The organism is Streptomyces sp. NPDC086554 (assembly GCF_040686095.1).
In the GTDB taxonomy this organism is placed as follows: domain Bacteria; phylum Actinomycetota; class Actinomycetes; order Streptomycetales; family Streptomycetaceae; genus Streptomyces.
In genome coordinates, this window is the sequence record NZ_JBFBJK010000011.1 from 170,748 (window position 1) to 281,405 (window position 110,658).

Genomic DNA, 110,658 nt, shown 5'->3' on the forward strand with positions numbered 1-110,658 from the left:
CGTGTTCGGCGTGCACTGGACGGCCATGCCGATGCCGCCGACCTCGACCACCGCGGCATCGGGGGCGAGCGCGGCGACGGGGCCGCTGACGAAGGCGATCATGCGGTACGGCCTTTCTGGGCTGACGGTGCTGACCGTGCTGTCGGGGTCTTTGCGGCGTGCAGGGCCGCGGCCTGCTGGAGACGGTTCTGGGCGACGGCCTGCTGCAGGCGGTTCTGCGCCGGGGCGCGCCAGATGTGGCAGATGGCGAGGGCGAGTGCGTCCGCGGCGTCGGCGGGCTTCGGGGGCGCGTCGAGCCTCAGGAGCCGGGTCACCATCGCGCCGACCTGCGCCTTGTCGGCCCGGCCGCTGCCGGTGACGGCGGCCTTGACCTCGCTCGGCGTGTGCAGGGCGACGGGGATGCCGCGGCGCGACGCGCACAGCATGGCGACGGCGCTCGCCTGGGCCGTCCCCATCACCGTACGGACGTTGTGCTGGCTGAACACCCGCTCCACGGCGAGGACTTCGGGCTCGTGCTCGTCGAGCCACTGCTCGATGCCCCGCTCGATGGCGACGAGGCGATGGCCGAGCTCGGCATCGGCGGGCGTGCGGACGACGCCGACTCCGCGCATGGTCAGCCGGCGTCCGGCGACCCCGTCGACGACGCCGACGCCGCACCGGGTCAGCCCGGGGTCCACCCCCAGTACGCGCATGCGCGCCCTCCCCTCGTCGCGGCGGCGATCTTCGAACTTCACGCCAGGCTATCCGCTGCCACTGACAACAGCGGCGGGCCGGTGGACGTGTGTCCCACCCGGCCCGCCGAAACTGCTCAGCTCGCGGCAGCGTTACGCGTCGACCTTCTCCATGACCTCGTCGCTCACGTCGAAGTTGGCGAAGACGTTCTGCACGTCGTCGCTGTCCTCGAGCGCGTCGATCAGCTTGAAGATCTTGCGCGCGCCCTCTTCGTCCAGCTCGACCTGCATGGTCGGGACGAAGTTGGCGTCGGCCGAGTCGTACTCGATCCCGGCGTCCTGGAGCGCGGTGCGGACCGCGACCATGTCGGTGGCCTCGGAGAGCACCTCGAAGGACTCACCCAGGTCGTTGACCTCTTCGGCGCCCGCGTCCAGGACCGCGCCCAGGACGTCGTCCTCGGACAGCTCGCCCTTGGGGACGATCACGACGCCCTTGCGGTTGAACAGGTACGAGACGGAGCCCGGGTCGGCCATCGAGCCGCCGTTGCGGGTCATGGCGACGCGGACGTCCGACGCGGCGCGGTTGCGGTTGTCGGTGAGGCACTCGATGAGCACCGCGACACCGTTGGGGCCGTAGCCCTCGTACATGATCGTCTCGTAGTCGGCGCCGCCGGCTTCGAGACCGGCGCCGCGCTTGACCGCGGAGTCGATGTTCTTGTTCGGAACCGAGCTCTTCTTGGCCTTCTGGATGGCGTCGAAGAGGGTCGGGTTGCCGGACACATCGGCGCCGCCCGTGCGGGCCGCGACCTCGATGTTCTTGATCATCTTCGCGAAGAGCTTGCCGCGCTTGGCGTCAATCACGGCCTTCTTGTGCTTCGTCGTAGCCCATTTAGAGTGGCCGGACATCTGCCTGTCTCCTTCGCGTTACCCAACCAGTACGAACTCCCCGACACCTTAAGGCCCGGGGAACCCCCGGAGATCCTACAAGGATCCCGCCGCCGCGTTCTCGCGCACCATCCCGACGAACAGCTCGTGCATCCGGTGGTCACCCGTCAGCTCGGGGTGGAACGACGTGGCGAGCGCGTTGCCCTGGCGTACGGCGACGATGTGCCCCTCGTGCTCGGCGAGCACCTCGGCGCTGGCGCCGACGGACTCCACCCAGGGGGCGCGGATGAAGACGCCTTCCACGGGGGCGCCCTCGATGCCGGCGATGTCGACGGCCGCCTCGAAGGACTCGTTCTGCCGCCCGAAAGCGTTGCGCCGCACGATCATGTCGATGCCGCCAACCGTCTCCTGTTCCGAACGCGGATCCAGGATCTTGTCGGCGAGCATGATCATGCCCGCGCAGGTGCCGTACACCGGCATACCGGCACGCACGCGTGCCCGCAAGGGCTCCAGGAGGCCGAACAGCGCGGCCAGCTTGGAGATCGTGGTGGACTCGCCGCCGGGTATGACCAGGCCGTCCACCTCGGCGAGCTCCTCGGGGCGCCGGACCGGCCTGGCCAGGGCGTCAGCCGAGGCCAGGGCGATCAGGTGCTCCCGTACGTCCCCCTGAAGGGCGAGGACGCCCACTACAGGAGTGGTCATTACCAGCCCCGGTTCGCGTAGCGCTCGGCCTCGGGCAGGGTGTCGCAGTTGATGCCGACCATGGCCTCGCCCAGGTTGCGGGACGCGTCGGCGATGATCTTGGGGTCGTCGTAGAAGGTGGTGGCCTTCACGATGGCGGCAGCGCGCGCGGCCGGGTCGCCCGACTTGAAGATGCCGGAGCCGACGAAGACGCCCTCGGCACCGAGCTGGCGCATCAGCGCGGCGTCGGCGGGGGTGGCGACGCCACCGGCCGAGAAGAGGACCACCGGCAGCTTGCCAAGATCGGAGACCTCCTTAACGAGCTCATACGGGGCGCGCAGCTCCTTGGCGGCGGCGTACAGCTCGTTGTTGTCGAAGCCGCGCAGCTTGGCGATCTCGTTCTTGATCTGGCGCAGGTGGCGGACGGCCTCGACGACGTTGCCGGTGCCGGCCTCGCCCTTGGAGCGGATCATGGCCGCGCCCTCGGCGATGCGGCGCAGGGCCTCGCCCAGGTTGGTGGCGCCACACACGAAGGGGGTCGTGAAGGCGAACTTGTCGCTGTGGTTGACCTCGTCGGCCGGGGTCAGGACCTCGGACTCGTCGATGTAGTCGACGCCGAGGGACTGGAGCACCTGGGCCTCGACGAAGTGGCCGATGCGGGACTTGGCCATGACCGGGATGGAGACGGCCTCGATGATCTCTTCGATCATGTTCGGGTCGGACATCCGGGCCACGCCGCCGTCCTTGCGGATGTCGGCCGGGACCCGCTCCAGGGCCATGACGGCGACCGCGCCGGCGTCCTCGGCTATCTTCGCCTGCTCGGCGTTGACCACGTCCATGATGACGCCGCCCTTGAGCTGCTCGGCCATGCCGCGCTTGACGCGCGCGGTGCCGGTCTCGGGCGACTGGTTGCTGCTGGAGAGGGTGCTGGACACGGAGTTGACCTCGATTGCTGAAGACGGGTTCCTGCGCTAAGAGGAAACGCCCGGCGACCAGTCCACAGCAAGGGCCAATGATTGACCGGTGGCTCATTTTTCCCGTACGCCCCTGGTCAGCGGCGCGCGCCGGCGTTATGTGGTCGCGCGGTCGGCGAGCGCCACCGGCGGCTCGTCGTCCATCTCGAAGGCCATCGGGAACGGCGCGTGTCCTGCCAGGCGGAACCAGCGGACCTTGCGGTGCCTGCGCAGGGCGCGGGCCGCGCGTACGGCGTCGTTGTGGAAGCGCCTGGCCATCGGCACCCGGCGCACGGCCGCGGCCAGCTCGCTCGCCGCCTCGTCGCCGCCCGGCGCCTCGCGCACCGCCTCGACCTGCTGGGCCTCGCCGAAGATCGCGCGCAGCGCCTGGCTGAGCTCGCTCTCGGCAACCTCGCGCTGCTCCTCCTCCGCCTGCCGTGCGGCGTGCGCCGCCTCGTAGAGCACGATGGAGGCCGCGGGGTCGAGCACCCCCGATGTGGCCAGCTCCTGGGCCACCGAGGCGCGGCGCAGCAACTGCGCGTCCAGGGCGGCGCGGGCGGCGTCGATGCGCGCGTGCAGCCGGTCGAGCCGTCCGGCGGTCCAGCTCAGGTAGAGGCCGATCGCGAAGAGGGCTACCGCGATCCAGATCAGTGTGGAGGTCACCGGCCTGAGGCTAGTCGAGGCGGCAGGGCCGCTTCACCGCCGGGCGCCCCGAACACCCGGCGATGCCTGGGCGTTCAGTCCCGCGCGAGTCCGAACCGCGCCCGCAGGCCCGTCCGTTCGTCCGCGGCGACCGCGGCCGCGCCGTCCGTCACCGTCTCGTACACGGAGAGGATGTCGGCACCGACCGTCGACCAGTCGAAGCGGCGTACGTGCTTGCTGCCGCGCTCGCGCAGTTCCTCGCGGCGCTCGGGGTCTCCGAGCAGCCGCAGGGCCGCTGCGGCCAGCGAGTCGGCGTCCTCGTTCGTGAAGAGGTCGCCCGCCGCGCCCTGGTCGAGGACCTGCGCGAAGGCGTCCAGATCGCTGGCGAGGACGGGAGCCCCGGCCGACATCGCCTCGACCAGGATGATCCCGAAGCTCTCGCCGCCGGTGTTGGGCGCCACGTACACGTCGACGCTGCGCAGCAGCCGCGCCTTGTCCTCGTCGCTCACCATGCCGAGGAACTCGACGCGCGAGCGCATCTCGGCGGGCAGCGAGGCGACGGCCTCCTGCTCGTCGCCGCGCCCCGCGACCAGAAGCCGGGTCCCCGGCCGCTCGGCGAGGATCTTCGGCAGCGCCCGCATGAGCACCGGAAGGCCCTTGCGCGGCTCGTCGATGCGCCCGATGAAGCCGATCGTGCCCCCCTGCCACTCCGCCTTGGGCTCGACGTTGGCGAAGAAGTCGACGTCGACGCCGTTCGGAATGACGACCGCGTCGCCGCCCAGGTGCTCGACGAGCGTGCGCCGCGCGTACTCGCTCACCGCGATGCGCGCGCTGATCTTCTCAAGGGCGGGCTGCAGGATCGGATACGCCGCGATCATGGCCCGGGAGCGCGGATTGGACGTGTGGAACGTCGCGACGATGGGCCCCTGGGCCGCCCAGCAGCTGAGCAGCCCGAGCGAGGGCGAGGTCGGCTCGTGGATGTGGATCACGTCGAACGTGCCGTCGTGCAGCCAGCGGCGCACCCGCGCGGCCGACAGGAACCCGAAGTTGAGCCGGGCCACCGAGCCGTTGTACGGCACCGGGACGGCACGGCCCGCCGACACGACGTACGACGGAAGCGGTGTCTCGTCGTCCGCCGGGGCGAGCACGGACACCTTGTGCCCCAGGCGGATCAGGTGCTCCGCGAGGTCGCGGATGTGGAACTGGACGCCGCCCGGGACGTCCCACGAGTAGGGGCAGACGATCCCGATCTTCACGGCGTCGCCTCGTCAGACCCTTGACCGGGCCCCTTCGCGGGGTCCAGATCAGCGAGCCACAAGCGTTGCAGCATGTGCCAGTCCTCCGGATGGTCGGCGATACCCGTGGCGAAGGCGTCTGCCAGCGCCTGCGTCATGACAGACGTCTTCTCGGTACGGGTACCTGTCTCGGGGACATCGATGGGCGGATGGACGCGCCCCTTCATGATCGGGGAGTCGTCGTACCAGAGCGTGACCGGAAGCAGCAGCGCGCCGGTCTGCTGGGCGAGCAGCGCGGGCCCCGCGGGCATCCGCGCGGTGTCGCCGAAGAACTTCACCTCGACGCCCGAGGCCGAGAGGTCCCGGTCGGAGACGAGGCAGACGAGGCCGCCCTCGCGCAGCCGCCGGGCAAGGGTGCCGAAGGCGGAGCCGCCCTCGTGCGGCAGGACCTCCATGCCCAGGCCCTCGCGGTAGGCGACGAAACGGTCGTACAGCGTCTCGGGCTTGAGCCGCTCGGCGACCGTCGTGAACGGGGTCTCCAGCTTGGTCGTGACCCATGCGCCCGCCAGGTCCCAGTTGCCCAGGTGCGGAAGGGCGAGGATGACGCCCTTGCCGGAGGCGAGGCCGTCGGTCAGATGGTGCACGTCCTTGGGGACGAAGCCTTCCTTTATGCGCTCCCGGCTCCAGGACGGCAGCCGGAAGGATTCCATCCAGTAGCGCAGATACGAGCGCATGCCCGCGCGGGACAGCTCGGCGAGGCGCTCAGGGCTCGCGTCGGGCACCACGCGCGCGTAGTTGGCCTCAAGGCGCAGGACACCCCTGCCGCGGCGCTTCCACACGGCGTCGGCGATGGTCCGGCCGAGCCGTACGGCCACCGGTTCGGGGAGCTTCTTGAGCGTGCTCCAGCCTGCCCCGTAGAGCGCGTCGGTCAGCCGGTCCTTCACGACGTCGCCTCGCTGCCCTGTGCCTCGGCCCCGGTCCCCGGCTCGGCGGCCGCCGCGTCCGCCTCCGCGGACTCCCGGCGCACGGTCACCATGCGCTGGACGAGGGTGACGAGGCTGCCGACCGCGACGACCCACAGCGCGATGGGCAGCAGGATGTCGATGCCGGGGACCCCGAACTTGTGCAGCCCCGCGAAGCCCGCGGCGACCAGCGAGATCACCAGACGCTCGGCGCGCTCCACCAGGCCGTTGACCGCGACGGGCAGGCCGATCGCCTCGCCGCGCGCCTTCGTGTACGACACCACCTGGCCGCTGGCCAGGCAGAAGATGGAGACGGCGCACAGGATGTTGTTGTCGCCCGAGCCCGCGTACCAGAGGGCGAGACCGCCGAAGATCGCGCTGTCGGCGACCCGGTCGAGCGTCGAGTCGAGGAAGGCGCCCCAGCGGCTCGAGCGGCCCAGCTGCCGCGCCATGTTCCCGTCGACCAGGTCGGAGAACACGAACAGCGTGATCACGACCGTGCCCCAGAAGAACTCCCCGCGGGGGAAGAAGACCAGCGCTCCCGCCACCACACCGGCCGTGCCGATGAATGTGACCGCGTCGGGGCTCACCCCGCGGCGGATGAGAAACGCGGCGAACGGCGTGAGAACACGCGTGAAGAATGCACGCGCGTACTTGTTCAGCATGGCCTTCCCGAGGGGTCGGTGAGCCGCGCGGCCCTGTTGGCCACCGGCTGGCCCATCGTAGTCACGCCCTTGACGGGCCGGCTCGCCCCCTCACGATCGCGTACGACGTATGGACGCACCGTGACCCGAGTGGAAAGCTCGAAAGCACAGCGGGCGTCGCCGGAGCCGACCCGCACGCGGCCCCGCGTGTCCGACAGCAGCCAGCATCCCCGAGGGGGCTGAGCCTCCTCTTCGAGCACGTGACCGGGAGGCCTAGGCATGGGCGACAAGGCACACGCACACCCCGGAGCCGCCGGCAGGGCAGCGACGGCCGACCAACCCGCGTCCGTACGGAATGTGGTGCTGGTCGGCCACAGCGGATCCGGCAAGACGACTCTGGTGGAAGCCCTCGCGCTGACGGCGGGGGCGGTGAACCGGGCGGGCCGCGTGGAGGACGGCGGCACCATCTCGGACTACGACGACATCGAGCACCGGCAGCAGCGCTCCGTACAGCTGTCGCTGGTCCCCGTCGAATGGGGCGGCTTCAAGATCAATCTTCTGGACACACCCGGATACGCCGACTTCGTCGGGGAGCTCAGGGCCGGTCTGCGTGCCGCGGACGCGGCCCTTTTCGTGGTCTCGGCGGCCGACGGCGTGGACGGCGCGACCCGCATGGTGTGGGAGGAGTGCGCGGCGGTCGGCATGCCCCGGGCCATCGTGGTGACCCACCTGGAGGCGGCCCGCGCCGACTTCACCGAGATGACGCGGACCTGCGCCGAGGCCTTCGGGGCCGACGACCCCGATGCCGTGCTTCCGCTGTATCTGCCGCTGCACGGCGCCAAGGGTCCTGACGGGCACGCGCCCGTGACGGGCCTGGTCGGGCTGCTCTCGCAGCGCGTCTTCGACTACGCGTCCGGGGAGCGCAAGGAGTCCGAACCGGGCGAGGACCAGCTGCCGCTGATCGAGGAGGCCCGCAACAAACTGATCGAAGGGATCATCGCCGAGAGCGAGGACGAGTCCCTCATGGACCGCTATCTCGGCGGCGAGGACATCGACTTCAAGACACTCGTGGACGACCTGGAACGGGCCGTGGCACGCGGCATCTTCCACCCCGTGCTCGCGGCGGCGCCCGCCGCCGAAGGCGCCCGGCAGGGCATCGGCACGGTCGAGCTCCTCGAACTGATCACGGGCGGCTTCCCGACCCCCCTGGAGCACCCGGCGCCCGCCGTCACCACACCGGACGGCAAGGCGCGGCCCGCGATCGGCTGCGACCCCGCAGGACCGCTGGTCGCCGAGGTCGTGAAGACCGCGTCCGACCCCTACGTAGGACGCGTCTCGCTCGTCCGGGTCTTCTCCGGCACCTTGCGCCCCGACGAGACCGTGCACGTGTCCGGGCACGGTCTCGCTGACCGCGGCCACGAGGACCACGACGTCGACGAGCGGGTGGGTGCGCTCTCCTCGCCCTTCGGCAAGCAGCAGCGCGTCCTCGCCCAGTGCGTCGCGGGCGATCTGGCCTGCGTCGCCAAGCTGAACCGCGCCGAGACCGGCGACACCCTGTCGGCGAAGGACGACCCGCTCCTGATGGAGCCATGGGACATGCCCGACCCGCTCCTTCCGCTGGCCATCCAGGCGCACAGCAAGGCCGACGAGGACAAGCTCTCCCAGGGGCTCTCGCGGCTTGTCGCCGAGGATCCGACGATGCGCCTGGAACAGAACCAGGACACCCACCAGGTGGTCCTGTGGTGTCTGGGCGAGGCACACGCGGATGTCGCTCTGGAGCGGCTGCGCAGCCGGTACGGCGTGCAGGTCGACGTCGTCGCCCACAAGGTCTCCCTACGGGAGACGTTCGCGGGCAGGTCCGGGGGACGCGGCCGTCATGTGAAGCAGTCCGGCGGCCACGGGCAGTACGCGATCTGCGAGATCGAGGTCGAGCCGCTGCCCGGCGGCAGCGGCATCGAGTTCGTCGACAAGGTCGTGGGCGGCGCCGTGCCCCGGCAGTTCATACCGTCCGTCGAGAAGGGCGTACGGGCGCAGGCCGCGAAGGGCGTGGCCGCGGGGTACCCGCTCATCGACGTACGCATCACGCTGCTCGACGGCAAGGCGCACTCGGTGGACTCCTCCGACGCCGCGTTCCAGACGGCGGGCGCGCTCGCCCTGCGCGAGGCCGCGGCCGACGCCAGGATCCACCTCCTGGAGCCGGTCGCCGAGGTGCAGGTCCTGGTCGGCGACGACCACGTGGGGTCGGTGATGAGCGACCTGTCGGGGCGGCGCGGCCGGGTGGTCGGCACCGAGCAGGCTCCCGGCGGGCGCACGCTCGTACGGGCCGAGGTCCCCGAGATCGAGATCGGCCGGTACGCGGTCGACCTGCGGTCCCTCTCGCAGGGCACCGCACGTTTCAGCCGCAGCTACGCACGGCACGAACCCATGCCCCCGCAGCTCTCCGAGAGGATCCGTGAACAGGCCCAGGACGTCTCCTAGTTGAGGTCCCGTCAGGGATCCGGCCGCCGGATGCCGCTGGCTCTCTCCCCTCCGGGCGAGCGGCATCCGGCCGCCCCATGACGGATGTCGGTGCGCACCGATACGCTGATGACCTGATCAACAGGTGTGCCAGGGACGGAAGTCGGGAAAAGCCGCAGAAGCGAGGTTCTTGCGGCGATGGGGGCGGCAGTGGCGGACGACGTATTCGACTTCAAGCCCGGCGCGCAGGTCCCGCTGTCGGGAGCCGCGGGCCAGACAGCGGCGACGCACGCCCTCGCGTCGGCCGCGTACCGCGACAGCAAGGCCGACAAGATCCTCGATGCCAACAGCGAGTGGCACAAGTCCGAGGTGAAGAGCGGTCTGTTCAAGCTCTTCGCACCCAACCTGGGCGAGGCGTTCGCGCGCGCCGTGCAGATGCGGATGCTCGGCGGCGCCCGCAAGCCGCTCATCCAGTCCTTCGGGACGGAGCCGCAGTCGATCGTCGAGCACTGCCTCGCGGCGAACAACATCCGCAAGGACCGCGACCGCTGGCTCACGGCCGTGATGGCGCTGTGCGGGCTGCTCTTCCTGCCGGGCCTGCTGGCCTGGCTCCTGGTCTTCGCGGGCCGCCAGGCGGTGGTCAAGAAGGACGACAAGCGGGCGAACGCGATCGCGACGGCCGTCCTGGTCGCCGTGGGCGTGCTCGCCGTGATCTTCCTCCTCAGGCTGCCGTTCGGCGGCTTCTGGGCCTGGTACGTACGGGCCGCGATCGTCGTCCCGGTGGCCGGCTGGTTCTGGGCCAAGCTGATCGCCGAGCGCACAGCACGGGATCTGCGCGAGCGCTGGGACAGTCTGCTCGCGGGCGGCGGCATCGGCGCCAAGATCCCCGAGGCGGTGCCGGGCAGCCCGGGCGAGACGGCGGCCGAGCGGCTGCGCCAGGGCCTCGCGCGCCTCTCCGCGGAGCAGCAGAGCAACTCGGTCTTCTACGCGGGCCCGAAGGGCATATTGGGCATGGGCACCCGCTGGGGCAGCTGGCAGCTCGCCGAGGAGCTGGTCGCGGAGAAGGACGGCACGGAGATCCACCCGTTCCGCAGCTGGGACGTCATACGGGCGGTGCACGACCAGCTGCGCATGCTGGAGCGCGGCCCGCTGCACACCGGCGGCTTCCCGACCCCGTCGATAAAGCACTGGATCGTCTCCCCCATCGGGGAGAACGCGAAGGCGGTGGCCCGCCCCAGCGGTACGGACGTCGAGGCCTTCCAGGTCCGCGGCCACGAGATACAGCGGATCTGCAACGAGCAGCAGTTCGGCAGCGGCGACCGCCACTATCTGGGCGTCCAGTTCACGCTCTGGGACGGCCAGTTGGTGATCACGATGCTGATCACGGTGACCGTTCTGCACGAGACCCTGCGTATCGAGGTCACCGGCCACGCGCTCGGCCCGGTGCACTCCCTGTTCACCAGCAAGCCCGACCCCAAGACAAAGACCGTCGCCAAGCCGATCAAGTTCTGGGAGACCACCGACCGCAAGCTGCCGCTGGTCGACGCGGACGAGGTCGTACGCCTCGCGGTCCGCGCCCCCTTCACCTGGTACCCGCCGCTTCTGGACTACCTCGGCGGCAAGCTGGTCCTGCCCGAGCCCTTCGGCCTGCGGCACGCCTGGGCGGACAAGCCGTGGCGGCACCGCTTCATGGCCGACGACGCGCTGCGCGCGGCCACACCGGTGCTGCGCGTGGTGCACTCGGCGGCCATCAAGGTCCTTCAGGAGAACGGCGTCAACACCGAGAAGTTCGGTGCGCGCTCCGGCTTCCTCAGCGGCGCGGTGCAGGACCCGATGCCGAGGAAGGCGGACGTCTACGACGCGTGAGTCGCCCTACAGGGCGGTGGGCCAGGCGTCCGCAAGCATCTTGCGGGTGTCCGCGAGCAGCTGCGGCAGCACCTTCGTGTGCCCGACGACCGGCATGAAGTTCGTGTCCCCGCCCCAGCGCGGCACGATGTGCTGGTGCAGGTGCGCGGCGATACCGGCGCCGGCCACCGTTCCCTGGTTCATGCCGATGTTGAAGCCGTGCGCTCCGGACGCGGTCCGCAGCGCCGTCATCGCCTGCTTGGTCTGCTCGGCGAGCTCGGCCGTCTCCAGCGCCGTCAGCTCCGTGTAGTCGGCGACGTGCCGGTAGGGCACGACCATCAAATGGCCGCCGTTGTACGGGTAGAGGTTCAGGACCGCGTACACATGCTCACCGCGCGCGACGACGAGGCCGTCCTCGTCGGACTTGGCCGGGATGGAACAGAAGGGACAGCCGTCGTCGGCCCCCGGACCGCTCGGCTTGTTCTCGCCCTGGATGTACGCCATCCGGTGGGGCGTCCACAGGCGCTGGAACGCGTCCTGCGTCCCCACTCCGATCTGCTGCTCCGGCTCACTCGTCATGCTGTGCAGCATATGACTTCGCCCGTTCGGAACGTGTCGGCGGGGCGGCCGCCCGATGCCTCGCGGCGAAGCTGGGCCGATGACCGATGACAGCCGTCAGGCACGCTGGGAGAACCGCACCGAGGCCCCGCTGGCCATGGCATCGGTGCTGTTCCTCGCCTCGTACGCGGTCCGGGTCCTTGCCCCTGGACTGCCCGAGGCCTGGCAGGACCTGTGCCTGGCGCTCACCCTGGCCGCCTGGGCGGCGTTCGCCGTGGACTACGCGGTGCGGTGGCGGCTGAGCGGGCAGCGCCTTCGCTTCGTACGCAGACACTGGCTCGACACACTCGTCCTCGCGCTGCCGCTGCTGCGGCCGCTGCGGATCGTGCGGGTCTACGACGCCGTCCAGCGCCGGCGCGCGCAGCCGCGGCTCGCCCTGCACGCGCGCGTGATCGCGTACGCGGGGTTGTCCGCGCTGCTGCTCGGCTTCGCGGGTTCGCTAGCCGTCTACCAGGCGGAACGTACGGCACCCGGCACGACGATCCCTACGTACGGCGACTCCGTGTGGTGGACCTGCAGCACGCTGTCGACGGTCGGATACGGCGATCTGGCGCCGGTGACACCGCTGGGGCGGATCGTCGCGGTAGGCCTGATGTTCTGTGGACTCGCGCTGCTCGGCGTGGTGACCGGGTCGTTCTCGTCCTGGGTGCTGCAGATGTTCACGCGCGAGGACGAGAAGAGGCCCCCGGGAAGCTGAACTTCCCGGGGGCCTCGAACCCCGCATCTGCCTCGAACCCCACGCCTGCGGGGAGGGGTCACACCTGCTCGCGGCGCTCCACCACGTCGGCGAGCTTGGCAAGCGCGTCCTCGCGCGGAATGCCGTTCTCCTGCGAGCCGTCGCGGTAGCGGAAGGAGACCGTGCCCGCGTTCATGTCGTCGTCACCGACGATGATCATGAACGGGACCTTCAGCTTCTGCTGCGTCCTGATCTTCTTCTGCATGCGGTCCGAGGAAGCGTCGACCTCGACCCGCAGGCCCTTCTTCTTGGCGTCGGCCGCGAACTCCTGCAGGTACGGGACGTGCGCGTCGCCGACCGGGATGCCCACCGCCTGGACCGGGGCCAGCCACGGCGGCATCGCGCCCGCGTAGTGCTCCAGGAGCACCGCGAAGAACCGCTCGATGGAACCGAACAGCGCGCGGTGGATCATGACCGGACGCTGCTTGGTGCCGTCAGGGCCGGTGTACTCCAGGTTGAAGCGCTCCGGCAGGTTGAAGTCGAGCTGCACGGTCGACATCTGCCAGGTGCGGCCGATGGCGTCCTTGCACTGCACGGAGATCTTCGGGCCGTAGAAGGCGGCGCCGCCCGGGTCAGGGACCAGCGGGAGACCCTGCTTCTCGGCGACCTGCTGCAGCGTCTCGGTGGCCTCTTCCCAGATCTCGTCCGAGCCGACGAACTTCTCCGGGTCCTTGGTCGAGAGCTCCAGGTAGAAGTCGGTCAGGCCGTAGTCGCGCAGCAGGTTCAGGACGAAGGTGAGCGTCTTGTCGAGCTCGTCCGCCATCTGCTCCTTGGTGCAGTAGATGTGCGCGTCGTCCTGGGTGAAGCCGCGGGCACGGGTCAGACCGTGCACGACGCCGGACTTCTCGTACCGGTACACGGTGCCGAACTCGAAGAGACGCAGCGGCAGTTCACGGTAGGAACGCCCGCGCGCATCGAAGATCAGGTTGTGCATCGGGCAGTTCATGGGCTTGAGGTAGTAGTCCACGCCCTCGTCGAGCTGCATGGGCGGGTACATGCCGTCGGCGTACCAGTCCAGGTGGCCCGAGGTCTCGAAGAGCTTCCCCTTGGTGGCGTGCGGGGTGTAGACGAACTCGTACCCCTCCTCCTCGTGGCGGCGCCGCGAGTAGTCCTCCATGACCCGGCGGATGATGCCGCCCTTGGGGTGGAAGACCGCGAGGCCCGAGCCGATCTGCTCCGGGATGGAGAAGAGGTCCAGCTCGCTGCCGAGCTTGCGGTGGTCGCGCTTCTCGGCCTCGGCGAGGAACTCCAGGTGGGCCTTGAGCTCGTCCTTGGTGGGCCAGGCGGTGCCGTAGATGCGCTGGAGCATCGGGTTCTTCTCGCTGCCGCGCCAGTAGGCGGCGGCGTTGCGCATCAGCTTGAACGCCGGGATGTTCCGGGTGGTGGGCAGGTGGGGACCGCGGCAGAGGTCCTTCCAGCACAGGTCGCCGGACTTCGGGTCGAGGTTGTCGTAGATGGTCAGCTCGCCGCCGCCCACCTCGACGTCCGCGCCGTCGTCGCTGGACGCGGAGCCCTTGATGCCGATGAGCTCCAGCTTGTACGGCTCGTCGGCGAGCTCCTCGCGGGCGGCCTCGTCGGTGACGACGCGGCGCGAGAAGCGCTGGCCGCGCTTCTGGATCTCCTGCATCTTCTTCTCGATGGCCTTGAGATCCTCGGGCGTGAACGGCTTCTCGACGTCGAAGTCGTAGTAGAAGCCGTCCTTGACCGGCGGGCCGATGCCCAGCTTGGCATCCGGGAAGAGCTCCTGCACGGCCTGCGCCATCACATGCGCGGTGGAGTGCCGCAGGATGTTCAGGCCGTCCTCGGAGGAGATCTCGACCGGCTCGACCTCCTCGCCGTCCTGCACGGCGTACGCGAGGTCCTTCAGCTCGCCGGCCACGCGGGCGGCGACGACGGTGCGCTCACCGGGGAAGAGTTCCGCGGCCGTAGTGCCCGTCGTCACCACGCGCTCTTCCCGCTCGGAATCGCGTTGGATGATCACACGGACGTCTGACACCGGTCTCTCCTTGCTGAAGGGGTCGCGGCAGATCTGCTCCTGCGCGCGAAACGAATCGTACCGAGCCGGGGGCGCCCATCGCGAAACGGATATCCCCGGGCCCCGGCCGCGCCCCGCCCCCCAGACGCCCCTAGTCGCCGCTGCACGCCTCCTCGAAGAAATCGAGATTCTCCTGGAGCGACTTCATCAGGCGGTCCTTCTCCCCCTCGTCGACCTGTACGGGCACCACCCCGGACGCCCCGGTGAGCCGCCGGAAGCCGCCCCGGCTCTCCAGGCGTCCGTGCACCCGGATCGGAAGGCCCACCAGGTGCGCGTGCCCGGCGATGCGGTAGGCCTCCTCGTCCAAGGTCATCCGTACGTGGTGGACGTCCGCCCCGGCGAGCACGCGGACCCGCACCGTGCCGTTCCCGCGCGGCCCCGACCGCCGCATCCGCACCACGGCCCCCGTGATCCGCACCGCCAGCGCCGGCTCGTCCCGCAGATAGCGGGCGCCCGCCTCCCGGAGCACCGGCAGGTCACCGGGCGAGAACTCGACGGGCTCGGCATGCTGGGCGCAGCCGTCGGGCACCCCGGCGGCGGGCGCCCACGCCACGGCGATCCGCGCGCCTTCTGTGCCCCGCACCAGGGCCACGATCGCCTCCGTCAGCTCATGACTGACGCCCGCCTCGACCGCCCCGTCGAAGGCGTCCATGCCGCCGGTGGCGCGCTGATAGTCGACGGCCTCGCGGGCGGCGTACAGCGCCTGATGCAGCCGCACGGCGAGCTGCCGCCCGGTCAGGACGGGCACGAACGCGGTCAGCTGCCGCCCGCCCGGGGCGGGGCCGACAAGGACGTTCTCCAGAGACGTGGCGGCAGGACCGCGGTGCCGCGCGCCGTAGTACCCGGCGCGGCCGCGCGCCGCCAGGGCGCCCGCGAGCAGCATCTGCCGTGCCGCGGACCGCAGTTGCTCCTCGACCGTCCAGGTCGCGGCGCCGGCGGGCCCGGCCGGGACATCCCGCCACCAGCGGATCTCGTCGCTGGGCACGGTGAGCCCGACGAGCACGTCGCGGGCGGACGGTGACGCGCTGCGGGAGAGCGCGACGAGCGCCTCGCCGATCAGGTCCTCGCAGTCGGGGAAGGCCCTGCTCTCCGGCACGAGCAGGCTGGTGCCGCCGCCTCCCGGTCCCGGCGGCGTCCACCGGGCGTAGCGGCCCGCCGCTCCCCCGCGCCGGTGCCAGCCGTGCCGGTCGAGCAGCGCGCCGAGCACGGCGGGGTCGACCTGGGCGGGGGCGGGCACGCCGGACGGATCGGGCCAAGGGCCCGCAGCCTCGATGGGGTGCGGGCGAACGGGTCGTACTGGCTCATCGATCGGGCGGTGCATCAGGGTCTCCCTCCCGTCCCGACCCGCGTCATGATCTCGCAGAGGGCCCTGTCGTCGAAGATCCGCGAGGTCGGGACGCGCACGGTGGTCCTGCGCCGGCCGGTCACCTGGTGTCCGGCGAGGTTGGTCCAGTAGCAGCAGTGCCGCAGGTCGAGGCGGTCGTGGCCGGCGCGCAGCCAGTCGTCCTGCGACCGGGGCACGAGCATCACGACCAGGATCTTGTGCACCGAGACCGGTGTGCGGGCGAGCTTCTCCAGGTGCGGGTTGTCGAGCGTGAAGGAGAAGGCGGGCCCCGGAGGGTTCGGGGCTATCTGGTACGTGCACTTGAGCTGCACCTTGATGGTGACTTCGTCGTCGACCGTGTGCCCGGGGGCGCTGTGGCTGACGTGCCAGTCGATTCCGTTGTCCGGAAAGGGCTGTGAGAGCGAGCACCCCGCGGCTGCGGCGACGGCGTGCAGATAGCCCACCTGAAGGGTCTCCATACAGGCGGTGGTGGCGAGTGTGCCGCGCGGCGGTGCGATCCGCTCGGGCAGCAGCCCACCCTGTTCGGGCTGCGCGAGCGCCATGTCCAACGAGCCTTCCGAACCGGTGAATCCCGCTTCGGGCCGGTCAACTTACGGGCCCTGTACCTCTGTTGTCTCCGGGCCGCGTACAGCGCAAACGGCCCGGGTATCACCGGTGTGGGCAGGGGAGGAAAGCCATCTGCCGGACATGAACGAGGAGTTGCGTCACTATGGCGTGCTGGTACGAGGGGCCCTTGGCCGCATTCGACACGGAGACTACGGGCGTCGACGTCGAGACCGACCGCATTGTGTCGGCCGCCGTCGTCGTCCAGCAAGGCGCGGGCACCCGCCCGCGCATCACCCGCTGGCTGGTGAACCCGGGCGTCCCGGTGCCCGAGAGCGCCACCGCGGTGCACGGCCTGACGGAGGATCATCTGCAGCGCAACGGCCGCTGGCCCGCGCCGGTGATGGAGGAGATAGCGCGGGAGCTTGCGGAGCAGGGTGCTGCGGGCCGCCCGATCGTCGTCATGAACGCGCCCTTCGATCTGACGATCCTGGACCGGGAGTTGCGCAGGCACCGCGCGTCCTCGCTCGGCCACTACATGGGAGGTTCACCGCTGTGCGTCCTGGACCCGCGGGTCCTTGACAAGCAGCTCGACCGCTACCGCAAGGGCCGCCGCACGCTGACGGATCTGTGTGCGCACTACGCGGTCGAGCTGGACGAGGCGCACGACGCGGCGGCCGACGCGCAGGCCGCGCTCGATGTCGTCCGCGCGGTGGGACGTCGCTTCGCGTCCCGTCTCGAGCGGCTCTCGCCGGCCGAGCTGCACGCGCTGCAGGCGGTGTGGCACGCGGCACAGGCGCGCGGACTGCAGGCGTGGTTCGCCCGCAGCGGCACTCCGGAGGCGGTGGATCCCGCGTGGCCGCTGCGGCCCGAACTGCCTGCGGCAGCTTGACCGTCGACGCCGTACCGGCATGAAAAAACCGGTCCGTCGGTGACGGACCGGCATTCTCCGGGTGGGCGATACTGGGTTCGAACCAGTGACCTCTTCGGTGTGAACGAAGCGCTCTCCCACTGAGCTAATCGCCCGGGAACGGACTGAACAATACAGGTCCTCGCGGGTTTCCATCAAACCGCTTCCGGGTGAGCGGTCAGCTCCGCCGCAAGTACCCCTTCAGACCCCGCTCGCCCGCGCGCATCATCAAGGCGTGGTTGAGGAGGAAGACGGGCCGCCCGGGCACGGCGAGGCGCCTCATCAGCGGTTTGCGCACGACCACTTCCTGGTCGTAGAGCGCGCGCGTACCGCCCGGCACGGTCGTGACCGTCCAGCGCGCCCAGCCCTCCAGGTCCCCGGTCATCGCGATCTCCAGGACCCCGGCACCGGGGTCGCGCCGCCGCTCCTTGCCCGTGACATACAGGTCGTACGGCAGCAAAGAGCGGAAGCGGGCGGTGCCGCTGCGCTCGTCGACCGGCGTCACCGCGCGGACCTGCGGCCACCACTGCGGATAGTCCTCGGCCCGTTCCAGGGCGGCGAACACGTCGGCGCGCGGCGCGGGCAGATTCCAGACGCTGCGGAAGCGGTAGTGGCACCAGTCCATGGACCGAGTCTGCCGTGCGGGAGCACGACCGTCCGGCACCTCGGCCGATCCGATGACGTCGTGATCCGAGTACGCCGTGACCTGCGTATGTCGATCTGAGTACGTCGTGATCTGAGTACGTCCTGAGTATCCGTACCGATGTCCGGCACTGTGTCCCGGACCACACTCCACAACCATGACGAACATTCCGCCCCCGGCCGAGGAGCTGCGGATCCTCGACCTGGAGCTGCACCGGCTCGACGCGCGCAGGGCGCAGTTGCTGCACCGCCGCGCCTGGCTGCTGAGCGCCCTGCGGGCGACGGCCCCACCGCCGCCGGCCCCGCCCCGCCCGGGGCACACGCCCGAGGCCACGCCGCCAAACGTGCAGAACGCGCTGCTCACCCTCGGGGGCATCCTCCTGACCGTCGCGGCGATCGCCTTCACGCTGGTGAGCTGGGGGCACTTGGGCATCGGCGGCCGCAGCGCCGTACTGGCCCTCCTTACCCTCACGGCTCTCGGCACACCGGCGCTGCTCCTGCACCGCTCGCTGCGTTCCACGGCGGAGACGGTGGCGGCCCTGGGTCTCGCCCTGACCGTCCTCGACGCGTACGCCCTCCATGTCGTCGCCCTGCCCGACGCGGACCCGGTGGGGTACGCGGCGGCCGCGTCGGCGGTGCTGGCCGCACTGTGGGCGGCGTACGGACGGGTCTTCGGCGAGCTGCGACTGCCACTGCCGGTGGCCGTGCTGACCGCTCAACTCCCCCTGCTGCTCTGGGCGTCGGACTCCGGCACCCATGCGATCGCGGCCGCGCTCCTGGTGACGGCGGCATTCGACACGGCGATCGCGCTGCGGGCCACCGACGCGGTGGTACGCGTCGTCGCCACGGTCGGAGCATGCGCGACGGGCCTGTGGGGCGCGCTGAGCGCCGGCTGGCTGTCCTGGTCGGCCACGGACGTACCGGAGGCGGCACGGGCGGCCGCGCTGCTCGCGCTTGCCACGTCGATCGCCCTCGTCACGGCGTGGCTGACGTCGCGCTCCTCGCCCGCGACGGCGACGGGCACGGCGTTCGCCGGCGCGCTGACCGCGGTGGCCGCGGTAGGCGGTGTCGCCCGGGAGGTGCTGCCCACCGGCTGGTCGGTCCCGGCCCATCTGGCGTGCGCCATCGCCCTGTTGGCGGCGACACGGATCACTCTGCCGCACCCTCTGCGCAAGGGGATCGCAGGGTCGGCCCTCCTGGTGCACGGCCTCGCGGTGCTGTGGACGCTGCCGGCGGTCATCACGACACTGCTCGGCCCCACACGCTGGGCCACCGACCCCTGGTCGACCACCCCACCTCACACCGCCCACGGCCTCTCCTCCCTGACCGACCTGCCGGTGTCCGAACCCGCCATGGCTTCACTGGTGTTGGGGGTTGTCGCGGTCGTGGCCTTCATCGTCGGGGAGAAGGGTGCGGCTTGGGCCGCGGAGACGACGGGGAGTGGGCCGGCCGGGACGGGCGAAGGCATCGGGGGCGTGCGAGCAGGCGGAACTGCCGCAAGCGCCCGGGCCGGAGGACCGACCGGCACGACCGGGGCCACGGGAGCCGCCGGAACCACCCCTGCCGCGGAGACGGGCCAAGCCACCCCGACCCCCGGAACTGCCGCAAGCGCCACATCTGCGGGCCCTGTCGGAGCCGCGGGAGCCACCCCCGCCGCCGACACAGGCCGAGCCGCCCACACCCCCGCAAGCCCCCAGGCCGCAGGGCCGGTCGGAGGCTCCGGGATCGCCGGGCCCCCTGGCGCCGACGCAAGCCGCGGTATCGGCGTAGCCGCCGCGCTCCCCTCCCCCGCAGCCTCCCTGCTTGCCGTCGCACGCCCCATCGCCCTCGCCCTCGCCTGGGCCGCGGTCTTCACCCTGCCGTTCGCGTTCGAACTCCCCTACACCGCCGGGCTTTTCGTCCACTGCGCCGTGACCGCGGTGCTGCTCGGCCTCGCGGTACGGGGCAGCGATTCGGGGGTGCTCGCCCGTACTTCGCTGGGTCTTGGGCTCGTCTCCTCCGTGAGTGTCGCGTTCCTCTCCCTCGCCACCACGCCTGCGACCCTCGGCACGCTCGGCGCCCTCGCCGGGCTGTTCCTGGCCGCCGCCGTCCTCGCCTCCCGGCGCTCGGCGACCGGCGTGGCCGCCACCGCCGTCGGTGCGGGCATCGCGTACGCCACCGCACTCGTCTGCGCCACGGGCGCCGCCCTGGACCTGCGCCTTGACCACACCGGACTCCTGGTCCTCGTCGTCCCGGCACTCGCCGCCGGGGGCGCGGCGCGGCTCGGTCGGCACGCCTTGACGCCGATCGTCGAGATCACCGGGGCAGCGGCGGGCGGGCTCGGGATCGTGCTCACCGTGGGGCACGCCCCGACCCTGGCCACGGCCCTCGCCCTCGGCGGTGTCATCGCCGCGGGCACGGCAGTGCGCGCGGACCGTCGCCGGGTCGGGTACGCGGCCGGGGTGCTGTTCCTCCTGGCGACCTGGGTACGCCTCGCGTCCTGGGACGTCACCACGCCGGAGGCGTACACGCTGCCCGCCACCGTCCCGGCCCTCGCCGTCGGCTTCCTACGCCGCCGCAGCGACCCCGCCGCGTCCTCCTGGACGGCCTACGGCCCGGGCCTCGCGGCGACCCTGCTGCCCAGCCTCGCCGCCGCGTGGGGCGACGCACACTGGCAGCGGCCGCTGCTCCTCGGCACCGCGGCACTCCTGATCACCCTGACCGGCGCACGGCACCGGCTCCAGGCGCCGCTCGTCATCGGCGGCACGGTCCTCGCCCTGGACGCACTGCACGAACTGGCGCCCTACATAGTCCAAGTGGTGGACACACTGCCCCGCTGGCTGCCACCCGCACTGGCCGGACTGCTGCTCCTCGCCATCGGCGCGACGTACGAACAACGACTGCGCGACGCGCGCAAAGTCCGCGACGTACTCGGCAGAATGCACTGATCCGTTTTCCGTCCACTTTCTCGGACGGTCCGTCAATTCCCGTAAAACTCAAGGGAACTACGAGCGAATACGACTGCGGCCCGGAGGCTTAAAGCCTCCGGGCCGCAGTTCCGGGGTGGGCGATACTGGGTTCGAACCAGTGACCTCTTCGGTGTGAACGAAGCGCTCTCCCACTGAGCTAATCGCCCCGGGCGCACGGAGAACATTACCGCATGTCAGCGGGTGCCTCCGACCGCCCCGGAGTCACCCGTGGGTCACTCCTTGATCTTCCATGGCATCTCGAGGCCGAACTTCCAGACGTAGACCGCGACCAGCACGGCGACGATCACCAGGCCGATGGTCGTCAGGATGATGTTCCGGCGGCGCACCTTGGGATCAAGGGCACGCTGCGCAGCCTCGGTGACCTTCCGCTTCGTCCAGCGAAGCACCAGCTGGGCCCAGACGAACTCGGTGGCCCAGATCGCCATGCCACCGAAGATCACCAGCCAGCCGGGGCCGGGCAACGGCAACATGACGATGCCCGCGGCAACCACCGCGAGCCCCACGATGAACACGCCCACCTGCCAGCTGAGGTGCAGCGTCTTGCGGGCCTGGACGAACGCAGGAGCGCGTGATCCAAGCGGCTGTTCGGCCTTCTCACCGTCGGTCGCGGACGCGACCCCCGGCTCGTTACTCCCCGTATTCATACGGCCAAACCCTACCGGACGGAAACCCGTCACCGGAATGGCCGCACGCTCCCAACAAATACCCCGCCGTACGAGCTACCTAAAGACACGCAAAACCCTCAGAGGGGTTTACAACGGCACCGTAGGTGGCATGTCGATTTCGCCGACGTGCGAATCCCCGAGCGCACACTGAGCGAAAGGCCCTGGCGCTTATGAACACCACGGTCAGCTGCGAGCTGCACCTGCGCCTCGTTGTGTCGAGCGAGTCCTCACTGCCTGTACCCGCAGGACTGCGGTATGACACGGCCGATCCCTATGCCGTGCACGCCACCTTCCACACCGGAGCCGAGGAAACCGTCGAGTGGGTGTTCGCCCGCGACCTCCTCGCCGAGGGCCTGCACCGGCCCACCGGTACCGGCGACGTCCGAGTCTGGCCGTCCCGGAGCCACGGTCAGGGTGTTGTCTGCATCGCCCTGAGTTCCCCCGAGGGTGAGGCTCTGCTCGAGGCCCCGGCGCGGGCACTGGAATCGTTCCTCAAGCGAACCGACGCGGCCGTGCCACCCGGCACAGAACACCGCCACTTCGATCTCGATACGGAGCTCTCGCACATCCTGGCCGAAAGCTAGATCCAGGCGGCGTGAGAGCGCCCGGCGCCGTCCGACTCGGGGCGACGGCTCGGGCACGACAACCGCATAGGCCAGGCACCGGCGCCGTCGCCGCGGATTCCCGCGGGGACGGCGCCGGTGCTGTGTGTCGGGAAGCCGCTAGCATCGGCCAGCATCGACGGGCACACCTGCCCGACCCCCAGGCCAGGGAGCGAATCGTGCTGATCACCCACGACACCCGGTGTGCGCTCGACGCCGTGGTCGATCTGGTGAACACCGCACCGGACGACGAGAGCGCCGAGACCGAAGGGCTCGCGGACGTAGCGGCGCTCGGCGAGTTCGTACGAAGCCACGACATCAGCGACGTCGGGGTGCTCACCGAACGGGACCTCGCGGGCGTGCGGCAGATCCGCAGCCGCTTCTACGAGGTCTTCGCCTCTCCCGAGCCACAGGCCGCGGCGGCGGTGATCAACGAACTGGTCGCGGCGGCGGGCACCACGCCCCGGCTCACCGACCACGACGGCTACGACTGGCACGTGCACTACTTCGCGCCGGGCGCGTCCATCGCCGACCACCTGGCGGCGGACTGCGGGATGGCGCTCGCGTTCTTCGTGGTCGCCGGTGAGCAGGAGCGGCTGCGGCGCTGCGAGGCACCGGACTGCCGGCGCGCCTTCGTGGATCTCTCCCGCAATCGCTCGCGCCGCTACTGCGACAGCAGGACCTGCGGGAACCGGCTGCACGTCGCCGCCTACCGGGCCCGTCGCAAGGAGGCGGCGGGCTGAGCCCCCTGCGCCGGCGGCTACAGCCGCAGCAGATCGTGCAGCGAGCCCATCAGGAGCAGGAAGCCGATCACCGCCAGGAAGATCATCAGGGGTGGCTGGGAGAGCGCGAAGAGACAGCCCTGCGGCTCCTCGGTCGGCGCGACTCGCTCATCGGTCGGCGGGGCGGCATCGCCCGGTGTGGTGGTGTCCAGCATCTCGCGGCGATGATGACGCAGTCGGCGCACCTCCGCCGACCAACACGCCCGGAAAGGGCGGGAGTTCGCTGAATTCCGTGACCTGAAAAGTCCAGCGCCCCGCGCGTTCCGTCCATGGCTCACCAGCGTGGCACCTCGTCAGACTCGGCCCCGCCGCCGTCCGCACGAACGAGGGAGCCACACATGCGCATGGAACGCAGACGGCTGTTGACGACCGCGCTCGGCACGGCCGCGGCCGCGATGGTCCCGCTCGCCACGGCGTCCCCCGCCCGCGCGGCCGGCTGGCAGCGAGTCCCGCATCGCGGCATCCGGCCGGATGATCCGGAGGGCCGCGCGCCGCTGGCCAATCCGCGCCGCGGCTTCCGCTACGAGATGTCGTACAACGCGATCGACCTGACGAGCCCCTGGCCGAACGAGGCGGACCACTCCCCCGACGCCGCGAAGACCCTGGACCTCCTGGAGCGCGAGTACGGGCCCGGTGCGAACCTGACCCAGCTGTACTTCTACCTCTGGGACTTCGCGACGACCACCATCCCGCAGAGCGCGCTCGACAACATCGAGAGCGTCTTCCGCGGGCTGCGTCGCAAGGGATACGCGGCGGTCCTGCGCTTCGTGTACGACGACGGGGTCCGGGAGAACCGGCGCTACACCGTGCAGGACATCCAGCGGCACATCGGGCAGCTGGCGCCGCTGGTTGCGCGGGGCAGCGATGTGGTGGCCGTGTGGCAGGCCGGGTTCCTTGGCGCCTGGGGCGAGTGGCACGGGAGCTACTACAAACACGAGACGTATCCGGACGCCGTGACCGCCATCATGACGACGCTCGTCGGGGCGCTCCCGCCGGGCATGCACACCCAGGTCCGGTACGCGGAGAAGCGCGACATGATCACCAACGAGGCGATCCTGGACCGGGTCGGCTTCCACAACGACTACGTGACGCTCGGCGAGGGCCTGTGGGACTACTACGTCCCGGACAACCCCGGCTGGCCCAGCTATCTCGACGTCTCGCCGACGCGGATGATGGACGGCGAGATGCCCTGGGACAAGGGCCAGAGCGCCGATCCGTACGCCTGGAGCACGGTGATCCCCGGGGTGCCCGCCGCGCGGCGGCTGCAGACGCTGCGCTTCGACAGCCTGTCCCTGGTGCACAACGCCACGGTCACCGTGCCGGCCTGGCAGGCGGCGGAGCTGACCGAGCGGCAGACGGCGGACGCGCTGCTTCCGGTCTCGGACGGCTACTTCCGGGGGCGTGACGGGCGGCCGGTGGCGCGCACACAGTTCGAGTATCTGCGGGACCACCTGGGCTACCGCATCGAGGTGCGCGAGGCCCTCTACGACCTCTCCGGCGCCCGTGGCGGCCGCATCCCCGTGGAGGTCGACGTGGTCAACCGCGGCTTCGCGGCGCCGAAGCATCCGCGTCCCGCACGGCTTGTGCTCCTCGACGCGGACGGGCGGACCATCGCCTCGGCGGACACGGGGGCGGACTGGCGGGACTGGCGGCCGCAGGGGCGTGCGGAGACCGGCGACGACCACTCGGGCCCGAAGGTCACGACCGTGCGCGGGGAGCTCGCCCTGCCGTCCGGCGTGCGCGGCCGCCACCGCCTGGGACTCGCCCTGCCCGACCCGTCCATTCCCGGGAAGGGGCGCGCGGTGCGGTGCGCCAACGGGTCCGTGACCTGGGTCGACGGTGTGAACGTCCTCGCCGAGATGCGGCTGGGCGGCTAGCCGGCCGCCCAGCTCTCGCAGCCCGCCCTCGGGGGTTCGGGGGGTGTCAGATGCCGTGCTTCTTCAAGATGGCCTCGATGTCGCTGAAGTCCTCCGTGGGCGCGGCCGCCTTCGGCTTGGCCTTGGCCTTCGGCTCGGGCTTGGCGGCCGGGCGTATGCCCTGGCCGAGCGAAGGCGCCGACGCCGCGGGGGCGACGGCCTCGCTCTGGGCGGCCTTGGCCGCCTTGCGCTCCTCGCGGGTACCGACGCGGCGGCGCTCCACGGCCCGGGTCGTCATGAAGAGCAGCCAGGCGACACCGAGGACGCCGAAGCCCGCCCACGCCTTCACGCTGAAGGCGGTGTCGGCCAGCCATCCCACGACGCCGGTCATCACGAGGCCGACGGGGACCAGGGAGTACGCGGCGAGGCGCGTCGCCGCGAGGAAGCGCTTTCGGTACGCCGTGACGGCGGCGATGCCCAAGCCGGCCGCGGACACGGCGGAACAGACGGTCTCGGCAATCATCCGGTCCTCCAGGGCATGCGGGCTTGAACGGTGACAATGTCGTCCCTTCCATCCTGCACCGGGTGGCCCCTCCCGAGCCACGTCCTGGGCGGACCTCAGGGACATATCCGGGTCCGGCATCCTCCGCAGGTCCCGGTCGGTGGAAGACTGAACCCATGAACGACTCCTCCCCCGCCGACCTCACCGGCCCCGCAGGACCCGTGGTCATCGACGTCTGGTGCGAGCTCCAGTGCCCGGACTGCACCCGCGCCCTCGACGACGTACACGCCCTGCGGGCCCGCTACGGCGACCGCGTCGAACTACGCCTTCGCCACTTCCCGCTCGAGAAGCACAAGCACGCCTTCGCCGCCGCCCAGGCCGCCGAGGAGGCCTTCGAGCAGGGCAAGGGCTGGCCGTACGTCGAGGCCGTGCTCGGGAAGGTCGCGGACCTGGACAAGAAGGGCGAGTCCGTCCTCGTCGAGACGGCCCGCGAACTGAGCCTGGACTCCGAGGAGTTCGACACCGCCCTGATCGACGGCCGGCACATCCTGATCGTCGACGCCGACCAGGCGGAGGGCAAGGCGATCGGCGTCACCGGCACACCGACGTACGTCGTCGGGGGCGAGCGCCTCGACGGCGGCAAGAGTCAGGAAGGCCTGCGCGAGCGCATCGAGGAGATCACGGACCGGCTGCTGTCCGCCTCCGGGCAGGACGGCTCCTAGGGCCTGTCCGATGGGTCCTGCCGGGGTCGCGACCCCTGGCACGCGCATCTGCGGCGTTGTCGTCGGTTGCCAACGCTCCGCGTTGTCGCCCTCCTCCGCCTTGCAGCTGCACGCACCAGGGCCCGCTCGGCCCTGCTGAATCGGCACCCGGCGCGAAGACCGGCCTGACCCATCGGACAGGCCCTAGAGCAGCTGCTTGTACACGTAGTACGTGAGCGGTTCGTAGCCCAGCGACTCGTACAGGCGCAGCGCCGGGGTGTTGCCCGCGAAGACGTTGAGACCGATGCGGCTGCGGCCCGCCGCACGGGCCCGGGCCTCCGCGAGGAGCATCAGGGACCGCCCGTGGCCTCGCCCGCGGTATGCCTCGTCGACCTCGACCTTGAAGACGAACGCACTGTCGTCGCGCAGCGCGAGCCAGAGGGTGCCGACCCTCGTGCCCTCGTGGTTGAGCACGCTGAGGAAAGTGCCGGGGGTGGCGAGGCCCTGCCCCAGGAAGTCGGCATGGTCCGCCTCGGACTTGGCGCGCGCCTGGGCCTCGGGGACGCCGCGCTCCATCCAGGTCCGCGCGTAGTCCTCCTTCTGGTGCGCGAGCCACACCTCGAACTCGGCCTCGGTCATCGACCGTCCCTCGACGCCCGCGGGCAGGGCGGGCGGCTCGGCGGCCAGCACCTTGGCCATCTGGCGGTTGCGCTCCACATAGCCGAGGGACGTGACGAGACGGTGGGCTGCCGTGGCCTCCGCGGGGACCACCGTCTCGATCCGCTCGCAGCCCCAGCCGCGCGCCACCTCCTCGGCGGCGAGCGCGGCGACGGTGCCGCGGCCGCGCCTGCGGTCGGGCTCCTCGATGCGCAGATCCCCGATCTGGGCGACCGTGGGACCGAACACGGGGTGCGTGGCGAGTTCTATCCCGCCCACCGGACGGCTGTTCACACACACTTCGTACGTGCGTGACTTCGCGCCGTCAGCGCTCTTCCGGAGCGGCCCGGTCGGCCGCAGGGTCGTGGTCATCAGTGGTGTTGTACCCGCCCCGCGGCCGCTCCGTCACCAGGATTTCACCGGTTCTCGGGGCTCACGGATCGAGGTCGTCCGCCGCACGCTCGTCGAAGATCCGCATCGCCTTGGCGGTCACCGGGCCCGGCGCGCCCGGCAGTTCGCGTCCGTCGATCCGGTGCACGGCCTGGACGTCACGGAGCGTCGAGGTCAGGAACACCTCGTCGGAGCGGTCCAGGACGTCGAGCGGCAGATCGGTCTCCTGCGCGCCCGTCCAGTCGACGGCCAGCGCGCGCGTGATGCCCGCCAGACAGCCGGAAGCGACCGGCGGCGTGTGGATCTCGCCGTCGAGCACGACGAAGACGTTCGATCCGGTGCCTTCGCAGAGCTGCCCCACGGTGTTGGCGAACAGCGCCTCCGAAGCGCCCTGTTCGTGGGCGCGTGCCAGGGCGACGACGTTCTCGGCGTACGACGTGGTCTTCAGGCCGGTCAGCGCGCCGCGCTCGTTACGGGTCCACGGCACCGTGATCACGGCGGTCGCGTCGGGACGCCTGTCGGCCTCGCCGAGGGCGACGACCAGCGTCGGACCCTGGTCGCCGCGGTCCGAACCGAGCGGCGAGAGGCCCCCGGTGTAGGTGATGCGCAGCCGCCCCAGCAGCATCGGGTTGGCGTCGATCACGGCGGCGCAGGCCGCGCGCACCTCGTCCAGGTCCGGCTCGGGAAGGCCGAGGCCGCGCGCCGAGCGGGCGAGCCGGTCCAGGTGCCGGGTCAGCGCGAAGGGCCGCCCCTCGACCGTCTTCACCGTCTCGAAGATGCCGTCCCCCACGGTCAGACCGTGGTCGAGCACGGAGACGCGGGCGGTATCGAGGTCCTGCAGGCCGCCATTGAGCCAGATCTTCACTAAGGGGTCCCTCCACTCACTTCGTACGCCCCCGACGCTACCGCCAGCAGCCTTTCCGCCTTCAGCTCGGTCTCCCGCCACTCCCCCTCGGGGTCCGAGCCCCAGGTGATGCCCGCCCCGGTGCCGAACCGCAGCACGCCTTCGGCGCGGTCGATCCAGAAGGTGCGGATGCCGACGGCCAGTTCACCGGTGCCCCGGTCGGCGTCGACCCAGCCGATGCCGCCGCAGTAGGGGCCGCGCGGCGCGTTCTCCAGGGCGTCGATGATGCCCAGGGCGCTGGACTTGGGGGCGCCGGTCACGGAGCCGGGCGGGAAAGCGGCGGCGAAGAGTTCGGGCCAGCCCGCGTCGGGCCGGAGCTCGCCGCGGACGGTGGAGACGAGATGGACGAGCCCGGGGTGCTTCTCGACCACGCACAGATCAGGAACGGTCACGGAGCCGGTCACGCAGATCCGCCCGAGGTCGTTGCGGACGAGGTCCACGATCATGACGTTCTCGGCGTAGTCCTTCTCAAGAAGATCCGCTTCGGTGCGGCCCGTGCCCTTGATGGGCCCCGACTCGACGACGCGCCCCTCGCGACGCAGGAACAGCTCGGGGGACGCCGTGGCTATCTCCACGCCGTGCTCGGGCAGGCGGATCGTTCCGGCGTACGGAGCGGGGTTCCCGCGCGCGAGGAGGGCGGTCAGGGCGTCGATGTCCGCACTGTCCACGCCGCCCGGGACCGGCGCGGACAGCACGCGGCAGAGGTTCGCCTGGTAGACGTCGCCGGCCGCGATGTGCGCGCGCACGCGCCGCACGCCTTCCGTGTACGCGGCGCGGTCGAGCGAGGACGTCCAGTCACCGGCGTCGGGACCCCGCCAAGCCCCCGGCACCGGGGCGGGCACCGGCTCTTCACGTACGTCGTCGAAGCGGGCGCAGACGAGGCCGCCCTCGAAATCCGCGGCGACCGCCCAGAAGCCGCTGGAGTCCAGGGCCGAGGGATCGCTGGTCACGTCGGTGAGGCCGGTCGCCACCAGGCCGCCGAAGCGCGCCATGGGCAGGGGCGCCCCGGAGGGCCGCTGGGAGGACGTCTGAGGGGGGCTGTGCACGCTTGCGAGTCTATGACCGGCGTCCTGGTGGCGCCCCGGGCCGGTGACAGCGCAGCACGCTGCGCAAACGCGTTTTTGTACTGGCCCAGGAATCCGCTAGAGTTCAACACGTCGCCGGGACGCGCAAGCGGACCGGGAAAGACAAGCGGACGTAGCTCAGTTGGTAGAGCGCAACCTTGCCAAGGTTGAGGTCGCCAGTTCGAACCTGGTCGTCCGCTCGCAGGAAAGTGGGGGATCTTCCCGAGACCCCGCACTCCTGGTGGAGTGGCCGAGAGGCGAGGCAACGGCCTGCAAAGCCGTCTACACGGGTTCAAATCCCGTCTCCACCTCCAAGCGCGATTAGCTCAGCGGGAGAGCGCTTCCCTGACACGGAAGAGGTCACTGGTTCAATCCCAGTATCGCGCACGCAGAACTGAATAACCCCTGGTCCCGTATGGTGTGGGACCGTCCCGCGCGATTAGCTCAGCGGGAGAGCGCTTCCCTGACACGGAAGAGGTCACTGGTTCAATCCCAGTATCGCGCACGCAGTACGCAGCACACGCAGGTTGACCTGCGCGATTAGCTCAGCGGGAGAGCGCTTCCCTGACACGGAAGAGGTCACTGGTTCAATCCCAGTATCGCGCACCATCCGTACGAAGCCCCCGGTCGTCTCCACGGCCGGGGGCTTCGTCGTTCCTCGGTCAGGAGGAGAAGAGCATGTGCCCGAAGCTCTTGTGGCGCTTGTTGTGGCCGTAGTGCCCACCGTGGCCGCCGTGGTGGCCGCCGTGCTGGGGAGCGCCCCACTGCGGGGCGGGAGCGGCCGGGTACGCCTGCGGGGCGGGCGGCGGGGGCGGAGCCTGCTGGCCGCCCCACTGGGACTCGACCCGGCTCAGGGCCTCGAGCTCGCCGTAGTCGAGGAATATCCCGCGGCAACCGCTGCACTGCTCGATCTGGACGCCATTGCGGTTGTACGTGTGCATCGGTGCATGGCACTTGGGACACTGCATGGTCGGCTCAACTCCTCGCCGGTCGTGACTGCTTCGCCGGATCTCTGCCCGGCTTCGGTGCGTTGCACCCTACTTCGTGGAGGTGGGAGCCAACTCCGGCGGGAGGGCGGCCATTCGATCACAGGCGTCGACGACGGCCTGCTCGATGTCGTCGAGGGGCCGTTCCTCGGTGACGGACTTCGCGACGGCCAGTGCGGCGGTCTGTGCGGTGAGGGCGCGGGCAGGGATGTCCAGGGCGGGCCAGGGGTCGGCGCCCGCCGCGGGGATCGCGGGGCCGCCGGCGCCTTGGTAGGCGGTCAGGAAGCGGGTCCACTCGTCGGGGCCGAGGAGGCCGCAGGCGTACCAGGCCGCGGGGCGGGCCAGGTCCCAGGCCGGGTCACCGAGGCCGAGGTCGTCGACGTCGATGAGCAGCCACCGTCCTTCGGGGGTGCGGACCAGCTGGCCCAGGTGCAGATCGCCGTGGCACAGGAGCTTGCGGGAAGGCGCGGGGGCCTCGGCCCGGGACCAGGCCGGGAGGGTGGCCCAGGCGCGCTCGACGGGAGCCGCGGCGGGGTGCGGGCCCGCGGCACGCATCCGCTCCAGGGCGCGGGCGGCCTTCGCCGGGCCGCGCATGTCCGGGATCGGGTGCGGGAGCCTGGCGACGGGCGCCTTGTGCAGGCGGGCGAGGAGGGTGGCTGCGGCTTCCCAGGGGGCGGCGTCGGGGTTGTCGCGGTCCACGGGGGTGCCGTGGGGCCAGAACGTGACGAGGCGGCCGTGGAGCTCCACCGGCGTCGGCCTGAGCGGGGGGAGCAGGGTGCCGCCGAGGGCGGCGGCGACGTCCAGGCGGGCCGCCAGCTCTTCCGGGTCCGTGCCGGGGGCGTGGGCCTTGGCCACGGTGTCGCCGTGGCGGATGACGGTCGCGTCGTCACGGTCCGCCAAGACGCCTTCAGGGGTGCAGACGCAGGGTGTCGTGTGCGCCGTGGAGCGGGCCGTGGCGGTGAGGGCGGGCAGCAGTGCGGTCACAAGTCCCTCGGGGTACGTCGACGGGTCTTCCCAAGAGCGTACGCATTGGCAGCGGGCACTTCCGGGGGCCTGATGTCCGCAACCATCAATTGAGCAACCCCCACGGCGACCAGCCACCTACGCGAGAGCGGCGCCGGTTTAGGCGCAAAGAAAGGCCCGCGCAGCTCCCCAGCTGCGCGGGCATTTCTCGTGCCGTCCGCCGCACCCCCGTCCCCACGGGGTTTCCTGGCCGGATGTCCCCGCCCGGACCGCTCATCCGGGCCCGGGGCGCCGCTCAGCGCCCCAGCATCACGCCCACGGACGACGCCTGTGTGACCACCGCTTCCCAGCCGCCGAAGACGACTACGAGCAGGGCCGCCAGGGGAAGAACCATGGCCGTCGCCACCAAGGGATGGCGCGTGCCGGACGGGCGGACGCCGAACGTGGCGAAAGCCTTACGTCCCTGCGTGCGGATCATCGTCCGCGATGCCGTGTCCGCCATGGTTCCTCTCCTGACCGAGTCTGTATGAACTTGGCAGCGGCGGGTGTCTGACCTCGGGGGACGAGTGCTGCACCCGCCGCTTGACTTCAAATTTAGGTGCGCGGAGCGTCCTGGGCGTCATGCCCTCGTACCGATTGCCGGGCCTCCCGGAGGATGACCGATCGCCGCCCATGTACTCCCATGGGTGGAGACGGAGTCCTAGGTCTCAGGGTCTTCCCGGAGGGGCCGGACGGCCTGCTCGGATGTGTCTTCTCGGGGCACCGGCTGCTCGACCAGTGCCAGGACGCGGGTCGCCATGAACCGCGCCGTCCGCACGACGGAGCCGCTGCGGGTGACTTCGCTCACTTCGACCACTCCTCTGCGGACCGCCGTCTCCACCCTCCGGCCCGCTCGGCTCGCCACCACCTCGTACGTCCGCGTCGTGTCCCCGGCGTCCACGACTATCTCCACGCGATCACCCTTCACGGGATCAATCCCCCTTCAGCGATGGATGGTTGGGAGTGACGGAACCACCAACAGCCGTTCCTCCCCGGTCCCCTGAGCACTCTTCAAGTTTCCCACCCGGCACTGACAATCGGTCGGGCCGCGAGGGCGCGGCCTCTGCACCTGCCCGGCCGCGGAAACGTAAGCTGTGGCTCGACAACGGACCGGGCAGCGGGGATGGACATGGCGATGATGCGGCTCCGGCGCGAGGACCCGCGTGTCGTCGGCTCGTTCAGACTGCACAGGCGGCTGGGCGCCGGCGGCATGGGTGTCGTCTACCTGGGGTCGGACCGGCGGGGGCAGCGCGTCGCCCTGAAGGTGATCCGGCCCGATCTGGCGGAGGATCAGGAGTTCCGTTCGCGCTTCGCGCGGGAGGTCTCCGCGGCCCGCCGGATCAGGGGCGGCTGTACGGCCCGCCTCGTCGCCGCCGATCTCGACGCCGACCGGCCGTGGTTCGCCACGCAGTACGTTCCCGGGCCCTCCCTGCACGACAAGGTCGCCGCCGAAGGGCCGCTCACCGCGGCCGAGGTGGCGGTGGTCGGTTCGGCCCTCGCCGAGGGGCTCGTCGCCGTGCACGAGGCCGGTGTCGTACACCGTGACCTCAAGCCGTCGAACATTCTGCTGTCCCCGAAGGGGCCGCGGATCATTGACTTCGGGATTGCTTGGGCGACGGGTGCTTCGACGCTGACCCATGTCGGTACGGCCGTCGGGTCGCCCGGCTTTCTCGCGCCCGAGCAGGTGCGCGGCGCTGCCGTCACCCCCGCCACCGACGTGTTCGCCCTGGGCGCCACGCTCGCGTACGCGGGGATGGCGGACTCGCCTTTCGGGCACGGCAGTTCAGAGGTCATGCTCTACCGGGTCGTGCATGAGGAGGCGCAGCTCGGCGGGGTGCCCGACGCGCTCGCCCCGCTCATCCGGGCCTGCCTCGCCAAGGACCCGGAGGAGCGGCCCAGCACGCTCCAACTGTCGCTCAGGCTCAAGGAGATCGCGGCCCGTGAGGCCCAGGGCGGACTGTCGGACGTGAGACCGCCCGCACCCCGGCACGATCAGGACCGGCCCACGGGGCGGTTCGCCGAGGAGTACGCGGACCAGCGCACCCAGCGGCCTCACCCGCAGGGCACTCCCCCGCCGCGGCCCAGCTCGTCGCGGCCGGGTGCGTCACGGACCGGTTCCTCGCGTGCCGGTACCGGTTCCTCCCGGTCGGGTTCGCGTCCCGCGCCGTCCAGGAACAGCACCCGCTCCGGCAGCAGAACCGGTCCCCGGACCACCGGCACGGGCCGCAGGCCCGCCAATCCGCGCCTGCTGCGGCAGCGGCTCTTCGTGTTCGTCGTCGTGACGCTCCTGGTGGCCCTCGGCATCGCGGCGGCTCAGGGGTGCCAGGGGCCCGCGCGCGGGCTCGGCGACAGCGGCGTACAGCAGAGTCCGCAGAGCCGGCAGCTTCCGGGTCCTCAGGGTCCTCAGAGCTGAGGGCGGCCCGTCGCCACGGCGTAGAAGGCGACTGCGGCCGCGGCTCCCACGTTGAGCGAGTCGACTCCGTGGGCCATCGGGATGCGGACCCATTCGTCGGCGGCGACCAGCGCCTGGGTGGAGAGGCCGTCGCCCTCCGCGCCCAGCATCAGCGCCACCCGGTCCATGCGGTGCGGCGCCGCCTCGTCCAGGGTCTTCGCCTTCTCGTCGGGGGTGAGCGCGAGAAGGTTGAAGCCCGCTTCGCGTACGCCGTCCAGACCCTTGGGCCAGGATTCAAGGCGGGCGTAGGGGACGGAGAAGACCGCGCCCATGGAGACCTTCACCGAGCGGCGGTAGAGGGGGTCGGCGCAGTCCGGTGAGAGCAGGACCGCGTCCATGCCGAGGGCGGCGGCGCTGCGGAAGATCGCGCCGATGTTGGTGTGGTCGTTGACCGACTCCATGACCACGACGCGGCGGGCCGCGGTCAGGAGTTCGTCGGCGGTCGGCAGCGGCTTGCGCTGCATCGAGGCGAGGGCGCCGCGGTGCACGTGGTAGCCGGTGACCTGCTCGGCGAGGTCCGGGTTGACCGCGTACACGGGAGCCGGGACCTCGTCGATGACGTCGCGCATGACGTCGACCCACTTCGCGGAGAGCAGCATCGAGCGCATCTCGTAGCCCGCCTGCTTGGCTCGCCTGATCACCTTCTCGCCCTCGGCGATGAACAGGCCCTCGGCGGGCTCGCGCTTGCGGCGCAGTTCGACGTCGGTCAGGCCCGTGTAGTCGCGCAGGCGCGGGTCGGCGGGGTCGTCAACGGTGATGAGATCAGCCACAGGGTGATACTGCCTTGTCCTGGGTGTGGTGCCAACGCCCGGGGGCGGGTTGGGTTACCGGTGGTTACGTTGGGGCTCGTGGTGGTTACGCGGGGCTGTGCAGTGTCACGCGGAGCGGCCCGGGCCCACGTTCACCACGTCACCGATGACGATGACCGCCGGGGGCTTCACCTCGTGCGCCGCGACCTGGGCGGCGACCGTGGCGAGGGTGGCGTCCACGCGGCGCTGGGCCGCGGTGGTGCCCTCCTGGATGAGGGCGACGGGGGTCTCGGGCGACCGGCCGTGGGCGGTGAGCGCCTCGGCGATCTTGCCGATCTTGTCCACGCCCATCAGGACGACGAGGGTGCCGCGCAGCTTGGCCAGGGACGGCCAGTCGACCAGGGAGCGCTCGTCGTCCGGGGCCACATGGCCGCTGACGACCGTGAACTCGTGGGCGACACCGCGGTGCGTGACGGGGATGCCCGCGGCGCCCGGGACCGAGATCGAGCTGGAGATGCCGGGGACGACCGTGCAGGGGATGCCGGCCTCGGCGAGCGCCTGGGCCTCCTCCATGCCGCGGCCGAAGACGAAGGGGTCGCCGCCCTTGAGGCGGACGACCGACTTGCCCTGCTTCGCGTGCTCGATGAGGGCGTTGTTGATGGCCTCCTGCGCCATGAAACGCCCGTACGGGATCTTCGCGGCGTCGATCACCTCGACGTGCGGCGGCAGTTCGTCGAGGAGGTCGCGCGGGCCGAGCCGGTCGGCGATGACCACGTCCGCCTCGGCGAGCAGGCGGCGGCCGCGGACCGTGATCAGGTCCGGGTCGCCGGGGCCGCCGCCGACCAGCGCGACGCCGGGGGTGCGGGTGCGGTGGTGGGGCGCCACGAGCGTGCCGTCGCGCAGGCCCTCGACGACCGCGTCGCGGATGGCGGCGGTGCGGCGGGGGTCGCGGCCGTGGATGTCCGTGGTGAGGACGGCGACCGTGACGCCTTCGGAGCGGCCGGTCGCGGGGGTCAGGGCCGTGGCCGCGTCGGCGTCGTCGGAGCGGACGCACCAGACGCGGTGCGCTTCCGCTTCCGCGGAGGCCGCGGTGTTCGCCTCGGTGTCGCCGGTGGCGATGAGGGCGTACCAGGCGTCCTTGAGGTCGCCGTCCGCATAGGGGCGGCGCTCCCAGGTGATCTCGCCCGCGTCCGCCATCGCCTCTACGGAGGGTGTCGCGGTCGGCGACACGAGGAGGACGTCGGCGCCTGCCGCGATGAGGGCGGGGAGGCGGCGCTGGGCCACCTGGCCGCCGCCGAGGACGACCGCGCGGCGGCCGGTGAGGCGGAGGCCTACGGGGTAGGCGGGGTTTTCTGCCATGGCGTTGCGGCTCCTCGCGAGGCGGGGGGTTGTGCGGGCCGCTGCGGCGGTGGAGCGGCGCTGAGGTGCGGGTTCTGGGTGCGGTTCACTTTACGGCCCCGTTCGTCTGCGGGCCGTGGGCGTTTGTGCCCCGTTCCGCCCTGCGGAACGCCTGCCCACAAACTCGATGCATGTGGGCAGGCGTTGGGTGGAGCTACTTCTCGGTTACGCCCGCCGAGTCGAACGTGGCCACCTCGTGCATCGCGCGTGCCGCGCTCTGGACCACCGGGAGGGCCAGGAGGGCGCCTGTGCCCTCGCCCAGGCGGAGGTCCAGGTCGACCAGGGGGCGCAGGCCCAGCTTGTTCAGGGCCGCCACATGGCCCGGCTCCGCGCTGCGGTGGCCCGCGATGCAGGCCGCGAGGACCTCGGGGGCGATGGCGCGGGCGACCAGGGCCGCCGCGCCGGCGCTCACGCCGTCCAGGATGACGGGGGTTCGGAGGGAGGCTCCGCCCAGGAGGAGGCCGACCATCGCCGCGTGCTCCAGGCCGCCGATCGCCGCGAGGACGCCGATCGGGTCGGCCGGGTCCGGCTTGTGGAGGTCCAGGGCTCGGCGGACCACCTCGACCTTGCGGGTGTGCATCTCGTCGTTGATGCCGGTGCCGCGGCCGGTGACCTCCGCCGCGTCCACGTCCGTGTAGACGGAGATGAGGGCCGCGGACGCCGTCGTGTTCGCGATGCCCATCTCGCCCGTGAGCAGCGCCTTGTTGCCTGCCGCGACGAGGTCGCGGGCCGTCTCGATGCCTACCTCGATCGCGGCCTTGACCTCCTCGCGGGTCAGGGCGGGACCGGTCGTCATGTCCGCCGTGCCCGCGCGCACCTTGCGGGGCAACAGGCCCGGCGTCGCCGGGAGTTCACTGGCCACGCCGACGTCGATGACGCAGACCTCGGCGCCCACCTGGTTGGCGAAGGCGTTGCAGACCGCGCCGCCGCCGAGGAAGTTGGCAACCATCTGGGCCGTCACCTCCTGGGGCCAGGCGGTGACGCCCTGGGCGTGCACGCCGTGGTCGCCCGCGAAGATCGCGACGGCCGCGGGCTCCGGGATCGGCGGCGGGCACTGCCGGGACAGGCCGGAAAGCTGCGCGGAGATGATCTCCAGCATGCCGAGCGCGCCCGGCGGCTTCGTCATCCGCTTCTGCCGCTCCCACGCCTCGCCGAGCGCCTTCGCGTCCAGCGGGCGGATGTTGGAGACGGTCTCGGCCAGCAGGTCGTGCGGCTCCTCGCCGGGCAGCGCGCGGCGGCCGTACGTCTCCTCGTGCACGACCCAGGAGAGCGGGCGGCGCTTGGACCAGCCTGCCTGCATCAGCTCGGGCTCCTCCGGGAACTCGTCGACGTATCCGACACAGAGATAGGCCACCACTTCGAGGTGCTCGGGAAGACCGAGGGTTCTGACCATCTCGCGTTCGTCGAAGAAGCTGACCCAGCCGACGCCGAGACCCTCGGCACGCGCCGCGAGCCAGAGGTTCTCGACGGCGAGGGCGGAGGAGTACGGGGCCATCTGCGGCTGCGTGTGCCGGCCCAGGGTGTGGCGGCCGCCACGGGTCGGGTCGGCGGTGACCACGATGTTCACCGGGGTGTCGAGGATGGCCTCGATCTTCAGTTCCTTGAACTGCTTCGCGCGGCCCTTGGGGAGCGACTTCGCGTACGCGTCCTTCTGGCGCATGGCCAGCTCGTGCATCGTGCGGCGGGTCTCCGCCGAGCGGATGACGACGAAGTCCCAGGGCTGGGAGTGGCCGACGGACGGCGCCGTGTGGGCCGCCTCCAGGACGCGGAGCAGGACCTCGTGCGGGATCGGGTCGCCGCGGAAGCCGTTGCGGATGTCGCGGCGCTCGCGCATGACCCGCAGGACGGCCTCGCGCTCGGCGTCGTCGTAGCCGGGGGCCGCGGCGGAATCCGCCGGGTTGGTCGGCTGTGCCGGGTCCACGGGCTCGGCGGGCTCTGCCGCCTGGACGGGAGCGGCCTCGTCCGTGGGCTCCACTGGGGTGGCGGGCTCGGGCTCGACCGCCGCTTCGGCGTCGGCTTCGGCTTCGACCGCCGATTCCGGTTCTGCTTGCGGTTCTGCCGCCTCCGCCACGGGGGCCGGCGCCTCGGCGGCGACCGGCTCATCTGCCGTGTCCGGTACGGGAGTTGCCGCAGCGTCCGGTACGGGCATCCCTGCCATGGACTCCGCGCCGTCACGCGGAGCCGGAACGGTGGCCACGGGCTGGGGTGCGGGCTCGGGGGCCTCGGCGGTCGCGATGGCCTCGGGGATCTCGGGGACCTCGACGGCCTGGGGGGGCTCGGCGGCTTCCACGGGGGCCGGGGGCTCCGGGGTGCCCAGCGTCTCCGGGGCGTCGGGCTGCGGTACGGCCTCGGGGGTGGGTGCCTCGGCCTCTGCGGCCGGCTCGGGCTGCGGGGCCTCGAAGTGCTCCGGGGACACGGCCACCGGGTGCGGAGGCGTCGGTGCGAGGTGCGGCGTCGTCGGTACCGAGCCCTCGACCGGCACGAACTGGCCGAGCGGCGCGGGCGCCGGGGCCATCGGGGCGTCCGCGCCCTGTACGGCCTGCGGGATCTGCGGGCCCTGCCCGGCGTGCGGGAGGTGCCCGCCGCCCGGAACAGGTGCGTCCGCCCAGGGCTGCGCGGCGGCCACGGCGAACTGCTGACCGGCGGCGGCCTCGTGGGCGGGCATGCCGACGGCTGACAGCTGCGCGTCGTCCGGGAGCGGGAACTCCTGGCCGGCTTCCGGCGCGGACGTCTGCTGGTCCGCGACCGGCGGCAGCATGGCCTCCGGGGCGGGCACGGCCTGGCCGGTGGCCGACAGCTGATCGTCGTCCTGCGGACCCGGGACGTCCAGGGCCTCGGCGGCGAACACGGCCTCACCGCCGTCCGCGGCCTGCGGGAAGGCGGCCGCGGGCGTGCCGGTGGCGGGGGTGCCGGCGGCGGGGGTGGGTTCGGGCAACTCGGCGGCCGGTGCGGGCTGCGGGGCCTCGGGCGCGAGTACGTCCGGCGCGCCCTGCGTGACCTGCGCGTCCTGCGCCACCGGTGTGGCCTGTGTGTTCTGCGGTGCGGGTGTGGCGTCCGGGACGACCGTTTCTGCTGGTGCGACCGGCTGCTCGTGCTGCCCGGACTGCGAAGGCTGCGCGAACTGCCCGGCCTGCCCGGCCTGCCCGGCCTGCTCAGAATGCGCCACCTGCGCGACCTGCTCGGCCTGAGGCTGCGGCAGCGGCGTCCACGGCGTCGCCCCCTGCGGCGGGATGTCGCCGAGCTGCGGACCCGGCAGCATCCCCTCGCCGTCGCGCGGGATGTCGAGGTACTCGGGCCCGATGGTCGGCGGCCCCGCGTGCCGCACCGGCACGGCGTGCTGCGGCGCTCCGGCGGGCCCGCGGTCGGCGAGCGACCGTACGGGGCTGCCCGCGCCGTCGGGCACGGCGGGGCCCGAGGGCCCACGGTGCAGCGGGCGACGGGCGGGACCGGGGTGCGATGCGGGCGCGGGGCCCGTCGCGCCGGGCAGCTGGACGCCGTTCAGGTCGACCGAGCCGCTGTCACGGCCCGCCGTCTCGTGCGGGCCCGGCTGGTGCGCGGCCTGCTGCTGCGCGGCCTGCGACCTGCCGTCCGTCTGTCGGCCCACGACGTTCTGACCGGCCACGGACTGGCCCCCCAGGGACGGATCGGCATAGGCGGCGGCAGCCGGAGCCGACGCGTGCTGCGCGGCCACCGGCTGGGCAACGCCCTGCTGTGCGGCCGGCTGCTGTTGCGGTGCCGTCTGCGGCTCGCTCCAGGCGCCCTGCGCGCCCGGCATCAGGAGCAGGTCGTCGTCCTCGGCGGAGGCGATGCCCTCGGCGGGATTCTCGGAGGGGTCGAGGTAGGTGTACGCACCCGGGGCGGCGACGCCCGGCTGCTCCACCAAGCCTGCGTTCTCCGGCAGTCCCTCGGCCGGGACCTGGCCGGTGTCGGTCATGCTTAACCCCTCGCCCATCGGTTAGTGCTTCTTCGACCGCCCCTCGGCCTTCGGCCGGGGAAGCCCCATTGCCCGGAGCGGCGCACCAACCGCCCGTCATTCTCAACGAGCGTGCGCGCCGCGCGGCACGAACCGCGTACGGACAACAGGCATTGTCCCGGTCGGCCAGCCGTCATGGCAGCTTGATCCGCAACGGCCCGCTGTGGACTGCGCCACGTTGCGCGCCCTCCGGTCATGCCGTACCACACACCCCCCAAAACGGGCGAGCTTTCCGGACATTGACCAACCATTTGCCGGACACCCTGGTGCGGTACAACGATCGGCCAGCCTACCTCGCGCCTTGCGGTGGCAGGGTCACGGGGCGCGATCGGCCAACTGTCCGGAGAGGACGAAGACGACGGTCCGCTCCCGCTCCGTCCACGCGCGCGTGTCGAGCTCGACGGACTGCAGCAGGGCGCACTCCACGACGTATCCGTGCTCCGTCAGGTCCCTGCCGATGAGTTCGGCCTCGTCGCGCGTCGACGCGTGCGTCACGATGCGCGCCGGCCTGCGGTCGGCGACGGCGGAGACCACCGCGGCTCCCCCGCCCCCGACGCGTACGACATCGGGTTCGGGCAGGTCTTCCAGGATGTGCGGGGCAGTTCCGTGCACGATCTGTGGCTGTACGCCGAAATGGCGGGAAACGGCCGTGGTGCGGGCGCAGGCGTCGGGGTCGCGGTCGACGGCGATGACCGCGGCGCCGAACCGGGCGGCCTCCGCGGTGAAGGCGCCGCTGCCGCAGCCGATGTCCCAGACGAGGTCGCCCACACGCGGCCCGATACGGGCGAGTTGGGCGGCCCGCAGCCGGTCGCTCTCGCCCTCGCCGAGCTGGGCGTCGCCGCCGTACGCCGAGGCGGGCAGCGCCCAGCCGCGCGGGGTGCCCGGGTCGCGCCCGGCGATCCAGCCGGTGTCGGACGCGGCGACCGGGCCGCCGATGACGATGACGACGTTCGGGTCGCGCCAGGTGTGGTCGGCGGCCTTGTCCGAGGTGAGGACGGTGACCTGTTCGCGCTCGGTGCCGAGCTCCTCGCAGATCACGAAGGTGCGGTGGACGCCCTGGAGGAGCAGGCCGAGTTCGGCGGGGCCCGCGCCGGGCGAGGTGAGGACGGCGACCTTGGTGTGCGCGCGGCAGACGTTCACGGCCCGGCGCAGGGTGCGCGGGTGGGCGACGACGACCTGGGCGTCGTCCCAGGGCATCCCGGCGCGGGCGAAGGCCTGGGCGACGGAGGAGACGGCGGGCACGACCTCGACCTCGAGGCCGAATTCGGGGGCGCGCAGGGTGCGTACGACGCCGAAGAAGCCGGGGTCGCCGTCGGCGAGGACCACAGCCGTGCCGCGGTGGGCCGCGATACGGCGGGCGGCCCGGCTCACGCTGCCGAGGCGGATCCTTTCGGCAGCCGCCGGTACTTCGGTGAGTGCCAGGTGGTGGGCGGCGCCCGCGACGAGGGTGGCGGCGCCGAGCGCCGAGCGCGCGGCGGCGGTCAGCGGCGAGCCGTCCCAGCCGATCACCGTGACGCGGTCGGCCATCTTCGTCGGTCTCCTGGGTTCTCGCGGGTCGGCAGTGCGGGCCGGGTCAGGTGCAGGGGGCGGCCGCGCCTGCGGCCAGGGGCGAGCGTACCTGGTGGGATCCGGCGGTGGCCGAGGGGTCAGTTCCAGTCGGAGAACGCGCTGAACCCGCTGTCCGCGAGCTGCTCGCCGACGCCCTCCAGGTCCTCGGGGAGCAGGCTCCACACGATGAGGTCGGTACGGACGTCGAGCCAGCCGCCGAACGGATCGCCGCCGTTCCTCGTACGCGCTATCCAGGCGCCCCGCAGGACGCCCTCGCTGATGCAGCCGATCTTCTGCGCGACCTGCTGGGCCGCGGTGTTGTCGGCGGCGGTGCGCAGCTCGATGCGCTCGAAGCGCTGGTCGTTGAAGAGCCACTGGGCGGTGGCGAGCGCCGCCTCCGAGGCATAGCCCTCGCCGCGGGCCCAGGGGGCGATGACGTAGCTGAGTTCGCTGGAGCGCACCCGCCAGTCGGTGTCCCGCAGTTGCACGATGCCGACCAGGCGCTGGGTGAGGAACTCGGTGACGGCGAGGACGATGCCGCGGCCCTCGGTGCGCTCGGCGGGCGCGATGCGGGTGATCCAGTCGCGGGCGTCGGCCTCGGTGTAGGGCTGGGGCACGGACGTCCAGGCGGTGACCAGCTCGTCGTTCATCATCTCCGCGTACGCGGAGACGTCGGCGTCCTCGAACGGGCGCAGCACCAACCGCTCCGTGCTGATGGAGATGTCGGGGAACACCGAGAAGGGTGTAGTCATGCGCTGCTCCGTAACCTGGAACCCTCGGGCCTGCTGAAGAGGCCAGCATGCAGCATGTCGCCGCGCAGACGCACCACGGGGTCCGCTCCTTCATCAGGAGAGGACCCCGTGGTGAGGGCGGAAACGGACTGTGCGTCAGCTCGCTTCGACGGGCAGGACGGAGCCCTTGTACTTGTCCTCGATGAACTGCTTCACCTCGGGTGAAGTGAGCAGCTTGGCCAGCTTCTTGACCCGCGGATCGTCCTCGTCGCCCTTCTTGACGGCGAGCACGTTGTTGTACGGGTTGTCCTTGGGCGACTCGAGAAGGATGGCGTCCTTCTTGGGGCTCAAGTCGGCGTCGAGGGCGTAGTTGTTGTTGATGACCGCGGCGTCGACGTCCTGAAGGGAACGCGGCAGCTGGGCGGGCTCCAACGGCTTGATGGTGAGCTTCTTCGGGTTGGACGTGATGTCCTGGGGCGTCGCCGTGCCGCCGACGCCCTTCTTGAGCCCGATGACGCCCTTGGACGCGAGGAGTTGGAGCGCCCTGCCCTCGTTGGTGGTGTCGTTGGGAACGGCGACGGTCGCACCGGCCGGCAGGTCGGCGACGTCCTTCGTCTTCTTCGCGTACACCCCCATCGGAGGCAGATAGACCTCGGTCACCGGCGCGAGATCCGTCTTCTTGGACTCGTTGAAGTCCTTCAAGTACGGGGCGTGCTGGTAGAGGTTGGCGTCGAGGGACCCTTCCTGGAGCGCGGTGTTCGGCGCGACGTAGTCGGTGAACTCCGTGATCCGGAGGTCGAGTCCCTCCTTCTTCGCGAGGTTGTCCTTGATGTACGTGAGGACCTCGCCGGCCGGGGTCGGGGTGGCGCCGACGACGAGCGCCTCGCCGTCACCGCCTCCCGAGCCCGAACCGGAGCCGCAGGCGGTCAGGCCGAGCGACAGGGCAAGTGCGCCTGCGGCAACCGCCATGACGGGCGTACGCATGATCAGAACGCCGCGACGACTGCGCCGTCGTACTTGTCGTCGATGAACTTCTTGACCTCGGGCGAGGTGAGGAGCTTGGCGAGCTTCTTCACGCGCGGGTCGTTCTCGTCGCCCTTCTTCACGGCGAGGAAGTTGCCGTACGGGTTGTCCTTGGCCTTCTCGGCGACGAGGGCGTCCTTGGCGGGGCTGAGCGCGGGCTTGGCCTCCAGGGCGTAGTTGCCGTTGATCACCGCGGCGTCGACGTCACCCAGGCTGCGCGGCAGCGTGGGGGCCTCGAGCTCCTTGAACTTGAGGTTCTTGGGGTTCTTGGCGATGTCCTTGGGAGTGGCCTCGTAGCCGACGCCCTTCTTGAGCTCGATGAGGCCGTTGTCCGCGAGGAGCTTGAGCGCCCGGGCCTCGTTCGTGGTGTCGTTCGGGACGGCGACGGTGGCGCCGTCCTTCAGGTCACCGAGCTTCTTGAGGCTCTTGGAGTACACGCCGAGCGGCTCCAGGTGAACCGTGGCCCCGGGGACGGGCACGATGTCCGTGCCGTTCTTCTTGTTGAAGTCGTCGAGGTACGGCTTGTGCTGGAAGTAGTTCGCGAAGACCTCGCCCTGCTGGACGGCGGTGTTCGGCGTGACGTAGTCGGTGAACTCCTTGACCTCGAGGTCGAGGCCGGCCTTCTTGGCGAGGTTCTTCTGGACGTAGTCCAGGATCTCGCCCTGCGGCGTCGGGGTCGCGGCGACGACGAGCGCGCCGTCCTTGTCGCCCGCGGCGGAGTCCTTGTCGGAGCCACAGGCGGAGAGCCCGAGGGTGAGGGCTCCGGCGGCGAGGACAGCGGTGGTGATCTTGGCGGTGTTACGCACGAAAAGTGCCTTTCTCCATGGATGGTGCTCTGTGGTGCAGCCCCGCGTGGGTGTGCGGGGTGGTTCAGGAAGCCTTCGCTGAGGTCAGGAGGCCTTCACTGAGTTCAGGAAGCCTTCGAGGGCGCGACCTTGAGGAAGCGCAGCCGCGGCGCGGCGCCGGATTTGCCGCCTCGCCGGTGCAGGCTGCGGGCCGCGTAGTCGCCCGCGAACTGGATGATCGAGATGACCACGGCGAGGATCGCCACGGTGATCCACATCAGCTCGGTCTCGAAGCGCTGGTAGCCGTAGCGCAGGGCGAGGTCGCCGAGCCCGCCGCCGCCGACCGTGCCCGCCATCGCGGAGTAGCCGATGAGGGCGACGATCGTGGTGGTGGCGCCGGAGATCAGCGAGGGCAGCGACTCCGGGACGAGGACCTTGCGTACGACGGTCCAGGTGGAGCCGCCCATCGACTGGACGGCCTCGACGAGCCCGCCGTCGACCTCACGGATCGAGGTCTCGACGAGCCGCGCGAAGAACGGGATGGCGCCGATGGCGAGCGGAACGAGGGCGGCCTCGCGGCCGATCGTGGTCCCGACGATCCAGCGCGTGAAGCCCATCAGCGCGACCATGAGGATGATGAAGGGCATCGAGCGCACGATGTTCACGATCTGCCCGATCGCCTTGTTGAGGAAGGCGTTCTGAAGGAGACCGCCGCGCTCGGTGAGGACGAGCAGGACGCCGAGGGGCAGTCCGGCGACGATGGCTATCAGCGTCGACCAGCCGACCATGTAGAGGGTGTCCCAACAGGCCTGCTCCAGCAGGGGCTGCGTCTCCGACCAGGTCACTTGGCACCTTCCTTGACCAGCAGCGTGGCGTCCTGCGGCACAGGCACCGCGTTGTTGTCGGTCCCGGCGACCTCGACCTGAAGACCCTGCTCGCGCAGGAAGCCGATCGGGACGACGTTCTCCTCGAAGCGTCCCGGCAGTTCGATCCGCATGCGGCCGACCTGCCGGCCCGCCACGGTGTCCATCGCGGCGCCGAGGATCGAGATGTCGATGTTGTACGTGCGCGACAGCTGGGAGATGACCGGCTGGGTCGCGGCCTCGCCGTGGAACGTCACGTCGACGACGGTGCGGTCCTCGCCCGTGGCGTCGCCGCTGACCGGGAAGAGCGCGGCGGCCAGCTGGGAGCCGGGCGTCGCGAGCAGTTCGGTGACGGTGCCGGACTCGATGATCCGCCCGTTCTCCATGAGGGCCGCGGAGTCGCAGACGCTCTTGACGACGTCCATCTCGTGCGTGATCAGCAGGACGGTCAGGCCGAGCTGCCGGTTGAGGTCGCGCAGGAGCTGGAGGATGGAGCGGGTGGTCTCCGGGTCGAGGGCGCTTGTCGCCTCGTCGGAGAGCAGCACCTTCGGGTCGCCTGCGAGTGCGCGGGCGATGCCGACGCGCTGCTTCTGGCCGCCGGAGAGCTGCGCCGGGTACGACTTGGCCTTGTCGGCGAGGCCGACCAGGTCGAGGAGTTCGAGTGCCTTGTGGGAGCGCTCGGCGCCGCTGAGGCCGAGGATCTCCAGGGGCAGCTCGATGTTGTCCTGCACGGTGCGCGATGACAGCAGGTTGAAGTGCTGGAAGACCATGCCGATGCGGCTGCGGGCGCGGCGCAGGTCCTTGCTCGCGCGGCTCCCGCGGCCTGCGAGCGCGGTGAGGTCCTGTCCTGCGACCGTCACGGTGCCGGCGGTGGGACGCTCGAGGAGGTTGACGCAGCGGATCAGCGAGGATTTTCCGGCGCCTGACTGGCCGATGACGCCGTACACCTCGCCTTCGCGGACGTGCAGATCGACGCCGTCGAGAGCAGTTACTTCACGACCGCGTGAGCGGTAGACCTTGGTGAGGCCGGAAGTGGTGATCACAGGGGTTTCCGTCACTGTCGAGTGCGCGGCCGGGTGGAGCCGGGCACGGGGCATTCGTGGGGAACGCGGCACGGTTTCTCGCGGTGGCGAAAAGAACCGGAGGACGTGTGCGCGGGGCAGGCTCGCTTCCTACGTCATGTACATCGGGCGTACGTCGCGTAGGGGCGTGGCACAGCGGCTTCGCTTCGGGGCGCGATGCTCAGGGGTGGTGCGGGGGCCCTCAGAAGGCGCACATTCGACACATACAACGAGCACCGGGCGTCGTGATCGCCTCGGTCGCAGGGGTGCGGTAGCTCGTCGTGGTCATGCGGAACAGTAAAACACGCGTGCGCTCGCCGTCCGCCACCGCTGTCCGGTATACGGACAGCCGGTGGACGGGCACGGACACCGGCGGTCCGGTGCTCAGTCCTGGGTGGTGATCTCCACGCCACCCGCGATGGCCTGCGCGGACACCGCCGAGAGGTCGTTGACCACGACGTCGGCGGAGAGCTCGTGGGCCTGGTGTGTTGTGGTCAACGCCACGGTCGTCATGCCGGCCGCGCGCCCCGCCGTGAGACCGGCGGGCGCGTCCTCGAACACCACGCAGCGGGCCGGGTCGACGCCCAACTTCCGTGCGGCGAGCAGGAAGGGCTCCGGGTCGGGCTTGCCGCGCGTGATGTCGTCGGCGGCTATGAGCATCTTCGGACGGATGCCGACCTCCGCGAGCCGGGCCCCGGCAAGGCGGCGCCCGGCGGAGGTGACGACGGCCCAGCGCTCCGGGGGCAGCGACGCGAGCAGTTCGAGGGTTCCGGGGAGCAGCTTGACGCCGCCCGCGACGTCCGAGACCTCGAGCTCCTCGATGCGTACGACGGCCTCCGCCACCCGCTCGGCGGGCAGCAGGTCGGCGATGATCTCGACGGCGGGGCGGCCGTGCAGCTCGACCCGCGCGAACTCCTCGGCGGTGATTCCGTACTCCTGCGCCAGGCGTGTCCAGCAGCGGTACACCGACTCCAGGGAGGAGACGAGGGTTCCGTCGTTGTCGAACAAGAGCGCTTCAGCCTGGATCTTCATGGTGTCCGAGCCTACGGGGCACCCCAGGGGCGGGCGCATCGGGTCGAAGGGCCCGTAATAAAGTCGACGGCATGCTTGTTGCCCTGACGATCGCGACCTCCGTGGCCGCGCTCGCGCTCGCCGCGTGGTGCGGTTTCGCCGCCTACCGGGACCAGCCGACCAAGGACTGGCACTTCATCGGGATGGGCGTGGTGACCTTGCTCGCCACCGTCCAGCTGATCGTCGGCATCGTCCAGCTGGCCCGCGGCGAGGAGCCCGCACAGGGCACGACGATCTTCGTGGCGTATCTGATCGGTTCGTTCGCCTGCATCCCGGCGGCGGGCTTCATGTCCCTTGCGGAGCGCACCCGTTGGGGCTCCATCACCGTCGCCGCCGGTGGCGTGGTCCTCGCCGTGCTCGAAGTGCGGCTCTACGACATCTGGGGAGGCTGAGGTGACGGTGACCGAGCCCGACAAGGACGGGGCGGCTCCCGCCCGCCGGAAGCTCATCACCGGACCCGGCATCCTCCTGGTCTGGCTGTACGGCGTGATGGTCGTCGGCGCCGTTTCGCGTTCCGCCGTGCAGATCTCGTCGGACTTCGACAAGGCCCCGCTCGCGTACACGCTGTCCGCGATCGCGGGTCTCGTCTACGGCTTCATCACGTACTCGCTCGTCCGCGGCGGCGAGAAGGCCCGCAGGGCGGCGCTGGTGTGCTGCGCCGCCGAGCTGGTGGGTGTACTCGCCGTGGGCGCCTGGACGCTGGCTGACCCCTCTGCATTCCCGGATGCCACGGTGTGGTCGGACTTCGGAATGGGCTATCTGTTCATTCCGGTGATCCTGCCGGTGACGGCGATGTACTGGCTGAACAGAGCTCGTAGGGCTGCGGCTTAGGGCCCCGAAGGGGCGCGGGGCTGTGACATTGTGCGGCTCCGCCGCGTGGGCGCGACCAGCCACAGACGACCTGCAGTCGCGCGAGCGCTCAAGCACTGGCCACGTAGGCGCTCGCGTCGACATCCTTGGCCAGAGTGACAAGCGTGAGCCGCTCATTCACCCGCTGGGTGCCAACAGCCGCGTACCCGTGCTTGCGGTACAGCTGCAGATTCTGCTCGCTCCGGTGCCCCGTGAACAGCTGGAAGCACTTCACCGTGCCGCCCGCCGCAAGGCGGTGCTCTATCGCATCCAGGAGCCGACCGCCCAGTCCATGCCGCTGCATCCTGGGGTGGACGATGAGCTTATTGATCCGCGCCAGGCCGTCGGCATCGACCTCGCCGCGCACAGAGGCCACCACTTCGTCGCCGAGCCGCGCCACCAGGACGTCGCCCGCGGCCAGTTCGGCCTTGATGGAGTCGAGGGTCTGTGTGAGCGGCTCGATGGAGTAGTCGCCGTACAGTTCGGCCTCGCTCTGGTAGCACAGGTACTGCAGTTTGAGGATCTTCTCGGCGTCCTGTCCGTCCGCCGCCGAGATCGTCACACTCATGCCCATGTGTGCATGCCTCCCGCTCACCTGCTCCGCCGGTTGTCTATCGCTCCTTTCCCCGCGGTTCAGGAGCTGCAACCTCCGCCGCGAGCATTCTGCGCAGGCATCCCAGGCATCGGGAACGTTCCGGCCCCAGACTGCCCTGTGACATTCCCAACTCGCCTGCGATCTCCCGGTAGGTGAGGTCCTCGGGGGACAGGAGTGCGGCCATGATGCCGGGGCAGCGGCCGGGCAGCCTGCGGACCGCCGCGTACAGGGTGCGGTCCCGGTCGGCCCGCAGGGCGCGCTGCTCGGGGCCGCACTCGATGTCGTCGGCGGGCTCGGTCGCGTACCCCACCTCGCGCTCCGCCGTACGCCGGCTGCGGCTCGCCTCCGCGGCGACGGCGCCGCGCAGCCAGGCGGCCGGGTCGGCGGGTGGGTCGTCGGCGTCCATCCGCTCCAGGAGGCGCAGCCAGACGGCCTGTTCGAGGTCACCGGGGTCGGCTCCGGAGCCGAGGGCGGCGGCGGACGCCTCTGCGGCGAGGAGCGGATGCAGCGCGGGGATCAGCTGAGTGGTCATGCCCGGCGTGACGCGGCCGCCCCGGCGGCAGGTTGCCGGAGCGGCCGTCTCTCACCCCAACCGGGGCCGGGCGATCAGCTGTTGACGAAGTCGGCGGCCGCGAGCAGCGCGGTGTCCGGGTTGTCCGAGAAGATGCCGTCGATGCCCGTCTCGAAGTACGCCTTGAAGGCACCGAAGGCGTCGCCGTAGGCGGCCGGGTCGGTGCCCTTCTTGAAGTTCGTGGGCAGGAAGGTGTTCTCGTTGCGCATCGTGTACGGGTGCAGGATCAGGCCCGCCGCGTGCGCGTCCTTGACCAGCGTGGACGGGGTGCCGAGGCTGCCGTCCGGGTTCTTCGGGATGACGAGGTCGAGGGTGGGGCCGATGCCCTGCGCGTACGACGCCATCCACTTCAGGCCGTCGGGCTTGATGAGATCGGCGACGGTGCGCGGGTCGCCCGCCTCGACGAAGTCCCAGGGGCGGGAGCTCGCGGTGGACAGGAGCACCACCAGCGGCGCGTCGACCAGCTTGTTCAGGCGCTGGATGCTGCTCGGCTCGAAGGACTGCAGGAAGTTCGGCGCGTCCTTCCTGTGCCGTCCGTACTTGCGCAGGAGCTTGGCGAGCGGCTCCTCCAGGCCGAGGCCCAGCTTGCGGAAGTACGTGGGGTGCTTGGTCTCGATGTGCAGCCAGACCTGCTTGCCGTGCTTGCGGCTCTGCTTGTCGGCCCACTGGAAGACCTCTTCCAGGGTGGGCACGTCCCAGCGGCCGTCGTAGAGGGTGTTGCGCTGGCGGGTGCCCGGGATGCGCTCCTTGGCGCGCAGCGTCTTCAGCTCGGCGAGCGTGAAGTCCTCGGTGAACCAGCCGGTGAGCGAGGTGCCGTCCACGGACTTGGTGGTCTTGCGGGACGCGAACTCGGGGTGCGCGGAGACATCCGTCGTCGCGGTGATGTCGTTCTCGTGACGGCATACGAGATGGCCGTCCTTGGTGGGCACGACGTCCTGCTCGATGACGTGGGCGCCCATGTCGAGGGCGAGTTGGTACGAGCCGAGCGTGTGCTCGGGGCGGTAGCCGCTGGTGCCGCGGTGCGCGACGACCGTCGGCACCGGCAGGGTCTTGTAACCCCCGTGACCGTGCTTCGCGTCGGCTCTCGCCACGCCGGGCAGTCCCACGACGGCTGCGCCCGCCCCGAGCACCGCCGCCCCGAGGACCGCGCGCCGCCCCGGCCGTTGCTCCCCCGGCTCCACCGACTTCGAATGCCTCGACTGCTGCGTAGCCATTGAGCGCTCCTCCCGATGTGCTGCCTTGCACCTGACAAAGCGGCACGATCGTAGGTGCCGCCGCGTGACGGATGGGAGACCCTGGGCCGAACGGAAGGGTGATGCGGGATGGCTACTGGTGTGCGGGGCCCGTCACGTCATGGCTGCGGGTGACTGCGGCGCGTGACAAGGACCACTAGTACGCGCCACTTGTCCCCCACGGGGATACGGTCGTCTCAAGGAGGACGCCCCGAGGGCAACACCACGCAAACTCAGGTCAACTCTGCGTATCGAGTGCATGAACCCGATGTGCAGTGAGCGGGGACCCGCGAGTATCGTCCTCACCTGCACATACTCGTCGTCGACCCGTTGACACCGGAGGGCCCGTTGTCCCGTCTCGCGCTCATCAAGGCAGTGCTCGGACCGATCTTGCGTCTGATGTTCCGCCCACGGGTGGAAGGCGCCGAGAACATTCCGGGCACCGGTCCGGTCATCATGGCCGGAAACCACCTCACGTTCATCGACTCGATGATCATGCCCCTGGTGTGCCCGCGTCCGGTGTTCTTCATCGGCAAGGACGAGTACGTCACGGGCAAGGGCATCAAGGGCCGCCTGATGGCCTGGTTCTTCACCGGCGCCGGCATGATCCCCGTGGACCGCGACGGCGGCCACGGCGGTGTCGCGGCGCTGATGACGGGGCGGCGCGTCCTTGAGGAGGGCAAGCTCTTCGGCATCTACCCGGAGGGCACCCGTTCCCCCGACGGCCGCCTGTACCGCGGCCGCACGGGCATCGCGCGTCTCACCCTGATGACCGGCGCGCCCGTGATCCCCTTCGCGATGATCGGCACGGACAAGCTCCAGCCGGGCGGCAAGGGGCTCCCCCGGCCCGGCCGGGTGACGGTCCGCTTCGGCGAGCCGATGGAGTTCTCGCGCTACGAGGGCATGGACCGCGACCGCTATGTGCTGCGGGCGGTGACGGACTCCGTGATGACGGAGGTCATGCAGCTGTCCGGTCAGGAGTACGTGGACATGTACGCCACGAAGGCGAAGGCTGCCTGACGGTTCAGCCCTGCCGGGGGCGCCCCGAAGGGGCGCGGGGCTGTGACATATGCGGCTCCGCCGCGTGGGCGCGACCAGCCACATCGGACCCGCAGCTCCCCACCCGGCGAAAGCACTCAGTGCTCGACGCCGTCCTCCAGCTTCGAGCCCTTCAAGAGGAACCACGCCGCCACCGCAGTGGCAAGCAGCACCGCCGCGCCCACGCCCGCCGCCAGGCGAAGCCCGTCAACGAAGGCGTCCTGCGCCGAGGCGAGGAGCGCCTGGGACTGCCCGGCGGGAAGCCCCGCCACCGATTCCACCGCGCCGCCAAGCGACTCATGCGCGGCGGACGCCACCTCCGGCGGGGTGCCCGCCGGTGCGGTGAAGTCCCGGTACACGCCGGTCACGATGGAGCCGAGCAGCGCGATGCCGAGTGCCGCGCCCAGTTCGTACGCCGTCTCGGAGACGGCTGACGCGGCGCCCGCCTGTTCCTTCGGAACGCTGGAGAGGATGACGTCGGCGGTCACCGTGAACGAGAAGCCCGCACCGACGCCGACGACCAGGAGCATGGCTCCCAGGAGCGGATAGCCGGTGGACTGGCTCAGGGTGGTGAGCGCGGCGAGCGCGATGCCGACCGCCGCGAGCCCGCCTGCGACCACCGCGCGGACGGAGAACCGTCGCGCGACCATGCCCGCGATCAGACCGGCGGCCACCGCGCCCACCGCGGCGGGCAGTTCGGCGAGGCCCGCCTCGAACGGCTGCCTCCCCTGCACCAGTTGCAGGAACTGGGAGAGGAAGAAGACCAGGCCGGAAAGGCCGAGGATGGTCAGCAGGTCGGCGAGCACCGCCCCGGAGAAGCCGCGGTTGCGGAACAGGCGCATGTCCAGGAGCGGCGCGGTCAGCGTGAGCTGGCGTCGCACGAACCACGTCAGCGCGGTCACGCCGAGCAGGCCCGCCACCGCGACGTCCCAGCGCAGACCGTGCGCCGCCGCCTCCTTGACGGCGTACACGATGGCGATCATGCCGATGAGCGAGAGCACGACGCTGATCAGGTCCCAGGGACCCGGCGCCGGGTTCTTCGACTCGGGCAGGAGCTTGATGCCGACCAGGACCAGGACGGCCATCACCGGCAGGTTGATCAGGAAGACCGAGCCCCACCAGAAGTGTTCGAGCAGGAACCCGCCGACGACCGGGCCGACGGCGGCACCGGCCGACGCCATCGCGCCCCAGATGCCGACCGCGAGGCTCCGCTCGCGCGGGTCGTGGAAGATGTTCCGGATCAGCGCGAGCGTGGACGGCATCAGCGTCGCACCAGCGACACCGAGCAACGCCCGGGCCAGCATGAGGAGTTCGGGCGTGGTCGCGTAGGCGTTGAGCACCGAGACCGCGCCGAAGGCGACGGCTCCGGTAAGGAGCAGCTTCTTGCGGCCGATGCGGTCGCCGAGGCTGCCCATGGAGACGAGCAGTCCTGCGATGACGAACGAGTAGATGTCGCCGATCCACAGCAGCTGCGTGCCGGACGGCTTGAGGTCCTCGCTGATGTACGGCGTCGCGAGGCCGAGGACGGTCGCGTCGACGGCGACGAGGAGCACGGCGAGCACCAGTACGGCGAGCGCGAGCCAGCGCCCGGGGCTTCGCTCCACCTCCGCCGAGGAGGTCCGCTGTTGGGTGCTGGTCATGATTCCACTCTCCGTTGCGCGCCGCCGATCAGCAGCTCGGCGATCATGTATGAGAAGTCCTTGGCGGCCACGCGGCCGTCCAGTACGGCCCAGGCGCCCGAGCCGACAAGTCCGTACAGCGCCTCCGTGAGCCACACGGGGGTCAGGTCGATGCGGAACTCGCCGCCCTCCTGGCCGCGCCGGAAGAGCGCGGCCACATCGGCGTCGAGGCGGGCCCAGCCCTCGTGCTGCTCCTCGCCCTCGAAGAGCTGGTTCTCGGTGACGAGGAACGCGAGGAGTCCCGCCGCGGGCTCGATCTCCTTCACCAGGCGGCGCAGTGCGTCGCTCGCACTGTCCTCGTCGAGCCGGGCCGCGTCGATGGCCGCCTCGAACTCCTGGATCCCGAGCTCTTCGAGGGCTCGTACGAGGGCGTCGCGCCCGGCGAAATGCCTGTGCAGCGTGGCGCGGCTGATCCCCGCCGCACGGGCCACCTCGTCCATCGTGGCGGAGCCTTTGCGGGTGAGGAGCGCCGCGGCGCTGCGCAGCACCTGGTCGCGATCGACTGACATGAGACAACCATAAGCCATGTGAGACAAATTTGTCTCATGAGATATGCGTGACTCTCACCGGTGAGCCGGGGGGCCGGTCACCGGTGGGGTCAGTCAGAGGCCAGTCAGCGGTCAGTCAGAGGTCGGTCAGCTCCAGGGCAGCTGCCCGCGCCGCTCCCAGTACGCCGCGGGCTCCTCCACGAGCCCCGCGAGCCGCTCCAGTTGCTCCGCGTCGAGGTCGACGGCCGCCGCGTGCAGATTGGAGACGAGCTGGACCGGGGTGGCCGCCCCCGAGAGGACGACGCCCGCCCACGGCTTGCGCAGCACCAGGGCGAGGGCCACCGCGTCGCAGCCGAGCCCGGTCGCGTCGGCGACCTCGCGCAGGGCCGCCGGTGCGTGCTCCCCCGCGAGGCGGCCGTTGGCCATGCCTTCCTTGACCAGGACGGTGAGCCCCGCGTCATGGGCCTCGGCGAGCGCGGGTTCCGCCGAGGTCTCCAGGGCGTTGTACGTGGCCTGGACGGTACGGAAGAGCGGCTCGCCGTCGACGGTCACGGCGAGTGCGGCGCGGATCGCGGCGGGCTGCTCCGGGCCGCTCACCGAGAGGCCCACCGTCACGCCTTCGGCCGCGAGTTCCGCGAGCCTGGCGTGCAGTTCCTTGTCACCCAGGGCCGGGCTCTCGGGTGTGACGGAGTGGATCTGGTAGAGGTCGAGCCGGTCGCCGAGCAGTTCGGCGCTCTCCTCGCGCTGACGGACGTACGCGGCGACGCTGTGGTCCTTGACCTCGTGCGGCCCGTCCACCTGGGTGTGCCAGGCGGCCGTGTACGTGTAGCCCCACTTGCTGCCGACGACGACGTCCCGGATGTCGGGCCTGGCGTGCAGCCAGTCGGCGAGGAACTCCTCGGAGCGGCCGTAGGAGCGCGCCGCGTCGAAGTAGCGGACGCCCGACGCGTAGGCGGCGTCGAGGAGTTCGAGGGTTCGTTCGCGCAGGGCCTCGACGCTGCGCGAAGGCGGCAGGTCGGCGTCCCGGCCGAGGGTGATGTAGCCGGGCCTGCCGACGGCGGCGAGGCCGAACCCGATGTGGGCGGTGGGGGTGGTCGCTGCGGCCAGACGTGCGAAGGGCATCGCGGGCTCCGTTCGGTCGGCTCCTTGCGGATGGCGACCAACGTAACCCGCGATGCCCACGTCAACGCGGCACGTGCCGCGGCGGCGTCACTTACGCGCCGCGGCCCACTCCTGCTGAACCGTCAGATCGGCCTTGACCTCGGCGAGCTGGGCGGCGACGGCCGAGGGCGCGGTGCCGCCGCGGCCATTGCGCGATGCCAGGGCGCCGGGGACGTTCAGGACGCTGCGCACCTCGGGCGTGAGGTGCTCGGAGATCTTGGCGAACTGCTCGTCCGTGAGCTGGTCGAGCTCGATGCCGTGCGTCTCGCACTCCTTGACGCACTCGCCCGCGACCTCGTGCGCGACACGGAACGGCACGCCCTGCTTGACCAGCCACTCGGCGATGTCCGTGGCGAGCGAGAAGCCGGCCGGGGCGAGCTCCTCCATGCGCTCGCGGTGGACGGTGAGCGTCGCCATCATGCCGGTGAAGGCGGGGAGCAGGACCTCCAGCTGGTCGCAGGAGTCGAAGACCGGCTCCTTGTCCTCCTGGAGGTCGCGGTTGTACGCGAGCGGGAGCGCCTTGAGCGTCGCCATCAGGCCCGTCAGGTTGCCGATGAGACGGCCGGACTTGCCGCGCGCCAGCTCGGCGATGTCCGGGTTCTTCTTCTGCGGCATGATCGACGAGCCGGTCGAGAAGGCGTCGTGGAGGGTGACGAAGGAGAACTCCTTCGTGTTCCAGAGGATGATCTCCTCGGCGATCCGGGAGAGGTTCACGCCGATCATCGCGGTGATGAAGGCGAACTCCGCCGCGAAGTCCCGGGATGCCGTGCCGTCGATGGAGTTGCCCGCGCTGCCGTGCTCGAAGCCCAGGTCCTTGGCGACCGCCTCCGGGTCGAGGCCGAGCGACGATCCGGCGAGGGCGCCGGAGCCGTACGGCGAGACGGCCGTCCGCGCGTCCCACTGCCGCAGCCGCTCGGCGTCCCGCGAGAGGGACTGGACGTGCGCGAGGACGTGGTGGGCGAAGAGCACCGGCTGGGCGTGCTGGAGGTGGGTGCGTCCCGGCATGGCGACGTCCGGGTGCGCCTCGGCGAGGCCCACGAGCGCGCCCTGGAGGTCGGCGATCAGACCGCCGATGATCCGGGCGTGGTCCCGCAGGTACATCCGGAAGAGCGTCGCCACCTGGTCGTTGCGCGACCGGCCCGCGCGCAACTTGCCGCCGAGATCCGGGCCGAGCCGCTCAAGGAGGCCGCGCTCCAGGGCGGTGTGCACGTCCTCGTCGGCGATGGTGCCGACGAACGAGCCGTCGGCGACATCGGCCTCCAGCTGGTCGAGCCCGGCCAGCATGCGGGTCAGCTCGTCCTCGGTGAGCAGTCCCGCCTTGTGCAGCACGCGCGCGTGGGCACGGGAGCCGGCGATGTCGTACGGCGCGAGGCGCCAGTCGAAGTGGACCGATGCCGACAGCTTGGCCAGGGCCTGAGCCGGGCCGTCCGCGAACCGGCCGCCCCAGAGCCGGACGTCACCGCCGTTGTTGTTGCTCACTTGCACGTGCTCCTTGATGAGGGTGGTTACGCGATACGAGGGTTGTTACGCGATCGCCGTTACGCCAGGTCCCGCTTGGCGGCGATCTTCGAGGACAGACCGAAGATCTCGATGAAGCCCTGCGCCTTGGACTGGTCGAACGTATCGCCCGAGTCGTAGGTCGCGAGGTTGAAGTCGTAGAGGGACGCGCCGGACTTCCGGCCTGTGACGACGGCGCAGCCGCCGTGCAGGGTCATCCGGATGTCGCCGGTGACGTGCTGGTTGGCCTCATTGATGAAGCCGTCGAGGGCGCGCTTGAGCGGGGAGAACCACAGGCCGTCGTAGACCAGCTCGCCCCAGCGCTGCTCGACCTGCCGCTTGTAGCGGGCGAGTTCGCGCTCGACGGTGACGTTCTCCAGCTCCTGGTGCGCGGTGATGAGCGCGATCGCGCCCGGAGCCTCGTACACCTCACGGGACTTGATGCCTACGAGGCGGTCCTCGACCATGTCGATCCGGCCGATGCCCTGGGCGCCCGCACGCTCGTTGAGCTGCTGAATCGCCTGCAGGACGGTGACGGGGCGGCCGTCGAGGGCGACCGGGACGCCCTCCTTGAAGGAGATGACGACCTCGTCGGCCTCGCGCGGCTCGGCGGGGTTCGAGGTGTACTCGTAGATGTCCTCGATCGGCGCGTTCCAGATGTCCTCCAGGAAGCCCGTCTCGACGGCCCGTCCGAAGACGTTCTGGTCGATGGAGTACGGGGACTTCTTGCTGGTCGCGATCGGGAGCTGCTTCTCCTCGCAGAAGGCGATCGCCTTGTCCCGCGTCATCGCATAGTCACGGACCGGGGCGATGCACTTCAGATCGGGGCCGAGCGCTGAGATACCGGCCTCGAAGCGGACCTGGTCGTTGCCCTTGCCGGTGCAGCCGTGGGCCACGATCCCGGCGCCGTGCTTCTGGGCGGCGGCCACGAGGTGCTTGACGATGGTCGGCCGCGAGAGGGCGGAGACCAGCGGGTAGCGGTCCATATAGAGGGCGTTGGCCTTGATCGCCGGGAGGCAGTACTCCTCGGCGAACTCGTCCTTCGCGTCCGCGACCTCGGCTTCCACGGCACCGCAGGCGAGCGCGCGCTTGCGGATGACGTCCAGGTCCTCGCCGCCCTGGCCGACGTCCACCGCGACGGCGATGACCTCGGCGCCCGTCTCCTCGGCGATCCAGCCGATGGCGACGGAGGTGTCCAGGCCGCCCGAATAGGCGAGTACGACGCGCTCGGTCATGGCTGTCTCCTCACAGTGCGTTCGCGTTTTACGGTGCATCCTCGATATGCATGAGTATGCAGAGCTCTGCATGTTTCGTCAATCCGCCCCGCGAGACGGCTCGCGGGGCGCCCGCGAGTCGGCTCGCGAAGTCGTTAGTTAGGCAAAGAATTAGACAGGCGAAGGATCTCTGACGAATAATCCCTGGACATGGGAAAGACTCACGAACGCATAGACGGCAGGCTCCGCACCTTCATCGAGGCACAGCCCATCTTCTTCACCGCGACCGCGCCGCTCGCGGCCGACGGCACGGTCAACCTCTCCCCCAAGGGCCTGACCGGATCCTTCGCGGTCATCGACGAACTCACCGTCGCCTACCTGGACTTCGCGGGCAGCAACGCGGAGACGGTGGCTCACCTCCGCGAGAACGGCCGCATCACGCTGATGTGGTGCGCCTTCCAGGGCCCGCCCAACATCGTCCGGGTGCACGGGCGCGGCGAGCCCGTCTTCCGCGACGACCCGCGCTGGGCGGAGCTGCTCGGCCACTTCCCCGACATCGACCCCACCCCGCACGGCCTGCGCGCGATCATCGTCGTGACGGCCGAACTCATCCGTGACACCTGCGGCTACAACGTTCCCTTCATGTCGTACGACGAGGACCGCGATCTGCACGCCAAGCGCTTCGGGCGCGAGGACGACGCGTCGCTGAGCGCGTACTTCACCAAGAAGGAGCACATCGCGCAGAGCATCGACGGCCTGCCGGGCCTGCCGTTGCCGCTGCCGCCCCTTACCGTCTGAACCATGCGCCTACGTGCCGCCGCCCTCGCGTCCGCAGCTGCCCTGCTCGCCACCGCCGCGACCGTCGCGTCCGCGCCCGGCACATCCGCCGCGGGACCGCCGCTCCCGGACCGCATGGCCGACACCGGCGGCGGCACCCAGCTCATCACCGCCTTGGCCGCACGCACCGGCTCCACCACCGGCACGGTCACGTGGTGGGACCGGCGCGCGGGGCGGTGGACGAAGGCAGGCTCGGCGGCCGCGCGCTTCGGCGCGCAGGGCCTGACGGAGGGCGGCTCGCGCAAACAGGGCACGAACACGACACCCACGGGCCTCTTCCGCCTGCCGTACGCCTTCGGCATCGAGCGCGCGCCGTCCGGCACGGACTACACCTACCGCCGCGTGACGCGGAAGTCCTGGTGGTGCCAGGACAACAAGTCCCGCTCCTACAACCGCTGGACCCAGCCACGCCCCGCCGACTGCCGCGCCGCCGAGTCCGAGCACCTCATCACGTACGACCCGCAGTACGCGCACGCCCTGGTGATCGGCTTCAACTACGACCGTCCGGTGCGGGGGCGCGGCGCCGGGATCTTCCTGCACGTCAACGGGCGCGGGGCGACGGCGGGTTGTGTGTCGGTCCCCGGGGACGCGATGCGACGGATCCTACGGTGGGCCGACGAGGGGCGGCAGCCGCACATCGCGATCGGCACGGCGTCGGGGCCGACGGCGATCACGCGGTACTAGAGCGCCAACGCCTAGAGCGACAACTCCCTGCGCCGCAAGGCCTCCCGCGGTGTCATCATGTCTCTTGCACCCGCACCCGGACGAGTTGACCGAGGATGACTGAACGGCCCGCCACACCCCATGACCTCCACTCCGAGTACGCCGAGCAGGACGCGGGAGAGGCGGCAGGACCCTTCGTCTGGCGTGCCTCGCCCGACGGCCAGGGCGTCGTGCTCGAAGGCAACTGCCCGCGCTGTCATGGCAGGACGGCCACCGAGATCCGGCGGGGTCTGCCCGGCACCGGAGCCAAGGGGATCCGGGACTGGCTGAGCGGCACACCCCCGCGGCCGGCGCCCGCCGTCGATGCCGCGGCCCTGACCCGGGAGCGGCACTTCTGCGAGTGCGGGCACCCCCATCCCCAACTGCCCGCCGACGCACCCTTCGTGGGGTGCGGCGCCAGCTGGCGGGTCGCCGTGGTGCTGCCCGGCGACGTCGACGAGCCCCCGGTGAACGCCGGATGAGCAATCAGTCGGACCGCCGCTGGGCCGTACTCGCCCGTGAGCTCGAGTTCAGCCAGCTCGCCGAGCTCAGGCGGCAGGCCGAGGGCTGGCGGGCCGGGCTCACGGGGCTCACCGCGCTGCTCGCGGTCCTGGTCGTCCTCAAGGGCCGCGACGATCTCGGCAACCTCCCCGACACCGCCCGCCACTGGGCGACGGCACTGATCGCCACGGCCTTCCTGCTGCTGGTGGCCGGCTCCGTCCTCGCCGTGCGGGCCGCGCACGGCCGCCCCGGCGACCGGATCCTGCAGGCGGGGCAGGCCCTGCGCGAGTGGACCGGGCAGGAGGTCGGCCGGGTCACACGGTCCCTGCGCCATGCCGCGTTGTGCTGTCTGAGCGGAGTCCTCCTCGCAGCCGCGGCCATCGGCATCGCCTGGACCACCACCGCTTCGCCCAAGGACCATCTCGTCCGGGTCGGCACGACGACGGGCGAGCTGTGCGGGGAGTTCATCCGCGCGGGCCGCGGCGGGATCGTCGTCCGGGTGGACGACGGGGACGGGCCACGGCGCGTCACGCTGCCCGCCCGCACGGTGGACTCGGTCGCTCCGGTCGCCGCCTGCGGCGCATCGGGCTGACGCCGGAAGCCGTCCGGATCCGCTACATGTAGCGACCACATATCGAGACGCGGTTGCGTCCGCGCTCCACGGCGGCGTTGCATCGCCGGGTGCAAACCGAACGGACGATCCCCAACTCGACGGAGAGCGGCGACAAGGCGGCCCGGCTCGCCGTCACGGTCTTCCCCGTCCTCGTGCTCGCCGCCGGAGCGCTCGGCCTCGCCGCGCCGGACGCCTTCGAGGGCTGGGGCACGAACGTCCCCTACCTCCTTGGCCTCGTCATGTTCTGCATGGGGCTCACGATGACCCCGCTCGACTTCCAGGGCGTCGTCAAGCGGCCTTGGGCCGTCGCCCTCGGCCTGGTCGCGCTTCCCCAAGCTCTTAATGAGCAGGGGAGACCCCATCCGTGATCATGCCGGGCCTCGGCTGGCTGATCGCCCACGCGCTCGGCCTCTCACCGCAGTTGGCGGCCGGCGTGATCCTGGTGGGCTGCGCGCCGAGCGGCACCGCGTCCAATGTCGTGACCTATCTGGCGCGCGGCGACGTGGCCCTGTCCGTGTCGGTGGCCACCGTCTCGACCGTGCTCGCGCCGCTCATCACCCCGCCGCTGACGCTGCTCCTCGCCGGCGAGTATCTGCCCGTGGACGCGGGGTCGATGGTCACCGACATCCTCAAGACCGTGCTGCTCCCGGTCATCGCGGGGCTGGCCGTACGCCTGCTCTTCGGGCGCTGCATCGGGCGGGTCCTCAACGCACTGCCGTGGCTCTCCGCCCTCACCATCGCCGTCATCGTGGCGATCGTGGTCGCGGGCAGCGCGGCCGCCATCAAGTCGGCGGCCCTGCTTGTGTTCCTGGCCGTGGTCCTGCACAACGGCCTCGGGCTCGCGCTCGGCTACGGCGCGGGCAAGCTGGCCCGCCTCGGCCCGCCCGCATCGCGCGCCATGGCCTTCGAGGTCGGCATGCAGAACTCGGGCCTCGCGGCATCACTGGCCACCGCCCACTTCAGCCCGCTGGCCGCGCTGCCCGCGGCCGTGTTCTCCGTGTGGCACAACGTGTCGGGTGCGCTGGTCGCGGCCTGGATGTCACACCGGGCGCGGCGGACGGAACAGCAGGGCGAGCCCGCCCGGCAGGCCTGAGGGGCGCGCCCGCAAAGAATCTTCCGGCAGTCGTAGACGGAACGGATCAGCTTGAGGAGTCGGTTCGATGAGCGCCGCTTCCGCTCCCCGTCTCGTCCTCGCAGGGAACGTCATAGCCCGGCGGCGACGTGATCGGCTCCCGCACCGAGCTGTACGCGGGTGGCGGCTTCAACACGCTGACGGCGGCCCGACGCCTTGAGGCCACCGCGGTCTACGCAGGCCTGCACGGCACCGGTCCGTACGGCGGCCGTCGCGGCCGGGCTGCGCTCCAGCGACACGGTCCAGCTGTCCGGGTACAGCCTCGTCATGGAGCTCAACGGCCCGCTCCTGTCCGCCTTCACGGCCGCGCTGCCACCGGACGGGACGTACGCGTCTGCTGCAACGCACGCGAGGGCTGCCTGATGACCGGCCGCACCGAGCCCCGGGAGGCGGCCGCCGCCCTGCGCGAACGCCTCGCAGCGGGTGCAGGCGTCCTCGTACAGGCCGACAAGGACGGCTGCCGGCTCGCGGCGCCCGGCACGGACACGGTGGCGCATGTGCCCGGCTTCCCCATGGACGCCGTGGACGCCGTGGACAGCAACGGCGTCGGCGACGCCCATGTCGGCGCGTTCCTCGCCCTGTTGGGACGCGGGCTCGACCCGTCGGCCGCGGCGCGGGGCGCGAACGCGGCGGCCGGGTAAGTCCCTTTCCCGCCCGTGGACTTCGGGCGCTGCCTCCGGGTGCGACGATGGGCGCTCGCACCGGGGAGAGGGCATGGCGCAGACACGTACCGCATTGCTGATCGGAGTCGCGGCGACGCCCGACGCCGCGCATCATTTCGCCTCGCTCGAAGAGCCGATCGCCGCCGACCAGCACGCCCTGGGTGCCTCGCTCAAAGCCGCGGGGTACCGGGTGGAGACGGTGCGGGGCGGCGGCCGGGCCGAGATCACCACGGCGATCGACGAGGTCGCGCGGAGCGTTCCGGCCGACGGCACGCTGCTGCTCCACTTCTCCGGGCACGGCATCCGGATCGGCGACACCGACTACCTCGTGCCGTCCGACGCGCGGGCCCCGCACGACGGCGACTGGCGCACGTCGTACCGCGACACCCTGCTCCCCGCCGACATCAGCCCGTATCTGGCCGACTGCCGTGCGGGCACTGTGCTGTGGCTGATCGACGCCTGCCGCGACGAACCGTCGGGCGGCGCGGGCGTGTTCGGCAGCAGCATCGTCAGAGGCCAGCCGTCCGGCCGGTTCGCGCTGATGACGGCCTGCGCCGCCGGGCAGCGGTCCGGATTCACGGCCGACGGCAGCTTCTTCACCCAGGGCCTCGCGGAGGCCTTCCGCCCGCTGACCGAGGCCAGGACCCTGCAGGAGGTGTACGAGACGGCGCGGCGGCACACCTTGCGAGCGGCCCGGCGGCAGCTGGGCGAGGAGCAGGAGCCGCAGATCCGGTACGGGGCCGATCTTGAGGCCGAGGCCCGCTCGACCGAGGTCTGTGCGGGCCGCAGGCTGCTGGAGGCCTGGCGGGACGCCGCGTCGGACACGGCCCTGTGGGAGCGGGTCCAGGAGGCCGAGGCCGCCGAGTGGGTGCCCCGCTTCCGGGAATGCCTCGTGGCGCTCGTCGAGGAGTGTGCCGGGGTGGTCCATCTCGCACAGCAGCGGATGCCCGACCCGTGGGCCGACGACGACTTCCCCGTACGGCTGCTGCGCGACCGACTGCCGTGCCTGATCCCGAAGACGGTCACGCTGTCCGCCGTGGAGGCCGCCGCCCTCGTCGCGGCCCCGTTCCTGCACGAGGCGGCCTGGGCGCGGCGGCTCAGCCACGCGCACGACATCTCCGCGTACACCGCCTGGCCCCAGGAGGACGGTGACGCGTGGCGCAGGCACTACGAGCAGGTGGCCGATCATCACCCGCACATCAGGGAGAAGCTGTCCGAGTGCCGGCTGAACGGCCGCTTCGACGAGGCGCGGGACGTCACCCTGTGGCTGGTGCACCGGTGGATCACCGAATGCTTCGTCACCGATGAGGAACCCGTCCCGCAGGTCGAGTCCACGACGCTCGCGGCCGCGCTCCTCGGCGCCGAGGCAGGACGCGGGCACCGGGCCTCCCAGCTGTCGGCGGTGCTGTCCGGCCTCGCAGCGGCCATCGCTCTCGGTGCTGCGCCGCAGGAGTCCGGCGCGCCGCCCGACCTCACGTTCCCGCTGCCCGGTGGCGGCCGCCAGGCGTTGCGCTCCGGCGAGTTGGGGGCGCTGCTGCACCTGGCGGCGGTCCTTGCCCTGGACGTGCGCACCCTTCCCGACGTCCTCGCCGAACACCTCGCGGTCTCCGATCCGGTCATCCCCCAGGACGCCGTCAACGCCGTACGCGACGCCGACTGGCACCCCGCGGACGACGAACTGCACCTGGACGCGGCCTGCCCCCATCCCGCGGTGCACGCGGCGCTCGCGGGCGTAGTGGAGCAGGCCGACGAACTCGCCTGCTCCCTGCGGGACATGGCCCGCCGACTGCCCGAGTCCCGCGCGGCCCTCCTCTCCGGGGTGCCCGCCCGCGTGACGGACCGGGCGCTGCGGCCCGTCGAGGACCGGGGCCGCAGGGCGTACGACGTACCGCTGCTGCGCTTCCAGCTGGCGCAGACGGAGGTACGCGACCTGTTCATGGGCGAGCGCGTCTACGACGGCGAACCGGACCTGGCGCTGCGGGAGTTGTACCAGAACGCGATGGACGCCTGCCGCTACCGCGCGATGCGGCTGCGCTACCTGACCGGCAGAGGCGGCCGACCGGCCCCCTGGGCGGGGCAGATCACCGTCGTCGAGGGGGAGGACGACCGCGGCCGCTACGTCGAGTGCCGCGACAACGGCGTGGGCATGGGCCTCGACCAGCTCAAGAACACCTTCACCAAGGCGGGCCGCCGCTTCGAGCAGTCCCGCTCGTTCCGCCAGGAGCAGGCGAACTGGCACCGGCAGGACGCCTCCCTGCGCCTCTACCCCAACAGCCGTTTCGGCATCGGCGTGTTCAGCTACTTCATGCTCGCCGACGAGATGACGGTCGTCACCCGGCCGGTCGGCGTCGACGGCATCCCCGCGACGAAGGCACTGCGCGTCGACATCCCCGGCAGCGGAAGCCTGTTCCGTATCCAGGAGCACGACGACGCAACGGGCGACGGTCTTTTGGAGGGCGGCACCCGGATACGCCTCTATCTGCGCGACTCGGTCTCACGCTCGGGTCTTTCGCCGGTGTCCACACTGCGCCGTGAGGTCCTGGTGAGCGAGTTCGCGCTGGAGGTGCGGGACGCCTCGGGGCAGCGGCACAGCTGGCGCCCCGGCGAGCTCCAGACCCCGCCGGGAGCCGACCACGCCCCGGGCGCGGTGGAGGCCGTCCCCGGTGTGCTGTGGTGGGTCGACGGCAAGGGCGCGATCCTGTGCGACGGCATCAACACCGACCAGCGGCCCTTCGGCTACGTACTCGATCTGACCGGACCGAACGCGGGGACGCTCAGCCTCAACCGCAAGAAACTCGAGTCGTACGACCGGACTTGGGAGGCGGAACAGTGGGCTCGCGGGGCCGCGGCGCTCGCCGCGTGGCCGGAGCTGAGCATGGACTGGCTGTGGGCCCTGGAGCGGCAGAACCTGCGTGCCGCCCGCACTGTCTGGAAGGAGTGGCGCGGCAAGCGCGTGCTGGTGCGGACGGAGCCGTGGCGCCCGGCAGCCCTGAACCTGGACACGACCGGCTGGTTCCGTCAGGACGCGCAGCTCGGCAAGGGTGCGGCCGCCGAACGGCGGCAGGGCGAATCAGCGACGCTCACGCACCCCTGGCGGGCCGCCGCCCTCGGTCACGCGCACCTGGCCCACCACGAAGCGTCCCCCGCGTCGATCACCGGCCACCCTGTGCCCGAACCGGGCTGGGCGGAGGTCGCCGAGGGGCGGCCGCAGTCCTGGGGCCGCGTCGCCCAGGGGAAAGCGCCGCCCCGCGACTGGCGTACGGCCGTCGCGCTCGCCCACAGCCAGCGGACGACCGTCCAGGCCGTCGTCCGCGCCGCCCGCGCGCTGCGCATCGCGCACCCCGAGCTGAAGCCGCCGCGCGCAGGGGATGGCGACCTGGACTGGACGCCCGACTGGTGCGACGCACAGATCGTCGAGGGTCTGCTCAGCCGCGTGCACACCCGAGGGGCCTACGCGCACAGGGAAGAGAACGACTACCGGCACGCCCCTGACGACCTCGGCGGTCTGGTCCGCGCCTCGTTCAGCACCCACAGGACCCTGGGCCAACTGGCGGAGAGCTGCGCCCGGTTCGCGCCGTTCCTGACGGTCCCCCTGCCGGAGGTGCCCGATCACCACCGGGACCACGTGTGCACCGAGTCCGACCTGTCGCTGCTCTACGTCAACGACGGCGCCCGGGGCTGGCGCCGTGTCCAGTGGCCGTGGGACATCCACGACACCGCACACGCCGTGGGCATCGCACCGCAGGAGGTGCTCGACCGTCTTGCGGCCTTCGCCTGGCTCGGCTGGCCCGTCCCCGAAGCGGAGTCGGCGGAGCGGTGGTGCGCCGTGCCGCGGGAGATCCGTGCGGTGCTGCGGGACTACTGCGTGCCCGAGCCGTCCGGCGGCCTCGCGCTGCCCTGGGGAGCCACGTTCGCCCTGGCCGCGGAGTGGGAGTGCACGCTGCGCAAGGCGGAGAAGGCGGTGGCCCGCTGGGCGGACCGTCTCGGTCTGGCGCATACGCGGCGCCATCGGGAGAAGACCGATGCGGGCCGCGTCGTGCCGAGCCCCGAGACGTCAAGCGTCGTGGGAGTGGCCCACGCCGAGGGGCTCCGCCTCGAGGACGGACTCACGCTCCGGGACCTGGCGTTCGCCCAGCCGCAGGCGCTGAGGTGGGACGAAATGGCGTACGTGGTCGAGGAGTTGCGGGAGGCCGGCGTCGACGTCCCGGCGGCGGGCGAGCTCCTGAGGGCATGGGACGGGCTGCCGGTTCCCAGCCGCTACGCCTTCTCGGGCAACGACCCCTCGTTCGTCGGGGCCGACTATCCGGTCCTGCCTGCCTCGGACATCCTGTTCGTGGCGAGCCTCAACCTGAAGGCCCCGCTGGGCACCCTGTGGAAGACGGCCCGGCGCGAGGCCGCGCGGGTGGGCCTGAGCGTCCCCGCCCTGCCCGCCGGGCTCGCGGACTTCCGCCCCGGCGCGGAGGAGGCCCGCGCCCTGATCGACCGGGGCGACGACGAGGAGTTCGACGAGTGGTTCGAGTCCCCCAGGTGGGCCGCCCTGACCGCGGGGCGGCTCGCGGCCTACGCTCGCGATCAGCACATCGGCGCCCGTGCCGCGTACCAGAAGCTGGCGCCCCTGCGGGAGTTGGGCGCTCTCGTCCCCGAACTGCGCCCGGCGGAGATCGAAGCGCTGCCCGCGGAGCAGCCCGACGGCAAGGACGCCGTCGCCCTCCGCGGCGAACACCGCGTCTCGGCGCCGGGTACCCCGCTGTGCCCGCTCGACCTGGTCAGCATCGCGGGACGGCTCGGCGAGCCGGTCGGCCACACCTGGCGGCGGATCGTGCCGTACCTCCCGCTGGAACCGGCTCCCGCCTGCCACGAGGCGCCCGACGTGATCCCGCTCTGGCAGGACCTGATCCTGCTCTCGGTCCACGCGGACGGCATGCTGCCCGCGCTGCACGGCCCGGTGACGACGTCCCAGGTCCGCTTCGCGGCGGGGGCAGTCGACGAGAACGAGCCATGGGTCATGGACCGGCTGCGTCGGTACGCGGACCTGTTCGGCCTCGAACTACCGGAATCCGACTGACCGGCCGCGGGCACATCAAGGCCGTGCTCGTTCAAGGCCCAGGGGCCCGCTAATGCTCGTTCGAAGCCAGCCTCAGCAGATGATCCGCCAGAGCCTGACCCCCCGTTGCCTCCCGGCTGATCAGCATCAGCGTGTCGTCCCCCGCGATGGTGCCCAGGATGTCGTGCAGTTCCGCCTGGTCGATCGCCGAAGCGAGGAACTGGGCGGCCCCCGGCGGGGTGCGCAGGACGACGAGGTTCGCCGAGGCCTCCGCAGAGATCAGCAGCTCCGCGGAGAGGCGGCGCATCCGCTCCTCCTTGGCGGACTCGCCGAGCGGGGCCCGCGGCGTGCGGAAGCCGCCCTCGCTCGGCACCGCGTAGATGAGGTCGCCCTCGGCGTTGCGGATCTTCACCGCGTTCAGCTCGTCCAGGTCGCGGGAGAGCGTCGCCTGCGTGACGGTCAGACCGTCGTCGGCGAGCAGCTTCGCGAGCTGGCTCTGGGAGCGGACCGGCTGCCGGTTGAGGATGTCCACGATCCGGCGGTGGCGTGCGGTGCGGGTCTGCGGCACCGCGGGCCCGGTGTGATCCGGGTGCTCCGCGTGCTCGTTGCCTTGCGCATGACTCATCGTCGTCTCATTCTCCGGATCGTCCGTCCCCGTTGGCCTCGGCGGCCTTCAAAGCCCTGGCAGCATTTTCCAGGACACCCGGCAACGCCTGGAGGAACGCGTCCACCTCGTCGTCGCGGACGTTCAGCGGCGGCATCAGCCGTACGACATCGGGGGCGGGCGCGTTCACCAGGAAGCCGGCGTCCTGAGCCGCCTGCTGCGCCCGGGGCGCGAGCGGCTCGGTGAGCACGATACCCAGCAGCAGGCCCGCGCCCCTGACATGGCCGACGAGCGGGTGCCCGAGTGACTCGATTCCGTCACGCAGCTTCTCGCTCGCCCGCTTGGTGTTCTCCAGGAGGCCCTCGGCCTCGATGGTGTCCAGAACGGCGAGGCCCGCGGCGCACGCGACCGGGTTCCCGCCGAACGTAGTGCCGTGGTGACCGGGCTTGAACAGCTCCGCGGCCGCGCCGAACGCGACGGTCGCGCCGAGCGGCAGACCGCCGCCGAGACCCTTCGCGAGCGTGACGACATCCGGCTGGACGCCCTCGTGCGCGAGGTACTCGAACCAGTGGCCGGTACGGCCGATTCCGGTCTGCACCTCGTCCAGGACGAGCAGCGTCCCGGTGGCCGCGGTGATCTCCCGGGCCGCCTTCAGATAGCCGGCGGGCGGCACGACGACGCCGTTCTCGCCCTGGATGGGCTCGATGATCACGAGGGCGGTGTCGGTGGTGACGGCCGCGCGCAGGGCCGCGACATCGCCGTACGGGACATGCGTGACGTCGCCGGGCAGCGGCAGGAAAGGCTCCTGCTTGCCGGGCTGGCCGGTGAGCGCGAGCGCGCCCATCGTCCGGCCGTGGAAGCCGCCCTGGGTGGCGACCATGTGGGAACGGCCGGTCAGGCGGCCGATCTTGAAGGCGCCCTCGTTGGCCTCCGCGCCGGAGTTGCAGAAGTACACCTTCCCCTCGCGCCCGAAGAGCTGGAGGAGCTTCTCGGCGAGGGCGACGGGCGGCTCGGCGACGAAGAGGTTCGAGACGTGGCCGAGGGAACCGATCTGGTTGCTCACGGCCTCGACGATCGCCGGGTGGGCGTGGCCGAGCGCGTTGACCGCGATGCCGCCGACGAAGTCGACGTACTCGTTGCCGTCCGCGTCCCACAGCTTGCTGCCCGCGCCGCGCACGAGGGGCAGCCTGGGCGTGCCGTAGTTGTCCATGAGCGCGCCCTGCCAGCGCGCGGTCAGCTCCTGGTTGCCGGTCATGCTTCCCCCTCTGCCTCTGCGTCGGGCACGACCATCGTGCCGATGCCCTCGTCGGTGAAGATCTCAAGGAGGATCGAGTGCTGGACGCGGCCGTCGATCACGCGGGCCGTCTCGACGCCGTTGCGTACGGCGTGCAGGCAGCCCTCCATCTTCGGGACCATGCCGCTCGCCAGCTCGGGCAGCAGCTTCTCCAGCTCGGCGGCGGTCAGGCGGCTGATCACCTCGTCGCTGTTGGGCCAGTCCTCGTAGAGGCCCTCGACATCCGTCAGGACCATCAGGGTCTCTGCGTCCAGCGCCGCAGCGAGTGCCGCAGCCGCCGTATCAGCATTGACGTTGTAGACATGTCCGTCGTCCTGGGAGCGGGCGATCGAGGAGACGACCGGGATGCGGCCGTCGGCGAGCAGCGCCTCGATGGCGCCCGTGTCGATCTCGGTGATCTCGCCGACCCGGCCGATGTCGACCAGCTCGCCCTCGATGCGGGGCGTGTGCTTGGTGGCGGTGATGGTGTGCGCGTCCTCGCCGGTGAGGCCGACGGCGAGCGGGCCGTGCTGGTTGAGCAGCCCGACGAGCTCGCGCTGCACCTGTCCTGCGAGCACCATGCGTACGACGTCCATGGCGTCCTCGGTGGTGACGCGCAGGCCCGCCTTGAACTCGCTGACGATGCCGTGCCGGTCGAGGGCCTTGCTGATCTGGGGTCCGCCGCCGTGCACCACGACGGGCCTGAGGCCTGCGTGGTGCAGGAAGACGACGTCCTGCGCGAAGGCGGCCTTCAGCTCCTCGTCGATCATGGCGTTGCCGCCGAACTTGATGACGACGGTCTTGCCGCGGTGCCGGGTCAGCCAGGGCAGCGCCTCGATGAGGATCTGCGCCTTGGGCAGCGCGGTGTGCTTCCGGGCGGTGGGCTGGCTCCCGCTGTCCTTGGTCATGACGAGTACGCGCTGTTCTCGTGGACGTAGTCGGCGGTGAGGTCGTTGGTCCAGATGGTCGCGGTCTCGTCGCCCGCCGCCAGGTCGGCGGTGATGACGACCTCCCGGTAGCGCATGTCGACCAGCTCGCGGTCCTCGCCGACGGAGCCGTTCTTGCAGACCCAGACGCCGTTGATGGCGACGTTCAGGTGGTCCGGCTCGAAGGCGGCGGACGTGGTGCCGATCGCGGAGAGCACCCGGCCCCAGTTGGGGTCCTCGCCGTGCAGGGCGCACTTGAGGAGGTTGTTGCGGGCGATGGACCGGCCGACCTCGACGGCGTCGGCCTCGCTCGCCGCGTTCACGACCTCGACCTTGATGTCCTTGCTCGCGCCCTCGGCGTCACCGATCAGCTGCCGCCCCAGGTCGTCGCAGACCTCGCGCACGGCCTCGGCGAACTCGGCGTACTCCGGGGTGACTTGAGCCGCACCCGAGGCGAGAAGCAGCACCGTGTCGTTGGTCGACATGCAGCCGTCGGAGTCGACCCGGTCGAAGGTGAGCCGGGTGGCGTCCCGCAGCGCCCTGTCCAGGACGTCGGCCTCCAGGTCGGCGTCGGTGGTGAGGACGACGAGCATCGTGGCGAGGCCGGGCGCGAGCATGCCGGCGCCTTTGGCCATGCCGCCGACCGTCCAGCCGTCCAAGGTGGCGACGGACGTCTTGTGCACGCTGTCGGTGGTCTTGATGGCGATGGCGGCCTTCTCGCCGCCGTGCGCGGAGAGTTCGCCCGCGGCCGTCTCGACGCCCGGCAGCAGTTTGTCCATGGGCAGCGTGACGCCGATGAGTCCGGTCGACGCGACGGCGACCTCGCCGGCATTCACCCCGTCGAGCACCTCGGCGACCTTCTCCGCCGTGGCGTGCGTGTCCTGGAAGCCCTGCGGGCCCGTGCAGGCGTTGGCGCCACCGGAGTTGAGGATGACGGCGGAGACCAGGCCGCCCTTGAGCACCTGCTCCGACCAGAGGACGGGGGCGGCCTTGACGCGGTTGGAGGTGAAGACGCCCGCGGCGGCCAGGCGGGGCCCGGTGTTGACCACGAGGGCCAGGTCCGGGTTGCCGTTCTGCTTGATCCCGGCGGCGATGCCCGCGGCCGTGAATCCCTTGGCTGCCGTCACACTCACGGCGCGACTCCGATCGTAGTGAGCCCGGTGGCCTCGTCGAGGCCGAGGGCGATGTTCATGCTCTGCAGGGCGCCGCCCGCGGTGCCCTTGGTGAGGTTGTCGATGGCGCTGATCACGATGACGCGGCCCGCCGCCTCGTCGTACGCGATCTGGATCTGCACGGCGTTCGAGCCGTACACGGCGGCGGTCGCCGGCCACTGCCCCTCGGGGAGCAGGTGGACGAACGGCTCGTCGGCGAAGGCCTTCTCGTACGCGGCCCTGACGGACGCGGCGGTGACGCCGTCCTTCGCCTTGGCGCTGCAGGTGGCGAGGATGCCGCGCGGCATCGGGGCGAGGGTCGGCGTGAACGAGACGGTGACGGGGGTGCCCGCGGCGGCGGAGAGGTTCTGGATCATCTCGGGGGTGTGCCGGTGCACGCCTCCGACTCCGTACGGCGACATGTTCCCCATGACCTCCGAGCCGAGGAGGTGCGGCTTGGCCGCCTTGCCCGCGCCGGAGGTGCCGGACGCCGCGACGATCACCGCTTCGGCCTCGACGAGGTCGGCGGCGTACGCCGGGAAGAGCGCGAGCGAGACGGCGGTCGGATAGCAGCCGGGCACCGCGATGCGCTTGGCCCCTTCGAGGGCGGCGCGGGCGCCCGGCAGTTCGGGCAGCCCATAGGGCCACGTACCGGCGTGCTCGCTGCCGTAGAACTTCTCCCAGTCCTCCGCGTCCTTCAGCCGGAAGTCGGCGCCCATGTCGACGACCAGGACATCCGGGCCGAGCTGCTCGGCGACGGCCGCGGACTGCCCGTGGGGCAGGGCGAGGAAGACGACATCGTGGCCCGCGAGGACCTCGGTGGTGGTCGGCTCCAGGACGCGGTCGGCGAGCGGGAACAGATGCGGCTGGAGCGTGCCCAGGCGCTGACCCGCGTTCGAGTTGGCGGTCAGTGCGCCGATCTCCACCTCGGGATGGACGAGCAGCAGACGCAACAGCTCACCGCCCGCGTACCCACTCGCCCCTGCCACTGCTACGCGTACCGCCATGGAACCCTCCTCTTGGATGGCATGACTATACGTGTCGCTGCACGTTTATGCAACGCGGCGGCAGACACCCTTGGGATCGTCGTCACAGCGATGAGTTTCCGTGGGAGGCACGGTCAGTACAGGCAGACAGACCCGAGCGACAGGAGAGAGCCATGCCCCGCATCACGCCCAATCTCTGGTTCGACACCCAGGGCGAGGAAGCCGCCAAGTTCTACGTGTCGGTCTTCCCGAACTCGAAGATCACGAATGTCTCCTACTACGGCGAGGCCGGCCCCCGGCCTGCCGGGACCGTGCTGACCGTCGAATTCGAGCTCGACGGGCAGCCGTACCTGGCGCTCAACGGCGGCCCCGAGTTCACCTTCAACGAGGCGGTCTCCCTCAGCATCGACTGTGCCGACCAGGAAGAGGTCGACCACTACTGGACGAAGCTCTCCGAGGGCGGCGAGGAGGGCCCGTGCGGCTGGCTCAAGGACAAGTTCGGACTGTCCTGGCAGGTCGTCCCCCAGGACCTGGTCAAGCTCCTGGCCGACCCGGACGCGGGGCGGGCGCAGCGCGCCATGAAGGCCATGCTCGGCATGAAGAAGATCGTTGTGGCGGAGCTGCACAAGGCGGCCGACCAGGCCTGAGCACCGCAACCACCGCTTAATCGGCTTGACTTGGAGTCGACTCCAACTCCTAAGGTCGGAGACGTCCACCTGGCTCCACCTGGAGGTACCGGCATGACCACCCTTCCCACACGCCGTCTCGGCGCACTCACCGTCTCGGCGCAGGGACTCGGCTGCATGGGGATGAGTCACGCCTACGGCGCTTCGGACGACACCCAGTCCATCGCGACCATCCACCGTGCGCTCGACCTCGGCGTCACCCTCCTCGACACGTCCGACTTCTACGGCGCGGGCCACAACGAGGAGCTGATCGGCCGCGCCCTGGCCGGGCGGCGCGACGAGGCGGTCCTCGCCACGAAGTTCGGCTTCGCCAACAAGCTCGGCGAGCCGACGCGGATCCGGGGCGACGCGGCGTACGTACGAGAGGCGTGTGACGCGTCGCTGCGCCGCCTGGGCGTCGACCACATCGACCTGTACTACCTGCACCGCGTGGACCGGAGCGTGCCGATCGAGGAGACCGTCGGCGCGATGGCCGAGCTCGTCGAAGCCGGGAAGGTGCGCCACCTCGGGCTCTCCGAGGCCAGCGCGCGGACCATCCGGCGGGCGCACGCCGTGCATCCGATCGCCGCGCTGCAGAGCGAGTGGTCGCTGTGGACCCGGGACCTCGAGGAGGAGATCGCGCCCGTCTGCCGGGAGCTCGGCATCGGGCTCGTGCCCTTCTCGCCGCTCGGCCGCGGCTTCCTCACCGGGCGCTACACCTCGACCGACGCCCTGCAGGAAGGCGACATGCGGCGCGGCCAGCCGCGGTTCGCCGACGGGAACCTGGAGAAGAACCTGGCCGTCGTCGAGGCCCTGGACGCGCTCGCCGCCAAGAAGGGCGTCACGGCGGGGCAGCTCGCTCTGGCCTGGGTGCAGCACCGCGGGGACGACGTGGTGCCGATTCCGGGCACCCGCCGGGAGAAGTACCTCACGGAGAACCTGGCCGCCGCCACCCTCGCGCTCTCCCCCGACGAGCTGGCCGCGATCGACGCGGCGGCGCCGGCGGGCGCGGTCGCCGGGACGCGGTACGACGAGGGCAGCCTCGGGTTCGTCGACAAGTAGACATCCCGGGAGTGGCCCCGCGTAGCCTGCGGGGCATGCCCATTCCGGATGAAGCAGCCGAGCTGGATGAAGCAGCCGAGCCGTACGGCGTACCCGACGTGCTTGCGTACCTGGCCGGCTCCTGGCAGGTGGAGCGGACGGCGCGGGACCTGGCGGGTGACGCGGCGGGGCACTTCTCGGGCACGACGGCCTTCACCTGGGCCGACGGCGGCCTGATGCACCACGAGTCCGGCACCTTCACCTGGCAGGGCACCGCACGCCCCGCCGAGCGCACCCTGCGCTTCCTGCCCGGCGAAGAGCCCGGCACCGCGGATGTCCGCTTCGCCGACGGGCGTCCCTTCCACGACCTGGACCTGCGCACCGGACGGCACCGCACCGACCATCCGTGCGCGCTCGACCTCTACCGGGGCGAGTTCGAGGTGTACGACGAGGACCGCTGGTGGACGCGGTGGCGGGTCGCGGGCCCGGCCAAGGACCTGATCCTCACCACCGAGTACACCCGGCAGCGGCGGGACTGAGCGCGCTACACCGCGGCGGCACTCTCCCCCACGCCCGCGATCCGCAGGTTCCAGCGGCCGCCGTGCCCGGTCAGGGTGACCGTCGACAGGGGGCGGACGTCGATGTTCCAGTACGTCGACGGGGGCGCCTTCAGGGCGTAGACGAGGGCCACACGGACCACCGCGGGCTCCGCCACGGCGAGGATCCGGGAGCCGTCACCGACCGGACGCGTGTCGAGCCAGCCGCCGACCCGCGAGATGAACGCGAGCAGCGACTCGCCGCCGTGCGGCGCGGAGCGCGGATCCCGCAGCCAGGCGTCGACCGCGGCCGGCTCGCGCGCCGTCACATCGGCGAGGGTCAGACCGCGCCACCGCCCCATGTCGCAGTCCCGCAGAGCCGGCTGGGCCAGCGGCGCGAAGCCCAGGGCGTCGCCGGTGCCGCGGCTGCGCGGCGTGGGCGAGCAGTAGCGCAGCTCGGCCGCGGCGAGCGGAAGCAGCGCGGGGGCGGCGAGCTGCACCTCGTGCCAGCCCGCCTGGTCGAGGGGCCGGTCGTCGTCGAAACGCTCCGCGAGCAGCGAGGCGCTGCGTGCGGCGGCGATGAGGGTGACGCGTACGTGCATGCGGTGATGTTGGAGTGCCCGGCAGCCCAGGTCAAGGTTTCACCGTGCGTACGCGGATGACTCGGACGCCCCCGCGAACGCTCACTGCCGCCCCAGCGCCATCCAATTCCCAGGGGCCTCAAGGGCCTTGAAGCCGACCTTCTCGTACACCCCGTGCGCGTCGGCCGTGCCCAGCAGGATCCGGCGCAGGCCGCACGGCTCCAGGTGGTCCCGGACGCCCGCCACGAGCGCGCCGCCCAAGCCCTTGCCGCGGACCGCCCGGTCGACGTACACGTCACAGAGCCAGGCGAAGGTGGCGTGATCGGTCACGACCCGGGCATAGGCGACCTGATCACCGGAAACCTCCTCGTACACACCGAAGTTGAGCGATCCGGCGATCGCCTGGTCCTGCTTCTCGCGGGGCCGGTCAAGGGCCCAGTACGCGTCGGTGGACAGCCATCGGTGGACGCGCTCGGCGTCGAGACGGGCGGGGTCGGTGGAGAGCTCGTAGCCGGCGGGAAGTGTCTGGTGCGTATCGGTCATGGGGGCAGGCTGGCAGCCGCCCCGCCGGGCCGTCGAACGGATTTCGCCCGTTGGAACGGCCTTCACCCCGCCCCGCCCCACCCCTCGTCGCACGCCGCGCGCAGCCTGCGCACGCCCTCCTTGATCTCGCCCACGCCGGCGAGCGCCGCGAAGCTCAACCGCAGGTGCGCCGCCGGGGGTTCGGCCGCGAAGTACGGCCGGCCGGGTGCGACGGCGACACCCGCGCGCAGGGCCGCGCTCACCAGCGCCGCCTCGTTCGCGCCGTCGGGAAGGCGCAGCCAGAGGCTGTAGCCGCCGGCGGGGATGTGCGGCACGGCCAGTTCGGGCAGGCCGATGCGCAGGGCCGCCGCCATCGCGTCCCTGCGGTCCTTCAACTGGCCCGCCACCTGGCGCAGATGGCGCGGCCAGGCCGGTGAGCCGACCAGTTCGAGGGCCGCCTCCTGGAGCGGTCTCGGTACGAAGAAGTGGTCGACGACCTGGATCGCGCGCAGCCGTTCGAGGACCGGACCGCGGGCGACGAGCGCACCCACCCGGAAGCTCGGCGACGTTGCCTTGGTGAGCGAGCAGACGTGCACCACGACGCCGTCGGGGTCGTCGGACTGGAGCGGTCGCGGCAGCGGCCCCGCGTCGTCGTGGACCAGGCGGCGCACGAAGTCGTCCTCGACGACGAAGGCCCCGGCCTCGCGGGCGATGCGCAGCACCTCGGGGCGGCGCTCGGCGCAGAGCACGGCTCCCGTGGGGTTCTGGAACAGCGGCTGGCAGACGAAGACCCGCGCCCCGGTGGCCTTGAACGCCGCCTCGAGCAGCTCGGGGCGTACGCCGTCGGTGTCGACCGGCACCGGCACGGGACGCAGGCCCGCCGCGCGGGCGATCGCGAGCATGCCGGGGTACGTCGGCGACTCGACGAGGACCGGGGCACCCGGCGGGGCGAGCGCCCGCAGCGCCGTGGTGAGGGCGCTCTGCCCGCCTGCCGTGACCAGCACCTCGGCGGCCGTGATCGCGCCGCCGATACCCCGCGCGAACCACTCCCGCAGCTCGGGAAGACCGTCGACCGGCGGCCGCCCCCACGCGCCGGGCCGCCGCCCCGCCCGCGCGAGGGCCGCCGCCATCGCGCGCTCGGGCTGCAGCGAGGAGTGCAGATAGCCGCCGTTGAACTCGATGACGCCGGGCGGCGGCGCCGTGAGGGTGACCAGGACACCGGAGGCGTCCACCGCGCGCGGCACCAGCTCCGCCGCCGAGTCCGCGCTCAGCGACACCTCCTGCCACGAGGTGTCCCCCGCCGGCGCGGGGGCGGCCTGCGGCTCCGCACGGAACACACCGGCGCCGGGCCGTGTGACGACGAGACCCTCGGCGGCCAACTGCGCAAGGGCCCGCGACACGGTCACCGGGCTCACCCTGAAGCGGTCGACAAGCGCCCGGCTCGACGGCAGCTTTCCACCTGGAGAGTAGCGGTCCAGCTCATCCCTCAGCCGTTTCGCCAACTCAGCGCCACTGTTACTCTCATGCATGACAGCACAGGATAGCGCTACTCGCCCGAGTCGGATAGCAGTTGCCGAGGCAGCGTCCCCCAGGGCCACCACGAGCCCCGACCCGGCCCCGCACGGCTCCCGCCGCGCCGGCACCGTCATGGCCGCGCTCGGCGTCACCGCCTTCTCGCTCACCTTCCCCTCCACCGCCTGGGGGCTCGAAGGCATCGGCCCCTGGTCGTTCGTGGCCCTGCGGGTCGCCCTGAGCGCGGTCATCGCGGGCGGCGCGCTGCTCGCCCTGCGGATCCCGTTCCCCGCGCGCCGCCACTGGGCCGGGCTCGCGGTCGTCGTCGCCGGTGTCGTCGTCGGCTTCCCGCTGCTCACCACGCTCGCCCTGCAGACCTCCACCACCGCGCACGCGGCCGTGGTCGTGGGCCTGCTGCCGCTGACCACCGCCGTGTTCTCCGTGCTGCGGACGGGGGCCCGCCCCTCGCGGATGTTCTGGACGGCGGCCCTCGCGGGCGCGGCCGCGGTGATCGCGTTCACCGTGCAGCAGAGCGGCGGCGCCCTGAGCACCGCCGACCTCTATCTCTTCGGCTCGCTCCTGATCTGCGCGGCCGGCTACACCGAGGGCGGCCGGCTGGCCCGCGAGATGCCGGGCTGGCAGGTCGTCGGCTGGGCGCTCGTCCTGTGTCTGCCGCTCGCCGTGGCCGGGGCGGCCGTCGCCCTCCGGTACGAGTCCTTCGAGCTCACCGGGCACAGCACCGCCGGGCTGCTCTACTCCGCCATCGGCTCGCAGTTCCTCGGCCTGGTCGTCTGGTACCGCGGCATGGCCGTGATCGGCGTACCCAAGGCCAGCCAGCTCCAGCTCGCGCAGCCGCTGCTGACCCTGGTCTGGTCGGTGTTCCTGCTCGGCGAGCACCTCACGATCGCCGCGCCAGTGACGGCCGCCGCCGTCCTCGTGTGCATCGCCGTCACCCAACGGGCCCGCGTATAGGGGCCTCATCCCGCCACCCGACGTAGACTGATGGCCACGGATCGCTACCGTCGGGTGGACGAGGAGTTGGCTCCAAATGCGTGCAAGCGTAGGCGACAGGCTATTGGTGCACGGCAGGATCGTCGGACAGCACGACCGGACCGCGGAGGTCATCGAGGTGCTCGGCGAGGACGGCACACCGCCGTACCGCGTCCGGTTCGAGGACGGTCACGAGACCCTGATGTCGCCGGGTCCCGACACCGTCGTGCGGCACTTCGAGCCCAGCGAAGAATGAGTCAGGGCCCCGCGCGCTCCTGGCATCAGGGCCAGCCACGCTCCTGATAGTGGTCTGCGACCACCCGTGCCATGGCGCCGATCCTGTCGACGCCCACCTCCTTCGCCGAGAAGAAGACGTGCCCGCGCACCTGCGGGAACCCCTTGGCGTAGGTGAGGTGGCGCGACAGCTCGGCCGGGTCGTGCCAGGGCGCGGCCTGCGCCGGGTCGCCCGCCTTGTACAGGGCCTCGCCCACATAGAGGCGTACGCCCGTGCCCTCGACGACATCGGCCCACCAGGGCAGCAGCTTGCCGTAGTCCGCGGCCGTGAAGCCGAGGTTCCAGTACAGCTGCGGACAGACGTAGTCGATCCAGCCCTTCTTGACCCAGCCGCGGGTGTCGGCGTGCAGGTTGTCGTAGGTCTGCACGCCCGCCCGGGTGTCCGAACCGAGCGGGTCGGTGGAGGCGTTGCGCCAGACCCCGAAGGGGCTGATACCGAACTCCGCGCCCTTGCGCACCTTGTGGACCCGCTGGCCCATCTCGCGCACCAGGCGGTCGATGTTGTCCCGGCGCCAGGCGGCCCGGTCCGGGAAGCCGCCGCCGTAGCGCGCGAAGGCTTCGTCGTCGTCGAAGACCTGCCCCGCGACCGGGTACGGGTAGAAGTAGTCGTCCCAGTGCACCGCGTCGATGTCGTAGTGGCGCAGGGCGTCGAGCATCGCGTCCTGGACGAAGCGCCGCACCTCGGGCAGGCCGGGGTTGTAGTAGAGCTTCCCGCCGTACGGCACGACCCACTCCGGGTGCAGGCGTGCGGGATGCGTCGGCACCAGGCGCGAGGGGTCGGTGTGGTTGGCGATGCGGAAGGGGTTGAACCAGGCGTGCAGTTCGAGCCCTCTGCGGTGTGCCTCGTGCACGGCGGTGCCCAGCGGGTCCCAGCCGGGGTGCTTGCCCTGCACCCCGGTGAGGCACTCCGCCCACGGCTCGTACGGCGAGGGCCACAACGCGTCGGCGGTGGGCCGCACTTGGAAGATCACGGCGTTGAGCCGGCGCCGCACGGCCGTGTCGAGATGCGCCATCAGCTCGGCACGCTGCTCGTCCGCGGTGAGGCCCGGCTTCGACGGCCAGTCCCGATTGGCGACGCTCGCCAGCCACATCCCCCGCAGTTCACGTCGTGACGGAGCGCGTCGGGGAACTGCCGCCGCGTCGCCCGCCGCTGTGAGCCCCGCCACCATCGCGGCCGCCGCCACCGTGAATCCACGGCGTGACATACGCCTCATCCGCTCGCCTCCTGGGCCCGATATTCGCCAGAACCGCTGCTTGTCCCGGACAGCATGCCCGACCCGGCACGTCATGCACGGGAGGTTCGGGAGTAACGTTCTTCGGCGGGGCAGGCACCGCGACCGAACGGGGGACCTGCCGGCCCGTTGATCAGCGAAAGGCACGAGGTGACCGACTCTATGCCCGACATCGAACGCGTCGGAGTAGTGGGCTGCGGCCAGATGGGCGCCGGGATCGCGGAGGTCTGCGCCCGCTCCGGACTGGATGTGATGGTCGCGGAGACCACCGGCGAGGCCCTGGAGATCGGCCGCACCCGGCTCTACAACTCCCTCTCCAAGGCCGCCGAACGCGGCAAGATCACGGAAGAGGAGCGGGACGAGACGCTCGCCCGGCTCAGCTTCACCACCGACCTCGGGGAGTTCTCCGACCGCGACCTGGTGATCGAGGCCGTCGTCGAGAACGAGGCGGTCAAGACCGAGATCTTCCAGGTGCTCGACCAGGTGGTGACCCGGCAGGACGCGATCCTCGCCTCCAACACCTCCTCCATCCCGCTGGTGAAGCTGGCCGTCGCGACCTCGCGTCCCGACCAGGTCATCGGCATCCACTTCTTCAACCCGGCCCCGGTGCAGCAGCTCGTCGAGCTGATCCCCGCGCTCACGACGTCCGAGGGGACGATCAGCCGCGCGCAGGCCATGGTCGAGAAGATCCTCGGCAAGCACGCGATCCGCGCCCAGGACCGCTCGGGCTTCGTGGTCAACGCGCTGCTCATCCCGTATCTGCTCTCCGCGATCCGGATGTTCGAGTCGGGCATCGCAAGCCGCGAGGACATCGACAACGGCATGGAGATGGGCTGCGCCCACCCGATGGGTCCGCTCAAGCTCGCCGACCTGATCGGCCTCGACACGGTCGCCTCGGTCGCCGACTCCATGTACGCCGAGTACAAGGAGCCGCTGTATGCCGCTCCCCCGCTGCTCCAGCGGATGGTGGACGCGGGCCGGCTCGGCCGCAAGTCCGGCTCGGGCTTCTACCCCTACGCCTGACATCTCGTACCGCACGCGGGCCCGGCACTCGACAGAGTGCCGGGCCCGCGGCGTTCACACACCGTGTGCGCAGTGGGCTCGCATATGCCCTTCGCACACTCTCCCGCCTTGGCCACCAGGCGAGTTGACTTTCCGTGCGCATCAGGGGGATGGACAGCTACAGAAAGGAGCGGACTCGTGACCGCCGACCCCGAGCATCGCGTGGTCCCGCACGAACTCGCCGAGTTACGCCGCAGCTTGGACGTGGGTCTGGCCCGCGTCGACGGACAGCTGGCGTTGCTCACCCAACACGACGAACAGAGCGTAAAGAACCAGGACGAACTGACCGTGCGGATCGCCGCACTCGAGCACACTCGCTGGCCGCTGCCCGCCCTTCTCGCCCTCACGGCGGTAGGCGCGCTCGCCGTGGCGGTCTGGCAGGCCATCGGCCACTAGTGCGCGTCCTGACCAAGTCGCAGGTGGTGCAGGAGCAGCAGCGCCGCCGCCATGTTGGCGGCCGGGACCTCACCACGGGCCACCATGTCGGGGACGAGTTTGAGTGGGACCCATTCACGGCGGTCGGACTCGAAGTCGTCCTCGGGATGGCCGATGTAGGTGCACTCGTCCGACCAGTAGATGTGGTGCCTGGCATCGGTGAGCCCGTTGGACGGCTCGACACTCATCAAGTGCCGTAACGGGCCCGGCCGCCAGCCTGTCTCCTCCTCCATCTCGCGGGCCGCCGCATACGCGATGTCCTCGCCGTCCTCGACGACACCCGCGGCCAGTTCCCAGCCCCAGCTGTCGGTGATGAAGCGGTGCCGCCAAAGGAGCAGCACCTCGTTGGCCTCATTGACGACGGTGGCCACGGCGACCGGCCGCAGCCGTATCAGGAAGTGGTCGAGATGCCGGCCGTCCGGCAGTTCGACATCCGCGAGGTTGACGGTGAACCATCGATTTCCATACACAGTTTGTTCGCTTTGTTTCGTCCACTGCACGGTTCTGCCACCTTCCGCCGAGTAGATGGCAATATCGCAGCAGCAGGGTGGTCAGAGCAGTGGTACGCGATTCAATTCACAGGGGTACGCGCAGTGCCCCGTCGATCAGCTCGGCCGCCTCGGCCGTGCCCGCGCAGTCGCTGCGTACGAGATGCTCACGCACAGCCCGCAGCCGGTCGCGCAGCCGCTGGGACTCCATCCCCCGTGCCTGTTCTGCCATTTCCACCGCCGTGGCCACGGCCTCGTCGGTGTTCCCCTGGCGCAGTTCGATCTGGCTGAGCATGGCGAGCCGGTGGACCCGGCCCCGGTCGTGCGCCGGGGTGTCCACGGCGGCCGCCGCGTGTTCACGTGCTCCCGTGAGGTCGCCGAGGCTGAGCAGCGCCTCCGCCACTTGTACGTTGACGAGTCCGGGCTGGACATAGCCGGTCTCGGCCGGCTCGCGTCCCCGCAGGATCCGGTCCGCCGCGGCTTCCGCACGCCGGATGCAGGACAGCGCGCTCCTGCCGTCGCCCAGATGCGCGTACGCCTTGGCCTGCATGGCGTACAGATCGGAGGCGAGTGCCGGGGTGAGGTCGCGCCCCGCGGCGCGCAGCGCGGCCTCCGCGAAGGCCACCGCCTGCCGGAACTCCCGCATGAACAGGGACTGGTTGACAAGAAGCGCGATGACATAGGCGCCAAGTCCCCGGTCACCGCTGGCCTTTGCCAGGCGCAGGGCCTGGTGGAAGTAGCGCTGGGCCAGGCCGTGCGCGTCCGAGTCGTAGGCGCAGATGCCCGCGATGGCCACCAACCCGCCGGTGGAGCGGTGCAGTTGGCGCCCTGTCGCGTCGGTGTAGCTGCCGCGGAGCAGCGGCGCCGCCTCGGCGTTGAGGAAGCCGACGATGCGGGTGCGCGTCGCGATGCCGCCCGTCTTGCGGTACATCTGCTCGTAGTGGGCACGGGCCGCGCGCATCATGTCGATGTCGGCCGTGCTGACGGGGTGCCGTCCGCCGCGTGAGACGTCCACGTCCTCGGGCGGGTTCTCCCACTCCCACACGGGCATCACCGCGGGGGTGCCGGTGACCGCGGGGGCGCCGAGCAGATGCGGGCGCTGCTGTTCGTCGGAGCGCCACAGTGCGGTGGCCCGTTCCACGAACCCCGAAAGCGTCGAGGCCGCGGAGCCGAGTCTCGCGGCCGGCAGGCCCGGCACGCCGAGGCCGATGTCGTCGAGGGTCACGGGGCGCTGGAGCCGCCCCGCGAGGACTTCACAGATCAGGTCGGGCACCTGGCCGCGCGGACGCTGGCCCTTCAACCAGCGGGAGACGGCGGTGTGTTCGTAGCGCAACGCGAGACCTCGCCGCTTCCCGGCCTGGTTGACATGGGCGGCCAGGCCCGCGTGGGAGATTCCGGCTTCGTCGAGGATCGCGTCGAGCAGGGTGTTGGGCTGCATGGAGGCCCTCCGGTGGCTCGGTGTGGCCAGCGTAGTAGAGGTGTCTTCACACGGGGTGTGAACGGAGTGCGCGAATCCGGGGGGTGCGCGCTCTGCCCGCGGCCACTCCCGTCACGCTTGACTGAGATTCCTCACAAGGAGGCCGGCCGGGCCGCCGGCTCCCCCTCGAAAAGTGCGGCGGCCCTCACTGGCGCCGTCCGCCCCGCTGTCTGCCCGACAACTCCAAGGCGGGGCCGGGCGGCGCATGGCCGGCGCCGACGGCCGGCTGACCAGGCGTCAGTTCATCGTGACCTGGCGTCAGTTCATCGTGACCTGGCGTCAGCTCATCGTGCTCGCGCTGCGCACCGCCTCACCCTGTAAGGGCACCCGCTTGCGGTCGTTGCGCAGGACGAGCAGCGCCGCGTCGTCGGCGGGCAACCGTCCGGTGTGGCGCAGGAGTTGGTCGTACACCGCGCGGATCACGGCCTGCGGCACCACCGGCGGGACCCGCACCGCTTCGGTGAGCGCCGCCTGTAACGGGAAGAACCGCCCGGCCGCGTCCCGCGCGTCCTCCATCCCGTCCGTGTGCAGCACGAGCGCCTCCCCCGGAAGGAGCGAACCGCAGTGCAGCAGGGGCAGTTCGGCCGGCAGCGGAAAGGGCCCGAGCGGCGGCAGCGGCTCACCGCCGCGGACCGGCTCGGCCCGGCCGCTCAGGCGGTGCGGCCAGGGGTGACCGCAGTTCAGCGCGGTCACCTCGCCGTCCGGACCGATCTCCATCAGGAGTACGGTCACGAACTCCTCGGCCACGGGACTCTCGGGCGCCGCTCCGCCGCCCGCCGGATGCTCGGCCCGCGACCGCTCGCGCAGATGCCGCCCGAGGGCCCGCTCCAACCGCCGCAGCACGAGGGGCAGTTCGGGCTCCTCGTACGCCGCATCGCGGAAGCTGCCGAGCACCGCGGCGGCCGTCGCGAGCGCGGCGAGGCCGTGCCCGCGGACATCGCCCATGACGACGCGGACGCCATGGTCGGTGGCCGCGACCTCGTACAGATCGCCGCCGACGGAGGCGCCCCGGGATGCGGAGAGCCGCCCGGCCGCGACGGTGAGACCCTCGACGCGCGGCGGCAGCGGCCGAAGGAGCACGTTCTGGGCGGCTCCGGCGACCTCGCGCAGCTGCCGCAACTCCCGCAGCAGAACGCCTCGGACGTGCAGTATCAGACCCGTGCCGACCGCGAAGAAGACGGCGCTGGTGACGATCCGGGCGCCGAGGCCGTCCTGCTGGGCGAGCGGGCAGGCGAGTTTGTACGTGGTGGCGACGGCGCCCCACACCGTCGGCAGACCGAGCGTGAGCGCGCGCCGGATCCGCGGCGGGTCGGCACGGGGCAGCCTCCGTCCGGTCGGCGCTCCGGTCGGCGCTCCGGTCCTCGCCCGGAACCTGCCCCGGCGCCGCGCCGTGAGCAACATCCGGCGGGGAGCTCCAGCCCTGATACGGATCATGCCGACGGCCCCCCTTAAGGCCCTGTTCAGCGTGCAGGCCGTGCAGCCGCGCGGATCAGCCCCTGCGGCCGGATAGATTCTGTCGACCGCATGGGCCGATCGGGCCAGAGAGGGCTTACTAGTCACTCAAACGAGTGAAGGGCGTACCCGGAGGTCCGGATACGCCCTTCTTTGCGCCCCTTGTGCGCCTGGCGACGACTACAGGGGGTGACTACGCTCCGCGCAGCACCGCACCCGTCCGCTCCGCCGCGAGGGCGACGGCCGCGTCACGGGCCGCGGAGGCCTCGTCGACGGTCAGCGTGCGGTCGGCCGCGCGGAAGCGCAGCGCGTACGCAAGCGACTTCTTGCCCGCGCCGATCTGCTCGCCGGTGAAGACGTCGAACAGGCGGATGGACTCAAGGAGTTCACCCGCTCCCTCGCGCAGCACCTTCTCGACGTCGGCGGCCGGGACGTTCCCGTCCACGACGAGCGCGACGTCCTGCGTGGCGACCGGGAAGGTGGAGATCTTCGGCCCCTGCGGGACACCGGCGCTCGCGTCCTCCAGACGGTCCAGGTCGAGCTCCATCGCGCAGGTGCGCGCGGGCAGACCCAGCGCCTTGACGACGCGCGGGTGCAGCTCACCCGCGTACCCGATGACCTGCTCGGCGCCGTCGATCACCACGGCGAGCTCGGCGCACCGGCCCGGGTGCCAGGGACCGTACTGGCCCTGGCGCACGAGCAGTTCGGTGCCCGACTCGGCGGCAAGGGTGCGCGCGGCCTCGACCGCGTCCGCCCAGTCCGCCGGACGGCCCTTGCCCCACCAGCCGGCCTGCTCGCGGGCGCCCGCGAGGACGACAGCGGCATGCCGCGGCTGGACGGGGAGCGCCTCGGTCAGGGAGGCGATCTCCTCGTCGGTGGGACGCCGGTCGACGGGCAGCCGCACGGCGATGCGCTGCTCCTCGCGCGGCTCGAAGACGAGCCCCGTCTCGAAGAGCGCGAGGTCGTGGCTGCCCCGGCCCTCGTTGCGGCGCAGCGCGCCGAGCAGCCCCGGAAGCAGCGTCGTACGGAGCGCGGGCTCCTCGTCGGAGAGCGGGTTGGCCAGCTTCACGACGCGGCGCTTGGGGTCGCCGGGCTCCAGGCCGAGCTGGTCGAAGACCTGCTCGCCGATGAACGGGTAGTTCGGCGCCTCGACGAAACCGCTGCCCGCAAGGGCGCGGCCGATGCGGCGGTGCAGCCGCTGCCGGTCGGTCAGGCCACGGCCCGCGGGGGGCTTGGGCAGCGTCGACGGCAGGTTCTCGTACCCCTCGAGCCGGATGACCTCTTCGGCGAGGTCGTTCGGCTCGGTCAGGTCGGGGCGCCAGGACGGCACGGTGACCGTCAGGGCGTCCTGGCCGTAGACGTCGCAGCCGACCTCCTGGAGGCGGCGGACGACGGTCTCGCGGCCGTAGTCCATGCCCGCGACCTTGTCCGGATGGTCGGCGGGCATGCTGATCGTGCGGGGCGCGGAGGGCGCGATGACCTCGGTGACCCCGGCGTCGGCGGTGCCGCCCGCAAGGAGGACGAGCAGGTCCACCGTGCGCTGCGCGGCGGCGGACGCGGCCTGCGGGTCGACGCCGCGCTCGAAGCGCTTGGCCGCCTCGGAGGGCAGCTTGTGGCGCCGGGCGGTGCGGGCGATGGAGATCGCGTCGAAGTGCGCGGCCTCGACGACGACGTCGGTGGTACCGGCAGCCTCTTCGTGATCCGCGATCTCGGTGTTGGCGCCGCCCATGACGCCCGCAAGGCCGATCGGGCCGCGGTCGTCGGTGATGACCAGGTCCTCGGCGTCGAGGACGCGCTTGGCGCCGTCGAGTGTCGTGAACTTCTCGCCCTGCTCGGCCCGGCGCACGCCGATCGTGCCCTCGATGCGGGAGCGGTCGTACGCGTGCAGCGGCTGGCCGAGCTCCAGCATCACGTAGTTGCTGATGTCGACGGCGAGCGAGATCGGGCGCATGCCCGCCTTCTGCAGGCGGCGCTTGAGCCAGATCGGCGAGCGGGCCTCGGGCTGCAGGCCCGTGACCGTGCGCGCGGTGAAGCGGTCGCAGCCACGCGGGTCGGAGATCTTCACCGGGTAGCCGGCGGAGTTCGGCGCGGGCACGTCCAGGAGCGCCGGGTCGCGCAGCGGCAGGCCGTACGCGGTGGCGGTCTCGCGGGCGACGCCGCGCATCGACAGGGCGTAGCCGCGGTCGGGCGTGACGGCGATGTCCAGGACCTCGTCGACCAGCTCGAGCAGCTCGATGGCGTCGGTGCCGACCTCGTGCTCGGGCGGAAGCACGATGATGCCGCCGCTGCCGTCGTCGCCCATGCCCAGCTCGTCGCCGGAGCAGATCATGCCGTGCGAGGTCTTGCCGTACGTCTTGCGCGCGGCGATCTTGAAGTCGCCGGGCAGGACGGCGCCGGGCAGCACGACGACGACCTTGTCGCCGACGGCGAAGTTGCGCGCTCCGCAGACGATCTCCTGCGGCTCGCCCGTGCCATTGGCCTGACCGACGTCGACGGTGCAGAAGCGGATGGGCTTCTTGAACTCCGTCAGTTCCTCGATGGTGAGGACCTTGCCGACGACCAGGGGGCCGGTGAGGCCGGCGCCGAGCTGCTCGACGGTCTCGACCTCGAGGCCGACCTCGATCAGCTTGGCCTGTACGTCACGGCCGGTCTCGGTGGTGGGGAGATCGACGTACTCCCGCAGCCAGGAAAGCGGGACCCGCATCAGATCTCCATCCCGAAGGGCCGGGTGAACCGGATGTCACCCTCGACCATGTCTCGCATGTCTTCGACGTTGTGGCGGAACATCAGCATCCGTTCGATGCCGAACCCGAAGGCGAATCCGCTGTACTTCTGGGGGTCGACGCCGCAGGCGGTGAGCACCTTCGGGTTGACCATGCCGCAGCCGCCCAGCTCGATCCAGCCCTCGCTGCCGCAGGTGCGGCAGGGGCGGTCCGGGTTGCCCACGGACTCGCCACGGCACACGTAGCAGACCATGTCCATCTCGGCGGACGGCTCGGTGAACGGGAAGTAGTTCGGGCGCAGCCGCGTCTTCATGCCCGCGCCGAAGAGCGACTGGACCATGTGGTCCAGGGTGCCCTTGAGGTCGGCCATGGTCAGGCCCTCGTCCACGGCGAGCAGCTCGATCTGGTGGAAGACCGGGGTGTGCGTCGCGTCCAGCTCGTCCGTGCGGTACACACGGCCGGGGCAGACGATGTAGACGGGCGGCTCGCGGTCGAGCATCGCGCGGGCCTGCACGGGGGACGTGTGCGTCCGCAGTACGACACCCGACTCGTCTCCCTCGGTCCCCTTGGGGCCCTCTACGAAGAACGTGTCCTGCATCTGCCGGGCCGGGTGGTCCGGGGTGAAGTTCAGGGCGTCGAAGTTGAACCACTCCGCCTCGACCTCGGGGCCCTCCGCGATCTCGTAGCCCATGGCGACGAAGACGTCCGCGACGCGCTCCATGAACGTGGTCAGCGGGTGCCGGGCACCGGCCGGGACGCGATCGTACGGCAGCGTGACGTCCACCGCCTCCTCGACCAGGACCCGGGCGTCGCGCTCGGCCTCGAGCTCGGACTGGCGGGCGGCCAGGGCCTTGCTCACCGCGCCGCGCGCCATGCCGACGCGCTTGCCGGCCTCGGCCTTGGCCTGCGGGGGCAGCGCGCCGATCTCGCGGTTGGCGAGCGCCAGCGGCGAGGTGCCGCCGGTGTGCGCGACCTTGGCCTCGTGGAGTGCGTCGAGGGAGTCCGCGGCGGCGAAGGCGGCGAGCGCCTCGTCCCGCATGCGCTCGATCTCTTCAGGTTTCAGTGCCTCGACCTCAACAGGGTCGTACGACTTGTTCGGTGCCGACATCTCTTCCCGTGCTTCCGGTTGGCTGGTGATGGTCCCCGTCTACGACTCGGAGACGAATCGTCCACATAGGGGGACGCAAACGTGCCAAGGATCGAGTCTAACGGGGGTGGCGCAGGTGAATGAGCCCGCGGGCGGTGCTCGGGCGGATCAAAGGTGATCAGTGATGATCAGAGGAGATACGCCGGAGTGCCCACGGGCAACGTAAATCGGAACTGAGCGCCGCCGGCCGGCGCGCGGCCGACGGTGATCGTCCCGCCGTGCGCCTCCACGATGCCCTTCACGATGTACAAGCCAAGTCCCGTCCCGCCGCGCTTGCTGCCCCGCCAGAAGCGGGTGAAGACACGGCCCATCGATTCCTCCGGAATGCCGGGGCCCTCGTCGCTCACGGTCACGGCCGTCGAGCAGGTCACCGAGGACGCCACATCAATGGTGACGGTTCCCTCGCCGTGCCGCACGGCATTTTCCAGGAGGTTGCTGAGCACCTGGTCGATCTTGTCGGGGTCGGCCCAGAGGTCGGGCAGCGGCTGCTCTATCCGTACGAGGAAGCGGTCCGCGTCCTGGCCCGAGGCGACATGGGCCTGGACGTGGCGGCCGACGGCTGCGCCGATGTCGACGGGCTGCCGGCGCAGTTCGAGCCGCCCGGAGTCGATCCTTGAAATATCGAGGAGCTCGGCGATGAGCCGGGTGACGCGGTTGGCGTCGGCGTCCACCGTCTCCAGCATCAGTTTCTTCTGGTCGTCGGTGAACCGCTCCCACTTGGCGAGCAGCGTCGCCGTGAAGCCCTTGACGGAGGTGAGGGGCGAGCGGAGCTCATGGGCGACCGTGGCGATCAGCTCGGCATGGCTGCGTTCGGTGCGGCGGCGGGCCTCGGTGTCGCGGATGGACACGACGACACGGCGGACGGGCCCGGTGGGCGCGGTGCGCACATAGCGCGCGGAGACGAGGACCTCACGCCCGCCGGGGAGCAGCAGATTGCGCTCGGGCTGGGCGAAGCGGGTGGCGAGGCCGCCGTACGGATCGGTGAGCTGCCACCAGCGGCGCCCTTCGAGGTCCTCTAAAGGCAGGGCGAGCTCCAGCGGGGAGCCCAGGGCGTCGGCGGCACGGACCGCGGTGATGCGTGCGGCCGCGGTGTTGAAGCAGATGACGTGGCCCGTCTCGTCCGCGACGACGAGGCCGTCGGGCAGCTCGTCCGGGTCCAGGCCCAGGCTGCCGAGCCCGCCCGGGTCCGCGCGGGTGCGCAGGACGGTCTGCGCTCCCGGTGATCTGCTCGTGCCGATGCTCATTCCCCGTACCCCACCTCTCGGACCGGCGTGGGCCCCCGAGCCCGTCACACTACTAGCTGGGGGTTACGGAACGGCACCCTCCCACGGCACGCTGTGCACGGGCGGAGGCATAGAGGCACACCGCCGCCGCCGTCGCGAGGTTGAGGCTCTCGGCTCTGCCGTGGATCGGAACGCGCACCACGGCGTCGGCGAGTGCGCGGGTCTCTTCCGGAAGCCCCCAGGCCTCGTTGCCGAAGACCCAGGCGGACGGCGTCCCCATGGTGCCCTTGTCGAGCTCGTCGTCGAGGTCGTCCTCGCCCGCTCCGTCGGCGGCGAGGATGCGTACGCCCGCGTCCTTCAGCCCCTGCACGGCCCGCTCGACGGGTACGCCGACGGCGACGGGCAGATGGAAGAGCGAACCGACCGAGGCGCGCACGCACTTGGGGTTGTAGAGATCCACGGAGGCGTCCGTGAGGATCACCGCCTCGGCACCCGCGGCATCGGCGCACCGCAGCACGGTGCCTGCGTTCCCGGGGTCGCGGACGTGCGCGAGCACGGCGACGAGCTTGGGCCGGGCGGCGAGGATGTCCTCGAAGGGCGTGTCCAGAAACCGGCAGACCCCGACGAGCCCCTGAGGCGTCACGGTCGTCGAGATGTCGGCGATGACGTCCTCGTCGGCGAGATGCACCCGGGCCCCGGCGGCGCGGGCCTCCCCCACGATGTCGGCGTACCGCTCGGCGGCGTCGACGGTCGCGAACAGCTCCACCAGCGTGTCCGAGTAGGCAGCGGCCTCCCGCACGGCTTGTGGCCCCTCGGCGAGAAACAGCTGCTCCTTACCCCTGAAGTTCCGCTTGGCCAGCCGCCGTGCGGCGCTGACGCGGGGGGATTTGGAGGAGATCAGCTCAGGAGCGGCGGGCATCAAGTCACCTTCGGGGTGCGGGAATTGAACGGGGGCGGTCGGGCCCCGTAAGGGGCGCGGGGAACTGCGCGACCAGCCCCCACGACCCGCAGTCGGCAGACAGCGGACGCAATCGGACCCGCAAGCCACAGGCTTGCGGGTCCGGTCACGGCTCAGCTCAACGCACGGCTTAGGCGGCAGCCTTCGGCGCGTTGACGTCCGACGGCAGAGCCTTCTGCGCAACCTCAACGAGCGCCGCGAAGGCGTTCGCGTCGTTGACGGCCAGCTCCGCGAGAATCTTGCGGTCCACCTCGATGTTGGCGGCCTTCAGACCCTGGATGAAGCGGTTGTAGGTGATGCCGTTGGCGCGGGCAGCGGCATTGATGCGCTGGATCCACAGCTGACGGAAGTCGCCCTTGCGCTTCTTGCGGTCGTTGTAGTTGTAGACCAGGGAGTGGGTGACCTGCTCCTTGGCCTTGCGGTACAGGCGCGACCGCTGGCCGCGGTAGCCGCTGGCCGCTTCGAGGATCGCCCGACGCTTCTTGTGGGCGTTGACTGCCCGCTTGACGCGTGCCACTTGTTAACTCCTTGTAGCGGGGCCGTGGTTGTCTTCACACGACCCGGTATCGATTGGGTCCCGGTCAGAGGTCGGGCGCCGTGTCCGGCGCCCAAGCTCACTTGCCGAGAAGCTTCTTGATCTTCTTGGCGTCGCCCGGGGCCATCTCGGCGTTGCCGCTGAGGCGACGCGTCAGACGGGACGACTTGTGCTCGAGCAGGTGGCGCTTGCCGGCGCGCTCACGGAGCACCTTGCCGGAGCCGGTGATCTTGAAGCGCTTGCTGGCACCGCTGTGCGACTTGTTCTTCGGCATAGCGCCGTTCTCTCCTCGTCAGTGGCACTCCCCGCCGGTTCCAGTTCCTGCGAACCGGCGGCAGGGAGCGTCAGATGTATCAGTTGTCATCCGGGGCGCGCGTGGGAGGCGCGTCCCGGATCAGGCCTCGGCAGGCTCCTCGGCGGGCGCCTCGGCCTCGGCGGACTCGGCCGACTCCTCTGCGGAGTCGTCCCCGCGGCCCTGTCGCTCGGCCTTGCGGGCGGCCTGGGCTTCGCGGGCCTCGGCCATGGCTTCGGTCTTCTTCTTGTGCGGACCGAGGACCATGATCATGTTTCGGCCGTCCTGCTTCGGGTTCGACTCGATGAACCCGAGGTCTTCGACGTCGTTCGCGAGACGCTGCAGCAGTCGGTAGCCGAGCTCCGGCCTGGACTGCTCGCGACCACGGAACATGATCGTGATCTTGACCTTGTCGCCCTGCTTGAGGAACCGGACGACGTGACCCTTCTTGGTGTCATAGTCGTGCGGGTCGATCTTCGGCCGGAGCTTCATCTCCTTGATGACCGTGTGCGCCTGGTTCTTGCGCGCTTCACGGGCCTTCATGGCCGACTCGTACTTGAACTTCCCGTAGTCCATGAGCTTGCACACGGGCGGACGGGCGTTCGCCGCGACCTCGACCAGGTCCAGGTCGTACTCCTGTGCAAGCTCCAGGGCCTTGGCAAGCGGAACAATCCCGACCTGCTCGCCGCTGGGACCGACAAGTCGCACCTCGGGAACGCGAATCCGGTCGTTGATGCGGGGCTCGGCGCTGATGGATCCTCCTCGGTAGCACCACGCGGCGGTCTGGCGGACAGCCGCGTTACGTCTGTGTATTCGGACCAACAGCTTCGGCGCATAAAAAATGCCCCAGCCGATCACAGGAAGGGGCTCCATTACTACCGGAGCACCTCCGCGTTGATCGCGGGGCGCATCTCGGGCGGGCCGCAGTCTCGGGGACTGTGGCCGCCTGACCGGTGACCCGCCGCTCCGGGGAGTGGCCAGGTGGGAAGCGGAGCCTCCACTTGTGGGCCGGGTTCCTTGCGTTTGGACGCGAGTATCCGGCCGGTCGTTACACAAGGTTAGCAGCTCCCCGGGGGTGCGGCTAACCAGCGTGCACGCGGACTCCCGCGGCGCCGCCCGTTCGGGGCTCCGCTTATCGTGTGGGACATGAGCGACGCGACCCCCACCCCCGAGTCCCCCGCAGGCGACTCCCCCGACTTCGACACCCTGACCCGTGACATCGCGGACGTCCCCGCAGTCGAGGTGATCACCACGGTGGCGGTCCACCTGATGAGCGCCGCGGCCGTGAACCTCGGCCTTGCCGAGGGCGGCGAGGGCCACAAGGACCTGGACGAGGCCCGCAAGCTGATCCACTCCCTGGCCGGTCTCATGGACGCGAGTGCGACGGAGATCTCCTCGTTCCACGCGGCCCCGCTGCGCGACGGCCTGAAGTCGCTGCAGCTGGCCTTCCGCGAGGCCTCCGACGTGCCGGACGAGCCGGGTCAGGGCCCGGGCGAGAAGTACACGGGCCCGGTCTTCGGCTGAGTCCTCACACCGTACGTACGTAAAGGGGCTCGCCCGGTGGCGTCGCCTCGGCCGGCAGCAGTGCCAGGTCGAGACCGCTCAGCAGGCGGGCCCTCAGTGTTTCGTCGGCCGCCAGGTGCCGGGCCACGCGCTGGGCGGCTTCGCCGGGGGCGGCGGAGGGGTCGATGACGAGGGCGAGGGTGCCGTCCGCGGTGCCTGCGCCGAGGTAGGCGCGCAGGACGGCGGGCTCGGCGGCGACGGCGGAGCGCACGGCCGCGGTGACGGCGGGGTCGCTCAGCGGGTCCTGGCTGTGCCGACCCTCGGAGAGGGCGATCAGGGCGGAGCGGTTGATCTCGTACGGGACGGGGCCCGCGAGGTCGAGCACGATGGTGTCGGCCTGCTCGTGGGCGGCGGCCGCGAGGGCCTGGTGCAGCGGCACGGCGACGGGCCTGGCCTCCGGGTCCCACAGGGCGAGGGACGCGGTCGAGGTGAAGGCGGGCAGCGCCTTGCGGTTGCCCGCCTTGAGGGTGGGCACCGCCATGTCGCTGGTCTTCTCGCGACGCAGGCCGCCCTCCCGTCTCCCACCACCACCCTTATGAAGAGCTTCGCGCCCCTCATGATTGTCCTCCTCGACCTCGCCGAGGACGGCGACGACGGGGACGAGCAGCCGGGCGCCCGCGAGGGCTTCGAGGACCGGGCCGTGCGCGGTGCGGTCATCGGCCCAGGCGGCGAGCGCCGCGCCAAGCCGAGGATCAGCCGCCCCGTCGTCGTCGGAGAAGCCGGGGTCGGGAATGTTCTTGTTCGCCACGTCCCTGACCCTACCGAGAGCCTCAAGCCCGGCTTCCCCTCGGGCCGCACCACAGGTGGACGGCCGCCGCCAGGAGAGCCACGCCAGGGCGCCGGTGAGCGAGGCAGCCCGGCCGACGGGAAGGGCATCGCCCCGGCCGGAGTCCGCCCGGGCCCGAAGGAATCCCTCCGCGCCCCACAGTCCCAACCACCTATCAGGAAACGCCGGACCGATTCCCCCTCGACCCACGCCACAAGTACACAGCCGCCACTAGGAGCGCCACGCCAGGGCGCCCGTCAGCGGGGCGGCCCGGCCGACGGGACAGGCATCGCACCGGCCGGAGTCCGGGCCCGGGCCGAAGGAATCCCTCCGGGCCCCACGGTCCCGACCACCTATCGGGAAACGCCGGACCGGTTCCCCCTCGGCCCACGCCACAAGTACACAGCCGCCACGAGGAGCGCCACGCCCAAGCCCCCCGCGACCGGCCCCACCCAGCCCGCCGGGCCGTCGTCGCCCCGGTCGGGGTCCGGGCCCGGGCCGAAGTACTTCTTGCCGTACGCCGCCGAGCTCAGCCCCTGCGGCTTCAGCGTGCCGCCATCGGCGATCGCGGCCGCCGGGTCGATGAAGCCGAAGCCGCGGGAGTCGTCGCGGCCGCCGCCCGGCACGTCGCGGGCGGTGTCCTCGATGAGCTGCTTGATCTGGGCAGGGGTCAGGCCGGGGTGGGCGTCGCGGATCAGCGCGACGGCCCCCGAGACGAACGCGGAGGCGGCGCTTGTGCCCCACCCCTCGTAGTACTCGCGGTCCGGGTCGGCGATGACGATGTCCTTGCCGGGCGCGCTGACGGTGGCGTACCAGCGGCGGGTGGAGAAGGAGGCGCGGTCGCCGTCCTCGTCGACGGCGGTGGCGGCGATGACGCCGGGATAGGCCGCCGGGTAGGAGATGTGGTCGCCGCGTTCGCCGCCGTTGCCCGCGGACGCCACGACGACGGCGCCCTTCTTCAGGGCGTACTGGACGGCCGCGTCCTCGGCGGGTTCGGGGTGGGCGGACTTGGAGTCGTCGCCGAGGGAGAGGTTGATGACGTCGGCGCCGTGGTCGGCGGCCCAGCGGATGCCGTCGGCCAGGGCGTTGCCCCGGGTGTTGCGGGCCTTCGCGCGGGCCGGGTCGCCGTCCTCGAGGATCACGCGGATCGGCATGATCTTCGCTTCCGGGGCGATGCCGAGCACGCCGTCACCGCCGCCCGCGCCGTGTCCGTGGCCGGCGATGATGCCGGCCATGGCGGTGCCGTGCCGGGCCCAGGGTCGGTCGCCCCGCTTCGCGCCGAAGCCGACCATGTCCTTGCCCTCCAGGACGTTGCCCTTCAGGTCGGGGTGTTCGGCGTCTACGCCGGTGTCCAGGACGGCGACGGTGATGCCCTTGCCCTTGGTGGTCTGCCAGGCCCGGTCGGTGTGCATGGCGTCCAGGGCCCACTCCTGTGCGCGGATGCCGTCGTCGGCGTGCGCGACGGTGGGCAGCAGGGCGAGGGACCCGGCGAGCACGGCGGCGGTCGCCAACTGGCGGATTCTCATGAGGACTTCTCCGTGGCCGCGATGGTCTTGCGCAGGCCCCGCTCGACGCGGTCGGCGATGCCCTTCGCCTCGTTGCCGAGACCGGCCTGGGCGGGGGCGGAGGTGGCTGACGTCTTCATGGCCTCGTCGGCGGGCTCGGGTTCGGTGACCGTGCGGCCGTCGGCGAAGCCGGAGACGGCGAAGGCGACGACCGGGGCGTCCGGCAGGACGGACACGGTCCAGGAGGCGCGCTGGGCGTCGCCGAAGTCGGCGGCCGGGGTGCCCTTGGCGGCGTACGGCCGTGGCATCAGGTCGGCGCGCCGGTCGAGGCCCTCTTCCGTGAAGCGGCCGCGCAGGGAGCGCATCGCGTCGGCGTCGGCCTTGGTGAACAGCAGGCCAACCGTGGTGACATGACTGCGGGTCGCGTCCGTGTACGTGGCGCGAAGCAGCCGCAGGCAGCCTGCCGGGGCGAGCGCCTTGTGCAGGAGCGGGTCGAAGGCCGCCTTGCAGCCGCTGTCGGGGGCGACGGCTATCCGGGTCCAGGTGCGGTCGGCGCCGCCGGGGCCCGCGCCCTCGCCCTTGATGGTGACGGGGAAGAGCCGGTCGACGGGCACGCTGTGCCAGAGCTCGCCCGCGACGGCGTACGCGCTCTGTGTGGTGCCCGCTCCTTCGGCGTCGCCGGTCAGCCAACTCCCGGTGGCCGCACCGCCGATGAGCCCGAGGCCGAGCACCACACAGGCAGCGGCGGCGGCCGCCCTGGGGCGCGCCCAGGAGCGGACGGGCCGCAGCCGGGTGGTGCTGTCGTCGTACAGCGCGGGCCGCGCGAACGTCACGAAGGGGCGCCCCGCGTCGGGCCCCGGCGTCAGGTCGACGGAGCCGACTGCCCGGCGGGCTGCGGTGGTTCGGGGGGATGTCGCCTCGGACACCGCAGCGGGCTTCGGCGGCACCGGCGGGGGCAGCCTGTAGTCGGCGGCGTCCGCGGCGGTCTCGTTCACGGGCTCGGCGCCTGTTCCGTTCTCTCCGAGGCGGGGCGGGACGGCAGGCTCCGGTGGGACGACCGGAGGGGCAGCCGGGGCAGGGTCCTGCTCCGGCTCCCGTATCCGCGTCGTACCGGTCGTCGCCGACGGCGGCGGCGCATCCGGGAAGCGGGCCGATGCGGGCGGCGGTGGCGGGGACGCCGGGGTCAGGGATGCCGCGTCGCCCTCCTGGTCCACCGGCTTCGGGGAATGCGCCGGGGCAGGGGAGACGGGCTGCCGTACGCGGTCGAAGGGGGCAAGGAGGTCCCCGAGGACGGAGTCGCGGTCGCCGTCGGGGGGCTCGGCGGCCGGGTCCACCGGCGGAACGTCCGGGTCCACGGGCGGAACCGGCGGGCGCAGATCCGGGAAGCGGGCCGTGGCGGGCGGCTGCGGCGGCGGGGGTGGAGTCGCGGGCTGTGGCGGGACGGGAGTCCGCCGCGCTTCCGTGCTCATGCACCCCCCGTTTCCTCGCTCTTGTGCGCGTAACTCTAAAGGCAGACGCAGGTCGGCAGGGAACCAGTCCGCGGGCCGGGGCGATCTGCCCGGATCATCCCCCTACCCTCTGGTAATTGTGTCTGGCAGGCTTCGGCCATGACAGGCCGCGCCGCAGACCGAGCCCGCTACGACCGGGCCACCGCACACCTGGACGCCCCGCTCGCGATCGTCGATCTGGAGGCGTTCGATGCCAACGCCGACGACCTCGTGCACAGGGCCGGCGGGAAGCCGATCCGGGTCGCGAGCAAGTCCGTGCGCTGCCGGGCCCTGCTTGAGCGGGTCCTGGCCAAGGACGGCTTCGCGGGGATCATGTCGTTCACGCTGGACGAATCGATCTGGCTGGCCCGTTCCGGGTTCGATGACGTGCTCCTCGCCTATCCGTCGGCCGACCGCGCCGGCTTCGCCGAGCTCACCGCCGACCCGAAGCTGGCCGCCTCCGTGACCGTGATGGTCGACGACCCGGCGCAGCTGAAGCTCATCGACGAGGCAAGGGGCGACGGGACCGAGGAGGTGCGGGTCTGTCTGGAACTGGACACCGCCTTCAAGGTCCTCGGGGGGCGGGTGCGGATAGGGGCACGGCGCTCTCCGCTGCACTCCCCCGTCCAGGTCGCCGCCCTGGCCCGCGCCGTGGCCCGGCGGCCCGGCTTCCGGCTTGTGGGCGTGATGGCGTACGAGGGGCATGTGGCCGGCGTCGGTGACGCGATCGCGGGGCATCCGGTCAGGTCGCGGGCGATCCGGATGATGCAGAGGGCGGCCCGCAAGGAGCTCGCGGTCCGCCGTGCGGAGACCATCCGCGCGGTGCGTGCGATCGCGCCGGACCTGGAGTTCGTCAACGGCGGCGGCACGGGCAGCGTCCAGCACACGGCGGCCGAGGACGCGGTGACCGAGATCGCCGCCGGGTCGGGTCTGTACGTACCGCGGCTCTTCGACAACTACACGTCGTTCAGCGGGCGTCCGGCCGCCCTCTTCGGGCAGCCCGTGGTGCGCAGGCCCGGCGTCGGCACGGTCACGGTGCTCGGCGGCGGCTACCCGGCGTCGGGCGCCGCGGGCCCCGACCGCTCCCCCGTGCCGTACCTCCCGGAAGGGCTGCGCTACGACCCGCAGGAGGGCGCGGGCGAGGTGCAGACCCCGCTGCTCGGCGCCCCCGCGGACGACCTCCTGATCGGCGACAAGGTGTGGTTCCGGCATGCCAAGGCCGGGGAAATGTGCGAGCGGTTCGAGGTCCTGCACCTCGTGGAGGGCGACCGCGTGACGGCCACGGTGCCGACGTATCGCGGCGAGGGCCACACGTTCCTCTGAGCGGTCTTGTCGAAGTACGGTGCGGTTCCGTGCCCTGAAGGAGCGCGGGGAACTGCCCGACCAGCCACATGCGGCCCGCAGATCGGGACCGGTCTTCCCAGCGGAGCGCCACGTCAGGGCGTGGCGCTCACGCTGTTGCCGACGCCGCCGCTCGTCCCGTCCTCGCCGATCGTCCGGATGCCCTTGGTCATCTTGTCGAGGTCGGCGAGGGGCGGCGCGCCGTCCCCGGCGTCGATGGCGAAGCGGACGATGACCGGCGCCTCGGACCCGAGGCTGGAGGGGAAGGCGAGCGACTGGACGTATCCGCCCGGGCCCTTCTCGGTGTGGACGCGCCAGCGGACGAGGTATCCGGAGCGTCCTGCGACCGCCACGCTCCCCTCCTTCACCTTCTCGTGCCGCGTGATGCCGCCGAACAGTTCCCGGCCGATCGCGTCCTCGTCGTACGCCCGGTCCGCCGCGTCCTTGATGTCGCCGAGGGCCAGCGCCTTGGGCGAGCGTTCGTCGGTGGCCGTCGCCGTGCGGGAGTACACCATGCCGTGCCGGCAGAAGCTGCCCTCGCCGGGGCAGTCGTAGGTGTCGGGCGTCCAGATGGTCGGGTCGCTGCCGACGGTGTTGTCGGCCTTCTCCCAGCCGTCGAGGACGGGGATCGTGATGCCGTTCAGCTGGTCCACGAGGTGGGAGGGGTCCGGGTCGGGCGCCGACGTGGTGGGCGTCGGTGAGGTCGGCGACGGGGTGTCCACCGGCTCCGACGTGGTCGGCGCGGGATCGCCACCCGTCGGCTCGCCGTCGTCGCCGCCGAGCACCACGACGCCGGTGACGATCGACGCGACCAGGACGACTCCGGCGACGGTCAGCGCGACGGCCTTGGCCCGGCCGCCTCCCCCTGAAGGCACCGGCAGCTGCTGCGTCGGCGGGCCGAACCCCGGCTGCCCCTGGCCCGCTTGAGGGGCTTCGGGCGCGCGCCGGTGCTCGGTCCAGGCAGACCCGTCCCACCAGCGTTCGACGTGCTGTCCCGGTTGGGCCGACGGGTCCGCGTACCAGCCGGGAGGGGGCGACATGCTCATCCCGGCACTCTAAGTCGTGCCGCGAAGATCAGAACACCGAGTCCGCCTGATCAGGCACGACCGAGCCGTCCTCGCGCAGGACCGGGCCCTTGCTTCCGTCGTGTTCGTTGTACGCGGCCGTCGAGCACGGGTACGGGTCCGTCTTGCGCGGCAGCGGCTCGATGAACATGGGGTTGACCACCCAGCGGCCGTCGGCGTTGTCGTAGGCGCGGCACATGAACTCGCTCTTGTTGCGGTTCAGGACCAGGTGCGCGCCGGTCGCGTCGCCGACGAACGTCACGTCCGTGTCGGCGTCGCCGCCGCCGAGCGCGATGCGGTGGGACCAGTCCTGCTTGTCCCAGGCCGACTTGCCCTTGACGCCGTAGATCTCCTGGTTGATCCAGCAGCGCTTGCCGTCGATGTAGGGGATGGCCTCGCCCTGGTTGACGGGGACGTCGCCGCAGCCCTGGTTCCAGGTGGTGATGCGGCCCTTGCGGTCGAGGACGGAGCGGATGGCGATGGTGTGCTTCCGGTCGATGCCGACACCCCCCTTGCCGCCAGCCCAGACTTCGGCGACCGGCTCCGAGCCCGCCGAGACGATGTAGACGTCGAACCCGGCCTTCTTGAGCGTACGGATCAGGTCACGCTGCTGCTCGTAGTAGCGGATGTAGCCGGGGATCTCGTGGGTGCCGACCTTCTGCGTGGCGCCGATGGGGGCGGCGAGCGCCTCCTTGCGGGCCTTCGCCGCGTACGACTCCAGCTCCTTCACGGTGTGTCCGGCGAAGAGCTGCGGCACCCAGGCGTACTGGGGGACGGTGTGGCGGTGGTCCCACTCGCCCGCGAAGGCGGCGGCGCCGCTCATCGTCTTGCCGTCCTCACGCACCTCGAAGATCTCGTCGGCGCAGGCGGTGTCCGTGGAGGTGGGCAGCGGCGCGCCGACGGGCACGTCGGTGCCGCAGGCGGCAGTGAGTGCCCGGTCGGCCTCGTCCGTCAGCCACTTGCTGGTGGACTTCCAGGTGGCGGGGCGCAGGATCTTGTCGTGGTGCAGGGCCCAGGCGATCGTCGCGTCGGTGACGTCGTTCTTGGCGACGGTGTTGTCCCAGTCGAAGGCGGCGACGGGACGCTTCTGATCGTGCCCCCGGTGGGAGCCGCAGCGGCCGCGCTCGTCGATCATCTGCTGCAGCCGGTCGCGGTTGTCGCCGTACCAGGTCAGTTTCTTGGACAGCTGCGGGCAATGGGCCTTCGCAGCGGGGGAGTTCGCGGGCGTGGCGGCGGCCACGGGGAGTGCAGCCGGCACGGCCGCCAGAGTGGCGGCCGTGGCCAGCGTCAACGCCAAGGCATGTCTGTTGCGCATGCGCATGGACCGTACATCAATCCCTGAGGCCTGGTCAGGTCCCATGCACCGTGTCCTGCTGGTCGGGGATGACGGACCCGTCCGTGCGGCGTACCGGGCCCTCGGCGCCGTCCCGTTCGGTGTAGCCGGTGCTTGCGCAGGGGTAGGGCTCGGCGAGCCTGCCCTTGGGTTCGATGAACATGGGGTTGACCAGCCAGCGGCCGTCGCCGTTGTCGTAGGCGCGGCACATCAGCTCGCTCTTGTTGCGGTTCAGGACGAGGCGCAGGGCCGTGGCGTCGCGCAGGAAGGAGATGTCGGTGTCGGAGTCGCCCGCGGCGAACACCTGGCGCCGGTCGGCGGGTTGGACCTTCTCGGCGGCCGCGCCGCGCACTCCGTAGATCTCCTGGTTGATCCAGCAGCGCTTGCCGTCGATGTACGTGATCATCGAGTCGTCGCCGTCCTCGACGGTGCCGCAGCCCTTGAGGTGCCCGGTGAGCGTGCCGTGCGCGGTGACGTTGCGGATGCCGATGGTGTGCCGGGCGTCGACGCCCACGCTCCGCGCCCAGACCTCGGCGACGGGCTCGGGCGACGCGGAGACCACGTACACGTCGAATCCGGCCTTCTTGAGCGTACGGATCAGATCCCGCTGCTGGTCGTAATAGCGGACCCAGCCGGTGAACTTGCCGGTGCCGACGGTCTGTTCGGTGCCGATGGGCGCGGCGAGGTTCTCCTTGCGGGCGGCCGCCGCGAAGCCCTTGATCTGGCGCGTTGACCAGCCCTGGGTGAGCTGGGCGAGCCAGGCGTATTGGGGCTCCATGCGGCGGTGGTCGAAGCCGTCGAAGGCCGCTTCGCCGCTCTTGGTGGTGCCCTCGGCGTAGACCGAGGCGATCTCGTCGGCGCAGTCCGTGTCGCGGCCCGTCGGCAGGGTGCTGCCGGTGGCGGGGCAGGCCTTGGTGAGGGCCTTGGCCGCGGGGGCGGTGAGGTAGCGGCTCGTGGTGTGCCAGTCGGCGTTCTTCGGCGTACGTATCTTGCTGTTGCGAAGGAGCCAGAACATGGTGGCGTCGCCGACGTCGTTCTTGATGACCGTGTTGTCCCAGTCGAAGGTGGCGACGGGCTTGGCGCCGCCTCCGCGGTGCCGCTCGCCGCACTTCCCGTACGTGTCGATCATCTTCTGGATCCGGGCCTTGTTCTCCCCGTACCAGCCCTTGGAGACCGTGAGCGCGGGGCAGTGCGCGGCCCCGGGGCGAGCGGGCTGGGTGGCTTCGGCGGTGGCCTGGACGGTGACGAGACCGGCTCCGGCGACGGCGAGTACGGCGGCGGCCGCGGTGGCGCGGCGCTTGAAGTTCACGAACACACTCCCGTGTTTACGCAGGTCAGCCGGGCGTCGTGCGACGCCCGGCTGACGGGTGGGTGGCTTCTGGGTGAACTGCTGGGTGAACTGCCGGAGGGGCCTACAGCGGGGTGACGTACGCTCCCGTGAGCCCGCCGTCGACGAGGAAGTCCGTGGCGTTCACGAACGAGGCGTCGTCGCTGGCGAGGAACGCCACGGCGGACGCCATCTCGTCGGCCTCGGCGAAGCGGCCCACGGGGATGTGCACGAGGCGGCGTGCGGCACGCTCGGGGTCCTTGGCGAACAGCTCCTGGAGCAGCGGGGTGTTGACCGGGCCCGGGCAGAGCGCGTTGACGCGGATGCCCTCGCGGGCGAACTGCACGCCCAGCTCGCGGGACATAGCGAGGACGCCGCCCTTGGACGCGGTGTACGAGATCTGGGACGTCGCGGCGCCCATCCGGGCCACGAACGACGCGGTGTTGATGATCGAGCCCTTGCCCTGGCGCCGCATGTAGGGGATGGCGGCCTTGCAGCACAGGTACACGGAGGTGAGGTTGACCTCCTGGACGCGCTTCCAGGCCTCAAGGCCCGTGTCCAGGATGGAGTCGTCGTCGGGCGGCGAGATGCCCGCGTTGTTGAAGGCGATGTCGACCGAGCCATAGGTGTCGTACGCGGTCTTGAAGAGCGCCTCGACCTGCTCGGCGTCGGTGACGTCGACCTTGACGAAGGTCCCGCCGACCTCATCGGCGGCGGCCTTGCCCGCACTCTCGTCGATGTCGCCGCAGACGACGTTGGCGCCCTCGGAGGCGAGGCGGCGCGCGGTGGCGAGGCCGATGCCGCTGCCGGCACCGGTGATGACGGCGGTGCGGCCGACAAGACGGCGGCAGATGTTCTGTTCAGTCATGAGTGGCTCAGGCCTCCGTGCTTTCCGTGCTGATGAAGACGTTCTTGGTTTCCGTGAAAGCGGCGAGCGCGTCCGGGCCGAGCTCACGGCCGAGTCCGGACTGCTTGTAACCCCCGAACGGGGTCCAATAGCGCACGCTGGAATGCGAGTTGACGGACAGGTTCCCGGCCTGGACAGCTCCCGACACCCGCAGCGCACGGGCCACGTCGCGCGTCCAGATGGAGCCGGACAGGCCGTACTCGGTCGCGTTGGCGAGGCGGATCGCGTCGGCCTCGTCATCGAAGGGCAGGACGACGGCGACAGGACCGAAGACCTCCTCCGTCGCCACCGGCGCGTCCGCGTCGACGTCGGTGAGCAGCGTCGGTGGGAACCAGAAGCCGGGGCCTTCGGGGGCCGTGCCGTGGATTCCGCTGCCCGGCGGGACGTACGAACGCACCCGTTCCAGCTGGGACTTGGAGATCAGCGGGCCCATCTGTGTCTTCTCGTCGGACGGGTCGCCGACGACGATCGACTCGACGGCGGGCCGCACGATCTCCAGGAAGCGGTCGTACACCGAGCGCTGCACGAGGATGCGGGTGCGGGCGCAGCAGTCCTGGCCGGAGTTGTCGAGATACGACATCGGGGTGGCCAGGGCGGCGGCCTCCACGTCGGCGTCGGCGAAGACGATGTTCGGGCTCTTGCCGCCGAGTTCGAGGGTCAACCGCTTCACGCGGTCGGCGCACTTGCTCATGATCTGCTTGCCGACGCGGGTCGACCCGGTGAACACGATCTTGGCGACGCCGGGGTGCTCGACCAGGGCGTTGCCCGCGACGTCGCCGGCGCCGGGCAGGACCTGGAAGAGACCTTCGGGAAGGCCCGCCTCCAGGGCGAGTTCGGCGAGCCGGAGCGCGGTGAGCGGGGTCGTCTCGGCGGGCTTCAGGATGACCGCGTTGCCGGCTGCGAGCGCGGGGGCGGTGCCCCAGGCGGCGATCGGCATGGGGAAGTTCCAGGGCGCGATGACGCCGACGACGCCGAGGGGTTCGAGGATCGTGACGTTCAAGCCGCCGGGCACGGGGATCTGACGGCCGCTCAGCCGTTCCACTCCCCCGGCCGAGAAGTCGAGGAGGTCGCGGACGTTGCCCGCTTCCCAGCGCGCGTTGCCGATGACGTGCCCGGCCTCGCGCACCTCCAACTGGGCGAGTTCTTCCAGGTGTTCGTCGACCGTCGTCGCGAAGCGGCGCAGCAGCCGGGCTCGGTCCGCGGGGGCTGTGGCGGCCCACTGCGCCTGTGCTTTGGCCGCGCGCACGACCGCGGCATCGACGTCCTGCGCGGTGGCGGCGGGGACGGTCGCGACGACCTCTTCCGTCGCCGGGTTCAGTACTTCCAGCAAGGGTGCCTCACATACGTTCGAAGGAGCGGCGGAGCTCCCAGTCGGTCACCGCGGAGTCGAAGGCGTCCAGCTCGACCCGGGCCATGTTGCTGTAGTGCGCGACCACCTCGTCGCCGAAGGCGGCCTTGGCGATGGGGCTGTTCTCCCAGAGCTCGGCGGCCTCGCGCAGGGTGGTGGGCACATGCGCGTAGTCGCCGGTGTAGGCGTTGCCCGTGCACTCCTCGGGCAGTTCCAGCTTCTGCTCTATGCCGTGCAGGCCCGCGGCCACGAGCCCGGCGACCGCGAGGTGCGGGTTCACGTCGCCGCCGGGGAGGCGGTTCTCGAAGCGCATCGAGCGGCCGTGGCCGACGACGCGCAGCGCGCAGGTGCGGTTGTCGTAGCCCCAGGCGGCGGCGGTCGGCGCGAACGAGCCCGGCCGGAACCGCTTGTAGGAGTTGATGTTGGGCGCGTAGAGGAGCGAGAAGTCCCGGAGCGCGGCGAGCTGCCCGGCGAGGAAGTGGCGCATGACGGGCGACATGCCTCCGGGATCGTCCGAGGAACCCGCCATGGCGTTGTTGCCGTCGGCGTCCGCGAGGGAGAGGTGGATGTGACAGGAGTTGCCTTCGCGCTCGTTGTACTTGGCCATGAAGGTGATCGAGACACCTTCCTGGGACGCGATCTCCTTGGCGCCGGTCTTGTAGATGGCGTGCTGGTCGCAGGTGACGAGGGCGTCGTCGTAGCGGAACACGATCTCGTGCTGGCCGGGGTTGCACTCGCCCTTGGCCGACTCGACGACGAGTCCGGCGGCCGCCATGTCGTTGCGGATGCGGCGCAGGAGCGGCTCGATGCGGCCGGTGCCGAGCACGGAGTAGTCGATGTTGTACTGGTTGGCCGGGGTCAGGCCCTTGTAGCCGGAGTCCCAGGCCTGCTCGTAGGTGTCCTTGAAGACGATGAACTCGAGCTCCGTGCCGACGTTGGCGGTGTAGCCGAGCTCCGCGAGCCGGTCGAGCTGGCGGCGCAGGATCTGCCGGGGCGCGGCGACGACGGGCGATGAGTCGTTCCAGGCGAGGTCCGCGATGAGCATCGCGGTGCCCTCGTTCCAGGGGACGCGGCGCAGGGTGCTCAGGTCGGCGTGCATCGCGAAGTCGCCGTAGCCGCGGTCCCAGGAGGACATCGCGTATCCGTCGACGGTGTTCATCTCCGTGTCGACGGCCAGGAGGTAGTTGCAGCCCTCCGTGCCGTGCTCCAGGACGTCGTCCAGGAAGAAGGGTGCGGCGAACCGCTTGCCCTGGAGCCGCCCTTGCATATCGGGGAAGGCCAGGACGACAGTGTCGATCTCGCCGCTCGTGACGAGAGCACGCAGCTCTTCGACCCCGAGCGGGGGTGTGCGGTCTGCCACGGGAAAATCCTCCTTGGGTCAGCCGAGAGCCATAAGGTATTGCCGAGAACCATTGATTGGGAAGGGGGTACGGCCAGATGTCGCAGACGGATGCCGACGCGGCGAGCGACGCGACCGATGACCGGCTCACGCCGGTACTGCGTCCCGTGCGGGCGGGCAACGGTTTCGAGGAGGCCCTGGAGCAGATCCTCCAGGTCGTACGTCTCGGTCTGGTGCCCGGCGGTGAACGCCTGCCGTCGGAACGGGAGTTGGCCGACCGCCTCGGCATCAGCCGGGTCACGCTGCGCGAGGTGCTCAAGGTGCTCCAGGACCAGGGCCTCGTCGAGTCGCGGCGGGGCCGCTACGGCGGCACGTTCGTGCGCCCGCGCCCCGAGGCGGCGGGCGAGGACGAGCTGCGGCGGCGGGTTGCGGACGTCGACGTCGAGGACGCGCTGCGCTTCCGCGAGGTCCTGGAGGTCGGCGCGGCCGGGCTCTGCGCGGCGCACGGCCTGGACGAGGAGCAGCGCGAGCGGCTGCGCACGGCGCTCGCACAGACTCATGAGGCACCGCTCTCCGAGTACCGCCGCCTGGACACCCTCCTGCACCTGACCCTGGCCGAGCTCTGCGGCTCCCCCTCGCTCACGGCGCAGTACGCGGCGGTCCGCGCGACCGTCAACGATCTCCTGGACTGCATCCCCCTCTTGGTCCGGAACCTGGAGCATTCGCAGCGCCAGCACACGGCGCTCGTGGAGGCGGTGCTCGACGGGGACGCGGACGGGGCGCGGGAGATCATGCGCGAGCACTGCGCAGGGACGGCCGCCTTGCTGCGGGGTTTTCTGACATAAGGGGCGGGGTGAGCGGTGATTAACCGCGGTGTAACGCAGGGGTCTTGATTTCTCGCCTACCGCAGGGCAAAGGTATGGATCCGTTCCATTGAGTCACCCCGTTACTCCGTCACTCCGCCCCCGCCGCAGTGCCGCCGCCGCATAGGAGCCGTGCCATGACCGTGGAGTCCACCAAAACGAGTGCCGCCGAACCGGCGGACGACTATCTGGAGCGCAGAACCCTGCGCCGGGGCAGCGCGGGCTGGCTCCTGCTCACCGGGCTCGGCGTCGCGTACGTCGTATCCGGCGACTACTCCGGCTGGAACTTCGGCCTCGCCGAGGGCGGCTTCGGCGGCCTCGCGATCGCCATGGCGCTCATGGGCGTGATGTACGCGTGCATGGTCTTCTCGCTGGCGGAGCTGTCGTCGGTGCTCCCCACGGCGGGCGGCGGCTACGGCTTCGCGCGCCGGGCTCTCGGCCCCTGGGGCGGCTTCCTGACCGGCACGGCGATCCTCATCGAGTACATCCTGGCGCCGGCCGCGATCGCCATCTTCATCGGCGACTACGTGGAATCGCTCGGCCTGTTCGGTCTGACCTCGGGCTGGCCGGTCTATCTGGCCTGCTTCGTGATCTTCATCGGCATCCACCTCTGGGGCGTCGGCGAGGCGCTGCGCTTCAGCTTCGTCGTGACCGGCATCGCGGTGGCGGCGCTGCTCGTCTTCGCGGTCGGGGCGTTCATGGACTTCGACGCGTCGAAGCTGAACGACATCGCGGTGGATTCCTCGGCCTTCGGCTCCAACTCCTGGCTGCCGATGGGCCTGTTGGGCATCTGGGCGGCGTTCCCGTTCGGCATGTGGTTCTTCCTCGGGGTGGAGGGCGTGCCGCTGGCGGCCGAGGAGACCAAGGACCCGGCCCGTACGTTGCCGCGCGCGATCCGCTGGTCGATGGCCATCCTCATCGTCCTCGCGCTCCTCACGTTCTTCGCGTCGGCGGGGGCGCGCGGCGCGAACGCCATCCAGGAGGCGGGCAATCCGCTGGTGGAGGCGCTGCAGCCGGACGGCAAGGCGACGACGCTGAGCCGCATCGTCAACTATGCGGGCCTGGCCGGTCTGGTGGCGTCGTTCTTCTCCCTGATCTATGCGGGGTCGAGGCAGCTCTTCGCCCTGTCGAGGGCGGGCTACCTGCCGAGGTTCTTGTCGCTGACGAGCAGCCGCAAGGCTCCGTACCTGGGCCTGCTGGTCCCCGGGGCGATCGGCTTCGGCCTTGCCGCGGCGACCGGGGACGGCGCCCGGATGCTGAACGTCGCGGTGTTCGGCGCCACCATCTCGTACGCCCTGATGTCGCTCTCACACATCGTGCTGCGGCGCCGCGAGCCGGGCCTGGAACGCCCCTACCGCACGCCGGGCGGCACGCTGACCTCGTCCGTCGCACTGGTCCTCGCCTGCGCGGCGCTGGTGGCGACGTTCCTGGTGGACGTGACGGCGGCACTCATCGCGCTCGGGGTATATGTGGTGGCAATCGCGTACTTCGGCTTCTACAGCCGGGGGCGGCTCGTGGCACGGGCGCCGGAGGAGGAGTTCGCGGCGCTGGCCGCCGCGGAGGCGGAACTGGAGCGCGGCTGAGCATGAGGGAGATGAAGGTGAGCGGGACCGGCAGGCCACTGATCGGCGTCAGCACCTACCTGGAGTCGAAGGCGCGCTGGGGCGTGTGGGAGCTGGAGGCGGCGCTGCTGCCGGCGGGCTACCCGCGCCTGGTCCAGGCGGCGGGCGGCAGCGCGGCGATGCTGCCGCCGGACGATCCTTCGTACGCCGCCGAAGTCGTCGCCCGTCTCGACGGTGTGGTCATCGCGGGCGGCCCCGATGTCGAGCCGGTCCGCTACGGCGCGGAGCGCGAGGACCGCACCGGGCCACCCGCGCGGGAGCGGGACGCGTGGGAACTTGCCCTGATCGAGGCGGCGTTGACGTCGCAGACGCCGCTGCTCGGCATCTGCCGGGGGATGCAGCTCCTGAACGTGGCGCTGGGCGGAACGCTGACCCAGCACATGGAGGGGCATGTCGAGGCGATCGGCGTCTTCGGCACCCACGAGGTGAAGCCGGTGCCGGACACGCTGTACGCGTCGATCGTGCCGGAGGCGTCGACGGACGTCCCCACGTACCACCACCAGGCGGTGGCCCGCCTGGGCCGGGATCTCGTCGTCTCGGCCCACGCGGACGACGGCACGGTGGAGGCGGTCGAACTCCCCGGCACCGGCTGGACGTTGGGCGTGCAGTGGCATCCGGAGATGGGGGAGGATCTGCGGGTGATGCGGGCCCTGGTGCGGGCAGCGGGGGCCTGACCGGCCGTGGCAGGGCGGGCCCGCGGGAGCCTCGCCTCTCCCGCACCGCACCCCGAGATTTGCCTCCCGCAGGGCCTTTCCCGCCCGCCCACTCGATATCGCCGGGTAATCGGTTGGGCGGGCGGGAAAGCTTGTCGCCGAAGGCGGGCGGCCACAGAGGCACCCCGGGTGCCCTAAGCCCGGGTAAGAGACAACAGATCCCGCGCCGGCCCAGTAGGCCGGTGTCCCGTAGGCCACACCGCCCGCAGCTCGCGCCGCAGCCGCACCTCCGCCAGGGGGATCTCCACCAGCCGCCGCGCAGCAAGCTCCTCCCCCACCGCCAGTTCACTCAGCACGGCGGGCCCCGCCCCGCTCACCGCCGACGCCTTCACCGCCGTGGTCGACGACAGTTCGATCAGCGGACGCGCAAGCCCGCCGAGCGCCGCATCGAGGACCTGCCGTGTCCCCGACCCCTCCTCCCTGAGGATCAGCGGAGTAGCCGCGAGCTCCGAGGCCGCCAGCGGGTTCCGGCGCCGCGCCCACACATGTCCCGGCGCGGTGACGACGATCAGCCGGTCGTGGGCGATGACCGCCGAGTCGAGCCCGCTCGGCACCGTGAGCCCCTCGACGAAGCCGAGGTCCGCCTCGCCGGAGAGCAGCCGCTCCGCCACCACTGTCGAGTTGCCCGCAATCAGTGACACCGCCGTGTCCGGACGTGCCGAACGGAGCGCGATCAGCCAGCCCGGCAGCAAGTACTCCGCGATCGTCATGCTCGCCGCGACCCGCAGCCGCGAGTCCCGCCGGTCCCGCAGCGCCTGCGCCCCCGCGTCGAACGCCTCCGCCGCCTCCACGATCCGCCGCGCCCAGTCGGTGACGAGCGCCCCCGCGTCGGTGAGCCGCGAACCGCGCGGCGACCGGTCCACGAGGGCCACCCCCAGCTGCCGCTCCATGGAGCGGACGCGGCTGCTCGCGGCGGGCTGGGTGATGCCGAGCTCCCGCGCGGCCCGCCCCAGACTGCCGAGCCGCGCCACGGCGAGCAGCAGTTCGAGCGCCCCGAGGTCCGGCACACGATGGGCGAGCGGCGCCCCCGTCGGCGTATCGGAGAACTCGGCAGGCGAGGATGACGTACTCATAAGGCCAGGTTATGCCCTCATAGCGACATGACTCCTGGTGGGGGACCCGGCGAGGAAGGACCGTGGACACATGGTCACCCTCGCCCACCCGCAGGCACCCGCGCGCAGCATCCGCCGCAGCGCCCCCGCCACCCGTCACCTCGCACCCAACTGGTACGCCGCCGTCATGGGCACGGCGATCATCGCCAACGCGGGCGCGGCGCTCCCCGCCGGCATCCCCGGCCTGCGGACCGCCTGCACCGCCGTCTGGGCGCTCTCCCTGCTGATGCTCGCCGCCCTGCTCGTCGCCCGCACCCTGCACTGGGTCCACCACCGCGACCAGGCCCGCGCCCATCTCCTCGACCCGGCCGTCGCCCCCTTCTACGGCTGTCTCGCCATGGCCCTGCTCGCGGTCGGCGGCGGCGCGCTCCTGGTGGGCGAGGACTGGATCGGCACGGGCGCGGCGGTCGCGCTCGACACCGTGCTGTTCACCGCGGGCAGCGTCATCGGGCTCGCGGCGGCCGTGGCGATCCCGTATCTGATGGTGGTCAGGCACCGAATAGAGCCGGGCCAGGCCTCTCCCGTCTGGCTGCTTCCCGTCGTGGCGCCCATGGTGTCCGCCGCCCTCGGCCCCCTCCTCATACCCCATCTCCCGGCGGGACAGGCGCAGGAGACGCTGCTCTTCGCCTGCTTCGCGATGTTCGGCCTGAGCCTGCTCGCCACCCTGGTGATGCTGCCGATGATCTTCGCCCGCCTGATGACCGGCGGCCCCCTGCCGCTCGCGCTGACCCCCACCCTCTTCCTGGTCCTCGGCCCGCTCGGGCAGTCGACCACGGCGGTCAACAAGTTCGCCGACACCGCGGCTTCCGGCGTCGTCCCGGCCCCCTACGACCAGGGCTTCGCGATCTTCGCCGTGCTCTACGGCGTACCGGTGATGGGCTTCGCCCTGCTGTGGCTCGCCCTCGCGGCCGCGATGGTGCTGCGGGCCCGGCGCCGGGGCATGCGCTTCGCGATGACCTGGTGGGCGTTCACGTTCCCCGTCGGTACGTGCGTCACAGGCGCCGAGGGCCTGGGCAAGCACACCGGCCTCGCGGTGTACGACTGGCTGGCCGTCGCCCTGTTCATCGTCCTGGTGGCAGCCTGGGCGGTGGCCCTCACCCACACCGTGCGCGGCCTGCTCAGCGGAAAGCTGCTCGCAGCGCCCCGCTGAGAACGGCAGGCGCCTCCCCCAACGACGGCCCGTACCAGGTCAGATGGCGGCCGCTGACCAGCGCCGCGGGGACGGGGAACGACTCGGGGCCGTCATCGCGCGTGAAGCGGTACGGCTCGTCGGGCAGGACCACCAGGTCGCGCGCCGCGGCCCGCAGCTCCTCCAGCGGGATGCGCGGATAGCGTTCGGTGTGGGTCGCGTACGTGTTGTCGACGCCCAGGCGCCGCAGCAGATCACCGGCGAATGTGTCGCGGCCCAGGACCATCCAGGGGCGCCGCCAGATCGGGATCACCGCCCGCTGCCTGACCTCCGGCGCCGGAAGCCGCGCCCACGCCCCTTCCGCCTCGTCGAGCCACCGCGGCCGCCCCGACCCGCAGGCGGCCAGCACCCGGGCCAGCTCCCGGAAGGCGCCCGGCAGATCGCGCACCTCCGTCACGAGCACCTCGATCCCCGCCGCCCGCAGCTCCGCGAGGTCGGGGGCGCGGTTCTCCTCCTCGTTGGCGATCACCAGGTCCGGGGCGAGCGCGACGATGCCGCGTACGTCAGGGTTCTTGGTGCCGCCGACGCGGACCACGTCCAGGTCCGCCGGATGGCTGCACCACTCCGTGGCCCCCACAAGGGCGCCCGGCAGCGTGACGGCGACCGCCTCGGTCAGCGACGGCACGAGCGAGACGACCCGCATTCCGGGCACGAAAGGGCCTCCTCAGCGCCGGGCGTCCGTGGCCTCGATGTGGTCGGCGACCGCCACGACGAGGACCTG

The 110,658-nt window shown here is 71.3% G+C and carries 106 protein-coding genes, 7 tRNA genes and 1 pseudogene (2 of these 114 running past the window's edge); 38 read left to right on the forward strand and 76 right to left on the reverse strand.

The window, feature by feature from the left end; translation table 11 throughout:
- From ruvA to pgsA, 9 genes are all read right to left on the reverse strand, one after another.
- Positions 1-102, reverse strand: partial view of a Holliday junction branch migration protein RuvA gene (ruvA, locus tag AB0O76_RS20080; protein WP_365492749.1) — the 5' portion only. Its footprint begins 510 nt before the window's first position; only the first 102 of its 612 coding nucleotides appear in the window; the start codon lies at positions 100-102; the stop codon falls past the left edge of the window.
- The gene (ruvC, locus tag AB0O76_RS20085) at positions 99-692 is read right to left on the reverse strand and encodes a crossover junction endodeoxyribonuclease RuvC (RefSeq protein ID WP_365492752.1); all 594 of its coding nucleotides are present in this window, start codon (positions 690-692) and stop codon (positions 99-101) included. Before ruvC ends, ruvA begins: the two co-directional genes overlap by 4 nt.
- 132 nt (positions 693-824) lie before the next feature.
- The gene (locus tag AB0O76_RS20090) at positions 825-1,577 is read right to left on the reverse strand and encodes a YebC/PmpR family DNA-binding transcriptional regulator (protein ID WP_190082512.1); all 753 of its coding nucleotides are present in this window, start codon (positions 1,575-1,577) and stop codon (positions 825-827) included.
- A gap of 75 nt (positions 1,578-1,652) precedes the next feature.
- Complete coding sequence (pdxT, locus tag AB0O76_RS20095) at positions 1,653-2,258, reverse strand: pyridoxal 5'-phosphate synthase glutaminase subunit PdxT (RefSeq protein WP_365492755.1); 606 nt, start codon at positions 2,256-2,258, stop codon at positions 1,653-1,655.
- The gene (gene pdxS, locus AB0O76_RS20100) at positions 2,258-3,172 is read right to left on the reverse strand and encodes a pyridoxal 5'-phosphate synthase lyase subunit PdxS (RefSeq protein ID WP_365492758.1); all 915 of its coding nucleotides are present in this window, start codon (positions 3,170-3,172) and stop codon (positions 2,258-2,260) included. Before pdxS ends, pdxT begins: the two co-directional genes overlap by 1 nt.
- A gap of 135 nt (positions 3,173-3,307) precedes the next feature.
- Complete coding sequence (locus tag AB0O76_RS20105; protein ID WP_135333393.1) at positions 3,308-3,853, reverse strand: hypothetical protein; 546 nt, start codon at positions 3,851-3,853, stop codon at positions 3,308-3,310.
- 74 nt (positions 3,854-3,927) lie between these two features.
- The gene (locus tag AB0O76_RS20110; RefSeq protein WP_365492761.1) at positions 3,928-5,088 is read right to left on the reverse strand and encodes a glycosyltransferase family 4 protein; all 1,161 of its coding nucleotides are present in this window, start codon (positions 5,086-5,088) and stop codon (positions 3,928-3,930) included.
- Positions 5,085-6,011: a phosphatidylinositol mannoside acyltransferase gene (locus tag AB0O76_RS20115; RefSeq protein WP_365492764.1), complete on the reverse strand. Its 927-nt coding sequence runs from the start codon at positions 6,009-6,011 to the stop codon at positions 5,085-5,087. Before AB0O76_RS20115 ends, AB0O76_RS20110 begins: the two co-directional genes overlap by 4 nt.
- Positions 6,008-6,694, reverse strand: a complete 687-nt coding sequence (gene pgsA / locus AB0O76_RS20120; protein WP_365492767.1) for a phosphatidylinositol phosphate synthase — start codon at positions 6,692-6,694, stop codon at positions 6,008-6,010. The genes AB0O76_RS20115 and pgsA overlap by 4 nt, the downstream gene beginning before the upstream one ends.
- A 258-nt stretch (positions 6,695-6,952) precedes the next feature.
- Here pgsA and AB0O76_RS20125 point away from each other — a divergent pair, with 258 nt between their 5' ends.
- Both AB0O76_RS20125 and AB0O76_RS20130 read left to right on the forward strand, forming a co-directional pair.
- Entirely contained in the window at positions 6,953-9,151 is a 2,199-nt protein-coding gene (locus tag AB0O76_RS20125; RefSeq protein ID WP_365492770.1) for an elongation factor G-like protein EF-G2, read from the forward strand.
- Positions 9,152-9,328: 177 nt separating this feature from the next.
- Positions 9,329-10,996 carry a hypothetical protein gene (locus tag AB0O76_RS20130; RefSeq protein WP_365492773.1) on the forward strand — a complete coding sequence of 556 codons (1,668 nt, stop codon included), beginning with the start codon at positions 9,329-9,331 and terminating at the stop codon, positions 10,994-10,996.
- A 6-nt stretch (positions 10,997-11,002) separates the two neighbouring features.
- On the opposite strand, the gene AB0O76_RS20135 is transcribed toward AB0O76_RS20130, so the two are convergent.
- Positions 11,003-11,566, reverse strand: a complete 564-nt coding sequence (locus AB0O76_RS20135) for an HIT domain-containing protein (protein ID WP_365492775.1) — start codon at positions 11,564-11,566, stop codon at positions 11,003-11,005.
- Between the two features lie 67 nt (positions 11,567-11,633).
- Between AB0O76_RS20135 and AB0O76_RS20140 the strand changes: the two genes are divergently transcribed.
- Entirely contained in the window at positions 11,634-12,290 is a 657-nt protein-coding gene (locus AB0O76_RS20140) for a potassium channel family protein (protein WP_365492778.1), read from the forward strand.
- A gap of 58 nt (positions 12,291-12,348) precedes the next feature.
- On the opposite strand, the gene thrS is transcribed toward AB0O76_RS20140, so the two are convergent.
- From thrS to AB0O76_RS20155, 3 genes are all read right to left on the reverse strand, one after another.
- Positions 12,349-14,325: a threonine--tRNA ligase gene (gene thrS, locus AB0O76_RS20145; protein ID WP_365492781.1), complete on the reverse strand. Its 1,977-nt coding sequence runs from the start codon at positions 14,323-14,325 to the stop codon at positions 12,349-12,351.
- 130 nt (positions 14,326-14,455) lie between these two features.
- Positions 14,456-15,688: a hypothetical protein gene (locus AB0O76_RS20150; protein ID WP_365493113.1), complete on the reverse strand. Its 1,233-nt coding sequence runs from the start codon at positions 15,686-15,688 to the stop codon at positions 14,456-14,458.
- Entirely contained in the window at positions 15,685-16,251 is a 567-nt protein-coding gene (locus tag AB0O76_RS20155) for a DUF4365 domain-containing protein (protein ID WP_266868974.1), read from the reverse strand. The genes AB0O76_RS20150 and AB0O76_RS20155 overlap by 4 nt, the downstream gene beginning before the upstream one ends.
- A gap of 167 nt (positions 16,252-16,418) precedes the next feature.
- Here AB0O76_RS20155 and AB0O76_RS20160 point away from each other — a divergent pair, with 167 nt between their 5' ends.
- Entirely contained in the window at positions 16,419-17,144 is a 726-nt protein-coding gene (locus tag AB0O76_RS20160) for a 3'-5' exonuclease (protein WP_365492784.1), read from the forward strand.
- 62 nt (positions 17,145-17,206) lie between these two features.
- Here AB0O76_RS20160 and AB0O76_RS20165 read toward each other — a convergent pair.
- Positions 17,207-17,278: transfer RNA gene (locus AB0O76_RS20165), tRNA-Val, on the reverse strand.
- A gap of 62 nt (positions 17,279-17,340) precedes the next feature.
- A complete protein-coding gene (locus AB0O76_RS20170) occupies positions 17,341-17,787 on the reverse strand; it encodes an SRPBCC family protein (RefSeq protein ID WP_365492787.1) in 447 nt (148 codons plus the stop codon).
- Between the two features lie 175 nt (positions 17,788-17,962).
- Between AB0O76_RS20170 and AB0O76_RS20175 the strand changes: the two genes are divergently transcribed.
- Entirely contained in the window at positions 17,963-20,731 is a 2,769-nt protein-coding gene (locus tag AB0O76_RS20175; RefSeq protein ID WP_365492790.1) for a hypothetical protein, read from the forward strand.
- 116 nt (positions 20,732-20,847) lie between these two features.
- On the opposite strand, the gene AB0O76_RS20180 is transcribed toward AB0O76_RS20175, so the two are convergent.
- Together AB0O76_RS20180 and AB0O76_RS20185 are read right to left on the reverse strand one after the other, a co-directional pair.
- Positions 20,848-20,919 (reverse strand) — tRNA-Val (locus AB0O76_RS20180).
- Positions 20,920-20,985: 66 nt separating this feature from the next.
- A complete protein-coding gene (locus tag AB0O76_RS20185; RefSeq protein WP_365492793.1) occupies positions 20,986-21,417 on the reverse strand; it encodes a TIGR02611 family protein in 432 nt (143 codons plus the stop codon).
- Between the two features lie 191 nt (positions 21,418-21,608).
- Between AB0O76_RS20185 and AB0O76_RS20190 the strand changes: the two genes are divergently transcribed.
- Positions 21,609-22,022, forward strand: a complete 414-nt coding sequence (locus AB0O76_RS20190; protein WP_003959770.1) for an SsgA family sporulation/cell division regulator — start codon at positions 21,609-21,611, stop codon at positions 22,020-22,022.
- 197 nt (positions 22,023-22,219) lie between these two features.
- The gene (locus tag AB0O76_RS20195) at positions 22,220-22,783 is read left to right on the forward strand and encodes a CGNR zinc finger domain-containing protein (protein WP_360771974.1); all 564 of its coding nucleotides are present in this window, start codon (positions 22,220-22,222) and stop codon (positions 22,781-22,783) included.
- Between the two features lie 17 nt (positions 22,784-22,800).
- On the opposite strand, the gene AB0O76_RS20200 is transcribed toward AB0O76_RS20195, so the two are convergent.
- A complete protein-coding gene (locus tag AB0O76_RS20200; protein WP_365492796.1) occupies positions 22,801-22,977 on the reverse strand; it encodes a hypothetical protein in 177 nt (58 codons plus the stop codon).
- Between the two features lie 189 nt (positions 22,978-23,166).
- Here AB0O76_RS20200 and AB0O76_RS20205 point away from each other — a divergent pair, with 189 nt between their 5' ends.
- Positions 23,167-24,699, forward strand: a complete 1,533-nt coding sequence (locus AB0O76_RS20205; RefSeq protein WP_365492799.1) for a DUF4874 domain-containing protein — start codon at positions 23,167-23,169, stop codon at positions 24,697-24,699.
- A 46-nt stretch (positions 24,700-24,745) separates the two neighbouring features.
- Here AB0O76_RS20205 and AB0O76_RS20210 read toward each other — a convergent pair whose 3' ends face one another.
- On the reverse strand, positions 24,746-25,201 hold the full coding sequence (locus AB0O76_RS20210; protein ID WP_365492802.1) for a hypothetical protein: 456 nt from the start codon (positions 25,199-25,201) through the stop codon (positions 24,746-24,748).
- A 155-nt stretch (positions 25,202-25,356) separates the two neighbouring features.
- Here AB0O76_RS20210 and AB0O76_RS20215 point away from each other — a divergent pair, with 155 nt between their 5' ends.
- Positions 25,357-25,902, forward strand: coding sequence for a DsbA family protein (locus AB0O76_RS20215; RefSeq protein ID WP_365492805.1), 546 nt, complete (start codon positions 25,357-25,359; stop codon positions 25,900-25,902).
- A 183-nt stretch (positions 25,903-26,085) separates the two neighbouring features.
- Here the strand turns inward: AB0O76_RS20215 and AB0O76_RS20220 are convergent, their stop codons facing one another.
- The 3 genes from AB0O76_RS20220 to AB0O76_RS20230 all read right to left on the reverse strand — a co-directional run bounded on the left by AB0O76_RS20220 (position 26,086) and on the right by AB0O76_RS20230 (position 28,824).
- A complete protein-coding gene (locus AB0O76_RS20220; RefSeq protein ID WP_365492808.1) occupies positions 26,086-26,910 on the reverse strand; it encodes a GNAT family N-acetyltransferase in 825 nt (274 codons plus the stop codon).
- Between the two features lie 61 nt (positions 26,911-26,971).
- On the reverse strand, positions 26,972-27,793 hold the full coding sequence (locus AB0O76_RS20225; RefSeq protein ID WP_365492811.1) for an aminodeoxychorismate lyase: 822 nt from the start codon (positions 27,791-27,793) through the stop codon (positions 26,972-26,974).
- Positions 27,793-28,824 (reverse strand): chorismate-binding protein, encoded by a 1,032-nt coding sequence (locus AB0O76_RS20230; protein WP_365493115.1) that lies wholly within the window; start codon positions 28,822-28,824, stop codon positions 27,793-27,795. The genes AB0O76_RS20225 and AB0O76_RS20230 overlap by 1 nt, the downstream gene beginning before the upstream one ends.
- A 199-nt stretch (positions 28,825-29,023) precedes the next feature.
- On the opposite strand from AB0O76_RS20230, the gene AB0O76_RS20235 reads away from it, so the two are divergent.
- The 5 genes from AB0O76_RS20235 to AB0O76_RS20255 all read left to right on the forward strand — a co-directional run bounded on the left by AB0O76_RS20235 (position 29,024) and on the right by AB0O76_RS20255 (position 29,505).
- A tRNA-Gly gene (locus tag AB0O76_RS20235) sits at positions 29,024-29,096 on the forward strand.
- Between the two features lie 40 nt (positions 29,097-29,136).
- Positions 29,137-29,210 (forward strand) — tRNA-Cys (locus AB0O76_RS20240).
- A gap of 1 nt (position 29,211) precedes the next feature.
- Positions 29,212-29,283, forward strand: a tRNA-Val gene (locus tag AB0O76_RS20245).
- Positions 29,284-29,329: 46 nt separating this feature from the next.
- Positions 29,330-29,401 (forward strand) — tRNA-Val (locus AB0O76_RS20250).
- Between the two features lie 29 nt (positions 29,402-29,430).
- Positions 29,431-29,505 (forward strand) — tRNA-Val (locus tag AB0O76_RS20255).
- A gap of 53 nt (positions 29,506-29,558) precedes the next feature.
- Here the strand turns inward: AB0O76_RS20255 and AB0O76_RS20260 are convergent.
- From AB0O76_RS20260 to AB0O76_RS20275, 4 genes are all read right to left on the reverse strand, one after another.
- Positions 29,559-29,864, reverse strand: coding sequence for a zf-TFIIB domain-containing protein (locus AB0O76_RS20260; protein WP_266868962.1), 306 nt, complete (start codon positions 29,862-29,864; stop codon positions 29,559-29,561).
- 69 nt (positions 29,865-29,933) lie between these two features.
- Complete coding sequence (locus AB0O76_RS20265) at positions 29,934-30,866, reverse strand: aminoglycoside phosphotransferase family protein (protein WP_365492814.1); 933 nt, start codon at positions 30,864-30,866, stop codon at positions 29,934-29,936.
- A 274-nt stretch (positions 30,867-31,140) separates the two neighbouring features.
- Positions 31,141-31,347 (reverse strand): hypothetical protein, encoded by a 207-nt coding sequence (locus AB0O76_RS20270; RefSeq protein WP_135336237.1) that lies wholly within the window; start codon positions 31,345-31,347, stop codon positions 31,141-31,143.
- Between the two features lie 198 nt (positions 31,348-31,545).
- Entirely contained in the window at positions 31,546-31,812 is a 267-nt protein-coding gene (locus AB0O76_RS20275; protein WP_351164872.1) for a hypothetical protein, read from the reverse strand.
- A gap of 195 nt (positions 31,813-32,007) precedes the next feature.
- On the opposite strand from AB0O76_RS20275, the gene AB0O76_RS20280 reads away from it, so the two are divergent.
- On the forward strand, positions 32,008-33,297 hold the full coding sequence (locus AB0O76_RS20280) for a serine/threonine-protein kinase (RefSeq protein WP_365492818.1): 1,290 nt from the start codon (positions 32,008-32,010) through the stop codon (positions 33,295-33,297).
- On the opposite strand, the gene AB0O76_RS20285 is transcribed toward AB0O76_RS20280, so the two are convergent.
- From AB0O76_RS20285 to AB0O76_RS20330, 10 genes are all read right to left on the reverse strand, one after another.
- Positions 33,288-34,106, reverse strand: coding sequence for an RNA methyltransferase (locus tag AB0O76_RS20285; protein WP_365492821.1), 819 nt, complete (start codon positions 34,104-34,106; stop codon positions 33,288-33,290). The two genes, AB0O76_RS20280 and AB0O76_RS20285, sit on opposite strands and share 10 nt — an antisense overlap.
- A 105-nt stretch (positions 34,107-34,211) precedes the next feature.
- Positions 34,212-35,444 carry a uroporphyrinogen-III C-methyltransferase gene (gene cobA, locus AB0O76_RS20290; RefSeq protein ID WP_365492824.1) on the reverse strand — a complete coding sequence of 411 codons (1,233 nt, stop codon included), beginning with the start codon at positions 35,442-35,444 and terminating at the stop codon, positions 34,212-34,214.
- 193 nt (positions 35,445-35,637) lie between these two features.
- Complete coding sequence (gene cobT, locus AB0O76_RS20295; protein ID WP_365492827.1) at positions 35,638-39,417, reverse strand: nicotinate-nucleotide--dimethylbenzimidazole phosphoribosyltransferase; 3,780 nt, start codon at positions 39,415-39,417, stop codon at positions 35,638-35,640.
- 354 nt (positions 39,418-39,771) lie between these two features.
- On the reverse strand, positions 39,772-40,983 hold the full coding sequence (cbiE, locus tag AB0O76_RS20300; RefSeq protein WP_365492830.1) for a precorrin-6y C5,15-methyltransferase (decarboxylating) subunit CbiE: 1,212 nt from the start codon (positions 40,981-40,983) through the stop codon (positions 39,772-39,774).
- Between the two features lie 119 nt (positions 40,984-41,102).
- Entirely contained in the window at positions 41,103-41,756 is a 654-nt protein-coding gene (locus tag AB0O76_RS20305) for a GNAT family N-acetyltransferase (RefSeq protein ID WP_365492833.1), read from the reverse strand.
- Positions 41,757-41,891: 135 nt separating this feature from the next.
- Positions 41,892-42,719, reverse strand: a complete 828-nt coding sequence (locus AB0O76_RS20310) for a MetQ/NlpA family ABC transporter substrate-binding protein (protein WP_365492836.1) — start codon at positions 42,717-42,719, stop codon at positions 41,892-41,894.
- A 2-nt stretch (positions 42,720-42,721) separates the two neighbouring features.
- Positions 42,722-43,564 (reverse strand): MetQ/NlpA family ABC transporter substrate-binding protein, encoded by an 843-nt coding sequence (locus AB0O76_RS20315; RefSeq protein WP_365492839.1) that lies wholly within the window; start codon positions 43,562-43,564, stop codon positions 42,722-42,724.
- Between the two features lie 104 nt (positions 43,565-43,668).
- A complete protein-coding gene (locus AB0O76_RS20320; RefSeq protein ID WP_365492842.1) occupies positions 43,669-44,388 on the reverse strand; it encodes a methionine ABC transporter permease in 720 nt (239 codons plus the stop codon).
- Positions 44,385-45,449 carry an ATP-binding cassette domain-containing protein gene (locus tag AB0O76_RS20325; protein ID WP_365492845.1) on the reverse strand — a complete coding sequence of 355 codons (1,065 nt, stop codon included), beginning with the start codon at positions 45,447-45,449 and terminating at the stop codon, positions 44,385-44,387. The genes AB0O76_RS20320 and AB0O76_RS20325 overlap by 4 nt, the downstream gene beginning before the upstream one ends.
- A 402-nt stretch (positions 45,450-45,851) precedes the next feature.
- Entirely contained in the window at positions 45,852-46,499 is a 648-nt protein-coding gene (locus AB0O76_RS20330; RefSeq protein WP_365492848.1) for an HAD family hydrolase, read from the reverse strand.
- A gap of 71 nt (positions 46,500-46,570) precedes the next feature.
- On the opposite strand from AB0O76_RS20330, the gene AB0O76_RS20335 reads away from it, so the two are divergent.
- Together AB0O76_RS20335 and AB0O76_RS20340 are read left to right on the forward strand one after the other, a co-directional pair.
- Positions 46,571-46,930, forward strand: a complete 360-nt coding sequence (locus AB0O76_RS20335) for a hypothetical protein (RefSeq protein ID WP_266868947.1) — start codon at positions 46,571-46,573, stop codon at positions 46,928-46,930.
- A 1-nt stretch (position 46,931) separates the two neighbouring features.
- Positions 46,932-47,369 (forward strand): hypothetical protein, encoded by a 438-nt coding sequence (locus tag AB0O76_RS20340; protein WP_365492851.1) that lies wholly within the window; start codon positions 46,932-46,934, stop codon positions 47,367-47,369.
- A gap of 88 nt (positions 47,370-47,457) precedes the next feature.
- Here AB0O76_RS20340 and AB0O76_RS20345 read toward each other — a convergent pair whose 3' ends face one another.
- From AB0O76_RS20345 to AB0O76_RS20355, 3 genes are all read right to left on the reverse strand, one after another.
- On the reverse strand, positions 47,458-47,961 hold the full coding sequence (locus AB0O76_RS20345; RefSeq protein ID WP_365492854.1) for a GNAT family N-acetyltransferase: 504 nt from the start codon (positions 47,959-47,961) through the stop codon (positions 47,458-47,460).
- Positions 47,962-47,998: 37 nt separating this feature from the next.
- Positions 47,999-48,514: a sigma-70 family RNA polymerase sigma factor gene (locus AB0O76_RS20350; protein ID WP_365492856.1), complete on the reverse strand. Its 516-nt coding sequence runs from the start codon at positions 48,512-48,514 to the stop codon at positions 47,999-48,001.
- 74 nt (positions 48,515-48,588) lie between these two features.
- Positions 48,589-49,767: a glycerophosphodiester phosphodiesterase gene (locus AB0O76_RS20355; RefSeq protein ID WP_365492859.1), complete on the reverse strand. Its 1,179-nt coding sequence runs from the start codon at positions 49,765-49,767 to the stop codon at positions 48,589-48,591.
- 417 nt (positions 49,768-50,184) lie between these two features.
- Between AB0O76_RS20355 and AB0O76_RS20360 the strand changes: the two genes are divergently transcribed.
- On the forward strand, positions 50,185-50,805 hold the full coding sequence (locus tag AB0O76_RS20360) for a lysophospholipid acyltransferase family protein (protein ID WP_245238670.1): 621 nt from the start codon (positions 50,185-50,187) through the stop codon (positions 50,803-50,805).
- 116 nt (positions 50,806-50,921) lie between these two features.
- Here AB0O76_RS20360 and AB0O76_RS20365 read toward each other — a convergent pair whose 3' ends face one another.
- The 5 genes from AB0O76_RS20365 to AB0O76_RS20385 form a co-directional block, all read right to left on the reverse strand.
- Positions 50,922-52,463 carry an MFS transporter gene (locus AB0O76_RS20365; protein ID WP_365492862.1) on the reverse strand — a complete coding sequence of 514 codons (1,542 nt, stop codon included), beginning with the start codon at positions 52,461-52,463 and terminating at the stop codon, positions 50,922-50,924.
- A complete protein-coding gene (locus AB0O76_RS20370) occupies positions 52,460-53,011 on the reverse strand; it encodes a TetR/AcrR family transcriptional regulator (RefSeq protein ID WP_365492865.1) in 552 nt (183 codons plus the stop codon). Before AB0O76_RS20370 ends, AB0O76_RS20365 begins: the two co-directional genes overlap by 4 nt.
- Before the next feature lie 126 nt (positions 53,012-53,137).
- The gene (locus AB0O76_RS20375) at positions 53,138-54,112 is read right to left on the reverse strand and encodes an aldo/keto reductase (protein WP_365492868.1); all 975 of its coding nucleotides are present in this window, start codon (positions 54,110-54,112) and stop codon (positions 53,138-53,140) included.
- An 87-nt stretch (positions 54,113-54,199) separates the two neighbouring features.
- Positions 54,200-55,630 (reverse strand): argininosuccinate lyase, encoded by a 1,431-nt coding sequence (argH, locus tag AB0O76_RS20380; protein ID WP_365492871.1) that lies wholly within the window; start codon positions 55,628-55,630, stop codon positions 54,200-54,202.
- Between the two features lie 59 nt (positions 55,631-55,689).
- Positions 55,690-56,883, reverse strand: coding sequence for an argininosuccinate synthase (locus AB0O76_RS20385; protein ID WP_365492874.1), 1,194 nt, complete (start codon positions 56,881-56,883; stop codon positions 55,690-55,692).
- 189 nt (positions 56,884-57,072) lie between these two features.
- Here AB0O76_RS20385 and AB0O76_RS20390 point away from each other — a divergent pair, with 189 nt between their 5' ends.
- From AB0O76_RS20390 to AB0O76_RS20410, 5 genes and pseudogenes are all read left to right on the forward strand, one after another.
- The gene (locus AB0O76_RS20390) at positions 57,073-57,660 is read left to right on the forward strand and encodes a pyridoxamine 5'-phosphate oxidase family protein (protein WP_365492877.1); all 588 of its coding nucleotides are present in this window, start codon (positions 57,073-57,075) and stop codon (positions 57,658-57,660) included.
- A 3-nt stretch (positions 57,661-57,663) separates the two neighbouring features.
- Entirely contained in the window at positions 57,664-58,383 is a 720-nt protein-coding gene (locus AB0O76_RS20395; RefSeq protein WP_365492880.1) for a L,D-transpeptidase family protein, read from the forward strand.
- 95 nt (positions 58,384-58,478) lie between these two features.
- Complete coding sequence (locus tag AB0O76_RS20400) at positions 58,479-58,883, forward strand: hypothetical protein (RefSeq protein ID WP_365492883.1); 405 nt, start codon at positions 58,479-58,481, stop codon at positions 58,881-58,883.
- A complete protein-coding gene (locus AB0O76_RS20405) occupies positions 58,880-59,494 on the forward strand; it encodes a hypothetical protein (protein WP_365492886.1) in 615 nt (204 codons plus the stop codon). The genes AB0O76_RS20400 and AB0O76_RS20405 overlap by 4 nt, the downstream gene beginning before the upstream one ends.
- An 89-nt stretch (positions 59,495-59,583) precedes the next feature.
- A pseudogene (locus AB0O76_RS20410) lies at positions 59,584-60,608 on the forward strand (bile acid:sodium symporter family protein).
- Between the two features lie 110 nt (positions 60,609-60,718).
- Here AB0O76_RS20410 and AB0O76_RS20415 read toward each other — a convergent pair.
- Positions 60,719-60,925, reverse strand: coding sequence for a hypothetical protein (locus tag AB0O76_RS20415; protein WP_365492889.1), 207 nt, complete (start codon positions 60,923-60,925; stop codon positions 60,719-60,721).
- Positions 60,926-61,009: 84 nt separating this feature from the next.
- On the opposite strand from AB0O76_RS20415, the gene AB0O76_RS20420 reads away from it, so the two are divergent.
- On the forward strand, positions 61,010-61,288 hold the full coding sequence (locus AB0O76_RS20420) for a PfkB family carbohydrate kinase (protein WP_365492892.1): 279 nt from the start codon (positions 61,010-61,012) through the stop codon (positions 61,286-61,288).
- Positions 61,289-61,361: 73 nt separating this feature from the next.
- Positions 61,362-66,374, forward strand: coding sequence for a caspase family protein (locus AB0O76_RS20425; RefSeq protein ID WP_365492895.1), 5,013 nt, complete (start codon positions 61,362-61,364; stop codon positions 66,372-66,374).
- Positions 66,375-66,423: 49 nt separating this feature from the next.
- Here AB0O76_RS20425 and AB0O76_RS20430 read toward each other — a convergent pair whose 3' ends face one another.
- From AB0O76_RS20430 to argC, 5 genes are read right to left on the reverse strand one after another with little or no spacing between them, the layout of a single operon-like run.
- Positions 66,424-66,978 (reverse strand): arginine repressor, encoded by a 555-nt coding sequence (locus AB0O76_RS20430; RefSeq protein WP_135330399.1) that lies wholly within the window; start codon positions 66,976-66,978, stop codon positions 66,424-66,426.
- Positions 66,979-66,985: 7 nt separating this feature from the next.
- Positions 66,986-68,212, reverse strand: coding sequence for an acetylornithine transaminase (locus AB0O76_RS20435; RefSeq protein WP_365492899.1), 1,227 nt, complete (start codon positions 68,210-68,212; stop codon positions 66,986-66,988).
- Positions 68,209-69,138 (reverse strand): acetylglutamate kinase, encoded by a 930-nt coding sequence (gene argB / locus AB0O76_RS20440; protein ID WP_365492902.1) that lies wholly within the window; start codon positions 69,136-69,138, stop codon positions 68,209-68,211. Before argB ends, AB0O76_RS20435 begins: the two co-directional genes overlap by 4 nt.
- Positions 69,135-70,289: a bifunctional glutamate N-acetyltransferase/amino-acid acetyltransferase ArgJ gene (argJ, locus tag AB0O76_RS20445; protein WP_365492905.1), complete on the reverse strand. Its 1,155-nt coding sequence runs from the start codon at positions 70,287-70,289 to the stop codon at positions 69,135-69,137. Before argJ ends, argB begins: the two co-directional genes overlap by 4 nt.
- A complete protein-coding gene (gene argC / locus AB0O76_RS20450) occupies positions 70,286-71,314 on the reverse strand; it encodes an N-acetyl-gamma-glutamyl-phosphate reductase (protein WP_365492908.1) in 1,029 nt (342 codons plus the stop codon). Before argC ends, argJ begins: the two co-directional genes overlap by 4 nt.
- A gap of 152 nt (positions 71,315-71,466) precedes the next feature.
- On the opposite strand from argC, the gene AB0O76_RS20455 reads away from it, so the two are divergent.
- From AB0O76_RS20455 to AB0O76_RS20465, 3 genes are all read left to right on the forward strand, one after another.
- Positions 71,467-71,940 (forward strand): VOC family protein, encoded by a 474-nt coding sequence (locus AB0O76_RS20455; protein ID WP_365492911.1) that lies wholly within the window; start codon positions 71,467-71,469, stop codon positions 71,938-71,940.
- Positions 71,941-72,033: 93 nt separating this feature from the next.
- Positions 72,034-73,020: an aldo/keto reductase gene (locus AB0O76_RS20460; protein WP_365492914.1), complete on the forward strand. Its 987-nt coding sequence runs from the start codon at positions 72,034-72,036 to the stop codon at positions 73,018-73,020.
- Positions 73,021-73,055: 35 nt separating this feature from the next.
- Complete coding sequence (locus AB0O76_RS20465; RefSeq protein WP_365492917.1) at positions 73,056-73,538, forward strand: DUF6314 family protein; 483 nt, start codon at positions 73,056-73,058, stop codon at positions 73,536-73,538.
- Between the two features lie 5 nt (positions 73,539-73,543).
- Here the strand turns inward: AB0O76_RS20465 and AB0O76_RS20470 are convergent, their stop codons facing one another.
- The 3 genes from AB0O76_RS20470 to AB0O76_RS20480 all read right to left on the reverse strand — a co-directional run bounded on the left by AB0O76_RS20470 (position 73,544) and on the right by AB0O76_RS20480 (position 76,167).
- The gene (locus AB0O76_RS20470) at positions 73,544-74,137 is read right to left on the reverse strand and encodes a histidine phosphatase family protein (RefSeq protein WP_365492920.1); all 594 of its coding nucleotides are present in this window, start codon (positions 74,135-74,137) and stop codon (positions 73,544-73,546) included.
- Between the two features lie 81 nt (positions 74,138-74,218).
- On the reverse strand, positions 74,219-74,659 hold the full coding sequence (locus AB0O76_RS20475) for a GNAT family N-acetyltransferase (RefSeq protein ID WP_365492923.1): 441 nt from the start codon (positions 74,657-74,659) through the stop codon (positions 74,219-74,221).
- Positions 74,660-74,721: 62 nt separating this feature from the next.
- Positions 74,722-76,167 carry a PLP-dependent aminotransferase family protein gene (locus AB0O76_RS20480; RefSeq protein WP_365492925.1) on the reverse strand — a complete coding sequence of 482 codons (1,446 nt, stop codon included), beginning with the start codon at positions 76,165-76,167 and terminating at the stop codon, positions 74,722-74,724.
- Here AB0O76_RS20480 and AB0O76_RS20485 point away from each other — a divergent pair.
- Positions 76,166-77,122 carry a DMT family transporter gene (locus AB0O76_RS20485; protein WP_365492928.1) on the forward strand — a complete coding sequence of 319 codons (957 nt, stop codon included), beginning with the start codon at positions 76,166-76,168 and terminating at the stop codon, positions 77,120-77,122. The two genes, AB0O76_RS20480 and AB0O76_RS20485, sit on opposite strands and share 2 nt — an antisense overlap.
- A 76-nt stretch (positions 77,123-77,198) precedes the next feature.
- Positions 77,199-77,396: a DUF1918 domain-containing protein gene (locus tag AB0O76_RS20490; protein ID WP_365492931.1), complete on the forward strand. Its 198-nt coding sequence runs from the start codon at positions 77,199-77,201 to the stop codon at positions 77,394-77,396.
- A gap of 25 nt (positions 77,397-77,421) precedes the next feature.
- Here the strand turns inward: AB0O76_RS20490 and AB0O76_RS20495 are convergent, their stop codons facing one another.
- Positions 77,422-78,648, reverse strand: a complete 1,227-nt coding sequence (locus AB0O76_RS20495; protein WP_365492934.1) for a family 10 glycosylhydrolase — start codon at positions 78,646-78,648, stop codon at positions 77,422-77,424.
- A 180-nt stretch (positions 78,649-78,828) separates the two neighbouring features.
- Between AB0O76_RS20495 and AB0O76_RS20500 the strand changes: the two genes are divergently transcribed.
- Positions 78,829-79,689, forward strand: coding sequence for a 3-hydroxybutyryl-CoA dehydrogenase (locus tag AB0O76_RS20500; RefSeq protein WP_365492937.1), 861 nt, complete (start codon positions 78,829-78,831; stop codon positions 79,687-79,689).
- Between the two features lie 177 nt (positions 79,690-79,866).
- Positions 79,867-80,124, forward strand: coding sequence for a hypothetical protein (locus AB0O76_RS20505; protein ID WP_135330413.1), 258 nt, complete (start codon positions 79,867-79,869; stop codon positions 80,122-80,124).
- Here the strand turns inward: AB0O76_RS20505 and AB0O76_RS20510 are convergent.
- From AB0O76_RS20510 to infC, 10 genes are all read right to left on the reverse strand, one after another.
- Positions 80,121-80,663 (reverse strand): NUDIX hydrolase, encoded by a 543-nt coding sequence (locus AB0O76_RS20510; protein WP_360772101.1) that lies wholly within the window; start codon positions 80,661-80,663, stop codon positions 80,121-80,123. The two genes, AB0O76_RS20505 and AB0O76_RS20510, sit on opposite strands and share 4 nt — an antisense overlap.
- A gap of 76 nt (positions 80,664-80,739) precedes the next feature.
- The gene (locus AB0O76_RS20515; RefSeq protein ID WP_365492941.1) at positions 80,740-82,089 is read right to left on the reverse strand and encodes a transcriptional regulator; all 1,350 of its coding nucleotides are present in this window, start codon (positions 82,087-82,089) and stop codon (positions 80,740-80,742) included.
- A gap of 318 nt (positions 82,090-82,407) precedes the next feature.
- The gene (locus tag AB0O76_RS20520) at positions 82,408-83,562 is read right to left on the reverse strand and encodes a PP2C family protein-serine/threonine phosphatase (protein ID WP_365492944.1); all 1,155 of its coding nucleotides are present in this window, start codon (positions 83,560-83,562) and stop codon (positions 82,408-82,410) included.
- 211 nt (positions 83,563-83,773) lie between these two features.
- Positions 83,774-86,284 (reverse strand): phenylalanine--tRNA ligase subunit beta, encoded by a 2,511-nt coding sequence (gene pheT, locus AB0O76_RS20525; protein ID WP_365492947.1) that lies wholly within the window; start codon positions 86,282-86,284, stop codon positions 83,774-83,776.
- Entirely contained in the window at positions 86,284-87,411 is a 1,128-nt protein-coding gene (pheS, locus tag AB0O76_RS20530) for a phenylalanine--tRNA ligase subunit alpha (RefSeq protein ID WP_365492950.1), read from the reverse strand. The genes pheT and pheS overlap by 1 nt, the downstream gene beginning before the upstream one ends.
- Before the next feature lie 167 nt (positions 87,412-87,578).
- On the reverse strand, positions 87,579-88,694 hold the full coding sequence (locus tag AB0O76_RS20535) for an ATP-binding protein (protein ID WP_365492953.1): 1,116 nt from the start codon (positions 88,692-88,694) through the stop codon (positions 87,579-87,581).
- 52 nt (positions 88,695-88,746) lie between these two features.
- Complete coding sequence (locus AB0O76_RS20540) at positions 88,747-89,592, reverse strand: RNA methyltransferase (RefSeq protein ID WP_365492956.1); 846 nt, start codon at positions 89,590-89,592, stop codon at positions 88,747-88,749.
- 169 nt (positions 89,593-89,761) lie between these two features.
- Complete coding sequence (gene rplT / locus AB0O76_RS20545) at positions 89,762-90,148, reverse strand: 50S ribosomal protein L20 (protein ID WP_360772118.1); 387 nt, start codon at positions 90,146-90,148, stop codon at positions 89,762-89,764.
- A 97-nt stretch (positions 90,149-90,245) separates the two neighbouring features.
- Complete coding sequence (gene rpmI, locus AB0O76_RS20550; RefSeq protein WP_161700734.1) at positions 90,246-90,440, reverse strand: 50S ribosomal protein L35; 195 nt, start codon at positions 90,438-90,440, stop codon at positions 90,246-90,248.
- A gap of 120 nt (positions 90,441-90,560) precedes the next feature.
- Complete coding sequence (infC, locus tag AB0O76_RS20555) at positions 90,561-91,331, reverse strand: translation initiation factor IF-3 (RefSeq protein WP_365492960.1); 771 nt, start codon at positions 91,329-91,331, stop codon at positions 90,561-90,563.
- A 273-nt stretch (positions 91,332-91,604) separates the two neighbouring features.
- Between infC and AB0O76_RS20560 the strand changes: the two genes are divergently transcribed.
- Positions 91,605-91,982 (forward strand): DUF1844 domain-containing protein, encoded by a 378-nt coding sequence (locus AB0O76_RS20560; RefSeq protein WP_135330423.1) that lies wholly within the window; start codon positions 91,605-91,607, stop codon positions 91,980-91,982.
- A gap of 4 nt (positions 91,983-91,986) precedes the next feature.
- Here the strand turns inward: AB0O76_RS20560 and AB0O76_RS20565 are convergent, their stop codons facing one another.
- From AB0O76_RS20565 to AB0O76_RS20575, 3 genes are all read right to left on the reverse strand, one after another.
- Positions 91,987-92,769: an SseB family protein gene (locus tag AB0O76_RS20565; protein ID WP_365492963.1), complete on the reverse strand. Its 783-nt coding sequence runs from the start codon at positions 92,767-92,769 to the stop codon at positions 91,987-91,989.
- 371 nt (positions 92,770-93,140) lie between these two features.
- Positions 93,141-94,313 carry a type VII secretion-associated serine protease mycosin gene (gene mycP, locus AB0O76_RS20570; protein ID WP_365492966.1) on the reverse strand — a complete coding sequence of 391 codons (1,173 nt, stop codon included), beginning with the start codon at positions 94,311-94,313 and terminating at the stop codon, positions 93,141-93,143.
- Entirely contained in the window at positions 94,310-95,761 is a 1,452-nt protein-coding gene (locus AB0O76_RS20575; RefSeq protein ID WP_365492969.1) for a hypothetical protein, read from the reverse strand. Before AB0O76_RS20575 ends, mycP begins: the two co-directional genes overlap by 4 nt.
- 138 nt (positions 95,762-95,899) lie before the next feature.
- Between AB0O76_RS20575 and AB0O76_RS20580 the strand changes: the two genes are divergently transcribed.
- Positions 95,900-97,102: an amino acid deaminase/aldolase gene (locus AB0O76_RS20580; protein ID WP_365492972.1), complete on the forward strand. Its 1,203-nt coding sequence runs from the start codon at positions 95,900-95,902 to the stop codon at positions 97,100-97,102.
- Positions 97,103-97,215: 113 nt separating this feature from the next.
- On the opposite strand, the gene AB0O76_RS20585 is transcribed toward AB0O76_RS20580, so the two are convergent.
- From AB0O76_RS20585 to AB0O76_RS20610, 6 genes are all read right to left on the reverse strand, one after another.
- Positions 97,216-98,166, reverse strand: a complete 951-nt coding sequence (locus AB0O76_RS20585; protein WP_365492975.1) for a DUF2510 domain-containing protein — start codon at positions 98,164-98,166, stop codon at positions 97,216-97,218.
- Between the two features lie 28 nt (positions 98,167-98,194).
- Positions 98,195-99,499: a haloacid dehalogenase-like hydrolase gene (locus AB0O76_RS20590; protein ID WP_365492978.1), complete on the reverse strand. Its 1,305-nt coding sequence runs from the start codon at positions 99,497-99,499 to the stop codon at positions 98,195-98,197.
- Positions 99,500-99,533: 34 nt separating this feature from the next.
- Positions 99,534-100,826: a haloacid dehalogenase-like hydrolase gene (locus AB0O76_RS20595; protein ID WP_365492981.1), complete on the reverse strand. Its 1,293-nt coding sequence runs from the start codon at positions 100,824-100,826 to the stop codon at positions 99,534-99,536.
- A gap of 103 nt (positions 100,827-100,929) precedes the next feature.
- A complete protein-coding gene (locus tag AB0O76_RS20600) occupies positions 100,930-101,712 on the reverse strand; it encodes a 3-oxoacyl-ACP reductase (RefSeq protein ID WP_365492984.1) in 783 nt (260 codons plus the stop codon).
- 7 nt (positions 101,713-101,719) lie between these two features.
- Complete coding sequence (locus tag AB0O76_RS20605) at positions 101,720-103,081, reverse strand: aldehyde dehydrogenase family protein (protein ID WP_365492987.1); 1,362 nt, start codon at positions 103,079-103,081, stop codon at positions 101,720-101,722.
- Between the two features lie 7 nt (positions 103,082-103,088).
- Complete coding sequence (locus AB0O76_RS20610; protein ID WP_365492989.1) at positions 103,089-104,459, reverse strand: glutamine synthetase family protein; 1,371 nt, start codon at positions 104,457-104,459, stop codon at positions 103,089-103,091.
- Positions 104,460-104,536: 77 nt separating this feature from the next.
- Here AB0O76_RS20610 and AB0O76_RS20615 point away from each other — a divergent pair, with 77 nt between their 5' ends.
- The 3 genes from AB0O76_RS20615 (at position 104,537) to AB0O76_RS20625 (ending at position 107,597) form a co-directional block, all read left to right on the forward strand.
- Positions 104,537-105,283 carry an FCD domain-containing protein gene (locus AB0O76_RS20615; protein ID WP_365492992.1) on the forward strand — a complete coding sequence of 249 codons (747 nt, stop codon included), beginning with the start codon at positions 104,537-104,539 and terminating at the stop codon, positions 105,281-105,283.
- Between the two features lie 155 nt (positions 105,284-105,438).
- Positions 105,439-106,884: an ethanolamine permease gene (gene eat, locus AB0O76_RS20620; RefSeq protein ID WP_365492994.1), complete on the forward strand. Its 1,446-nt coding sequence runs from the start codon at positions 105,439-105,441 to the stop codon at positions 106,882-106,884.
- Positions 106,885-106,886: 2 nt separating this feature from the next.
- Positions 106,887-107,597, forward strand: coding sequence for a gamma-glutamyl-gamma-aminobutyrate hydrolase family protein (locus tag AB0O76_RS20625; RefSeq protein WP_365492997.1), 711 nt, complete (start codon positions 106,887-106,889; stop codon positions 107,595-107,597).
- A 173-nt stretch (positions 107,598-107,770) separates the two neighbouring features.
- On the opposite strand, the gene AB0O76_RS20630 is transcribed toward AB0O76_RS20625, so the two are convergent.
- Entirely contained in the window at positions 107,771-108,709 is a 939-nt protein-coding gene (locus AB0O76_RS20630) for a LysR family transcriptional regulator (protein ID WP_365493000.1), read from the reverse strand.
- 70 nt (positions 108,710-108,779) lie between these two features.
- Here AB0O76_RS20630 and AB0O76_RS20635 point away from each other — a divergent pair, with 70 nt between their 5' ends.
- Positions 108,780-109,898: a TDT family transporter gene (locus AB0O76_RS20635; protein ID WP_365493003.1), complete on the forward strand. Its 1,119-nt coding sequence runs from the start codon at positions 108,780-108,782 to the stop codon at positions 109,896-109,898.
- On the opposite strand, the gene AB0O76_RS20640 is transcribed toward AB0O76_RS20635, so the two are convergent.
- Both AB0O76_RS20640 and AB0O76_RS20645 read right to left on the reverse strand, forming a co-directional pair.
- Positions 109,867-110,580, reverse strand: coding sequence for a helical backbone metal receptor (locus AB0O76_RS20640; protein ID WP_365493118.1), 714 nt, complete (start codon positions 110,578-110,580; stop codon positions 109,867-109,869). The two genes, AB0O76_RS20635 and AB0O76_RS20640, sit on opposite strands and share 32 nt — an antisense overlap.
- Before the next feature lie 21 nt (positions 110,581-110,601).
- Positions 110,602-110,658 carry the end of an XRE family transcriptional regulator gene (locus tag AB0O76_RS20645; RefSeq protein ID WP_365493006.1) on the reverse strand. Its footprint extends 513 nt past the window's final position, so the window shows 57 of its 570 coding nt (coding positions 514-570); its start codon lies beyond the right edge, outside the window; it ends in the stop codon at positions 110,602-110,604.

What these genes read in the sequence shown, in the direction of transcription:
- ruvC (WP_365492752.1), bottom strand. Translation starts at nt 692, where the DNA reads ATGCGCGTACTGGGGGTGGACCCCGGGCTGACCCGGTGCGGCGTCGGC.
- AB0O76_RS20090 (WP_190082512.1), bottom strand. Translation starts at nt 1,577, where the DNA reads ATGTCCGGCCACTCTAAATGGGCTACGACGAAGCACAAGAAGGCCGTG.
- pdxT (WP_365492755.1), bottom strand. Translation starts at nt 2,258, where the DNA reads ATGACCACTCCTGTAGTGGGCGTCCTCGCCCTTCAGGGGGACGTACGG.
- pgsA (WP_365492767.1), bottom strand. Translation starts at nt 6,694, where the DNA reads ATGCTGAACAAGTACGCGCGTGCATTCTTCACGCGTGTTCTCACGCCG.
- AB0O76_RS20125 (WP_365492770.1), top strand. Translation starts at nt 6,953, where the DNA reads ATGGGCGACAAGGCACACGCACACCCCGGAGCCGCCGGCAGGGCAGCG.
- AB0O76_RS20130 (WP_365492773.1), top strand. Translation starts at nt 9,329, where the DNA reads ATGGGGGCGGCAGTGGCGGACGACGTATTCGACTTCAAGCCCGGCGCG.
- AB0O76_RS20135 (WP_365492775.1), bottom strand. Translation starts at nt 11,566, where the DNA reads ATGCTGCACAGCATGACGAGTGAGCCGGAGCAGCAGATCGGAGTGGGG.
- AB0O76_RS20140 (WP_365492778.1), top strand. Translation starts at nt 11,634, where the DNA reads ATGACCGATGACAGCCGTCAGGCACGCTGGGAGAACCGCACCGAGGCC.
- AB0O76_RS20155 (WP_266868974.1), bottom strand. Translation starts at nt 16,251, where the DNA reads ATGGCGCTCGCGCAGCCCGAACAGGGTGGGCTGCTGCCCGAGCGGATC.
- AB0O76_RS20160 (WP_365492784.1), top strand. Translation starts at nt 16,419, where the DNA reads ATGGCGTGCTGGTACGAGGGGCCCTTGGCCGCATTCGACACGGAGACT.
- AB0O76_RS20170 (WP_365492787.1), bottom strand. Translation starts at nt 17,787, where the DNA reads ATGGACTGGTGCCACTACCGCTTCCGCAGCGTCTGGAATCTGCCCGCG.
- AB0O76_RS20175 (WP_365492790.1), top strand. Translation starts at nt 17,963, where the DNA reads ATGACGAACATTCCGCCCCCGGCCGAGGAGCTGCGGATCCTCGACCTG.
- AB0O76_RS20185 (WP_365492793.1), bottom strand. Translation starts at nt 21,417, where the DNA reads ATGAATACGGGGAGTAACGAGCCGGGGGTCGCGTCCGCGACCGACGGT.
- AB0O76_RS20190 (WP_003959770.1), top strand. Translation starts at nt 21,609, where the DNA reads ATGAACACCACGGTCAGCTGCGAGCTGCACCTGCGCCTCGTTGTGTCG.
- AB0O76_RS20200 (WP_365492796.1), bottom strand. Translation starts at nt 22,977, where the DNA reads ATGCTGGACACCACCACACCGGGCGATGCCGCCCCGCCGACCGATGAG.
- AB0O76_RS20205 (WP_365492799.1), top strand. Translation starts at nt 23,167, where the DNA reads ATGGAACGCAGACGGCTGTTGACGACCGCGCTCGGCACGGCCGCGGCC.
- AB0O76_RS20210 (WP_365492802.1), bottom strand. Translation starts at nt 25,201, where the DNA reads ATGATTGCCGAGACCGTCTGTTCCGCCGTGTCCGCGGCCGGCTTGGGC.
- AB0O76_RS20215 (WP_365492805.1), top strand. Translation starts at nt 25,357, where the DNA reads ATGAACGACTCCTCCCCCGCCGACCTCACCGGCCCCGCAGGACCCGTG.
- AB0O76_RS20220 (WP_365492808.1), bottom strand. Translation starts at nt 26,910, where the DNA reads ATGACCACGACCCTGCGGCCGACCGGGCCGCTCCGGAAGAGCGCTGAC.
- AB0O76_RS20230 (WP_365493115.1), bottom strand. Translation starts at nt 28,824, where the DNA reads ATGGCGCGCTTCGGCGGCCTGGTGGCGACCGGCCTCACCGACGTGACC.
- AB0O76_RS20260 (WP_266868962.1), bottom strand. Translation starts at nt 29,864, where the DNA reads ATGCAGTGTCCCAAGTGCCATGCACCGATGCACACGTACAACCGCAAT.
- AB0O76_RS20270 (WP_135336237.1), bottom strand. Translation starts at nt 31,347, where the DNA reads ATGGCGGACACGGCATCGCGGACGATGATCCGCACGCAGGGACGTAAG.
- AB0O76_RS20280 (WP_365492818.1), top strand. Translation starts at nt 32,008, where the DNA reads ATGGACATGGCGATGATGCGGCTCCGGCGCGAGGACCCGCGTGTCGTC.
- cobA (WP_365492824.1), bottom strand. Translation starts at nt 35,444, where the DNA reads ATGGCAGAAAACCCCGCCTACCCCGTAGGCCTCCGCCTCACCGGCCGC.
- cobT (WP_365492827.1), bottom strand. Translation starts at nt 39,417, where the DNA reads ATGACCGACACCGGCCAGGTCCCGGCCGAGGGACTGCCGGAGAACGCA.
- cbiE (WP_365492830.1), bottom strand. Translation starts at nt 40,983, where the DNA reads ATGGCCGACCGCGTCACGGTGATCGGCTGGGACGGCTCGCCGCTGACC.
- AB0O76_RS20305 (WP_365492833.1), bottom strand. Translation starts at nt 41,756, where the DNA reads ATGACTACACCCTTCTCGGTGTTCCCCGACATCTCCATCAGCACGGAG.
- AB0O76_RS20310 (WP_365492836.1), bottom strand. Translation starts at nt 42,719, where the DNA reads ATGCGTACGCCCGTCATGGCGGTTGCCGCAGGCGCACTTGCCCTGTCG.
- AB0O76_RS20330 (WP_365492848.1), bottom strand. Translation starts at nt 46,499, where the DNA reads ATGAAGATCCAGGCTGAAGCGCTCTTGTTCGACAACGACGGAACCCTC.
- AB0O76_RS20335 (WP_266868947.1), top strand. Translation starts at nt 46,571, where the DNA reads ATGCTTGTTGCCCTGACGATCGCGACCTCCGTGGCCGCGCTCGCGCTC.
- AB0O76_RS20345 (WP_365492854.1), bottom strand. Translation starts at nt 47,961, where the DNA reads ATGGGCATGAGTGTGACGATCTCGGCGGCGGACGGACAGGACGCCGAG.
- AB0O76_RS20350 (WP_365492856.1), bottom strand. Translation starts at nt 48,514, where the DNA reads ATGACCACTCAGCTGATCCCCGCGCTGCATCCGCTCCTCGCCGCAGAG.
- AB0O76_RS20355 (WP_365492859.1), bottom strand. Translation starts at nt 49,767, where the DNA reads ATGGCTACGCAGCAGTCGAGGCATTCGAAGTCGGTGGAGCCGGGGGAG.
- AB0O76_RS20360 (WP_245238670.1), top strand. Translation starts at nt 50,185, where the DNA reads ATGTTCCGCCCACGGGTGGAAGGCGCCGAGAACATTCCGGGCACCGGT.
- AB0O76_RS20365 (WP_365492862.1), bottom strand. Translation starts at nt 52,463, where the DNA reads ATGACCAGCACCCAACAGCGGACCTCCTCGGCGGAGGTGGAGCGAAGC.
- AB0O76_RS20370 (WP_365492865.1), bottom strand. Translation starts at nt 53,011, where the DNA reads ATGTCAGTCGATCGCGACCAGGTGCTGCGCAGCGCCGCGGCGCTCCTC.
- AB0O76_RS20375 (WP_365492868.1), bottom strand. Translation starts at nt 54,112, where the DNA reads ATGCCCTTCGCACGTCTGGCCGCAGCGACCACCCCCACCGCCCACATC.
- AB0O76_RS20385 (WP_365492874.1), bottom strand. Translation starts at nt 56,883, where the DNA reads ATGACCGAGCGCGTCGTACTCGCCTATTCGGGCGGCCTGGACACCTCC.
- AB0O76_RS20390 (WP_365492877.1), top strand. Translation starts at nt 57,073, where the DNA reads ATGGGAAAGACTCACGAACGCATAGACGGCAGGCTCCGCACCTTCATC.
- AB0O76_RS20395 (WP_365492880.1), top strand. Translation starts at nt 57,664, where the DNA reads ATGCGCCTACGTGCCGCCGCCCTCGCGTCCGCAGCTGCCCTGCTCGCC.
- AB0O76_RS20400 (WP_365492883.1), top strand. Translation starts at nt 58,479, where the DNA reads ATGACTGAACGGCCCGCCACACCCCATGACCTCCACTCCGAGTACGCC.
- AB0O76_RS20405 (WP_365492886.1), top strand. Translation starts at nt 58,880, where the DNA reads ATGAGCAATCAGTCGGACCGCCGCTGGGCCGTACTCGCCCGTGAGCTC.
- AB0O76_RS20420 (WP_365492892.1), top strand. Translation starts at nt 61,010, where the DNA reads ATGACCGGCCGCACCGAGCCCCGGGAGGCGGCCGCCGCCCTGCGCGAA.
- AB0O76_RS20425 (WP_365492895.1), top strand. Translation starts at nt 61,362, where the DNA reads ATGGCGCAGACACGTACCGCATTGCTGATCGGAGTCGCGGCGACGCCC.
- AB0O76_RS20430 (WP_135330399.1), bottom strand. Translation starts at nt 66,978, where the DNA reads ATGAGTCATGCGCAAGGCAACGAGCACGCGGAGCACCCGGATCACACC.
- AB0O76_RS20435 (WP_365492899.1), bottom strand. Translation starts at nt 68,212, where the DNA reads ATGACCGGCAACCAGGAGCTGACCGCGCGCTGGCAGGGCGCGCTCATG.
- argB (WP_365492902.1), bottom strand. Translation starts at nt 69,138, where the DNA reads ATGACCAAGGACAGCGGGAGCCAGCCCACCGCCCGGAAGCACACCGCG.
- argC (WP_365492908.1), bottom strand. Translation starts at nt 71,314, where the DNA reads ATGGCGGTACGCGTAGCAGTGGCAGGGGCGAGTGGGTACGCGGGCGGT.
- AB0O76_RS20455 (WP_365492911.1), top strand. Translation starts at nt 71,467, where the DNA reads ATGCCCCGCATCACGCCCAATCTCTGGTTCGACACCCAGGGCGAGGAA.
- AB0O76_RS20460 (WP_365492914.1), top strand. Translation starts at nt 72,034, where the DNA reads ATGACCACCCTTCCCACACGCCGTCTCGGCGCACTCACCGTCTCGGCG.
- AB0O76_RS20465 (WP_365492917.1), top strand. Translation starts at nt 73,056, where the DNA reads ATGCCCATTCCGGATGAAGCAGCCGAGCTGGATGAAGCAGCCGAGCCG.
- AB0O76_RS20470 (WP_365492920.1), bottom strand. Translation starts at nt 74,137, where the DNA reads ATGCACGTACGCGTCACCCTCATCGCCGCCGCACGCAGCGCCTCGCTG.
- AB0O76_RS20475 (WP_365492923.1), bottom strand. Translation starts at nt 74,659, where the DNA reads ATGACCGATACGCACCAGACACTTCCCGCCGGCTACGAGCTCTCCACC.
- AB0O76_RS20485 (WP_365492928.1), top strand. Translation starts at nt 76,166, where the DNA reads ATGACAGCACAGGATAGCGCTACTCGCCCGAGTCGGATAGCAGTTGCC.
- AB0O76_RS20480 (WP_365492925.1), bottom strand. Translation starts at nt 76,167, where the DNA reads ATGCATGAGAGTAACAGTGGCGCTGAGTTGGCGAAACGGCTGAGGGAT.
- AB0O76_RS20490 (WP_365492931.1), top strand. Translation starts at nt 77,199, where the DNA reads ATGCGTGCAAGCGTAGGCGACAGGCTATTGGTGCACGGCAGGATCGTC.
- AB0O76_RS20495 (WP_365492934.1), bottom strand. Translation starts at nt 78,648, where the DNA reads ATGAGGCGTATGTCACGCCGTGGATTCACGGTGGCGGCGGCCGCGATG.
- AB0O76_RS20500 (WP_365492937.1), top strand. Translation starts at nt 78,829, where the DNA reads ATGCCCGACATCGAACGCGTCGGAGTAGTGGGCTGCGGCCAGATGGGC.
- AB0O76_RS20515 (WP_365492941.1), bottom strand. Translation starts at nt 82,089, where the DNA reads ATGCAGCCCAACACCCTGCTCGACGCGATCCTCGACGAAGCCGGAATC.
- AB0O76_RS20520 (WP_365492944.1), bottom strand. Translation starts at nt 83,562, where the DNA reads ATGATCCGTATCAGGGCTGGAGCTCCCCGCCGGATGTTGCTCACGGCG.
- pheT (WP_365492947.1), bottom strand. Translation starts at nt 86,284, where the DNA reads ATGCGGGTCCCGCTTTCCTGGCTGCGGGAGTACGTCGATCTCCCCACC.
- pheS (WP_365492950.1), bottom strand. Translation starts at nt 87,411, where the DNA reads ATGTCGGCACCGAACAAGTCGTACGACCCTGTTGAGGTCGAGGCACTG.
- AB0O76_RS20535 (WP_365492953.1), bottom strand. Translation starts at nt 88,694, where the DNA reads ATGAGCATCGGCACGAGCAGATCACCGGGAGCGCAGACCGTCCTGCGC.
- AB0O76_RS20540 (WP_365492956.1), bottom strand. Translation starts at nt 89,592, where the DNA reads ATGCCCGCCGCTCCTGAGCTGATCTCCTCCAAATCCCCCCGCGTCAGC.
- rpmI (WP_161700734.1), bottom strand. Translation starts at nt 90,440, where the DNA reads ATGCCGAAGAACAAGTCGCACAGCGGTGCCAGCAAGCGCTTCAAGATC.
- infC (WP_365492960.1), bottom strand. Translation starts at nt 91,331, where the DNA reads ATGGAGCCCCTTCCTGTGATCGGCTGGGGCATTTTTTATGCGCCGAAG.
- AB0O76_RS20560 (WP_135330423.1), top strand. Translation starts at nt 91,605, where the DNA reads ATGAGCGACGCGACCCCCACCCCCGAGTCCCCCGCAGGCGACTCCCCC.
- mycP (WP_365492966.1), bottom strand. Translation starts at nt 94,313, where the DNA reads ATGAGAATCCGCCAGTTGGCGACCGCCGCCGTGCTCGCCGGGTCCCTC.
- AB0O76_RS20575 (WP_365492969.1), bottom strand. Translation starts at nt 95,761, where the DNA reads ATGAGCACGGAAGCGCGGCGGACTCCCGTCCCGCCACAGCCCGCGACT.
- AB0O76_RS20580 (WP_365492972.1), top strand. Translation starts at nt 95,900, where the DNA reads ATGACAGGCCGCGCCGCAGACCGAGCCCGCTACGACCGGGCCACCGCA.
- AB0O76_RS20585 (WP_365492975.1), bottom strand. Translation starts at nt 98,166, where the DNA reads ATGAGCATGTCGCCCCCTCCCGGCTGGTACGCGGACCCGTCGGCCCAA.
- AB0O76_RS20590 (WP_365492978.1), bottom strand. Translation starts at nt 99,499, where the DNA reads ATGCGCAACAGACATGCCTTGGCGTTGACGCTGGCCACGGCCGCCACT.
- AB0O76_RS20600 (WP_365492984.1), bottom strand. Translation starts at nt 101,712, where the DNA reads ATGACTGAACAGAACATCTGCCGCCGTCTTGTCGGCCGCACCGCCGTC.
- AB0O76_RS20615 (WP_365492992.1), top strand. Translation starts at nt 104,537, where the DNA reads ATGTCGCAGACGGATGCCGACGCGGCGAGCGACGCGACCGATGACCGG.
- eat (WP_365492994.1), top strand. Translation starts at nt 105,439, where the DNA reads ATGACCGTGGAGTCCACCAAAACGAGTGCCGCCGAACCGGCGGACGAC.
- AB0O76_RS20625 (WP_365492997.1), top strand. Translation starts at nt 106,887, where the DNA reads ATGAGGGAGATGAAGGTGAGCGGGACCGGCAGGCCACTGATCGGCGTC.
- AB0O76_RS20630 (WP_365493000.1), bottom strand. Translation starts at nt 108,709, where the DNA reads ATGAGTACGTCATCCTCGCCTGCCGAGTTCTCCGATACGCCGACGGGG.
- AB0O76_RS20635 (WP_365493003.1), top strand. Translation starts at nt 108,780, where the DNA reads ATGGTCACCCTCGCCCACCCGCAGGCACCCGCGCGCAGCATCCGCCGC.
- AB0O76_RS20640 (WP_365493118.1), bottom strand. Translation starts at nt 110,580, where the DNA reads ATGCGGGTCGTCTCGCTCGTGCCGTCGCTGACCGAGGCGGTCGCCGTC.